The 113106-nt window shown below is 69.5% G+C and carries 108 protein-coding genes, 3 tRNA genes and 1 pseudogene (1 of these 112 only partly in view); 63 read left to right on the top strand and 49 right to left on the bottom strand.

Going from position 1 to position 113106, the window contains the following annotated elements; genetic code table 11:
• Positions 1-265: 265 nt before the first annotated feature.
• The 3 genes from BR70_RS0110755 to BR70_RS20525 are packed head-to-tail and all read right to left on the bottom strand — an operon-like array spanning position 266 to position 3015.
• Positions 266-514, bottom strand: a complete 249-nt coding sequence (locus tag BR70_RS0110755; protein ID WP_027466072.1) for a MoaD/ThiS family protein — start codon at positions 512-514, stop codon at positions 266-268.
• A 3-nt stretch (positions 515-517) separates the two neighbouring features.
• Complete coding sequence (gene moaA, locus BR70_RS0110760) at positions 518-1570, bottom strand: GTP 3',8-cyclase MoaA (RefSeq protein WP_051596834.1); 1053 nt, start codon at positions 1568-1570, stop codon at positions 518-520.
• Positions 1571-1575: 5 nt separating this feature from the next.
• Positions 1576-3015 (bottom strand): glycosyltransferase 87 family protein, encoded by a 1440-nt coding sequence (locus BR70_RS20525; protein ID WP_051596835.1) that lies wholly within the window; start codon positions 3013-3015, stop codon positions 1576-1578.
• 87 nt (positions 3016-3102) lie between these two features.
• Between BR70_RS20525 and BR70_RS0110770 the strand changes: the two genes are divergently transcribed.
• The 4 genes from BR70_RS0110770 to pheA are packed head-to-tail and all read left to right on the top strand — an operon-like array spanning position 3103 to position 6609.
• Positions 3103-4545, top strand: coding sequence for a molybdopterin-dependent oxidoreductase (locus BR70_RS0110770; RefSeq protein ID WP_051596836.1), 1443 nt, complete (start codon positions 3103-3105; stop codon positions 4543-4545).
• Complete coding sequence (locus tag BR70_RS20530; protein ID WP_051596837.1) at positions 4542-5039, top strand: hypothetical protein; 498 nt, start codon at positions 4542-4544, stop codon at positions 5037-5039. The genes BR70_RS0110770 and BR70_RS20530 overlap by 4 nt, the downstream gene beginning before the upstream one ends.
• Positions 5040-5067: 28 nt before the next feature.
• The gene (locus BR70_RS0110780) at positions 5068-5613 is read left to right on the top strand and encodes a MarR family winged helix-turn-helix transcriptional regulator (protein ID WP_027466075.1); all 546 of its coding nucleotides are present in this window, start codon (positions 5068-5070) and stop codon (positions 5611-5613) included.
• Positions 5614-5652: 39 nt separating this feature from the next.
• On the top strand, positions 5653-6609 hold the full coding sequence (gene pheA, locus BR70_RS0110785) for a prephenate dehydratase (protein ID WP_027466076.1): 957 nt from the start codon (positions 5653-5655) through the stop codon (positions 6607-6609).
• A gap of 192 nt (positions 6610-6801) precedes the next feature.
• Here the strand turns inward: pheA and BR70_RS0110790 are convergent, their stop codons facing one another.
• On the bottom strand, positions 6802-7872 hold the full coding sequence (locus tag BR70_RS0110790; protein ID WP_027466077.1) for a diacylglycerol/lipid kinase family protein: 1071 nt from the start codon (positions 7870-7872) through the stop codon (positions 6802-6804).
• Positions 7873-7928: 56 nt separating this feature from the next.
• On the opposite strand from BR70_RS0110790, the gene serS reads away from it, so the two are divergent.
• The 3 genes from serS to BR70_RS0110805 all read left to right on the top strand — a co-directional run bounded on the left by serS (position 7929) and on the right by BR70_RS0110805 (position 10225).
• Positions 7929-9194 carry a serine--tRNA ligase gene (serS, locus tag BR70_RS0110795; RefSeq protein WP_027466078.1) on the top strand — a complete coding sequence of 422 codons (1266 nt, stop codon included), beginning with the start codon at positions 7929-7931 and terminating at the stop codon, positions 9192-9194.
• Entirely contained in the window at positions 9191-10054 is an 864-nt protein-coding gene (locus tag BR70_RS0110800) for an HAD family hydrolase (protein ID WP_081827349.1), read from the top strand. The genes serS and BR70_RS0110800 overlap by 4 nt, the downstream gene beginning before the upstream one ends.
• Positions 10055-10137: 83 nt before the next feature.
• Positions 10138-10225 (top strand) — tRNA-Ser (locus BR70_RS0110805).
• Between the two features lie 36 nt (positions 10226-10261).
• Here BR70_RS0110805 and BR70_RS0110810 read toward each other — a convergent pair.
• Together BR70_RS0110810 and BR70_RS22350 are read right to left on the bottom strand one after the other, a co-directional pair.
• Positions 10262-11383 carry a tyrosine-type recombinase/integrase gene (locus BR70_RS0110810; RefSeq protein WP_027466080.1) on the bottom strand — a complete coding sequence of 374 codons (1122 nt, stop codon included), beginning with the start codon at positions 11381-11383 and terminating at the stop codon, positions 10262-10264.
• Positions 11384-11385: 2 nt separating this feature from the next.
• Positions 11386-11940, bottom strand: a complete 555-nt coding sequence (locus BR70_RS22350) for a helix-turn-helix domain-containing protein (protein ID WP_051596838.1) — start codon at positions 11938-11940, stop codon at positions 11386-11388.
• Between the two features lie 413 nt (positions 11941-12353).
• Between BR70_RS22350 and BR70_RS23280 the strand changes: the two genes are divergently transcribed.
• From BR70_RS23280 to BR70_RS0110860, 10 genes are all read left to right on the top strand, one after another.
• On the top strand, positions 12354-12653 hold the full coding sequence (locus tag BR70_RS23280; RefSeq protein WP_155896860.1) for a hypothetical protein: 300 nt from the start codon (positions 12354-12356) through the stop codon (positions 12651-12653).
• A 96-nt stretch (positions 12654-12749) separates the two neighbouring features.
• Positions 12750-13112: a hypothetical protein gene (locus BR70_RS0110825; protein WP_155896861.1), complete on the top strand. Its 363-nt coding sequence runs from the start codon at positions 12750-12752 to the stop codon at positions 13110-13112.
• Positions 13112-13336 carry a hypothetical protein gene (locus BR70_RS0110830; protein WP_027466083.1) on the top strand — a complete coding sequence of 75 codons (225 nt, stop codon included), beginning with the start codon at positions 13112-13114 and terminating at the stop codon, positions 13334-13336. Before BR70_RS0110825 ends, BR70_RS0110830 begins: the two co-directional genes overlap by 1 nt.
• A gap of 283 nt (positions 13337-13619) precedes the next feature.
• Entirely contained in the window at positions 13620-13922 is a 303-nt protein-coding gene (locus BR70_RS0110840) for a hypothetical protein (RefSeq protein ID WP_155896862.1), read from the top strand.
• Positions 13919-14974, top strand: coding sequence for an AAA family ATPase (locus BR70_RS20540; RefSeq protein WP_081827350.1), 1056 nt, complete (start codon positions 13919-13921; stop codon positions 14972-14974). Before BR70_RS0110840 ends, BR70_RS20540 begins: the two co-directional genes overlap by 4 nt.
• Positions 14971-15120, top strand: a complete 150-nt coding sequence (locus BR70_RS23285; protein WP_155896863.1) for a hypothetical protein — start codon at positions 14971-14973, stop codon at positions 15118-15120. The genes BR70_RS20540 and BR70_RS23285 overlap by 4 nt, the downstream gene beginning before the upstream one ends.
• Before the next feature lie 8 nt (positions 15121-15128).
• Positions 15129-15545, top strand: a complete 417-nt coding sequence (locus BR70_RS0110855; protein ID WP_027466085.1) for a hypothetical protein — start codon at positions 15129-15131, stop codon at positions 15543-15545.
• Positions 15535-15984 carry a hypothetical protein gene (locus BR70_RS23290; protein WP_155896864.1) on the top strand — a complete coding sequence of 150 codons (450 nt, stop codon included), beginning with the start codon at positions 15535-15537 and terminating at the stop codon, positions 15982-15984. The genes BR70_RS0110855 and BR70_RS23290 overlap by 11 nt, the downstream gene beginning before the upstream one ends.
• Positions 15981-16385, top strand: a complete 405-nt coding sequence (locus tag BR70_RS22840) for an excisionase family DNA-binding protein (RefSeq protein WP_081827351.1) — start codon at positions 15981-15983, stop codon at positions 16383-16385. Before BR70_RS23290 ends, BR70_RS22840 begins: the two co-directional genes overlap by 4 nt.
• The gene (locus BR70_RS0110860) at positions 16382-16915 is read left to right on the top strand and encodes a hypothetical protein (protein WP_027466086.1); all 534 of its coding nucleotides are present in this window, start codon (positions 16382-16384) and stop codon (positions 16913-16915) included. Before BR70_RS22840 ends, BR70_RS0110860 begins: the two co-directional genes overlap by 4 nt.
• 207 nt (positions 16916-17122) lie before the next feature.
• Here BR70_RS0110860 and BR70_RS22845 read toward each other — a convergent pair whose 3' ends face one another.
• Positions 17123-18070, bottom strand: coding sequence for a DUF4062 domain-containing protein (locus BR70_RS22845; RefSeq protein ID WP_197019643.1), 948 nt, complete (start codon positions 18068-18070; stop codon positions 17123-17125).
• A gap of 434 nt (positions 18071-18504) precedes the next feature.
• Here BR70_RS22845 and BR70_RS22355 point away from each other — a divergent pair, with 434 nt between their 5' ends.
• From BR70_RS22355 to BR70_RS23295, 3 genes are all read left to right on the top strand, one after another.
• Positions 18505-21420: a phage tail tape measure protein gene (locus BR70_RS22355; protein WP_051596840.1), complete on the top strand. Its 2916-nt coding sequence runs from the start codon at positions 18505-18507 to the stop codon at positions 21418-21420.
• Between the two features lie 86 nt (positions 21421-21506).
• Positions 21507-22070 (top strand): Rv1352/Rv1906c domain-containing protein, encoded by a 564-nt coding sequence (locus BR70_RS0110870; RefSeq protein WP_155896865.1) that lies wholly within the window; start codon positions 21507-21509, stop codon positions 22068-22070.
• Positions 22070-22486 (top strand): hypothetical protein, encoded by a 417-nt coding sequence (locus BR70_RS23295; RefSeq protein ID WP_155896866.1) that lies wholly within the window; start codon positions 22070-22072, stop codon positions 22484-22486. Before BR70_RS0110870 ends, BR70_RS23295 begins: the two co-directional genes overlap by 1 nt.
• Before the next feature lie 59 nt (positions 22487-22545).
• On the opposite strand, the gene BR70_RS22360 is transcribed toward BR70_RS23295, so the two are convergent.
• Positions 22546-23121, bottom strand: a complete 576-nt coding sequence (locus tag BR70_RS22360; RefSeq protein WP_051596841.1) for a GntR family transcriptional regulator — start codon at positions 23119-23121, stop codon at positions 22546-22548.
• A 327-nt stretch (positions 23122-23448) separates the two neighbouring features.
• On the opposite strand from BR70_RS22360, the gene BR70_RS0110885 reads away from it, so the two are divergent.
• Positions 23449-24402, top strand: a complete 954-nt coding sequence (locus tag BR70_RS0110885; RefSeq protein ID WP_081827353.1) for an Abi family protein — start codon at positions 23449-23451, stop codon at positions 24400-24402.
• Positions 24403-24432: 30 nt separating this feature from the next.
• Here BR70_RS0110885 and BR70_RS0110890 read toward each other — a convergent pair whose 3' ends face one another.
• The gene (locus tag BR70_RS0110890) at positions 24433-24654 is read right to left on the bottom strand and encodes a MerR family transcriptional regulator (protein ID WP_027466090.1); all 222 of its coding nucleotides are present in this window, start codon (positions 24652-24654) and stop codon (positions 24433-24435) included.
• A gap of 159 nt (positions 24655-24813) precedes the next feature.
• On the opposite strand from BR70_RS0110890, the gene BR70_RS0110895 reads away from it, so the two are divergent.
• The 9 genes from BR70_RS0110895 to BR70_RS20575 all read left to right on the top strand — a co-directional run bounded on the left by BR70_RS0110895 (position 24814) and on the right by BR70_RS20575 (position 33197).
• A complete protein-coding gene (locus BR70_RS0110895) occupies positions 24814-25029 on the top strand; it encodes a MerR family transcriptional regulator (RefSeq protein ID WP_035808764.1) in 216 nt (71 codons plus the stop codon).
• 51 nt (positions 25030-25080) lie between these two features.
• Positions 25081-25359 (top strand): hypothetical protein, encoded by a 279-nt coding sequence (locus tag BR70_RS0110900; RefSeq protein WP_027466092.1) that lies wholly within the window; start codon positions 25081-25083, stop codon positions 25357-25359.
• Between the two features lie 1453 nt (positions 25360-26812).
• Positions 26813-27829 (top strand): Gfo/Idh/MocA family protein, encoded by a 1017-nt coding sequence (locus BR70_RS22850; RefSeq protein ID WP_197019644.1) that lies wholly within the window; start codon positions 26813-26815, stop codon positions 27827-27829.
• Positions 27810-28958 (top strand): DegT/DnrJ/EryC1/StrS family aminotransferase, encoded by a 1149-nt coding sequence (locus tag BR70_RS20555; protein WP_051596842.1) that lies wholly within the window; start codon positions 27810-27812, stop codon positions 28956-28958. The genes BR70_RS22850 and BR70_RS20555 overlap by 20 nt, the downstream gene beginning before the upstream one ends.
• A complete protein-coding gene (locus BR70_RS20560) occupies positions 28955-29464 on the top strand; it encodes an NUDIX hydrolase (RefSeq protein ID WP_139179084.1) in 510 nt (169 codons plus the stop codon). The genes BR70_RS20555 and BR70_RS20560 overlap by 4 nt, the downstream gene beginning before the upstream one ends.
• On the top strand, positions 29461-30642 hold the full coding sequence (locus BR70_RS22365; RefSeq protein ID WP_051596844.1) for a glycosyltransferase: 1182 nt from the start codon (positions 29461-29463) through the stop codon (positions 30640-30642). Before BR70_RS20560 ends, BR70_RS22365 begins: the two co-directional genes overlap by 4 nt.
• Positions 30643-30743: 101 nt before the next feature.
• Positions 30744-31865, top strand: a complete 1122-nt coding sequence (locus tag BR70_RS0110920) for an MFS transporter (protein WP_027466093.1) — start codon at positions 30744-30746, stop codon at positions 31863-31865.
• Positions 31866-32106: 241 nt separating this feature from the next.
• Positions 32107-32637, top strand: a complete 531-nt coding sequence (locus tag BR70_RS20570; RefSeq protein ID WP_035808765.1) for a GNAT family N-acetyltransferase — start codon at positions 32107-32109, stop codon at positions 32635-32637.
• Positions 32634-33197: a GrpB family protein gene (locus BR70_RS20575; protein WP_035808766.1), complete on the top strand. Its 564-nt coding sequence runs from the start codon at positions 32634-32636 to the stop codon at positions 33195-33197. The genes BR70_RS20570 and BR70_RS20575 overlap by 4 nt, the downstream gene beginning before the upstream one ends.
• An 84-nt stretch (positions 33198-33281) precedes the next feature.
• On the opposite strand, the gene BR70_RS0110935 is transcribed toward BR70_RS20575, so the two are convergent.
• Positions 33282-33977 carry an SDR family oxidoreductase gene (locus tag BR70_RS0110935; protein WP_027466094.1) on the bottom strand — a complete coding sequence of 232 codons (696 nt, stop codon included), beginning with the start codon at positions 33975-33977 and terminating at the stop codon, positions 33282-33284.
• Positions 33978-34061: 84 nt separating this feature from the next.
• On the opposite strand from BR70_RS0110935, the gene BR70_RS0110940 reads away from it, so the two are divergent.
• Complete coding sequence (locus BR70_RS0110940; RefSeq protein WP_027466095.1) at positions 34062-34517, top strand: winged helix-turn-helix transcriptional regulator; 456 nt, start codon at positions 34062-34064, stop codon at positions 34515-34517.
• A gap of 71 nt (positions 34518-34588) precedes the next feature.
• Here the strand turns inward: BR70_RS0110940 and BR70_RS0110945 are convergent, their stop codons facing one another.
• Positions 34589-35602, bottom strand: a complete 1014-nt coding sequence (locus tag BR70_RS0110945) for a LacI family DNA-binding transcriptional regulator (RefSeq protein WP_027466096.1) — start codon at positions 35600-35602, stop codon at positions 34589-34591.
• Between the two features lie 76 nt (positions 35603-35678).
• Entirely contained in the window at positions 35679-36929 is a 1251-nt protein-coding gene (locus BR70_RS0110950) for a Gfo/Idh/MocA family protein (protein WP_051596846.1), read from the bottom strand.
• A gap of 201 nt (positions 36930-37130) precedes the next feature.
• On the opposite strand from BR70_RS0110950, the gene BR70_RS0110955 reads away from it, so the two are divergent.
• From BR70_RS0110955 to BR70_RS20585, 5 genes are all read left to right on the top strand, one after another.
• The gene (locus BR70_RS0110955) at positions 37131-38105 is read left to right on the top strand and encodes a carbohydrate ABC transporter permease (RefSeq protein ID WP_228516654.1); all 975 of its coding nucleotides are present in this window, start codon (positions 37131-37133) and stop codon (positions 38103-38105) included.
• 11 nt (positions 38106-38116) lie between these two features.
• Positions 38117-39058 (top strand): carbohydrate ABC transporter permease, encoded by a 942-nt coding sequence (locus BR70_RS0110960; protein WP_027466099.1) that lies wholly within the window; start codon positions 38117-38119, stop codon positions 39056-39058.
• 26 nt (positions 39059-39084) lie between these two features.
• Positions 39085-40458: an ABC transporter substrate-binding protein gene (locus BR70_RS0110965; RefSeq protein ID WP_035808768.1), complete on the top strand. Its 1374-nt coding sequence runs from the start codon at positions 39085-39087 to the stop codon at positions 40456-40458.
• Positions 40459-40585: 127 nt separating this feature from the next.
• The gene (locus tag BR70_RS22370; RefSeq protein WP_051596847.1) at positions 40586-41056 is read left to right on the top strand and encodes a BLUF domain-containing protein; all 471 of its coding nucleotides are present in this window, start codon (positions 40586-40588) and stop codon (positions 41054-41056) included.
• 71 nt (positions 41057-41127) lie between these two features.
• Complete coding sequence (locus BR70_RS20585; RefSeq protein WP_051596848.1) at positions 41128-41736, top strand: ScbR family autoregulator-binding transcription factor; 609 nt, start codon at positions 41128-41130, stop codon at positions 41734-41736.
• A 45-nt stretch (positions 41737-41781) separates the two neighbouring features.
• Here the strand turns inward: BR70_RS20585 and BR70_RS0110980 are convergent, their stop codons facing one another.
• The 3 genes from BR70_RS0110980 to BR70_RS0110990 form a co-directional block, all read right to left on the bottom strand.
• Entirely contained in the window at positions 41782-42210 is a 429-nt protein-coding gene (locus BR70_RS0110980; RefSeq protein WP_027466101.1) for a BLUF domain-containing protein, read from the bottom strand.
• 89 nt (positions 42211-42299) lie between these two features.
• The gene (locus BR70_RS0110985) at positions 42300-43454 is read right to left on the bottom strand and encodes an AI-2E family transporter (protein ID WP_027466102.1); all 1155 of its coding nucleotides are present in this window, start codon (positions 43452-43454) and stop codon (positions 42300-42302) included.
• 10 nt (positions 43455-43464) lie between these two features.
• Positions 43465-44670, bottom strand: coding sequence for an MFS transporter (locus BR70_RS0110990; RefSeq protein ID WP_027466103.1), 1206 nt, complete (start codon positions 44668-44670; stop codon positions 43465-43467).
• Positions 44671-44738: 68 nt separating this feature from the next.
• On the opposite strand from BR70_RS0110990, the gene BR70_RS0110995 reads away from it, so the two are divergent.
• The 3 genes from BR70_RS0110995 to BR70_RS0111005 are packed head-to-tail and all read left to right on the top strand — an operon-like array spanning position 44739 to position 46813.
• Positions 44739-45497 carry an MSMEG_4193 family putative phosphomutase gene (locus BR70_RS0110995; RefSeq protein ID WP_027466104.1) on the top strand — a complete coding sequence of 253 codons (759 nt, stop codon included), beginning with the start codon at positions 44739-44741 and terminating at the stop codon, positions 45495-45497.
• Positions 45498-45530: 33 nt separating this feature from the next.
• Positions 45531-46058, top strand: a complete 528-nt coding sequence (locus BR70_RS0111000; protein WP_027466105.1) for a DUF3090 domain-containing protein — start codon at positions 45531-45533, stop codon at positions 46056-46058.
• Positions 46055-46813 (top strand): SCO1664 family protein, encoded by a 759-nt coding sequence (locus BR70_RS0111005; protein ID WP_027466106.1) that lies wholly within the window; start codon positions 46055-46057, stop codon positions 46811-46813. The genes BR70_RS0111000 and BR70_RS0111005 overlap by 4 nt, the downstream gene beginning before the upstream one ends.
• Before the next feature lie 71 nt (positions 46814-46884).
• Here BR70_RS0111005 and BR70_RS0111010 read toward each other — a convergent pair whose 3' ends face one another.
• Both BR70_RS0111010 and BR70_RS0111015 read right to left on the bottom strand, forming a co-directional pair.
• Entirely contained in the window at positions 46885-48903 is a 2019-nt protein-coding gene (locus tag BR70_RS0111010) for a vWA domain-containing protein (protein WP_027466107.1), read from the bottom strand.
• Entirely contained in the window at positions 48896-50281 is a 1386-nt protein-coding gene (locus BR70_RS0111015; protein ID WP_027466108.1) for a MoxR family ATPase, read from the bottom strand. The genes BR70_RS0111010 and BR70_RS0111015 overlap by 8 nt, the downstream gene beginning before the upstream one ends.
• A 210-nt stretch (positions 50282-50491) precedes the next feature.
• Between BR70_RS0111015 and BR70_RS0111020 the strand changes: the two genes are divergently transcribed.
• From BR70_RS0111020 to BR70_RS0111035, 4 genes are all read left to right on the top strand, one after another.
• Entirely contained in the window at positions 50492-51946 is a 1455-nt protein-coding gene (locus BR70_RS0111020) for an MFS transporter (RefSeq protein ID WP_027466109.1), read from the top strand.
• A 169-nt stretch (positions 51947-52115) separates the two neighbouring features.
• On the top strand, positions 52116-52796 hold the full coding sequence (locus BR70_RS22375) for a GntR family transcriptional regulator (RefSeq protein WP_027466110.1): 681 nt from the start codon (positions 52116-52118) through the stop codon (positions 52794-52796).
• 201 nt (positions 52797-52997) lie between these two features.
• Positions 52998-54284 (top strand): LCP family protein, encoded by a 1287-nt coding sequence (locus BR70_RS0111030; protein WP_231495691.1) that lies wholly within the window; start codon positions 52998-53000, stop codon positions 54282-54284.
• Positions 54285-54785: 501 nt separating this feature from the next.
• Positions 54786-54875, top strand: a tRNA-Ser gene (locus BR70_RS0111035).
• Between the two features lie 149 nt (positions 54876-55024).
• Here BR70_RS0111035 and BR70_RS0111040 read toward each other — a convergent pair.
• Positions 55025-56029 (bottom strand): LacI family DNA-binding transcriptional regulator, encoded by a 1005-nt coding sequence (locus tag BR70_RS0111040; RefSeq protein WP_051596849.1) that lies wholly within the window; start codon positions 56027-56029, stop codon positions 55025-55027.
• Positions 56030-56145: 116 nt separating this feature from the next.
• On the opposite strand from BR70_RS0111040, the gene BR70_RS0111045 reads away from it, so the two are divergent.
• From BR70_RS0111045 to BR70_RS0111065, 5 genes are all read left to right on the top strand, one after another.
• A complete protein-coding gene (locus tag BR70_RS0111045; RefSeq protein WP_027466113.1) occupies positions 56146-57363 on the top strand; it encodes a Gfo/Idh/MocA family protein in 1218 nt (405 codons plus the stop codon).
• The gene (locus tag BR70_RS0111050) at positions 57360-58364 is read left to right on the top strand and encodes a sugar phosphate isomerase/epimerase family protein (protein ID WP_027466114.1); all 1005 of its coding nucleotides are present in this window, start codon (positions 57360-57362) and stop codon (positions 58362-58364) included. Before BR70_RS0111045 ends, BR70_RS0111050 begins: the two co-directional genes overlap by 4 nt.
• Before the next feature lie 202 nt (positions 58365-58566).
• Positions 58567-59571, top strand: coding sequence for an AAA family ATPase (locus BR70_RS0111055; RefSeq protein WP_051596850.1), 1005 nt, complete (start codon positions 58567-58569; stop codon positions 59569-59571).
• The gene (locus BR70_RS0111060) at positions 59571-60902 is read left to right on the top strand and encodes a DUF58 domain-containing protein (RefSeq protein WP_027466116.1); all 1332 of its coding nucleotides are present in this window, start codon (positions 59571-59573) and stop codon (positions 60900-60902) included. Before BR70_RS0111055 ends, BR70_RS0111060 begins: the two co-directional genes overlap by 1 nt.
• Positions 60903-60907: 5 nt before the next feature.
• Positions 60908-63259 carry a transglutaminase TgpA family protein gene (locus BR70_RS0111065; RefSeq protein WP_155896869.1) on the top strand — a complete coding sequence of 784 codons (2352 nt, stop codon included), beginning with the start codon at positions 60908-60910 and terminating at the stop codon, positions 63257-63259.
• A 145-nt stretch (positions 63260-63404) separates the two neighbouring features.
• Here the strand turns inward: BR70_RS0111065 and BR70_RS20595 are convergent, their stop codons facing one another.
• The gene (locus tag BR70_RS20595; protein WP_051596851.1) at positions 63405-64007 is read right to left on the bottom strand and encodes a TetR/AcrR family transcriptional regulator; all 603 of its coding nucleotides are present in this window, start codon (positions 64005-64007) and stop codon (positions 63405-63407) included.
• A 247-nt stretch (positions 64008-64254) separates the two neighbouring features.
• The gene (locus tag BR70_RS0111075; RefSeq protein WP_027466118.1) at positions 64255-65016 is read right to left on the bottom strand and encodes a trimeric intracellular cation channel family protein; all 762 of its coding nucleotides are present in this window, start codon (positions 65014-65016) and stop codon (positions 64255-64257) included.
• A gap of 69 nt (positions 65017-65085) precedes the next feature.
• On the opposite strand from BR70_RS0111075, the gene efeU reads away from it, so the two are divergent.
• The 3 genes from efeU to efeB are packed head-to-tail and all read left to right on the top strand — an operon-like array spanning position 65086 to position 69207.
• Positions 65086-66714: an iron uptake transporter permease EfeU gene (gene efeU, locus BR70_RS20600; RefSeq protein ID WP_051596852.1), complete on the top strand. Its 1629-nt coding sequence runs from the start codon at positions 65086-65088 to the stop codon at positions 66712-66714.
• Positions 66701-67924, top strand: a complete 1224-nt coding sequence (gene efeO / locus BR70_RS0111085) for an iron uptake system protein EfeO (protein ID WP_027466119.1) — start codon at positions 66701-66703, stop codon at positions 67922-67924. The genes efeU and efeO overlap by 14 nt, the downstream gene beginning before the upstream one ends.
• The gene (gene efeB / locus BR70_RS0111090) at positions 67921-69207 is read left to right on the top strand and encodes an iron uptake transporter deferrochelatase/peroxidase subunit (RefSeq protein WP_027466120.1); all 1287 of its coding nucleotides are present in this window, start codon (positions 67921-67923) and stop codon (positions 69205-69207) included. Before efeO ends, efeB begins: the two co-directional genes overlap by 4 nt.
• A 321-nt stretch (positions 69208-69528) precedes the next feature.
• Here efeB and BR70_RS20605 read toward each other — a convergent pair whose 3' ends face one another.
• The 5 genes and pseudogenes from BR70_RS20605 to BR70_RS0111110 all read right to left on the bottom strand — a co-directional run bounded on the left by BR70_RS20605 (position 69529) and on the right by BR70_RS0111110 (position 76057).
• Positions 69529-71907 carry a bifunctional metallophosphatase/5'-nucleotidase gene (locus BR70_RS20605; protein WP_051596853.1) on the bottom strand — a complete coding sequence of 793 codons (2379 nt, stop codon included), beginning with the start codon at positions 71905-71907 and terminating at the stop codon, positions 69529-69531.
• A 102-nt stretch (positions 71908-72009) separates the two neighbouring features.
• Positions 72010-72399 (bottom strand): thiamine pyrophosphate-dependent enzyme, encoded by a 390-nt coding sequence (locus BR70_RS23855; RefSeq protein ID WP_331279986.1) that lies wholly within the window; start codon positions 72397-72399, stop codon positions 72010-72012.
• Positions 72400-72517: 118 nt separating this feature from the next.
• Positions 72518-73825, bottom strand: a pseudogene (locus BR70_RS20610) (thiamine pyrophosphate-binding protein); the annotation flags it as partial.
• 151 nt (positions 73826-73976) lie between these two features.
• Positions 73977-74903, bottom strand: coding sequence for a sugar phosphate isomerase/epimerase family protein (locus BR70_RS0111105; protein WP_027466121.1), 927 nt, complete (start codon positions 74901-74903; stop codon positions 73977-73979).
• Positions 74900-76057, bottom strand: a complete 1158-nt coding sequence (locus BR70_RS0111110) for a Gfo/Idh/MocA family protein (RefSeq protein WP_035808774.1) — start codon at positions 76055-76057, stop codon at positions 74900-74902. Before BR70_RS0111110 ends, BR70_RS0111105 begins: the two co-directional genes overlap by 4 nt.
• 76 nt (positions 76058-76133) lie before the next feature.
• Here BR70_RS0111110 and BR70_RS0111115 point away from each other — a divergent pair, with 76 nt between their 5' ends.
• The 3 genes from BR70_RS0111115 to BR70_RS0111125 all read left to right on the top strand — a co-directional run bounded on the left by BR70_RS0111115 (position 76134) and on the right by BR70_RS0111125 (position 78553).
• Complete coding sequence (locus BR70_RS0111115; RefSeq protein ID WP_027466123.1) at positions 76134-77555, top strand: glucose-6-phosphate dehydrogenase; 1422 nt, start codon at positions 76134-76136, stop codon at positions 77553-77555.
• 29 nt (positions 77556-77584) lie between these two features.
• A complete protein-coding gene (locus tag BR70_RS0111120; protein ID WP_027466124.1) occupies positions 77585-78370 on the top strand; it encodes a dienelactone hydrolase family protein in 786 nt (261 codons plus the stop codon).
• A 110-nt stretch (positions 78371-78480) separates the two neighbouring features.
• Positions 78481-78553, top strand: a tRNA-Arg gene (locus BR70_RS0111125).
• 159 nt (positions 78554-78712) lie between these two features.
• On the opposite strand, the gene BR70_RS20615 is transcribed toward BR70_RS0111125, so the two are convergent.
• The 4 genes from BR70_RS20615 to BR70_RS0111145 form a co-directional block, all read right to left on the bottom strand.
• On the bottom strand, positions 78713-79345 hold the full coding sequence (locus BR70_RS20615; protein WP_051596854.1) for a TetR/AcrR family transcriptional regulator: 633 nt from the start codon (positions 79343-79345) through the stop codon (positions 78713-78715).
• 92 nt (positions 79346-79437) lie between these two features.
• Entirely contained in the window at positions 79438-80118 is a 681-nt protein-coding gene (gene aroQ, locus BR70_RS22380) for a gamma subclass chorismate mutase AroQ (RefSeq protein WP_051596855.1), read from the bottom strand.
• Complete coding sequence (locus BR70_RS0111140; protein WP_027466125.1) at positions 80115-80336, bottom strand: hypothetical protein; 222 nt, start codon at positions 80334-80336, stop codon at positions 80115-80117. The genes aroQ and BR70_RS0111140 overlap by 4 nt, the downstream gene beginning before the upstream one ends.
• Before the next feature lie 29 nt (positions 80337-80365).
• Positions 80366-81991, bottom strand: a complete 1626-nt coding sequence (locus BR70_RS0111145; protein ID WP_027466126.1) for a glycoside hydrolase domain-containing protein — start codon at positions 81989-81991, stop codon at positions 80366-80368.
• A gap of 264 nt (positions 81992-82255) precedes the next feature.
• Here BR70_RS0111145 and BR70_RS22385 point away from each other — a divergent pair, with 264 nt between their 5' ends.
• A complete protein-coding gene (locus BR70_RS22385) occupies positions 82256-83272 on the top strand; it encodes a hypothetical protein (RefSeq protein WP_027466127.1) in 1017 nt (338 codons plus the stop codon).
• A 93-nt stretch (positions 83273-83365) separates the two neighbouring features.
• Here BR70_RS22385 and BR70_RS0111155 read toward each other — a convergent pair whose 3' ends face one another.
• From BR70_RS0111155 to BR70_RS0111175, 5 genes are all read right to left on the bottom strand, one after another.
• Positions 83366-84460, bottom strand: coding sequence for an alkene reductase (locus BR70_RS0111155; RefSeq protein ID WP_027466128.1), 1095 nt, complete (start codon positions 84458-84460; stop codon positions 83366-83368).
• A 64-nt stretch (positions 84461-84524) separates the two neighbouring features.
• Positions 84525-84737 (bottom strand): hypothetical protein, encoded by a 213-nt coding sequence (locus BR70_RS0111160; protein WP_027466129.1) that lies wholly within the window; start codon positions 84735-84737, stop codon positions 84525-84527.
• Positions 84738-84788: 51 nt separating this feature from the next.
• Positions 84789-85232 carry a MarR family winged helix-turn-helix transcriptional regulator gene (locus BR70_RS0111165; protein ID WP_017888357.1) on the bottom strand — a complete coding sequence of 148 codons (444 nt, stop codon included), beginning with the start codon at positions 85230-85232 and terminating at the stop codon, positions 84789-84791.
• A 134-nt stretch (positions 85233-85366) separates the two neighbouring features.
• Positions 85367-88018, bottom strand: coding sequence for an MMPL family transporter (locus BR70_RS0111170; RefSeq protein ID WP_027466130.1), 2652 nt, complete (start codon positions 88016-88018; stop codon positions 85367-85369).
• An 87-nt stretch (positions 88019-88105) separates the two neighbouring features.
• On the bottom strand, positions 88106-88744 hold the full coding sequence (locus BR70_RS0111175) for a TetR/AcrR family transcriptional regulator (protein ID WP_027466131.1): 639 nt from the start codon (positions 88742-88744) through the stop codon (positions 88106-88108).
• Between the two features lie 185 nt (positions 88745-88929).
• Here BR70_RS0111175 and BR70_RS0111180 point away from each other — a divergent pair, with 185 nt between their 5' ends.
• Entirely contained in the window at positions 88930-90411 is a 1482-nt protein-coding gene (locus BR70_RS0111180; RefSeq protein ID WP_027466132.1) for a mannitol dehydrogenase family protein, read from the top strand.
• A 160-nt stretch (positions 90412-90571) separates the two neighbouring features.
• Here BR70_RS0111180 and BR70_RS0111185 read toward each other — a convergent pair whose 3' ends face one another.
• Positions 90572-91129 carry a GNAT family N-acetyltransferase gene (locus tag BR70_RS0111185; protein WP_027466133.1) on the bottom strand — a complete coding sequence of 186 codons (558 nt, stop codon included), beginning with the start codon at positions 91127-91129 and terminating at the stop codon, positions 90572-90574.
• Positions 91130-91339: 210 nt separating this feature from the next.
• Between BR70_RS0111185 and bla the strand changes: the two genes are divergently transcribed.
• The gene (gene bla / locus BR70_RS0111190; RefSeq protein WP_231495693.1) at positions 91340-92143 is read left to right on the top strand and encodes a class A beta-lactamase; all 804 of its coding nucleotides are present in this window, start codon (positions 91340-91342) and stop codon (positions 92141-92143) included.
• A gap of 27 nt (positions 92144-92170) precedes the next feature.
• On the opposite strand, the gene BR70_RS0111195 is transcribed toward bla, so the two are convergent.
• Positions 92171-93160: an alpha/beta hydrolase gene (locus tag BR70_RS0111195; protein ID WP_027466135.1), complete on the bottom strand. Its 990-nt coding sequence runs from the start codon at positions 93158-93160 to the stop codon at positions 92171-92173.
• A gap of 59 nt (positions 93161-93219) precedes the next feature.
• Complete coding sequence (locus tag BR70_RS0111200; protein ID WP_027466136.1) at positions 93220-94152, bottom strand: NADP-dependent oxidoreductase; 933 nt, start codon at positions 94150-94152, stop codon at positions 93220-93222.
• Between the two features lie 95 nt (positions 94153-94247).
• Between BR70_RS0111200 and BR70_RS0111205 the strand changes: the two genes are divergently transcribed.
• On the top strand, positions 94248-94751 hold the full coding sequence (locus tag BR70_RS0111205; RefSeq protein ID WP_197019645.1) for a MarR family winged helix-turn-helix transcriptional regulator: 504 nt from the start codon (positions 94248-94250) through the stop codon (positions 94749-94751).
• Between the two features lie 104 nt (positions 94752-94855).
• Here BR70_RS0111205 and BR70_RS0111210 read toward each other — a convergent pair whose 3' ends face one another.
• The 8 genes from BR70_RS0111210 to BR70_RS20640 form a co-directional block, all read right to left on the bottom strand.
• The gene (locus tag BR70_RS0111210; protein WP_027466138.1) at positions 94856-96622 is read right to left on the bottom strand and encodes a hypothetical protein; all 1767 of its coding nucleotides are present in this window, start codon (positions 96620-96622) and stop codon (positions 94856-94858) included.
• A 122-nt stretch (positions 96623-96744) separates the two neighbouring features.
• Positions 96745-96936, bottom strand: a complete 192-nt coding sequence (locus BR70_RS0111215) for a hypothetical protein (protein WP_027466139.1) — start codon at positions 96934-96936, stop codon at positions 96745-96747.
• A gap of 55 nt (positions 96937-96991) precedes the next feature.
• Positions 96992-97561 (bottom strand): GNAT family N-acetyltransferase, encoded by a 570-nt coding sequence (locus tag BR70_RS0111220; protein ID WP_035808780.1) that lies wholly within the window; start codon positions 97559-97561, stop codon positions 96992-96994.
• A gap of 76 nt (positions 97562-97637) precedes the next feature.
• On the bottom strand, positions 97638-97874 hold the full coding sequence (locus tag BR70_RS20630; RefSeq protein ID WP_035808783.1) for a hypothetical protein: 237 nt from the start codon (positions 97872-97874) through the stop codon (positions 97638-97640).
• A gap of 121 nt (positions 97875-97995) precedes the next feature.
• Positions 97996-99015, bottom strand: a complete 1020-nt coding sequence (locus BR70_RS0111230; RefSeq protein WP_027466141.1) for an ABC transporter substrate-binding protein — start codon at positions 99013-99015, stop codon at positions 97996-97998.
• A gap of 11 nt (positions 99016-99026) precedes the next feature.
• The gene (locus BR70_RS20635) at positions 99027-99995 is read right to left on the bottom strand and encodes an ABC transporter ATP-binding protein (protein WP_027466142.1); all 969 of its coding nucleotides are present in this window, start codon (positions 99993-99995) and stop codon (positions 99027-99029) included.
• Positions 99992-101143 (bottom strand): FecCD family ABC transporter permease, encoded by a 1152-nt coding sequence (locus BR70_RS0111240; protein ID WP_027466143.1) that lies wholly within the window; start codon positions 101141-101143, stop codon positions 99992-99994. Before BR70_RS0111240 ends, BR70_RS20635 begins: the two co-directional genes overlap by 4 nt.
• 11 nt (positions 101144-101154) lie before the next feature.
• Positions 101155-102258 carry a FecCD family ABC transporter permease gene (locus BR70_RS20640; protein ID WP_231495694.1) on the bottom strand — a complete coding sequence of 368 codons (1104 nt, stop codon included), beginning with the start codon at positions 102256-102258 and terminating at the stop codon, positions 101155-101157.
• A 28-nt stretch (positions 102259-102286) separates the two neighbouring features.
• Here BR70_RS20640 and BR70_RS0111250 point away from each other — a divergent pair, with 28 nt between their 5' ends.
• Complete coding sequence (locus BR70_RS0111250; RefSeq protein WP_027466144.1) at positions 102287-103117, top strand: siderophore-interacting protein; 831 nt, start codon at positions 102287-102289, stop codon at positions 103115-103117.
• 633 nt (positions 103118-103750) lie between these two features.
• On the opposite strand, the gene BR70_RS0111255 is transcribed toward BR70_RS0111250, so the two are convergent.
• From BR70_RS0111255 to BR70_RS0111265, 3 genes are all read right to left on the bottom strand, one after another.
• Positions 103751-104662 carry a carbohydrate ABC transporter permease gene (locus BR70_RS0111255; protein WP_027466145.1) on the bottom strand — a complete coding sequence of 304 codons (912 nt, stop codon included), beginning with the start codon at positions 104660-104662 and terminating at the stop codon, positions 103751-103753.
• A gap of 1 nt (position 104663) precedes the next feature.
• Positions 104664-105635 (bottom strand): carbohydrate ABC transporter permease, encoded by a 972-nt coding sequence (locus BR70_RS0111260; protein ID WP_027466146.1) that lies wholly within the window; start codon positions 105633-105635, stop codon positions 104664-104666.
• 84 nt (positions 105636-105719) lie between these two features.
• On the bottom strand, positions 105720-107075 hold the full coding sequence (locus tag BR70_RS0111265; RefSeq protein WP_027466147.1) for an extracellular solute-binding protein: 1356 nt from the start codon (positions 107073-107075) through the stop codon (positions 105720-105722).
• A 295-nt stretch (positions 107076-107370) separates the two neighbouring features.
• Here BR70_RS0111265 and arfA point away from each other — a divergent pair, with 295 nt between their 5' ends.
• Positions 107371-108876, top strand: coding sequence for an arabinosylfuranosidase ArfA (gene arfA, locus BR70_RS0111270; protein ID WP_027466148.1), 1506 nt, complete (start codon positions 107371-107373; stop codon positions 108874-108876).
• Between the two features lie 463 nt (positions 108877-109339).
• On the opposite strand, the gene BR70_RS0111275 is transcribed toward arfA, so the two are convergent.
• Positions 109340-110365: a LacI family DNA-binding transcriptional regulator gene (locus BR70_RS0111275; protein ID WP_035808788.1), complete on the bottom strand. Its 1026-nt coding sequence runs from the start codon at positions 110363-110365 to the stop codon at positions 109340-109342.
• A 196-nt stretch (positions 110366-110561) separates the two neighbouring features.
• Here BR70_RS0111275 and BR70_RS0111280 point away from each other — a divergent pair, with 196 nt between their 5' ends.
• From BR70_RS0111280 to BR70_RS0111290, 3 genes are all read left to right on the top strand, one after another.
• Positions 110562-111506, top strand: coding sequence for a carbohydrate ABC transporter permease (locus BR70_RS0111280; protein WP_027466150.1), 945 nt, complete (start codon positions 110562-110564; stop codon positions 111504-111506).
• Complete coding sequence (locus BR70_RS0111285) at positions 111503-112474, top strand: carbohydrate ABC transporter permease (protein ID WP_027466151.1); 972 nt, start codon at positions 111503-111505, stop codon at positions 112472-112474. Before BR70_RS0111280 ends, BR70_RS0111285 begins: the two co-directional genes overlap by 4 nt.
• Positions 112475-112571: 97 nt before the next feature.
• Positions 112572-113106: the start of an ABC transporter substrate-binding protein gene (locus BR70_RS0111290; protein WP_181242986.1), read on the top strand. Its footprint extends 800 nt past the window's final position; only the first 535 of its 1335 coding nucleotides appear in the window; it begins with the start codon at positions 112572-112574; its stop codon lies off the right edge, out of view.

Consider the following 113106-nt stretch of genomic DNA (forward strand, 5'->3'; position numbering starts at 1 on the left):
CGTTCCGGGCGTACCTGGTCGAATCGGGCGTACCTGGTCGAAAGTTCCGACACGGTATGCCCGAAAGCACCAGGTATCGCGGGTGTTCTGGGAAGGAACGGGCGCGGGGTCGGGTCGGGCGTGCCGGGTCGTTCCGGGTGTACCTGGTCGAATCGGGCGTACCTGGTCGGAAGTTCGCACCAGGTATCCCCGGAAGCACCAGGTATCGCGGGCGTTCTGGGAAGGAACGGGCGTACCGCTCAGCCGCCGAACTCGGCCCCCGAACTCAGCCGCCGGCGAAGGGCGGCATGACGTCGACGACCTCGACACCGTCGAGCGAGGTCGCCCGGTCACGCGTGGTCACGCCGTCGACCAGGTACGAGCAGCGCTCCTGCAACGCACTCCAGCGCGCAGGGTCCACCACGTCGGCCGCGTCGATCGCGCCGAGGGCGGCCTCGATGGTGGGGCCCGTCGTGGTCAGGGAGTCGACACCCACGGCAGCGCGGGCAGCGGCGAAGAACCGGATCGTGGTCATGCCTCAGCCGCCGATCGCACTCATGCCACGCGTCGGGTGCACGAGCTCGTCGCTGTCGTCACCGTGGTCGCGCGGCTTCGCCCACATCGCGAGCCGCCAGAGCTCGGCGACCTGGTCGTCGTCCGCCCCGGAGCGCATCGGCCCGAGCACGTCGGTCTCCTCGTCGGAGAACAGGCAGCTGCGCACGTGCCCGTCGGCGGTCAGCCGGGTGCGGGTGCAGTCGGCGCAGAACGACTCGGTGATGCTCGCGATGATCCCGACGGTGCCGAGGGGCTCGCCGGTGACGGCGTCGTGCACGCGGTACCGCTCCGCCGGGGCACCGTCACGCGGGGCGTCGTCCGGCGTGAGCACGAACGACGTCGCCAGCAGCGCGCGGGTCTCGGCGGCGGTGATCATCTCGGTGCGGTCCCAGGCGTGGTCGGGGTCCAGGGGCATCTGCTCGATGAACCGCAGCTCGTAGCCACGCTCCAGGCACCAGCGGAGGAGCTCCGGGGCGGCCTCGTCGTTGATCCCGCGCAGCAGCACCGCGTTCACCTTGATGTCGAGTCCGGCGTCGTGCGTGGCCGACAGCCCGGCGATCACCTTGTCGAGGAACGGGCGGCGGGTCACGGTGGTGAAGACGTCGGGGTCGACGGTGTCGAGCGACACGTTCACACGCCGCAGCCCGGCGTCGTACAGGCCCTGGGCGCGGTGGGCGAGGCCGATCGCGTTCGTGGTGAGCGACAGCTCCGGGGCGTCGGGCAGCGCGGCGCACCGGGCGATCACGTCGACCAGGTCGTGCCGGAGCATCGGCTCCCCGCCGGTGAACCGGACCTTGCGGACGCCGAACCGCGCCGAGCCGATCCGGACCAGCCGCTCGATCTCGGTCGCCGTCATCAGGGCCTCGTCGGGGGCGAACGGCAGCCCGGCCGCGGGCATGCAGTAGGTGCAGCGCAGGTTGCAGCGCTCGGTCAGCGACACCCGGAGGTCGACGGCGCGACGCCCGAAGCGGTCGACGAGCCCGGCGGGATCCGGGTCCACGGAGCCGGTCGTACCGAGCAGGATCGCGGGTGCCATGGTCGTCAGCGTACGTGTTCCACGCGCCGGAACGACAGCCGCTCCCACCACCGCCTCCACTCGGCCCGCTCCGTGCGCAGGAGCGTGACGACCACGATGACCACCACGGCCGCGAGCAACCACCACCGGTAGGCGTCCGCCGACGGCCACACCCCGCGCAGCGCGATGGCGAGGCCGATCGACAACCACTCCCACCGCCCGGACAGCACCACGAACGGGATGAGCAGCAGCGCGTACCAGGGGTAGCGCGGCGTCACGGCGAGGAACGTCACGCCGATCATCAGGACCTCGCCCGACCACGGCCGCGCCGGGTCGGACAACCGCCACGCCACGAACGCCGCCAGCAGCACCAGGAGCCCCACCACCAGGGTCGCAGCGTCGCCCTTGACCACGAGCGACACCAGCGCGAACCGGGAGCCGTCCTCGTAGCCCTCCTCGTTCAGGTAGCCGGGCAGGTACCCGAGCACGTCGAGCCCGGTCGTCAGCACGTAGGGCACGTAGAGCAGCCCGAACACCGCGATGCCGATCGGGATCGCCCACCAGGCCCGACCGCGGCCGAGCAACGGCGGGTACACGATCGCCGGGATGAGCTTCGTCGCGGTCGCGGCCCCGAGCGCGATGCCGCCCCAGATCGGCCGGCCGAAGGCGACGAGCACGACACCGGCCGTGGCGAGGGCGGCGCCGACGACGTCGACGTGCGAGTTGGTGACCGCCTCGGACGCGACGAGCGGCGACCAGGCCCAGAGCGCCGCCCACCAGGTCGGACGGCCGATGCGGCGGAGCACCAGGACGAGCCCGACGGTCACACCGAGCGACACGAGCAGCCCGGCGACCTGGAACGGCAGGTACTGCGCGGTCGCCGGCACGAAGAACCGCACCGCGGCGAACCACAGCTGCGCCATCGGCGGGTAGATCGTCGTGACGTCCGGCCGGTTGATCGCGGTGCAGTGCCCGTCGGCGCCGTCGCCGAGCCCACGGAACCGGGGCTTCAGCGGATCGCACGTGCCGTCCACCTTGTCGGGGAACAACCAATCGGGTCGGAGACCGGACAGTGCCGCGGACTGGGGGGTGTGAGCGTACGGTGAGACTCCGGCATGCTGGACGATGCCGTCCCACGCGTACCGGGCGGAGTCGGTGCTCGTGTTCGGCGGTCCGACCAGCGCGGCGATGCCGATCACCACCGCTCCGCCGATGACCATGGTGGTCATCCACCGGACGGGCACGAAACGCACCGCGAGCACGGCGATCACGAAGACGGTCCAAGCGATCAGCGTCCACGCAACGAATGCAGAACGATGGCCCGATCGGAGGAACCCCAGATGCGTGACGCCGACGGCGATGACGCCCGACAGGGCGAGTACTCCCACGACGGCCAGCACCGTGCCGATCCGGACGGCGGTGCCGTCGGCCAGGGACGGTCGGAAGGCACGCAGTCGGTCGCTCATGGTCCGTCGAGGCTATCCGGCCTCCAGCGCCTGCTGCACGACGGACGAGCAGCTCTGGCGTCCCCCAACCGCAACGCCCGCTCGGCGGTGGTGCTCGGGCGTCTGCTCGGCATCGCGTTCCTGATCTGCTTCGGCACCGGGATCTACAGCCACCTGCTGCAGGAACCGCTCGGCTGGATGCGGTTCCCGACCCGTCCGACGCAGCTGTACCAGTTCACGCAGGGCCTGCACATCACGACCGGGATCGCGATCATCCCGCTGCTGCTCGCCAAGCTCAACACCGTCATGCCCGCCCTGGTGCAGGTGCCGCCGGTGCGCGGCGTGCTGCACCTGCTCGAGCGGCTGTCGATCGCGGTGCTCGTGTCCGCGTCGATCATCCAGGTCGTCACCGGCCTGCTCAACACGTACCAGTGGTACCCGTGGCCGTTCCCGTTCCGCCAGGTGCACAACGCGATGGCCTACGTGATCATCGGGTCGCTGGCCATCCACATCGCCGCCAAGCTGCCGGTCATCGCCCGCTACTGGCGGAAGCGCGACTCCTACGACGCGCACGGCCGGTTCATCGCGGACCCCGCGTCCGGCAGTGAGCTGCTCCCACCCGGCCTGGCGCAGCCCGCTCAGCGGGATCGCGCCAGCGATCCGCGGGATGCGCCGAGCGAGCTTGCGAGCGAGGGTCCCGCGTCCGCCCCGCACGCTGCGGTCGCCGAGACCACCGGGTCCACCGCCCCCGGCCTGCTGGGCCGCGTGTTCCGCTGGATCGACGGCGTCGACGCCGCCCCCGCCGGCGCCGAGTCCCGGCCCACCGGACCGGACGCGGCGCCGGAGACCCGCGAGGTGTCCGAGGAGCCGAGTACCGGCCAGCCGACGGCCGACGTGGGGGAGCCGAGCCGGGCCTCCAGGCCGACGCCGGACGCAGCCACCGGACGACGCCAGCGCATCGCCCGACGCGGGTTCTTCGCCGGCGTGACGGCGGCGACCGTCGGTGTCGTCGCGCTCACGGCGGGGCAGTCCTCGAAGCTCGCGGAACCGTTCAACGTGTTCGGCGCCCGTGGCCGCGGCATCGGCGCGAACGGACTGCCGGTGAACCGGACCGCGCGTGCGGCCGGTGTGCTCGCCAGCGCGACCGCCGCCGACTGGACGCTCACCGTCGTCGGCCACGACGTGAGCCGGACGTTCGTCCGGGCGGAACTCGTCGCACTCGGCACCGCGCAGGTCGACCTGCCGATCTCGTGCGTCGAGGGGTGGAGCCAGATGGCGACCTGGAAGGGCGTGCGGATGCGTGACCTGCTCGACGCCGTGCAGGCGCCGCAGGGGTCGCACGTGCGGGTGACGAGCCTGGAACGGCACGGCGGCTACCGGATCATGGACATGGGACCGGAGTACGCCGAGGACCCGACGACGCTCGTCGCCCTCGAGCTGAACGGTGCGACGCTCGACCTGGACCACGGGTTCCCGGCGCGGATCATCGCTCCCGGGCGGCCAGGTGTGCTGCAGACCAAGTGGATCGAGAAGATCGAGGTGCTCCGGTGAAGGCCGCGCGGATCGTGCTCGTGGTGATCGGCGTGCTGGTCATCGCGTTCGGGGCGTACGTGCTCGTGACGTCCGTCAAGCCGAACCGCATCGGCGGACTCGGGGTGTGGCTGCTCGCGGCCGTGGTGCTGCACGACGCGGTCCTGTCCCCGTTCGTGGTCGGTGCCGGGTTGCTGCTGCGTCGGGCCGGACGCTCGCTGCGGGCCTGGGTGCTCGTCGTCGTGCAGGCGGCGATCGTGCTCGGCAGCGTGCTCGCCCTGGTGGTCCTGCCGGAGATCGCTGCCAAGGACCACGGGCAGAAGAACCCCACCGTGCTGCCGTTCGACTACGGCACGCGGCTGCTGCTCGTCGAGGGGGCGCTGCTCGTCGTGGTGGTGGTGGTGCTCGTGGTCGGAGTGGTGCGGTCGCGTCGCGCTGGCGGTTCGTCCGGTTCGTCTGGTCCGTCTGGTCCGTCTGGTCCGTCTGGCTCGTCCGCCGCGCGCACCACTGGTTAAAGGGACAACCTTTCGGTATGATCAGGTCATGACCGACGAGACCCCGTGGCTCACCCGCGAGCAGCTGCGCGCGTGGATGAAGCTCGTCGCGGTCATGGAACTCCTGCCGGCGGCGCTCGACCAGCAGCTGCAGCGCGACGCCGACCTGACGCACTTCGACTACATGGTCATCGCGATGCTCTCCGAGACCGACACCCGGACCCTGCGGATGTCGGCGCTCGCCTCGGCCACGAACGCCTCGTTGCCGCGGCTGTCGCACGTGGTGTCCCGCCTCGAGAAGCGCGGGCTCGTGACCCGGTGCCCGTCGACCTCCGACCGCCGCGCCACCGACGTCCGCCTGACCGACGCCGGGTACGCCACCATCGTCGAGGCAGCTCCGGACCACGTCCGCACCGCCCGCCGGGTGGTCATCGACGCGCTCTCCGACGAGCAGGTCGCGCAGCTCGACGGCATCGCGGCGTCGCTCCTGACGCGGCTCGACCCCGAGGGGCGCTTCGCGGCGCTGACCTACCCGCGCGAGGACGACGACACCGCGATCTGCGAGCAGCGACTGACGGGTGCGGCGACGGACTGAGGCCGCCTGGCCTCCGCGTCCCTGCAATAGGCTCGCCGCATGACCGACCCCGCCGCGCCGTCCGACACGTACTCCTACCTCGGACCCGCCGGCACGTTCACCGAGGCGGCCCTGAAGCTCGTCGAGGCCGCCGCCGGCAAGCCCTGGCGGAGCGTCAACAACGTCGGTGAGGCCCTGGACGACGTCATGTCGGGCAGGTCGATCGGGGCCGTCATCGCGATCGAGAACAGCGTCGACGGCGGGGTCAGCGCCACGCAGGACGCCCTGGCCCGGATCCCCGGCGTGCGGATCGTGGGGGAGTACCTGGTCCCGGTCGACTTCGTGCTCGTCGCCCGGCCCGGCACGACGCTGGCCGACGTCCGCACCGTGAACGCGCACCCCGTCGCCTACGCGCAGACGCACAACTGGCTCGAGGCGAACCTGCCCGGCCACGGGCACCTCCCGGCGTCGTCGAACGTCGCCGCGGCGCTCGCCCTGCTCGAGGCGAACCCCACCGCCGACGCCGCCGTCGCGCCGCCCGGCATCACCGACCACCACGACGTCGTCGTGCTCGCATCGTCCATCGGCGACAACGCCTCGGCGGTCACCCGGTTCGTGCTCGTGTCGAAGACCCTCGCCCTGCCCGAACCGACCGGCGCCGACAAGACCAGCGTCATCGTCGAGCTGCCCGCCGACCACCCCGGCGCCCTGGTCGACATGCTCGAGCAGTTCGCGACGCGGGGCATCAACATGGGGCTGCTGTCGTCCCGCCCGATCGGTGACGAGCTCGGCCGCTACCGGTTCGTCATCGACCTCGACGGGCACGTGCGCGACGAGCGGGTCGCGGACGCGCTGCTCGGCCTGCGTCGGTTCAGCCCGCGCGTGACGTTCCTCGGGTCGTACCCGCGTGCCGACGGTGCCCGCCCCGAGGTTCCGGCGCGCTACTCGGACGCCGCGTTCGTCGAGGCGCGGGACTGGTTGCGCGCGATCGTGTCGGGCGAGCCCGGGGCACGCTAGCGCGGCGCTCCGCGGCGCTCCGCGGTGCTCCGCGGTGCTCCGCGGTGCCATGACGCCGTGTGGTGCGAGGTTCCGTAGTCCGTGAGAGCCGGCGGCCCTCGCACGGACGACGGAACCTCGCACGGAGCTACGGAGCTACGGAGCGACGGAGCGACGGAGCGAGCGAGCGACGGAGCGAGCGATCGGGTCGGCTCAGGGCACCTGGCGCGAGCCGTGGCGGTCGTCCGCCGGGTCCGGCACACGCACGGAGAGCCCCATCGGGTCGATGCGCGAACGGAAGGCGATGACCTCGCCCACCGGGTCGCCGTCGATCTCGAACTCGTCGGGCCGCTCGAGCCGCGCCGTGAACTCTTGCCCGCGCAGGTAGCGCAGGGGGCGCTCCTCGCGTGAACGCGACACGATCTTCTTGCCGACGGCGGTCTTGCCCAGGTTCGACCGGCGGAACGCCCGCAGGATCCCGTTCTCCCAGAACACCCGGGCACCGATCCGCACCCAGCCGAAGAACCCGCGGGGACGCATCACGGCGATGTCGAACACCCCGTCGTCGATCTCGGCGTCGGGCAGCAGGATCGCGCCGGCCTGGAGCATCCCGCAGTTGCCGACGATGAGCGAGTGCGCCCGGAGCGAGTGGTTGCCGTCGTCGTCGAGCTGGTAGCGGAACTCGAACGCGTTCGCGTCGCGCACCGAGCGGAACAGCGAGTCGACGTAGGCGAGCCAGCCGACCTTCTTCTTCAGCTCGGGGCGGGTGTTCACGAGCATCCGGGCGTCGAGCCCGAGGCCCGCCATCACCAGGAAGCCGAAGCGTTCGCGCTCGCCGCCGGGGCGCTCGACCTTGAGCATGCCGAAGTCGATCTTGCGGTCGTCGCCGTGGAAGATCGTCCGGACGCTCGCGGCCAGGTCGTCGAGGGGGAGCTTCATGTTGCGCGCGAGCAGGTTGCCGGTGCCGCTCGGCAGCAGCGCGAGGGTCGAACCGGACTCGTGCACGACCTCGGCGACCGCACGGACCGTGCCGTCACCGCCGGCTGCCGCGACGACGTCGGCACCGGCCTCGATCGCCGCGCGGGCCATGCCGCCGCCCGGGTCTTCCTCCGAGGTCTCGAACCACAGGGTCTCGGCCCAGCCGGCCTGCTGCTGGTGTGCCTCGACCGTGCGCTTGAGGGTCGGCAGGTGGACCTTGACCGGGTTGTACACCACCGCGGCCGTCCGCTGCTCGGTGGGGAGGGCGTCCTGGTCCGCGGGCGCGGTCTCCGAAGGGGTCGACATACGTCCACGCTACCGATCGAGGCTGCGTGCGGTTGCCCCCGTCTAGGATGGGGCGGGTGATCGATCCACAGCTGCTTCGCGACAACCCGGACGTCATCAAGGCTTCACAGCAGGCGCGTGGTGCCTCCGTGGCCGTCGTCGACGAAGCCGTCGCCGCCGATTCCGCCCGCCGCAGTGCGATCACCTCGTTCGAGTCGCTCCGTGCCGAGCAGAACGCCTTCGGCAAGACCGTCGCCAAGGCCCCGAAGGACGAGAAGGCCGCGCTCGTGCAGCAGGCCCAGGCCCTCGCCGCGAAGGTGAAGGAGGCGCAGGCCACCGTCACCGCGGCCGAGGACACCTTCAACACCGTCGTCCGCGGTATCCCGAACGTCGTGCTCCCCGGTGTGCCCGAGGGCGGCGAGGACGACTTCGTCACGCTCCGCACCGTCGGCACCAAGCCCGAGTTCGACTTCGAGCCGAAGGACCACGCCGACCTCGGCGAGCACCTCGGCATCATCGACATCCCGCGTGGCGTGAAGGTCTCCGGCTCGCGCTTCTACTTCCTGCGCGGCATGGGCGCCCGGCTCGAGATCGCGCTGATGTCGCTCGGCCTCGACCGTGCGATCGCCGCCGGCTTCGAACCGCTCATCACCCCGACGCTCGTCCGCCCCGAGACGATGGCCGGCACCGGGTTCCTCGGTGAGCACGCGGCCGAGGTCTACCGGCTCGAAGCCGATGACCTGTACCTGACCGGCACGAGCGAGGTCGCCCTCGCCGGGTTCCACGCCGACGAGATCCTGCCGCTCGAGGAAGGACAGGCCCACCGCTACGCCGGCTGGTCGACCTGCTACCGCCGCGAGGCCGGTTCGGCGGGCAAGGACAACCGCGGCATCCTCCGCGTGCACCAGTTCAACAAGCTCGAGATGTTCGCCTACGTCCACCCGGACCAGGCCGAGGCCGAGCACGAGCGCCTCGTCTCCCACCAGGAGCAGATGCTCCAGGACCTCGGCCTCCACTACCGCGTGATCGACGTCGCCGCCGGCGACCTCGGCACGAGCGCGGCGAAGAAGTACGACATCGAGGCCTGGGTCCCGACGCAGGGCACGTTCCGCGAGCTCACCTCGACGTCGAACTGCACGACGTTCCAGGCCCGCCGCCTCGACATCCGGTACCGCACCGAGAGTGGCAAGACCGCCCCGGTCGCCACGCTGAACGGCACCCTCGCCACCACCCGCTGGATCGTCGCGATCCTCGAGACGCACCAGCAGGCCGACGGTTCCGTCGTCGTGCCCGAGGTCCTGCGCCCCTACCTCGGCGGCGTCGAGGTGATCGAGCCCCGATGAGCACCCAGGGACGGTTCGTCGACGGCACCGAGCAGGGCGCGGGCACCGACGCGCCCACCCGCACCAAGCGCTGGCTGGTCGCGCTCGACATCGACGGCACCACCATGCGCGAAGACGGTGTCATCACGCAGGCGGTGGTCGCCGCCGTGCGCGACGCCGAGGCCGCCGGCCACGAGGTCATGCTCTCGACCGGCCGAAGCGAGGGCATGACCGTGCCCCTGCTCGAGACCCTCGGCATCCGGCCGAAGTACCTGGTGTGCGCGAACGGTGCGCTCATCCTGGCCCGCCGCGCCGACGGCTCCTACGTGCGCGAACACGTCGAGCGGTTCGACCCGTCCGAGGTGCTGCAGACCATCCACGGAGCGCTCGAGAACGCCGCGTTCGGCGTCGAGGACGAGACCGGTCACTTCCTGCTGTCCGGCAACTTCCCCGACGACACGATGACCGTCGAGGGCGAGCACGTGCCGTTCGAGCAGCTGCTCGGCGTCGAGGCCACCCGCGTCGTGGTCATCTCGCCCGGCCACGACACCGAGGACTTCCTGCAGATCGTCGAGCAGATGGGTCTGCACAAGGTCTCGTACTCCGTCGGCTGGACGTCGTGGCTCGACATCGCTCCCGAGGGCGTGACGAAGGCCACCGCGATGGAGCGTGTGCGCGAGTGGCTCGACATCCCGCGTTCCCGCGTCTTCGCCGCGGGCGACGGCCGCAACGACATCGACATGCTCCGCTGGGCCTCGACCTCCGGTCGCGGCGTCGTCATGGGCCAGGCCCCCGACGACGTCGTCGACGCCGGCAACGAGCTCACCGGTGGCATCACCGACGACGGCCTGGCAGCGGCGCTCGACTCCCTGCCCCGTTAGTCCGCGCTCGCGCGCACCCCAGCCTGGAGGGCCGGGTAGACTTCCCGGGACGCGATCACGTCTCGCCACGTGGTCGCGTCACTGGAGGGTTGTCCGAGCGGCCGATGGAGCCTGTCTTGAAAACAGGTGGGCAGAGATGTCTCGTGGGTTCGAATCCCACACCCTCCGCCAACTGCCAGGCCGACGGATCCGCGTAATCAAGCGGATCTATCGGGTCTTCTCGTTGTTCTGCGCGACGTCTGCCCACATCTTGCCCACAACCGTCTGCGCCAACCCCTCGTCCAAGCGCTCAGCTACAGGGTCGAGATCGTCGTCGAACAGGTCCGCGTACACGTCCAGCGTCATCGCAGCGGAGGCGTGGCCGAGCATCCGCTGCACCGCTTTCACGTTCGCACCTGCGCTGATCGCCAGCGAAGCGGCGGTGTGACGAAGGTCATGCGGAGTGAGATCCGGAACGCCCGACGTGCGCACCGCCACGGGGAACCAGCCGTGGTCGTTGTGCCACCGTCGCTCGTGCGTGCCGTGCTTCGACGCGAACACCAGTGCATCCGAGCTCTTGCCCTCGCACTGTCTTGCGAGTGGGATGGCGAGCGATGCGGGGAACGGCACGGAACGGCGCTTGTGTGTCTTCGGTGTACCTACCTCGATCACCCCGCCAACGTTCACCGCGTTGACCGTGACATTGATGCGCCGACGCAGCATGTCCAGATCCTTCACGCGGAGGCCCGTCGCCTCGCCCCATCGAAGTCCGCAGTACGCGAGCACGAGCACGAGGGTTGTGCGGTCGCCGGCAGCCAGTGCGAGAGCGGATACCTGCTCGTGTGTCAGGTACGTGTGCTCCTTGCGCTTCTTCCTTGGTAGGTTCACGTCTCGCGCCGGGTTCGTGAGAATCCGCCGGTCCTTCACCGCCACATCGAGGATGCCAGCGAGCACGCCGTAGTTGCGGATAACCGTGGTCGCGCTCTTCTCCGCAGACATGCGCGTCACCCATGACTGCACCACGCTGTGCTTCACCTCGGAGACTCGCGTCTTCCCCCAGCTTGGCTCGACGTGCAACCGCCATGCGATCTCGAGAGGGCGGTATGACGACGGCTTCAGGTGGGCTTGGTTGCCGAGCCAGACTGGCCCCAACATGCCGATGGTCTCGCGGGCGTCCTCGGGACGGACGAACTCTCCGCGTGCCTTCGACACCTCGACAGAGGCAAGGAACAGTTCAGCGTCGCGCTTCGTCTTGAAGCCTCGCTTGTCGGTCTGCTTCCGCTCAGGCGTGCGGTAGCGAACTCGGTACCTCTTGCCCTTCGCTGTGTCGTACGGGGCGATGCTTCCCATGGCTAGTCGTCCGCCCGATACTCCGCTAGATCGACGCCTAGGTCGCGAAGGCGGCGCAGAACTCGTGCCTGATCATCATGCGCTTGATCGACGGCGGCGCGATCTATCTCGCCGTCCTCCAACTGTTGTTCCCTCGATGTCAGGCGATTCTTCGAGGCCTCGTACTCTTCCACGGCGATCAAGAGGCTTTGAGCGTATCCACGCCCCGGACCCGTGGCGTCACGCAGCGGTGACACGTACTGCTTAGCCATGAACCAGTCCACGAGATCACTAGACCGGACGGATTCGAGTAGATCATCGCCAGCGATGACCGCCAGCATTCGATTCGGTTCTTCGACGGGTAGCGCCAGAACTACGGGAGGCACGTCTAAAGCCCAAGAGAGCGCCAGGAGCTGGTCGACAGTCACGTCTGTCTTCCGCCCGTTCTCGATGTTCGCGATCACCCCCCGGGACATTTCGCCGCCCAGCTTGTCACTGAGCTCGCGCGCGCTGAGGCCGGCCATCTTCCTGTAGCGGGCGACTCGCGCACCGATGTCGTGGGATGGGCGTTGGGTCATAGAGGTCACTCTAGCGCCTCCGGGACACGTTGTGTGTCTCAGGGGCGCAAGTTGGGTCACGACGTGTTATCGTTCTTGCAGACGCAAGTTGTGTCCCTCAGGAGCAGGAGGTGTCGCATGGGAGCGACGACCGAAGTACCCGACCGCTACATGACTGCAGCGGAAGTCTGCGGCTTGATCCCCGGGATGACTCCCGGCCGGCTGAAGCAAATGAGGTACATGGGCACTGGCCCTGAATACCTTGCCCCAACGCCGCGGACGATCGTTTACTCAGAACGTCGGGTTCGTGAGTGGATCGAAGCATCCGCGCGGATGAGCACCCGGGAGGCCGGATGACTCACACACGAGAAGAGGCCCTGCTGGACCAAGGTCGCGGGGTTCTCCCACATCGGGATCCGACCTTCGATGCAGTTGTGCGTGCGATCGAAGGTGGTGGCCAGCCGGTCGACTGGAAGCTCACCGGCCCGCTGATGGTTCGTCGGCATGATCCGGACCCCGCGTCACGCGGCGGCCTCGATCGCAGCCGGGAGTGGCTGCGGATGCCGTCGGTGTCCGACAAGCCACTCCAGCTGAACCTCGAACCTGAGGTGGCAGCCGAGGTGCTGCGCTACCTCAACCGAATAGCAGAACGTCGCCCGTCTAGGTCCGGCAAGACCATGACGTATGGCATGAAGAAGGGCCCGGCGGCAACCGGGCCCCAGTCCAACCAGTAACCATCACGAAACCGAAGGACGAAGACATTGTCTCTCAACAACATGATCATCTCACGCCCCTCTGACATTCATGCAAGCGCCCCTTCGGGGGACGCAGTGGCTGCTCGAGTCGGTACCGCGACGCTCGAGATGGAGGGCTGGCACCACAAGCAGTGGAAGCAGCCCGACCCCAACGGTCTCTACAGGGTCATCACGACGCATCGCCGGTACGAGGGCAACCGCGAAGAGATCACCGCGATGCCCGACGCCACAACGTGGGGCCACCTGACGCCGGTTGAGTACCAGTTGCACACGACTCCGGGGTACCAGTGGGGCGACTACCCGCAAGATGAAGTGACCAGCCGCCCGAACGAGTTCGTCATGACGTACGTCGGCTTGTACAAGCTCGTCGGCTACTCCTTCGACCCGGGGAAAGGGATCATCACCGGGAAGTTCGAGCGAGTCGAGGGGGACGCCTGATGGACGACGTGATCAAGCTCGTCGACGTCGAGACGACTTCGACTGGACGCGCCGAAGTGATCATCGACGCTCAGCCGAGCCAGTTTAGCGACGGCTACTCGCTCATCCTGACGCCTTCCGAAGCGCTGCGATTGGCTCACGCCATCGTTGCTCGCGTCTCGGACTCGCGGACACAGCCGCTCGCCGTCCCCATGGTGGTCCCGACCCTGCAGGTGGCTGCCTGATGCCGGCGGGGAAGACGACGGTCGACGGATTCGCGGTGCTCGCCATCAACGGCGTCGTGGGACTGCGTGCCGAACGTCCCCTGACGGAGCTAGCTGGGGACCAGGCACGACGCCTGGCTATCTGCCTGCTCGAAGCCGCACAAGACGCCGAACGTCCGGAGCCGCCCGAGTGGCCGTAAGCCAGTCCGGCACCAGGAAGCCCCCAGATCCTCGACAGAACGAGGACGAGGGGGCTTTCTCATACCCGGACACCATCGAGCTCTCTCCGGCCGCAGAGCGGTACATGCACCAGCTGGCGATCGATCTCACAGCTGGCGTCGTCGAGCTCAGGCAGCTGCCGCCCTCGCTTCGGCAGTTCTACGTCTTCGCCTTCGAGCAGGGGAGCTCGTCACGGCAACCCGAAGTCGACCGAGCGAACCACGACGCAGACCGGCTGTACGCCGAAGTGTGCCGACGCCAGCCATCGCGTGACCACGAGGCCACAAACGCCTTCCTCGAGGCGCAGAAGCATCGCGGCGCTGAAGCCGCAGCCAAACGAGCGGCCGCAATCCGCGCCCAGATCTACTCCGGACAGGAGACCCAATGACCCGACCCCCAACTACCTTCGATGCCCGCTGGCTGATGGCGCAGGACTTTCCACCCACTCAGTACGTCGTCCCCGGAATCATCCCCGAAGGCATGACCCTGCTCGTCGCAGCGCCGAAGATCGGCAAGAGCTGGCTAGTGCTCGGACTGGCGCTCTCGCTCCACGTTGGCGAGAAAGCACTTGGCGGTGTACCTACGGGCGCGCCCCGCCCCGTCTTGTACCTCGCACTCGAAGACGGTCCCCGCCGCCTGCAGCAGCGCATTCGCACGCTCAACCCTGAGGTGGTTACCCCGCGGCTCGAGTTCGTCACAGCGCTCGAAGGCGGTCAGGTGATCCCTGCGATCAAGGAGTTCATCTCCCGCAACATCGACCAGAACCCCGTCGTCATCCTCGACACCCTCGGGAAGGTACTTCCGAGTACCGCAGCAACGAAGTCGCAGTACGCCGCGGACTACGAGTTCCTCGGCGCGCTCAAGGCCACCACGGACGCGGAACCGGGCTCGTCCCTCATCATCGTCCACCACACCCGCAAGAGCGGCGGAGAGGACTTCCTGGACGCTGTGAGCGGCACCCAGGGCATCGCAGGAGCTGCCGACACCGTGCTCGTGCTGCGCCGTGAGCGCCAGGAGCAGAGTGCGACGCTGCATGTCACCTCTCGCGATGCGAAAGAGGGCGAGTACGCACTGCTGCTGTCCGACTCGGGTGCCTGGGCACTCAACGGCGGAGGGTTGGAAGCTGCCCGTGCTGCTGCTGACGCGATCAAGGTGTCCACGGGAGTTGGGGATCGGATGGCCGACATCATCGGCGTCATCTACCAGGCCGAAGCCCCCGTCTCTCGCCAAGAGATTCAGCACCTGCTGCCGACGATCCCGGTTGCTCAGCTCGACGTCTACCTCAAGCGCGCGGTCGACGCGAAGCGCATCTTGAAGCCATCACGGGGCCTCTATGGCCCTGTTAGTTCCGTTAGATCTGTTAGTTCCGACGACGGTTCTAACACTCCTAACGCTTCTAACACCCCCTACGAGGGCGACATGTTCGAGGGCGTGGCATGAACCCGATCACCGTCGCCTGCCCCGACTGCTCCGCCGCTGCAGTCATCGACATCTCCGGCCCCGGCATCAGCCATGCCGTCCTCGAGCACGACCCCACGTGCCCGCGACTCAACCACCCAGCCTTCGGGCTGCACTACGACCGTTAGGACAAACGATGACCAACGACAGCAAGAGTTGGGTTGACACCTACCTCAGCGAACTTGAAGCGGCGGGCAACCGGGCACTCGCCGGTCAGCTCTACGAAGACGAGGACGGCAGCCCCAGCAGCGTCGCCGGCATGGGATCCATCGGCCTCGCAGCGTTCACGCTCGCCACCGAGCTCGCCGCTACGTCGGACAACCCACCCGAGCTCAGCGCCATCGTCTCCAAGCACAAATGGCACGTGGACCACACACTCGGTTCCGACGCTTGGCCCGACGTCCTCTTCGGAGTCACCCTGCACCTCACCGTCCTGTACCTCGAGCCCGCGTACAAGATCACCGACGCGAGCGACTTCGACATGCGGTCCGCCGCTCGTGCGTGGTGGGGCATGCTCAAGGGAGCTTCGGAAGACGCCGACCGTGACGCGTGAACTGGAGATAGCGGCGACCCCACCAGGTCTGCTGAAGGCGCTGGCGAAGCGCAAACCCTTCCGCTCGGGCCTGCGCTTCTGGGTCGTTATTCGCAGCCAACTCATCGTTGTCCTGCTGGACAAGAGCGAAGAGGAAGACAGCGGTCACTGCCAGGTCGAGGATAAAAGCGATCCAGGCCACGCCTTCCCACGGGGCGACCAGCTCTCCGTAATAAACCCCGTTCACCGCAACAACGAGTCCGGCGAAAGAGCAGACGAGCGATCCTGCAGGAAGCAGCAAGAAGCCCCTGCGGCGTCGAAAGTTGGCGCGAAGAGAGCGGCCCTCAAGCGGGACCACCAAAAGCAGGACAGAGAACACCCCAACGAGGGCGGCGGAAGTATCAGGATTCACGTTAACCGTTATCGGCCAGAGCTCGTCGACAGTAAGGCGGACTCATGATCCGCCAGGCGCGGGAGATGGTGCACGGCGTGGACGGAGCTGTAGTGCTCGTGACTGGGCGGGCTGCCGCTTGGTTGCTTCGATACGCGGAACTAGATCGTTACCACGCAAATCACCGCGGCGAAAATCCAGAAATCGATCAGACGTTGATTGCGCTGAAGGTCGCAGCACTGTCTTGGCGCGAGTCCGCCACCGGAACTAAGAATGCGACGGATGCGGAACTGCCTCCACAATTGGAATGGCTCAGCACGAAGCAGGCAGCTGATGCCCTCGCGATAACAGACCGAGCGATCCGTAAGGCCATCCGCGAGAACCGCCTACAAGCGAATACCGTCGGTCACGCGTACCGAATCAACCGAGAACAACTCGCGCACTTCAAAGCACGAAAGGGAACACCATGAGCCTTGACGCACTCGACGCCCAGCTCGACGACCTGCGCGAGCAGGCATCACGCCTCCAGAAGTACACGCAGCAGCAGAAGAAGGACATTGCCGCGAACGTCACTCTGTCCGAGGAAGGCAAGCGGCACCAGACGGAAGAGGTTGTGGCCGGCGCTCGCAGCCGTGCGAACGCCCTCCGCGACAAGGAGGTTCAGCTGGTGAAGAACCACCTCCGCAGCCTCGAGACGCAGCTCGACGCCAAGATTGGCTCCGGCCCAACCGACCTGATCGCCTTCCGAGACGCACAGGAGCGAGCCGACCGACTGGACGACGCCGACGATGCTGCACGGCTCATGGGCCTCGCCATTCGGAGCAACGACCGAACCCTCGCCCACGCACTCTTCCGCAAGTCCATCGACAAGGGGTGGAACGGCGTGGCCCAGCAGTTCACCGCCGAGCACCCTGACGCTGCGACGACCGCGAAGGAGATCCAGATCCTCGCGCAGCATCTCAACGAGTCGTTCAGCCGCACGATGGCGTACATGGTCTGAACTCCGCCGAAGATGCCCTCAGTGCTCCCAACGCGACTCCCACAGTGAGCGCTGAGGGTGGGCGGAGGCCCCCTCAGCGCCGCCAGGAATCCCTCCGGGGCTAGGTGACTTCTGTCCGTGGCAGTTTTTCCACGATGCCCGAGCCGCGCCAGCGTTTCGCACTCTTACATGCAGACCATCGGCTCGAGCATCGACGGGGTGGCTCCTTCATTCTTCCCGGTATAGCGCCATAATTGATGACAGATGCGCTTCGCCAGTGGGTGTAAGCCTCCAGTACGCATCATGGTCATTTATCGGCCGTTCTCGAACACCAAGTTCGATATAGCCGAGAGCTCGAAACTGCCGGACTATTTGCTGCCAGCTCTCCTGGGTGAGCGTGACCTCCTCATGGGCGTCCCAGTCAATCTCACCGAATCGAATGCAAATGGCCCAACGCAATGTCGAGTCTGAGGCTTCTGTAAGCAGGCGATCACCGACAGCGATGAGGATGTCATCCCAGGTAGCGTCCCGCTCGAATATATCCCCGGGCTCGTTCGAACCGAACCGTGAAAGCATCTTGATGGAGTACGTGTCGCTGCCTTGCTTGAGAGTGCGCCCGTCACCCGCCACGGGTATCAACATTCCCTCGCGTTTCGCGGCACGGAGGTTGCGCAATTCGGTTTCGATCTCGGGGGTTAGTGCATGCCCGCCCCTTACCCAGCCAGGTTGGGGGTTGGTTTGAAACTCCTGGGTAAGTGACCGGGATACCACTGCTCCAAGTTGATCGGCATTTGTCCACTTCTTGATGTGCTTGCCTTGCACCTTCTCACGAAATACCTGTAGGCGTTCGCGAGCTTCTTGGTCCAGTTCCGTCTTGCCTGCTGGAATGTCGTCAGGGTTGCCGTGAATGAAACCGAGAACCGGAATGCCTATGGATTTCGCCAGGTCGTACTCCTTTTCCGTGTAGCTGATTCCTTCCTCTGTCGTCGAACCGTATCGACCTCCGACTATCACTATGTAATAGTCGCAGGTGCGAAGTATGCGCTCGATGATGTCCCACTGTTGGGCGTCGGAGGATGGAAAAAGCTCCATGCCCGCCGGCATGCAGTTGAGTTCCAGCAATGCCTGCATCACCTCCCGTCGTTCTTCGATGAGGTCGGTGAACGTGGAGCTCACGAAGACTCGATATAGGCGATCCATGGGTTGATCCTGTCGCTTCCGCGGCCACTCGGCAAGGCCCACGCCGCACGACTTTGGATGGTTCCGAGCTTGCCCCATCTCAACAACACGTTCCGCTGGGAACGCTGGAGAGAGTTGCTTGTGGCGTCGGCGCGGCGGCTAGGCCGCTTGTGCTCGCAGCTCATGCTCGGATTTCACCTGGGGGTCGGGGCAGGCCCTGGGTGCAGTTCGGGGAATAACTGAATATTGCGTCGCAAGTGGCTCCCGCGAAGTTTAGAGATGATCTTTTTGTCCTCTTCCAAGGTAGAATTGACCTGTAAGTAAGCCCGCCGGAAACCACCCGGGCGTGAACGAGATGAGAAGTCTCGGCGCGCTCGGGTCTCCGGCGGGTTTCTTTTGTGCGCCTTGATTCTCCGGTTGGAGATGAAGGAATGGTCGAAAGGAACACGAGCGTAACGCTGACCGCTCAGGTTGCCGGCTACGTGCAGGGGTTCGCACAAGCGGAAGCTGCGAACCGCAAGGTCTCGAAGTCCGCTGAGGACGCCAAGCAGCGCTTTGAGCAGCAGAACCAGGCGATGGAGCAGGTTGGCCGGGGTCTGACGGCCTTCAGCGCCGTTGCACTTGCTGCGGTGGGTATTGCGGTGGCGAAGTACACCGAGTTCGACAAGCAAATGTCGGCGGTGCAGGCGGCGACGCATGAGACCGCCGAGAACATGAACCTGCTGCGCGACGCGGCTATCGACGCTGGTGGCGCTACGGCGTTCTCCGCAACTGAGGCCGGCGAGGCGATCGAGGAACTGGCCAAGGCCGGTGTCACGACGACTGATGTTCTCGGTGGTGGACTGAAGGGCTCACTGGATCTTGCTGCTGCTGGCGCTCTGGGGGTCGGTGAGGCTGCTGAGACTGCTGCTACGGCGATGACGCAGTTCGGCCTCAAGGGCGGCGAGGTGCCGCACGTGGCCGACCTGCTCGCTGCCGGCGCGGGCAAGGCGCAGGGTTCCGTCCACGATCTCGGTGAGGCGCTGAACCAGGCTGGTCTGGTCGCGAACCAGACGGGTCTGTCGATCGAGGAAACCACCGGTGGGCTGGCTGCGTTCGCGTCTGCCGGCCTGACTGGTTCCGACGCGGGCACGTCGTTCAAGTCGATGCTGCAGGCGTTGACTCCGAACTCGAAGCAGGCCGCTGATGTGATGGATCAGCTTGGCATCAGCGCGTACGACTCGCAGGGCAACTTCATTGGTCTTGCGCAGTACGCGGGGGTTCTGCAGGACGCACTGAAGGGCATGTCTGTTGAGCAGCAGAACGCTGCCCTCAAGACGATCTTCGGCGCGGATGCTGTGCGTGCTGCGTCGGTCCTGTTCGAGCAGGGGCAGTCGGGCGTGCAGGGGTGGATCAACAAGGTCAACGACTCCGGGTACGCCGCCGAGACCGCTGCGATCATGCAGGACAACCTCGCCGGTGACCTCGAGAAGCTGGGCGGTGCGTTCGATACTGCTGCGATCAAGGCTGGTGCCGCTGCTGATGGCACGCTGCGTCCGCTGGTGCAGCTGGTGACGAGCATGGTGGATGCGTTCTCGGACGCTCCGCCGATCGTCCAGTCCACGGCGCTGACCCTGACGGCGATCGCTGGCGCTGCGGCGCTTGCTGCGGGCGGCTTCCTGCTGGCGATTCCGAAGATCGCTGAGTTCAAGCTGGCGCTCGACACGCTGCAGGGGTCGTCGATCCCTGCGGTGTCGAAGGGCGTCGAGTCGGTCCGTGGGGCTGTCACACGCTCCGGTGCCGCCATGAAGGCAGTGGCGACCTTCCTGACCGGCCCGTGGGGCGTCGCTCTGGCCGCAGCGACGGTAGGCGTGGACCTGCTGAGCAAGTACATCGAGTCGCTGCAGGCCAGCTCGGACGAGCTCACCAACAGCCTCGTCACGGCCAAGGACGCATCGGATGTCTTCGAGACGGCTGCTCAGGGCAAGGGCTTCAAGTACTGGACGGCCGACGTCGCTGGGCAGCTGAAGGATCTGCCGGCGGTGCTCGACAACATCGAGGAACGCAACAAGAACGTCATGGCCCGCTTCAACTCGGATTACTTCGGTGCGACCGATGCCATCAAGGACGTCGGTGAGCAGCTTGGTGTGCTGGCGGCAACCGACCTCCCGACTGCACAGCACGCGTTCTCCCTGCTCGCTGCGGAGACTGACGGTTCCAAGGGCCAGCTCGAGACCCTGCTGAACGCGATGCCTGCCTACAAGAAGGCTCTGACCGAGCAGGCGACCGCGCTGGGCGAGTCGGACAGCATGCACAACCTGCTCAAGCTAGCCCAGGAAGACTCCGCGACGGTCGCCAAGGAAACCGGCGATGCGTACCTGGAAGAGCAGGACAAGGTTGAGCAGCTGACCGATCAGCTGAACCAGCTGCTTGAGTCGTTCAATGACGTCAATGGCGCGAACCAGGACGCGGTGTCGTCGAACGCCGACTATCAGGCTGGCCTTGCCGGTATTTCCGAAGAGGTTGAGCGGCAGAAGGAAGCGTACGAAGAGTCGCACAAGACTCTCGACGGTTTCAAGTTGTCGCTGGATCAGAGCACGGAGTCGGGTTCCGCGAACGCGTCCATGCTGTCCGATGTGGCTGGTAAGGCGCAGGAGGCGGCTAAGGCGCAGTTCCAGGTGGATTCGTCCACAATGTCGTCGAAGGATGCTGCGGATAAGTACATCGCGACGCTGCGTGATCAGCGAGCGAAGTTCATCGAGTCCGCTACGGCGGCGGGGTTCAACAAGGCTGAGGTGAAGAAGCTCGCCGATCAGGTGTTCGCTTTGCCGTCGTCGAAGGACATCAAGATCCTGGCGGAAACGTCGGATGCGCAGAACAAGATCAACAACCTGATCACGTTGAACAATGGGCGCGTGGTTCGCATTTCGGTGCAGGCCACGAACGACAGCCCGGCGTCGTCGTGGACTGGTGGTGTGACGAAGGCTGACGGTGGCCTGGTCGACTACTACGCCGACGGCGGCATGCGCGAGAACCACCTTGCGGAGATTGCTCCTGCGGGTGCGTGGCGGGTGTGGGCTGAACCGGAAACAGGCGGTGAAGCGTACATCCCGCTCGCGCCGTCGAAACGTGCCCGTTCGTTGGCGGTGTGGGAAGAGACGGGTAAGCGGCTGCAGGCGTTCGCGTCAGGTGGGTTCAACATCCCGACCACGCAGCCGGCGGCTCCTTACTTCTCAATGCCGGTGCAGGCGTCTGGTTATGACGGGCCGCAGTCGGTCGCGTTCTCCTTCCCGTCGTCTGGGAATCAGCAGAAGGACATGGATGAAGCGGTGTTCCTGCTGCGTACGAAGATTCGAGGGGGTCGCTAGGGGAGATCAGAGCGGGGGCAGTCACACGGTTGCCCCCGTTCCGGGGCCGCGGCGTCCACCCGGGTCGACCTAGAGTCATGCTCATCATGGATCAGTCACGCTTGCAACGCATCCGCCGCTCACCCCACCTACTGGCGATCGCGGTTGGCATCGCGGGTCTGCTGCTCGCGGGCGGGCTCGCGGCAGGTTGGAGCAGCCAGGCAAGCAGCACAAGCCGCGAACTCGAAGCGACCCAGGAGCGGCTACAGGACGCCAACTCCTTGCTCGAGCGCTATCGCGACAACGAGCGCGCATCCATCGATGAACAGAACGCTGCCGCAGCGGAGCAGAAGAAGGCGCAAGACAAGCAGGACGAGCTGCAAGAGAAGATAGACGCAGTCGACGAGCAGCAGAAGACTCTCGATGCTCGGCAGCAGAAGGTCGAGGCATCTGAAATGGTCGACGGCGTGCACCTCGTAGGAACTGACACCGCGCCTGGCGTCTACTCGCTGACGGACTCTTCCGACTGCTACTACGTGTGGAAGACCGGTACCGGGTCGGACGCCGACATCGTGGACAACAACATCGTGAGCGGACCCGCGACCGTTACGCTGCTGGCCGGCGAGGTCTTCGAGACCAACGGTTGCGGTGCCTGGACGAAGGTCGGCTGATGGCTGATCCCATGGTTGCCGCCTTGACAGCGATCGCTCCGCCGGCCCTAGCGATCGTCGGTCGGTTCCTGCTCGCGAACCGAGAGCCTGCGCGACTTAAGCGAATGAAACGGCACAGCGATCTACTCGAGCATCTGCCAGAAACAGCGAAGGGTCACATGGCGCGATTGGTCGACTCGGAAGCCGAAGCTTATGCGGACGATCAAATTTTTCGCATGCGGAGGAAGCTAGACGGTGGCACGCTCGCCGCGCTCATCCTCGTGGGCGTCCTCACCGCTGGCGTGATTGTTGCCGGCTTTTCGCTGGCAGGATTGTGGGGATGGTGGATACACTTCGTGACCGGCCTGATCGCCCTGTTCGGCCTCCTGCTGATGATCGCTGGGCGGGGTCAGGTGTGGAAGCTTCCGGACGAATAGCCGGATAAGTAGTAGCCCCGCGGTCGGGTCACCTCGGCTACTACGGGAAAGGGGCCTGCTCAGAGGCCCCTAACTCGATCAACGGTGCGCAGCGCAGCGTCCCAGTCAAGCGGAGCCCCGGGAGCGCTTGCGTGGAACTTGACACGGCCACGTGCAGCACGCTCCGTGTCCGCGAACAGGGCGTTCCCGAGGCCAGCGACGATCAGACCGAGCTCGTCCTGCAGCAGCCTGTAGGCAGTGATGTCCTCGTGTCCTCCAAGTCGGACCGCGAGCTTGTCGATGCGAGCTTTTGAGCCTTCGAGAACAGAGTGATCGATGGATTCGCTGTGATCGAGTGCCCACTCCTGGAGCGCAGACAAGAGAGCGGACGATTCCTCGAAGGCCCCTGCCGAAGTGTCGCTCACGCGGGTGTAACGGTTCGCGGCCATCTCAACCAGGCCTTCTGACACGAGTCGGCTGATGGCCTCTCTAACGGGAGTGCGGGACACCCCCAACCAGTCGGTCAACTCGACGTCGTTCAGTCGCTCACCGGGCACAAGGGTGCCGTCTTGGATGGCACTCACCAGCTTGGCGTAGACGACATCACGGAGAAGCGTTCGTGGCTCGGGGGCGACTGAAGACTTGGGGACCGGCATGTGCCCATCGTATCCCGGATATCAGGATTGCGGCGCTGGCTCGCCGGTGGCATCGCATCCGATAGGGTAGCTCGAGCGTGAAACGTGTGACATTTGCCATCCGCAGCACGACATGTCGACACGCCGCTTGTCCCCCAAACGGGGGGTATTGCGCGGTGGCAATTGTCGCCGCCTGCCGTGTAGCTTGCTATACATAAACACCGGCTCCTCTGTTTGCCACCGACGCTATGTCAACGGTATATCAAGGGTCGGTTTTCTTTTTTCCGGGGGACTCGAAAGTTGACTGAGGTCAAGCCTCATCTTTCGTACGAAGAGCAGCTCGCAAAGATGCGAGATCGTGGCCTAGCGTACAAAGATCATTTGCCCGCTATTCAGGCATTGAAGCGCATTGGCTATTATCGCCTGTCCGCTTACACGTTCCCATTCCGGATCATGGACGACTCGAAGTCGCCGCCGGAGTTGCGAGACGAGTTCGAACGGGAGGCTACGCTCGAGGATGCACTCCAGATCTACTCGTTCGACGAGAAGCTACGAACCATTCTCCTCGAAGGCCTGAACGCTATCGAGGTCGGCCTGGCGGTCCAGGTGGGGTACACGTTGGGAAAACGAGACCCCTTGGGCCATGAAGGCACCGAGCATTTGAACGAGTTTCTGTGCAATGAGGTGGTCAAGCCGGACGCGGATGGTCAAGCGCTCACTCGCTACGAAGCCTGGAAGAAGCGTTACGACAAGCTTCGGAGTGATGCGAAAGATGAAGAGTACGTTCGTCATCACGACTTGCAGTACGACGGCCACCTTCCGGTCTGGGTTGCTACGGAGTTCATGGACTTTGGCTGCTTGTTGCGTCTGTTTGACCTAATGCGCAGCGATGATCAGAAGCGAATCGCTGTCGCATTCGGCGTGAAGCGGGAGGGTTATGCTTTCCTCTATCGCTGGCTGAAGGCCCTCAATATCCTTCGTAACCACTGCGCTCACAGCAATAGGGTGTGGAATCGAACGACTGTCAACGCTCCTTCGAAGTTCCCCAACGCGCTGGTGGGGGACAGGCTGCACCACCTCAATTCCATCGAGAATCCGAAAAGGCTTCGGGTTTATGTGTTGGGGGCCTTGATTGCTTACCTGGTGACGAAAGTGAATCCCTCGTCGAACTGGCCTCGTTCTTTCGCGACGCAGGCAAAAAAGTTGAAGTCGGTGCGGGGTAGGACTGTTATAACCGAGATGGGCTTTCCGGAAGGCTGGGAGAGCTTGGATCTTTGGAACTGGGATCCAAGCGCCAAGTAGGAAGACCATTGGCCCGAAGCGGGCCGTGCATCAGCGGTACCGAGGCGACTCCTGCGACAGTGATCGCAGCCACCGCAGGCCTTCTTCCTGCGTGATGATCGGCTTCCGTCCGGCTCGTGTCGGGTACGAAGGCAGAAGGTCCCCGTTGTCCATCGCCTTGCGGATCGTGTCCACTGACAGGTCGACGGCTTTGGCGAAGTTGGGGATCGAGTAGGCGAGTCGATCGGTGCAGGATGGCTCGAGCTCGTGCATGTGTGCATGGTCCTCCGCGCCGAGTCATAGCGCCATAGTCAAATTTGACGTATTAGGCCCAGATCTGGTGGGTCACGAGCAGCCTCCCAGACGTCAAAGACACTCCCGACCCCTTAGGCGTGCGCAGCGGTGATCGAGCGGTCACGTAACTTGCGCGGCATGGATGAGCAAGCGTTGACGGTCGCCGAGCTCGCAGCATGGCTGCAGATCTCCGAGTGGAAGGCGCGGGAACTGGGGAAGGATCCCCTGTTCCCGTCCTTCCGCAACGGCAACCAGCACCGCTTCTGGCCCTCCGAGGTCAAAGCCTGGACTCAGCAGCCACGGGATCCGTGGAAGCAGTCGGCCCGTTCCCTGGGCCGCAAGCGCAACCGGTAGCCCCCTTCGAGGGGGCAGACGCCCCTGCGCCGCGGTTGCTAGCGTCCGCGCATGTCAAGCTTTCTGATTACCTACGACCTCAGAGCCCCAGGCCGAGACTACGATCCGGTCTACGCCTACTTGAAAGGCTTCGGAACGCGGTGGCGGCCGCTTGAGAGCGTGTTGGTTATTGCGACTGACGAGAAGACCGCGGCTACGATTCGCAACGACCTCGTCAAACTGGTCGACTCCAACGACCAGGTTCTCGTGATCCAGGTGGACCACTCGAACGCCGCGTGGACCGGCTTCACGGATCAACAGAATCAGTGGCTGAAGGATCGGTTGGCTTAGCCATCGTGCCCACAAACTGCCCACAACCTGCTTGTACTGGGGGAACCTGAATTGGTCGGTGTGAACCCAAGATGACCGTAAACACGGGTGCATGCGACGGCTACAAGCGGCAGCGCGGACGCGGGCTGGGTTCGAATCCCACACCCTCCGCGGCGGCCGTTCGGAGTCCGAACAGCCCAAGAACGTGCTAGCGATCCACCACTGTTCGCGGCTGCGCTGCGATTGCTTGCACCTTGGTCCAGGGACCCTCGGTAGGAGCTCCTGCCAACGTCTTCCTCCAACGATGAGCAGCTGCCCGTGCTGACTCATCGATGCGCAGCGAGTCCAGTCGAGCGCGGACTCCCCGCCAATCGGGTCGGACGGTGCCCGCATCGTGTGCCGCCCACGACGTCTCACCGCTGGTCTCGATGACTTGAGCAAGCCCGAGGCGCCGGAGGGCGTGCGCATTCGCCAACCGCTCGGGGCTTCCCCCAGGCAGGACAACCCCGGTGAGGCCGAACTGAAGGAGCAGCAAAGTTGTGCCGTGGCCGCCGTGAAAGACCACGCTGTCGCACGAAGCAAGTACATCGTCGGAGGCCAGCTCCAAGCAATCGACACCGATCGCACGTAACGTCCGCGCCAGCCGCGTCGGGGGCGTTCGCCCCCACGCCACGGACAGTGACGGGCCGAGATCAGCGAAAGCGCCAAGAAAGGCGTCCACGTCGTCGGACTCGGGAACGACGCCGTAGAAGAGCGTTCGATGGCCGTCTGGCGACGTTGGACCAGAAGGCGTCTGTCGACCCGTCAACGGTCCGAGGTACGTGACCTTCCCCCTGAAGCCCTTCGGTACCTGATCGATCTGCGGCACACTCGGAACACCAACGCCGCCTACTGCCAAGAGTTCACGGCCGTCGACGAGTCGCCCTGCGCCGAGTGAATCCGCCATGTCTGTCCAGATCTGCTCGGACGCTCGCCCGGCGTACCGGTGCCCGGGAAGATGCAGCGATTGGAGCACGGACGTCACGGGTATGCCGAACCGCGCCGCGGCCGATCCCACTGATGGGCGACCGTCGTGCACCGCGAGGTTTGCGTTGAACGCTCGCAGCGTGCTCGCGTCCCATTCGACTGACAAGGAAAAGTACGCCGGGTCGGTCCAGCGGTCCCAATAACCGGCCGAGATGAGACCCTCTGGGTACACGACGGGATGCACACCGGACCGTGCGACGAGATCGACGTGCTTCTGAGTCGAGACCGCCATCGCGCACGAATGGCCGGCTTCGTTTGCTTCACGCGCGATATGCAGAAGTCGGCCGACGTGCCCGTTCCCGCCACCCCAAGGGAAGAATAACACCCGCAAGGGAATCCCTCCGTTCCTCGATTCGTCGAGAACTGATTCGATGCGAACCGGAGCTCATGCTAGCGTGCCCTGATGGGGGTACGTTGTGGTACCTTCACTGACCACGAGGGGGACTCAATGGCGAGTATGAAAAAAATTGCGGTGATCGGGGTTGGTGAGCAGGCCTGGACGAATCTCGTGCCCAGCCTCGCGACCATACCGAACGTGCGTATCGATTGGGTCTGTGACACCGACCCGGTCGCGCGCTCCCGAGCTGCGGAGAAGTTGAAAGCAGTTCAATTCGGATCAGTTGAAGAGCTCCTCGGCTCAGTTACACCGGATGCACTGATCGTCGCGTCGACTCCGACAGTGCACCAGCGTGTTCTGGAAATGGCTATCCCGCGCGGGATCCCGACGTTCGTCGAGAAGCCTCCTACGTTGACGACGAGTGGCCTTCAACAACTCCTGCGGCTGAATCGCACGTCGGGCACGCCTACCCGGGTGGGGCTCAACTTCAGCTACTCCGAGCCAGTGCAGATAGCGCTCCAGGCCATGCAGGACGCGGCCTTTGGCAACCTGGCGTACATGCGTATCAACCATCTGAACAACAAACCCGACCAGCCGCTTTGGTTGCAGAACAATCACCGCCGGGATTTTCTTCTATCACAAGTGATCCATGCGTTGGGTGTCGTCTTCGAGGCTGGTGCGCCTGCGAGTGATGACGAGCATTTCACTGCGTACGACAGTCAGGTTGGGGTGCTCATGTCACTCAACAAACAGTTCGTGAGCCGACGATCTGGAAACCCCTTCACCTTTGAACTGGTCGCCTCGTCGTCCGCTCCGTTCTTCGATTGGAGTCTCCAAGCAATCTCTGACAACGGTTCGATGATCACGATCAACTCGCTGCTGGAGATCGAGATATCGACTCAAGGAGTCACTCATCCTCTCGGGGTCGGCCCGAAGTGGTGGCGAAGCAGCTGGCGACCGAGTCCGGTGTCGACCGGTCACAGGCGCAGTGGCTTCACTCTGCAGTTCGAATCTTTTCTGAACGACAAAACCTCGCATGCTCAAATGGCTCCGACTTTGGCTGCCTGTTTGCCGATGTACGAGTTGATGGACAGGATGGAGGCGGCGAATGTCCTTGAAGCTGCTTGAGAACCGGAACATCGACATCGATGAGCGAGACGTGTCGGCAGTCGTGGCGGCCGTACAGTCAGGAGCGCTCTCGGGAACCTCGCCCCTGGTTCGAGTCTATGAGACCGAGCTCGCTGAGTACTTCGGATCGGCGTTCGCGCTTGCTGTCTCGAGCGGTACGGCGGCATTGCAAGTCCTGCTCTATGCGTACGGCATCGGCCCGGGTGACGAGGTGATTCTTCCACCGACTGCTCCGGTGATGACGGTGCTTCCGATCATCGCTTCGGGGGCGTGCCCGGTGTTCGTGGACATCGCTGCGACGACGTTCGGCCTGGACCTGCGGGGCCTCGAGCTCGCGCGTTCCGCCCGCACTCGGCTGATTGTCACGGTGCCGATGTGGGGATATCCGACGAACGTCGAAGAGGTGCAAAGCCTTGCTTCTGACTGGGCGATTCCAGTGATCGAAGACGCTTCGCACGCGCACGGGACCGTTGAGGGGAACGGGCGACTGGCCGGCCGCACCAGCCATGCCAGTTTCTTCAGCACTCAGGAGCGAAAAATGGTGTCCACCGGAGAAGGAGGCTTCATCCTTACAGACGACGTCGACCTCGCGCGTCGTGTCCGGGAGATCCGTGACTTCGGGAAGATCGACCCTGCCCATCCGTCTCTTGCGGCTCTGGCGGGGACCTACGGGCACGCATTCGGGCTGAACTTCAGAACATCAGCGATCGCGGCGGCTCTGGGAAGGCAGCAATTGCTGAAGCTCGACCGCAAGATAGCGGCAAGGACGGCGAACGCGGCACGTCTCGCTGAGGCAGTTCGTCGTTTGCGCCACGACTACCGACCACGGCCTGTCGAGTCGGGAAGGCCGAATCACTACTCGTTGGTGGTCGAGGGGCCCCGTGGTTCCGACGCCACGGGCGTTGGCCGTGTCCTGCACAGTCGAGGCATCGTGTCAGACATCTTCCGATTCGGAGGCGTACCGCTGAACCGCATGCCGCTCTTCGCGGAGTACAGATCCGCTGACACGCCGAATGCGGAACGAGCTCTGGCCGAGTTTGTGACCCTCCCAACGCATGAGGGGTTGACCGAGTCGGACCTCGGCCGGATCGAGCGCGCGATTGAGGAGACGATGGGAACGTCAGCGTGAGCGTGATTGAGGGAATGTACGACTACCAGCGTCACGACACTGCTTCCGGATACGTGACCACGCCGGACCAGGTGCGGCTGTTGCTCGTCGCCCACCGCAAGCTGCGGCGGTGGTTACCTCCGGGAGGGCACGTCGAGGACGGCGAACTTGCACACGACGCAGTCCTCCGTGAGGTTCTTGAGGAGACCGGGGTCGAAGCAATTCACCCCGCAGTCCAGTGGGACCTGCAACTCGGAGGTGTTATTGACGTGCAACTGCCCGCACCGATCGCGGTATCCGCGCAGTTCATCGGACACGGCGACTCTCGAATCGGGAAACCGCATATTCACATCGATCACATCTTTCGGTTGTCCGTGAGAGAAGGCGCGGGTTTGACGACCACCGTCGACCTTGCAGAGGTGGAAGCGTGCGGCTGGTTCACGCGCGCCGAGATCCTCGAACAGATGGACGTCTTCGATGCCACCAGGGCATTCGCGAAGAGATTCATGGACGAGGAAGCGGGATGACGCGCACCGAGGTGTCGGTCGTCATCCCGACCTTCAACCGATCGAGGGAACTCTCCCAGACACTCGAGGCACTCGACAGGCAGACGTCGTCTTCGTTCGAGGTCGTCGTGGCTGACGATGGTTCAAAACACCCCGTTGTTGATGAAGTCGAGGGGACGTTCTCGTTCCCGATGACGCACGTTCGGCAGGAGCGTGACGGATTTCGACTGGCGGCGGCACGGAACCTGGGGGCGAGCGCAGCGAGCGGCGCGCTCCTCGTGTTCCTTGACTGCGGGACGTTGCCCGGACCGCGGTTGGTGGAGACATACCTTGCAGCAGCAGAGCGGGCATCGTCGGTTGACTTCGTTGCGATGGGGCCAACGTACGGGTATGACGTCGCGCCGCCGTACGCCTCCTACGTCGCAAGGGTCTTCTGCGACGCTGGCGCCGACTTCCAGCCGCATCGTTTCTTCGGTATCCCCGGCGTTGCGGACTACCGAGAGCTGGCCCTCGCAGCCGCAGTTCACCCTGCCGAAATCATGATGCCGTGGCGCTTGTTCTGGGGCCGTAACGTAGCGGTGGCTGCGACCGCCTTCTCCAATGTCGGCGGATTTGACGAGAACTTCAGGAGCTATGGAGTCGAGGACATCGATCTCGGATACCGTCTTCTTGCCTCCGGATGTCAGGTCAGGTGGGAACGGGCGGCCTGGGCTTTGGAGATTCCTGAAGTCGCTGATCTGAGCTCGACGCAAAAGGCGGCCGAGAACGATAGCAATCTCCGGGCGATGCAACGGAAGTACGACGATGTGTGGGTGGAGTTCTACCGCGCAGTCCGTCCCTCGGCCCGGAGCGAGCAAGTCGAAGGCGAGCTCCTCGAAGCGGAGCTTCGACGGATGACGCCGTGCGCTCCGTTACGACGCACGGAGCCCGGCCCGGAGCGGATTGTCTACTTCGGTGTCCCGGAGATTCCGATTGGCGCTGACGACGTGGTCCTTGACCCATGCGTCCACCGCAGCCGTTCGGAGCACGACCCCGGTCTCGTCTCGTCTCTCGGCATGGCGACTCTCTTCAACGAAGGTCAATTCGATCGGGCAGTCATAACGCAGCGGTTCAGACCACTCCTTGCCCATTGGTCTGAATTCGTGACCGCGGAGGCCTCACGACTCGCTCATCGAGTCGATCGGACAGGTAGCCGATGAGGCGCGGAGAGGGGGAACAAGGTCACGAGCAGGCACCTGCGCCAAGCCCATCGGGTCGCCCGGGATCTCGGCCCTACGAACTGGTTCTGCTCTTCAACGCGATGTTCGGAGGGCTCACGGCCGTCGGACTCCCACTCGCCTTGAACAGTGCAGGCCTCTCGAAGGCCGCCATAGCCGTGTTCTTCGTGTCCAATGCGTTCGTGGCAGTGTTCTACAACACTGTGCTCGTCCCGAGGATCCGCCGGGCGGGGTACCCGCGGCTGGCGTTGATCGGAACGCTCTGCTGTGTGCCGGTCGGGACTCTCCTCGTGGCGCGCTCGGCGGACCAGCCTGAGGTCCTCTACACCGGCGGAGTGCTCATGCTCTGCGTGAGTGCGGTCGTGCCCCAGATCTTCGGGCGAGCTGGAACTGCCCTGGGTGGAGAGATCACGACGACGATGGTCCTGCGGTTCAGGCGAGTGCTCATCGCGGGCTACATCGCCGGTCTCCTCCTGTACAGCGTCTGTGTAGCGCTGCACCTGGACCCTCTTCTCGTAGCGGCACTCGTCGCGAGCCTGTGCCTGACCGGACCGGTGTCCTCAGTGTTTCGAGGCAAGGTGGCTCCGTCGCCTAGGGCTTTGGGGGAGGCGACGCGCTCACCGCTTCGGCGTCCGCCAGCATTGGTGGTCTGCGCCGCGCTGGTCGTTGTCGCTCTACTCAAGTCGGTGGACACTCTTCGAGGGCTCTACCTTCCTTTGGTTGCGGCTTCCGGTGGTATCGAGCCGTCACTGATCTCGGCGAGTTTCATGGTCGGGTCACTGCTGGAGTTTGCGATGCTGCCGATTCTCGGCATGCTTATGCGACGGCAGGGATCTGCTCTCGCCTCCGTCGTCGTCGCTAGCGTTTCCATCGCCGTGTTCGTCCTGATGGCCTCATCGACCGGCATCTGGGCACTCTTCATCGTGCAAGCTCTCTACTCATTCGTCGGAGCCGGATTCCAGAGTGTCGGCCTGTTGCTGCTCTCTGACGTTCGAGGGTCGGATGCGGGGGCTGGGGCGAGCGCGTACATGGCGGTGACGCAGGTGGGGACGGTTCTCGGCGCATTGTTGCCCCTCGTGGTGCCGGGGTACTCCCCGGCAATCTTCTGGCTAGCTGCGGCGATGTCGTTTGGAGCGGCCGCACTCGGCTGGGTGGTGCACTCGAGATCTGGCGCATCGAGGTCGGTCTTCGGCAGTGTGAGCTGAATCGAGAGTGAGGAGACCTCGATCACCTGGGGGATCCACGATGCCTTCAAGAACTCACCTGGAGGCGGACCGATCGGAGGTCGTCGAGCACGTAAGCGGGCTCAGAGGACCGCCGTGCCACAGAGCCCTTGCCGCTACCGTGATGTAACGCACACCTCGCTGTCGTCCGGATGCAGTCCCCACAGGGGATGACGCCGACTGGCGGGATCTCTCTGCACAGACCGATTGGTGAACCTCCGCGATGGACACACGGTTGCGCCCACTCCGCCTCGACGACGCGGCCGTCCTGGCTGCGCTCATCACCGAGAACGCCGAGTTCCTGCGTCCGTGGGAACCGGCCCGAGCGCCGTCGTACTACACGGAGTCCGGGCAGCGGGACGTCATCACGCAGGCCCTCGCCGCGCAGCGGGCCGGCAACGCGGTGCCGTTTGTCATCGAGTCGACCGACGGGGAACTCCTCGGCCGGATCACGCTGAGCGGTGTCGCCCGCGGTGCGCTGCAGTCGTGCGCGATGGGCTACTGGATCCGCTCTGACCGCACGCGCCAGGGCCACGCATCCCGCGCCGTCCGCGCCGCTGCGGCCCACGCGTTCGACGTGCTCCGCCTGCACCGCGTGCAGGCCGAGACGCTGCCCGAGAACGTCGGCTCGCAGCGCGCGCTCGAGTCGGCGGGCTTCACCCGCTACGGCTTCGCGCCGGAGTACATCAAGATCGACGGGGTCTGGCGCGACCACGTCATGTTCCAGCTCCTCGCGCCGACGCCCGCCCCGTGATCGAGGTCGTCGAGTACCGACCGGCCTGGCCGGCGCGGTTCCGGCAGCTGCATGATGCGTACGCCGCCGCGCTCGACGACGCCGACGTGCCGTTCCGGAGCATCGAGCACGTGGGCAGCACCTCCGTGCCGGGCTTGGCGGCGAAACCCGTGCTCGACGTCGACGTCGTGGTGGACGCTGCCGACGTGCCGGCTGCGGTGGTGGCGATGGCGACGATCGGCTTCGAGCCGCGCGGTGAACTGGGGGTTCCGGGGCGGCAGGCGTTCCGGGCTCCGGAGCGCTTCGCCCCGACGAACACCTACGTCGTCGCGGCCGGGTCGCTCGCGCTGCGGAACCACCTGGCCGTCCGCGACGTGCTGCGTGCCGACCCGGTGCTCCGCGACGAGTACGCCGCCGTGAAACGCCGGGCAGCCACCGAGGCCGAGGACATCGACGACTACATCGAGCGGAAGAGCGAGGTGCTGGGCCGGATCTTGCGCGCCGGTGGCTTGGCCGACGACGAGCGCGCCGCCATCACCGCCACGAACCGTCGGATCACCGACCGCGGCGCGGGTGGCTGACGCGATCGGGGCGGGTGACGGTTCCGGTTCACGAACCCGGGTGTTCGTGAACCAGAACCGTCACCGTCCCGACGAGAACAGGTCTCAGGCGCTGGCGAGCATCGGGTAGAGCGCGGTGAGCGGGGCGCTCAGGCCGGCTCGGACGTCGCGGCTGACCTGGTCGGCGAGGACCTCGTGCTCGCCGGCCTCCACCGCGTCCCAGATCGAGCGGACGATGTCGGCGGGGTCGGACTTCTCGACGTCGAGGTCGGCGATCATGCCGGTGTCGGTGTAACCGAGGTGGGCGCCGACGACCTGGGTGCCCTGGGGGGCGAGCTCGAGGCGCAGGGAGTTCGTGATCGACCAGAACGCGGCCTTCGACGCCGAGTACGCGCCGGCGAGGGCGACCCAGCTCAGGGCGGAGTGCACGTCGATCAACGCGCCGTTGGCGATCGAGGGGGCGAAGGCCTTGGCGACGCGGAGCGCACCGAAGACGTTGGTGGCGAAGATGCGCTCGACCTCCTCGACGGAGACGTCGACGAGCGGGTCGGAGCCGGCGATCCCGGCGTTGTTCACGACGATGGTCACGTCGGCTGCGGTGCGGGCCGCGGCGTCGACGCTCTCCTGGCTCGTGACGTCGAGGGCGAGCGGGACGATGCGCTCGTCGTCCCAGGTGCGCGGGTTGCGGGCGGTCGCGTAGACCTTGGTGGCGCCACGCTCCAGGGCCTGGCGGACGAACTCGGCGCCGAGGCCGCCGTTCGCTCCGGTGACGAGGACGACGGCGTTGGTGAGGTCGGTCATGAGTGCTCCAGACGAGAGAAGTTGAGTACGGAATCCGAACCTAGCACGTTGTGTCTGGAAATCGAACCCAGCTAGGATGAACACATGCTCGGCATCCTCGGCGGCGACGAGCGCTGCCCCATCGCACGCTCCCTCGACGTCCTCGGCGAGAAGTGGACGCTCATGATCGTCCGCGACGCCGTCGGCGGCTCGACCCGCTTCAGCCAGTTCCAGCAGAGCCTCGGCGTCCCGCGCGAGGTCCTGGCCGCACGGCTGGCCTCACTCGTCGACGGGGGAGTGCTCGAGCGCACGACCTACAAGCCCGAGGGGGCACGTGCCCGCGAGGAGTACGTCCTGACCGACGCCGGCCGCGACCTGTCGCTCGTGCTGCTCGCCCTCGGCGGCTGGGCCGACCGGCACCGCCCGTCCGAGCGGGCGTCGGACCTGCGCTTCGTCGACGCCGAGACCGGCGGGGCGGTCGAGGCCGCCGCCGTGACGGTGGGCGCGCAGCAGCGCATCCCGACCGCGCGCCTGCGCGCCGTCATGGAGCCAGCGTCCTGAACGCGACCAGCTGACGGCCAGGAGGCCCGTGGCAGCCCCGCCACGGGCCTCCAGTCCGCTTGTTGGGTGCGTCAGCGGCGCACGTCGCACCCGCAGCTCGCGCCGAGGACCAGCTCGGCGGGAACCAGGTCGCGGTGCCACTGGTTGTCGGCGTCGAGGCCGAGCACGCGGTCGACCGCGGCGACCGCCATCGTCTCGATCGGCTGCCGGACCGTGGTGAGCTGCGGGTTCGTGTAGTCCGCCTCGGCCGCGCCGTCGAACGACACGATCGCGACGTCCTCGGGGACGCGCAGGCCGAGTTCCCAGAGTGCGCGCATCACGCCGATCGCCTGCATGTCGGAGCTGACGAAGACGGCTCGGGGGCCGGTCTCGTCGGCGAACATGCGGAGGCCGGCTTCGTAGCCTCCGCGCCGGGTGAAGTCGGTGCGGACGATGGGGCCGTCGGGCAGGCCGGCCTGGCGCAGGGCGCGCATCCAGCCCTGCTCGCGGAGCTCCATCGAGCCGGTGTGCCCCATCACGAGGCCGATCGAGCGGTAGCCGTGCTCGACCAGGTGCTGCGTGCCGTCAAGGGCGCCGCGCAGGGCGTCGACGCCGATGCTGGCGTACTCGGGGACCTCGAAGAACGTGTTGAGCAGGACCATCGGCAGGCCTGGGTCGGTGACGGTCGACAGGTCCGGGTGGGTCATGATGCTCGTCACGATGATGCCGTCGACCTGGCGAGCGGACAGGCTGCGGAGCCGTTCGCGTTCCTGGGCGGCGTCGCCGTCGCTGTTGGCGAGCAGGACGTCGTAGCCGCGTGCAGCGGCGGCGTGGGTGACGGCGACGGCGAGTTCGGACCAGAACGGGTTGTCGAGTTCGGGCACGATCAGGCCGAGCATCTTCGACGAACCGGTGCGCAGGGCCTGGGCGCTCGCGTTCGGGCGGTAGCCGAGGACCCGGATGGCCTCGCGCACCCGGGCGGCGGTGGCGGCGGCGACGGGGCGCGGTCCGTCGTGCACGACGTAGCTGACGACGGAGGTGCTGACCCCGGCGTAGCGGGCGACGTCCGCACGGGTGATCGCCCTGGGGTTCGTCGGGACGGTCACGGGTGCCACCTTCGTCGGGTCCGGGAGCGTCGTTCGGGTGCCGGCCCTCGACGGACCGGCACCCGAACGACACGTGTTACTCGGACGCGATCGTAGCCGACGACGTGCTGCCTGCCGTCGTCGGTGCGCTCGTCGTCTCGGGGGCGTCCCCGAAGTCCGGCACGTCGAGGCGGGCGCCGCCCTGCAGCGCGGACTGGTGGGCGATGATGCCCGGCAGGGTGAAGCGTGCGGCGGTCCAGGCGTTCACGGGCGGCAGGGTCCGGTCGACGACGGCGCGGACGAAGTCGTCGGCGAGGAACTGGTGGCTGCCCTCGTGTCCGGTCGGCACACCGTCGTACTCGGCGGGCAGACGGCCGGTGTCGTGCACCTCGGCGTAGCCGGAGACGAACGCGTCGCGCAGGGACGGGTCGACGTCGGCCAGGCGCGGGTCGTCGAGGGACATCGTCGCCTGGGTGTCGATCTTGTCGCTGATGTCGTACGAGTCCTCCTTGTCCTGCCAGACGCTGGTCTTCGCGAGCTGCTCGAAGCTGGCCTCGGTGCCGAAGTAGCGGAACCGTGACTCGCGGATGTGCGACGGGTAGCCGACGCGACGCATCTCGTTGATGCGCATGACCCCGCCGTTGTCGAGCTCGAACAGGGCGGTGGCGTTCGAGAAGTCGTTGTCGAACTGACTGACGTCCTTGTCGAAGACGCCGTCACCGCGGTCGTCCTTCACGCCGATGCAGCTGACACTGACCGCGTGCCCGGGGATCGCGCCGAGGACCCCACCGACCGAGTGCGTCGGGTAGAGCATGGGCGGGTAGCTGGCGGTGCGCTTCCACTCGTCGCCGCCGCTGTACTGGTACGCGGCGTAGAAGCCGAGGTCCATGTCGTGCACGTAGTCGCCCTCGGCGTAGAACACCCGGCCGAAGGCGCCGGCGGCGACCTGCTTGCGGGCGAACACCGTCGCGGGGTTGTAGTAGCTCGTCTCGCCCATCATGTAGGTCAGGCCGGTCTCGCGGACCGCCTGGATGATGTCGCGGATCTCGTCGACGGAGATCGCCATCGGCACGGCGGAGTACACGTGCTTGCCGGCGCGCAGGGCCTTGACCACGAGCGGACCGTGGGTCCAGCGCTGCGTGAAGATCGCGACGGCATCGACGTCCGAGGCGAGGACGGCGTCGAAGTCCGGGAACGTGCCGTCGAGGTGCTGGGTCTCGACGAGTTCGGACGCGCGCTCGCCGACGAGGTCGGTGACGTAGACCCGGTCGACGTCGGGGTGGAGCTTGAACAGCTTGGCGAACTGGGGGGCGAACTGGCCCGCGCCGACCATTCCGACAGAGATCATCAGTGACCTTTCCAGGGTGTGGGATGCGTCGCCGAGCGGGTCGCTCCGATGCGATCGAGCGCCATCCTGACACACGTTGTCTACACGTGACAACCCCCGTCCACAGCCCGGAAACCCACTCTTGCCAGCGGTGGTCCCCACGTGTAGATTCCCGGCTCACGGACTGCTGCACGTCAGTCCACCGCAGACGAAGGAGTCGCGATGGCAACCGAGAGCCCTGTGTCGTCACCCTTGACGACCGCCAGCACGAGACGGAGGAGTCGGTCAGCCGACCTCGCCCGTGCCCGCACCACCGCACCACGGCGCCGCCCCAGGAACGACCTGTGGCTCGCGCTCGTCTTCATCGCCCCGGCAGCCGTCGGGTTCGCGGTGTTCCTCGCCTGGCCGACCGTGCGGGGCATCTACCTGAGCTTCACCTCGTACAACCTGCTCACAGAGCCCGAGTTCACCGGCCTGCAGAACTACGCCCGCCTGGTGCAGGACTCGATCTTCTGGCACTCGATGGTGGTGACCGTCGAGTACGTGCTCATCAACATCGTCATCCAGACCGTCGTCGCCCTGTTCATCGCCGTGATGATGCACCGCCTGACCAAGTCGACCTTCGTGCGCGGCATCGTGCTCGCGCCGTACCTGGTGTCGAACGTCGTCGCCGCCCTCGTCTGGCTCTGGATCCTCGACACCCAGCTCGGCATCGGCAACGAGATGCTCGCCGCACTCGGGCTCGACCGCATCCCGTTCCTGCAGAGCGACGTCTGGGGCATCCCCTCGATCGCGCTCATCAACGTCTGGCGGCACGTCGGCTACACGGCGCTGCTCATCTTCGCCGGCCTGCAGTCGCTGCCCGAGACCGTGTACGAGGCCGGACGCATCGACGGTGCCAGCGAGTGGAAGATGTTCTGGCGCATCACGGTGCCGCTGCTCCGCCCGATCCTGTCCCTGGTGCTGATCATCACCGTGATCGGGTCGTTCCAGGTGTTCGACACCGTCGCCGTCACCACGCAGGGCGGCCCCGCGAACGCCACGAACGTCGTGCAGAACTACATCTACAACCTGGCGTTCGGCCGGTTCCAGTTCGGCTACGCGTCCGCGGTCTCGGTCGCGCTCCTCATCGTCCTCAGCATCATCACGATCATCCAGTACCGACTCACCCGCTCGGGTGAGTCCGACCTGGACTGAACGGAAGCGCCATGACCACGACACTCACCCGTTCCGTCACCACGTCCCGCCCGCCGCGGATGGGGGCCGGCCACCGTCGTCGCCCGTCACTCGGCCGCGTGCTCGCCTGGGTCGCGATGATCCTCGTCATCGTCGTCACCCTGTTCCCGTTCTACTGGATCCTGCGCACCGCGCTGTCGTCGAACACCGCGATCAACTCCGACCCCACCTCGCTGCTGCCCGTCGGGTTCAGCCTGGGCGGGTTCGAGCGGGTCTTCGGTCTGCAGTCCACCGAAGAGGCGTTGGCCCAGGGCGGGTCCGGCGCCGCGCTGAACTTCTGGCGGTACCTGCTCAACTCGATCCTGGTGTCGACGCTCGTCACCGTCGGCCAGGTGTTCTTCTCGGCAGCGGCCGCCTACGCCTTCGCCCGGCTGCGCTGGCCCGGTCGCGACAAGGTGTTCGGGGTGTTCCTGGCGGGGCTGATGGTCCCCGCGATCTTCACGCTGCTGCCGAACTTCACGCTCATCAAGCAGCTCGGGCTCGTCGACAACCTGCTCGGCATCGCCCTGCCGACGATGTTCATGACTCCGTTCGCAGTGTTCTTCCTGCGGCAGTTCTTCCTCGGCATCTCGAAGGAGGTCGAAGAGGCGGCGCTCATCGACGGCGCCGGCAAGGTCCGCGTGTTCTTCCGGCTCGTCATCCCGATGGCGGCGGCCCCGATCGCCACCCTCGCCGTGCTGACGTACATCACGAGCTGGAACGACTACTTCTGGCCGCTCATGGTGTCGTACACCGACAGCTCACGGGTGCTGACCGTCGCGCTCGGCGTCTTCAAGTCGCAGACCCCGCAGTCCGGCACCGACTGGGCCGGGCTCATGGCCGCGACCCTGGTGGCGGCGCTCCCGATGATCCTGCTGTTCGGCGTCTTCGCCAAGCGGATCGTCAACTCCATCGGCTTCTCCGGGATCAAGTGACCCGGCGCTCGGACAGGACGAACACCATGACGAACCAACTGACCCGCCGCACGCTCTTCGCCGGCGGCGCCTCTGCACTGGCCCTCGGCGCGCTCGCCGCCTGCTCGTCGCCCGGTCGCCGCACGACGAACCGGTCGGGTGCGCGGACCGTGAGCTACTGGCTCTGGGACGCCAACCAGCAGCCCGCGTACCAGGCCGTCGCCGACGCGTTCCACCGCGCGAACCCGGACATCACCGTGAAGATCACCCAGCTCGGGTGGAACGACTACTGGACCAAGCTCACCGCGGGCTTCATCGCCGGCACCGCGCCCGACGTCTTCACCGACCACCTGACGAAGTTCCCGCAGTACGCCGACCTCGACGTGCTCTACAAGCTCGACGAACTCGACGCCACGAAGGGCATCCGTGACGACGACTACCAGTCCGGGCTCGCCGAACTGTGGAAGGGCCAGGACGGCCACCGCTACGGCTCCCCGAAGGACTGGGACACCGTCGCGATGTTCTACGACAAGAAGGCGATGGCGAAGGCCGGGGTCTCCGCCGAGGAACTCGGGTCGCTCGCGTGGAACCCGGACGACGGCGGCACGTTCGAGCGGATGCTCGCGCGGCTGACGGTGGACTCGAAGGGTCGACGCGGCGACGAGGACGGCTTCGACAAGGACGACGTCGCCGTCTACGGCATCTCGTCGAACGGCTCGGGCGGCGACGGCTTCGGACAGACCCAGTGGTCGCCGTTCACCGGATCGGTCGACTGGTTCTACACGAACGAGAACCCCTGGGGCGACAGGTTCCGCTACGACGAGCGGATCGTGCAGGACACCCTCGCCTGGTACTACCGGCTGGCCGAGAAGGGCTACATGGCGAAGTACGGGGTGTTCTCGACCACGACCGGCCCCGAGGTCCAGCTCGGCGCCGGCAAGTGCGCGCTGTCCTTCAACGGCTCCTGGATGATCGGCTCGTACCTCGGCATGGAGGACCTCGACGTCGCGGTCGCCCCGACCCCGATCGGCCCGTCGGGTCACCGTGCGTCGATGTTCAACGGGCTCGGCGACTCGATCACGAAGCAGGCGAAGGACCCCGAGGCCGCCGCGAAGTGGGTGGCGTTCCTGGGCAGCGACGAGGCGCAGCGGATCGTCGGTGAGAGCGGGATCGTGTTCCCCGCTCGTCCCGCGGGCACCGAGGCCGCGGTGGCCTCGTTCCGGGAGCGCGGGCTCGACGTCTCGGCGTTCACCCGGCAGGTCGAGGAGGACACCACGTTCCTGTTCCCGGTCACGAAGAACCCCGCCGACGTGCAGGCCCTGCTACAGCCCGCCTTCGACGACGTCTACGCGAACGGCAAGCCGATCTCGACGCTGACCGGGGTCAACGAACAGGTCAACAACCTGCTCGCCCTCACCTGATCGAAACCCGACACCCTCACCTGACCGACACCCGACACCCCGCCCGTCGTCCGCATGCCGCACCCTCCGGTGCGGTGTGCGGACGACTCGTTGACCGTGCCGCTGACCACGATCCAGACTGCAGGGGATGACTTCGCTCACCTCCCTCGTCTACATGTCCGTCGCCGTCGACGACCTGACCGACGACCAGCTGGTCGCCATGCTGCGTGAGGCGCGGCTCCGCAACCACGCGCTCGGCGTCTCCGGGCTCCTGCTCGCCAAGGGCGGCCGCTTCATGCAGGTGCTCGAGGGTCCGGTCTGGAGCGTCGAGGACCGCTTCGCCGCGATCGAGCGCGACCCGCGGCACACCGGCGTGAAGTCGCTGTCGCGTGAGTCCATCAGCACGCGTCGGTTCGACGGCTGGGCGATGGCCTTCGGCAGCCCCACCGGGGACGAGCTCCGTGACGAGCCCGGGTTCAGCACCTTCCTCAGCGACCGCACCGGTCTGCCGACCGGGGTGGCGGGCACGCCCGCCGACTGGCTGCTCCGCTGGTTCCGTGGGCGCGACCTGCAGGACCTGCCCGAGGAGCGCATCACGCTCGGCCGGCACGCGGCCTGAGACGCACCACCCCTCGGTCTGGAGGCACGGTGCGGGCCCGCCCCGGGCCTCCAGACCGACAGACTGGTCCCGTGGAACGACGTGAGCAGATCCTGGTGGCCGCGGCGGAGGAGTTCGACCGCGTCGGCTTCGCCGGCGCGACGATCGCGGGCATCGCCCGCACGGCGGGCGTCTCGCAGGGCACGCTGCACTTCCACTTCCCGACGAAGCTCGCCCTGGCGCTCGGCGTCATCGGCGAGCAGAACGCCCGCACCTTCGACGTCGTCAGCCACACCGACAGCTCGCCGGTCGCCGCGCTGATCGGGGCGTCGCACGGCATCGCCGACCTGCTCCGGACCGACCCGATCGTGCGGGCGGGCATCCGGCTGTCGCTGGAGCGCGGCGAGTTCCAGACCGCGACGCTGAGCTTCTACGAGCAGTGGATCGGCGGGATCGTCGACGTGTTCCGGTTGGCGATCGCGAGCGGGGAACTCCGGACGGACCTGACCGCGGAGCAGCTCGGCTCGACGGTGGTGCCGTACTTCACCGGCGTGCAGCTCGTGTCCGACGTCCGGACGCGGCGCACCGACCTGATGCCGGCGGTGGCGACGATGTGGCGCGTGGTGATCGCGGCGACGGCGGACCCGAAGCACCGCGATCGGCTGCTCGCCGTCGTCGAGGACGCGTTCGGCACCGACTGAACCGCTGGGTGCGGCGCGGCATGCGGGTGCGGCGCTGCCGGCGGGTCAGAGGTCGTGCAGCTCGCGGTCGCGGAACCACTTCAGCAGCCAGGCCGCACTGGTCCGGTCGAACGAGCGCGGGAAGTCCATCGTGCCGGACAGGAAGGGACTGAAGCCCTCCTCGGAGCGGAGGTCCGAGTCGTCGAGCGCGCGGTAGGCCATCGACCAGCCGTCGAACCGTCGGCGCTCGATGTCCTCGCGCACCAGCGACTTGACCTCACCGTGACGGCGGTCCTTCGCGATGACGTCGTACCGGTCCTGCACGCTCCACGCGGGCCCCTCGAGCAGCTGCATGAACCGGCCGCCCTTGGCGAGCAGGAGCCCGGAGACCCCGAGCGCTTCGTTGCGCAGCCGTGACTCCGCGAGCAGCACCGCCATGGCCTGGTCGTCGAAGGGGACGACGGCACGGCTCATGTAGACGATGGAGACGAGCACTCCTCCATCCTGCTGGGTGGAAGGCCGCTGCGCGAAGCGGATGTCCGCAACGCGCCCCGCGGATCGGCGCCCCAGATCGCCTCCGCGGATCAGCCCTGCGGCAGCTCGTGCGCGGTGACGTCCTCGTTGCGCTTCTTCCGCCACGGTCGTGCCGGGGTGTTCGGGCCGTCCCACACCAGGATCGCGCCCCAGGCGGCGGCGATCAGCGGCACCGAGATGATCGCGCCGGTGATGCCGGCGAGGACGGTGCCGGCGGTCAGCCCGATCAGGATGACGAGGCCGTGCAGCTTGAGGGTGCGCCCCATCAGGACGGGCTGCAGCAGGTTGCCCTCGAGCTGGTTCACCAGCACCACGATGCCGATCACGATGAGCGCCTGCACCGGGCCGAGGGCCACGAGCGCGACCAGGGCGGCGAGGATGCCGGCGGCGGTGGCACCGACGATCGGGATGAACGCGGTGATGAAGACGATGACGGCCAGCGGCAGGGCGAGCGGGACGCCGACGATGGCGATGCCGACACCGATGCCGATCGCGTCCACTGCGGCGACCGTGGCGGTGCCGCGGACGTACCCGCCGAGGGTCGAGACGACCCGGTCGCCGACGCGACGAGCTCGGGCGTAGCGCTCGCCGGTGAAGGGGCGGAGCAGGAACTCCCAGATGCTCGGGCCGTCCTTCAGGAAGAAGAACAGCACGACGATCATCAGGACGAGCCCGGTCAGGAAGTTCGCGGTGGCCGAGGCGCCGGCGAGTGCACCGGATCCGAACTGGGCGCTCGTGACGAAGTCGGACGCCGACGCGACCGCGTCGTCGATCTGCTTGTCCGAGATCGAGAACGGCAGGTTCTTCGCGAACTCCTGCAGTTGCTGGAACCCGTCGACGGCGGACTTCTGCAGCTGCGCCCACTGGTTCTCGACGGCGACGACGATGAGCCAGCCGATCAGCCCCAGGATCGCGAGGACGCCGATGAGCACCGCGAGGGTGGCCAGCACGGACGGCACCCGGTGCTTGCGGAGCCACGACACCACGGGGTGCATGGCCGACGCGATGATGAGCGCGAGGAGCACCGGGATCGTGACGACGCTCAGGATGTTGCTCGCCCAGACGACGCCGGCGACGACCACCACGACGATGATGAGCTGCAGGCACCGGGTCGCGAAGTGCCCGGCGGAGTCGGACCACGCGGCCTGGACCCTGGACGGAGCGGCTGGGGTGATCGGGCGCGGAGCGTCGCGGAAGAACGGCATGCCCGAGACGCTACCGACCGGACGGCCGACGCGCCGGTTCCGCCGGTTCGATCGTCCGCCCGGTGTCCCGTCCCCGCGTCGCCGGGGCGACCACGAACGCCGCGACCAGCAGGACCAGGGGCACGAGCATCGCCGTCTGCAGGCCGAGGTGCTCCCCGACGAACCCGAGCAGCGGCGGCCCCACCAGGAACGCGATGTACCCGGCAGTGGCCACCACCGACACCCGGCGGTCGCCGTCGGTGGGGTGGTCGCCCGCGGCGGAGATCGACAGCGGGAACCCGAGGGCGATGCCGAGCCCCCAGACGCCGGCGGCCGCCGCGGTGACGACCGGACTCGGTGACAGCACGACGAGCAGGACCCCCACCGCACCGACCGCGGCACAGACCCGGACGACCGGGGCTCGACCGAACCGGGCGACGAGCGGGGTGCCGGCCGCGCGACCGATGAGCATGGCGAGGGCGAACCCGGTGAACACGAGGGACCCGACGGACTCGGGGGCGTCGTGGTCGGTGGTCATCAGCAGCGGGAGCCAGTCGCTCGCGGCACCCTCGGCGAAGGCCATCGCCAGGGTGATCACGGCGATCATGGCGAGCTGCACGGTGAGGACGGAGCGGCGGGCTCCCCGACGGGTGCTGCGGGCATCGGTCGGTGTGTCACGGGGCACCGGCCGCAGGTTCAGCGCCGCGAACACCGCCAGCGCGGCCATCACCGCGGCGCCGACGAGCAGGTGCACCCGGACCGGGGTCCCCGCCGCCGTCATGGCGATGCCGACGACCCCGCCGACCACGCTGCCGAGGCTGAAGCAGGCGTGCAGCACCGGCACGACCGGTCGCCCGATCTGCCGTTCGACCGCGGCGGCCTCGACGTTCAGCCCGATCTCGGCGACGCCCGCCCCGAAGCCGATCAGGAACAGCCCGACCCAGACCCCGGCGGCGACCTGCGCCGGGGCGAGCAGCGCGACGAGCACCATGCCGACGACGGGCAGGGCGCCCCCGAGCAGGATGAGCGGGCGGTTCCCGGTCCGTCGCACCAGGGCTCCGGCGCCGAGGATCCCGATCATCGAGCCGATCGACAGCCCGAGCAGGACGAGGCCCATCGCCTCGATCGAGGCACCGAGCTCGTCGCGGATCGCGGGCGTCCGGGTGATCCACGTCGCGATCCCGAACCCGGTCACCGTCGACGTGGCGAAGAGTGCGAGTCGATGCCGCCCGGCCATGCCCCCATCTGATCGGTCCCCGGGCGGCCCGTCAAGGGTGACCGCGTCCCGCGCCTAGGATCGGGCGCATGGCGACCGTCCTCCTCGTCCGTCACGGACGCACCACCGCGAACGCCACCGGCGTCCTGGCCGGACGCACCGCCGGCGTGCGACTCGACGCCGTCGGCCGCACCCAGGCCGAGCGGACCGCGGAGCGCATCGCCGCGGTGCCCGTCGTCGCCGTGGTGTCGAGTCCGCTCGAGCGCTGCCGGCAGACCGCCCGCGCGATCCTGGACCGACAGACGGACCGACAGACGGACCGACAGACCGACCGGCCGGCCGGGCCACCCGCCTCGCTGATCGAGCGGGCCATCACCGAGGCCGACTACGGGCAGTGGCAGGGCCGGAAGCTCGCCGACCTGGCGAAGGAGCCCCTCTGGCGCACGGTGCAGGCGAACCCGAGCGCCGTCGTGTTCCCCGGTGGTGAGTCCATGCAGACGATGCAGTCCCGGGCCGTCGCGGCCGTCCGTCGCATCGACGCCGAGGTCGAGGCGGAGCACGGACCCGGTGCCGTCTGGGTCGCGGTGAGCCACGGCGACATCATCAAGAGCGTCCTCGCCGACGCGTTCGGCATGCACCTGGACCTGTTCCAGCGCATCGGCGTCGGCCCGGCCTCGGTGTCCGTCGTGCGCTACGGCGAGCACCGCCCCGAGGTCGTCGCGACGAACACCGAGTCCGGTGACCTGTCCTGGCTGCGCACCGCCCCGGCACCCAGCGGGGACGCCGCGGTCGGCGGCGGCGCGGGCAACCCGGCACCCGACGCGCCCGCGGGTCCTGCCCGACCCTGAACGGCCGGAGCCGAGCGCTCCTACAATGCGGGTATGCCCACCATCGTCCACGGCTTCGACTGGCCGGACCGCCTCGTCGTCGGCACCATCGGCCGTCCGGGTGAGCGCGCCTTCTACATCCAGGCCCGCTCCGGTCGGCGCGTCACCAGCGTCGCGCTCGAGAAGGAGCAGACCGCCGTGCTCGCCGACAAGATCGACGAGCTCCTCGACGAGGTCGCGACCGTCGACGACAACCGCTTCAGCGTGCCGCCGTCGGTGCCTGCCGAGCTCCGCGACCCGGAGCCGCTCGACCAGCCCGTCGAGGCCGAGTTCCGCGCCGGAGCCCTGAGCCTGGGCTTCGACCCGGCCACCGCGCAGGTCGTCATCGAGGCGTACCCGATCGACGACGAGGTCGAGATCGTGTCCGAGGAGAGCGAGGACGGCATCGAGATCGAGGCCGTCGTCGAGATCCCCGAGCCCGCCGAGCTGTTCCAGGTGAAGATCCCGGTCGGCACCGCCCGGGCCTTCGTCGAGCGCACGCGCGAGGTCGTCGCCGCCGGTCGTCCGCCCGGCGACGCATGAGCGACGGCTCGCTCTCCGTCCGGGCGCGCATCCGCGAGGCGTCCAACGCCACCTTCCTCGCCGAACTCGACGGTGCGACCGTCGTCTACAAGCCCATCGAGGGCGAGCGCCCGCTGTGGGACTTCCCGGACGGCACGCTCGCCGGCCGCGAGATCGCCGCGCACCTGGTCTCCGAGGCGTTCGGCTGGGGGGTCGTGCCGCCCACGTGGATGGGTGACGGTCCGTTCGGGCCCGGCATGGTGCAGCGCTGGCAGGACGTCGACCCCGAGCAGGACGCCGTCGACCTGGTGACGCCGGAGCTCGCCGAGGCAGCGGGTTCGCCCTGGCTGCCCGTGCTCGAGGCCATCGACGAACACGACCAGCCCGTCACGCTCGTGCACGAGGACTCCGAGGCCCTGCGCCGGATGGCCGTCTTCGACGTCGTCGTGAACAACGCCGACCGCAAGGGCGGGCACGTGCTGGCGATGCCCGACGGCCACCGCTTCGGCGTCGACCACGGGCTCACCTTCCACGTCGAGCACAAGCTCCGGACGGTCCTGTGGGGCTGGATCGGGGAGCCCCTCGGGCCGGACGAGCTCGAGGGCCTCGACCGCGTGTCCGAGGCCCTGCGCGGTGGTCTCGGCGACGAGCTCGCCGAGCACCTGACGGACGAGGAGATCGACACGCTCCGGGCGCGCTGCGCGGCCCTGCGTGCCGTCGGGATCTTCCCGCCGCCACCCGGTCACGGCCCCGCCGTGCCCTGGCCACTGTTCTAGACGCGATCGGTCGACAGCCTGGAGGAGCGTGACGGGCCCGCCACGGGCCTCCGGGCTGTACGTGGCTGGCTTCAGAGCCCCCAGTCGTCGCGGAAGAGCGCGCCGCCGGCCCCGCGACGCGAGCCGAGGTACGAGCCGACCACAGCGACCCCGAGGTCGTCGTTCTCCGGTGCCACGACGCTGCCGTCCACGCGCTTCGCCATCGCCTCGATGAACCGGGCGAGCCCCGGGTCCTCACCGAGCCGGAAGAACGTCGTCTGGGCGCCGAGGCGTCCGGCGTTCTCGAGCTCCCGCACGGTCAGCGCGATCGTCACCGGGTCGGGTGGGTAGTCGAACCAGACCTGCCCGTTCGGCTCGAGGTGCGACGTCGGCTCGCCGTCGGTGACGATGAGGAGCACCGGTTGGGCCGTGGGGTGCTTGCGGAAGTGCCGGTTGGCGAGCAGCAGGGCGTGGTGCAGGTTCGTGCCCTTGTCCCACATCGCGTCGAGACCGACGAGCTGTTCGACGTCCATCACCTCGGCCTCGCGACCGAAGGCGATGAGCTGCAGGTCGTCGCCGCGGAACCGGGTCGACACCAGGGTGTGCAGCGCGAGGGCTGTGCGCTTCATCGGCACCCAGCGGTCCTCCATCGCCATCGAGAACGACGTGTCGACGAGCAGCGCGACGCAGGCCTGGGTGCGTGCCTCGGTCTCCTGCACCTCGACGTCCTCGATGCTCAGGCGCACGCCCGCACCCTGTCGACCGCTGGCCGCCGTCCGCACCACGGCGTTCGTGATCGTGCGGGGGATGTCCCACGGCTCGGTGTCGCCGAACGCCCACTGCCGCGACGCCCCCGAAGGTTCGCCCGCGGCGCCCGAGCGACGGAGGTCCCGCGCGCCCTGGCGACCGGACATCCGCTGGGCGACGTCCTTGAGCAGGCTCTTGCCGAGCTGCCGCATCGCCTTCGGGGTGAGCCGGAGCTGCCCGTCGGCTCCGCGGCGCATCGCCCCGGAGTTCCGGAGCGCCTGTTCGAGGCGCTGCAGGGTCTTCGCGTCGACCGCCGCCTCGTCGCCGAGCTGCCGGGACAGCGCGTCGAGGTCCAGGTCGTCGAGCTCCGAGCCCGGCCCGGACTGGGCGAGCTGGTCGGCGAGGGCGTCGAGGTCCGCGATGTCCTGGAACACCCCGGTGCCGTCGCCCAGCCCGAGGCCCTGTTCGCCCTCCATGCGCTCGGATCCGCCCCAGTCCTCGCCGGGACGCAGCGCGCGCAGGGTGTCGTCGAGCTGGGACAACTGCCCCATCAGGTCGGGGGAGCCGAAGGCCTGCTGGGCGAGGGCGTCGAGTTCGTCCCGCTGCTCCTGGGTCATCGAGTTCCGCATGCGCTGTGCCGCGGCCGCGCGGGCTGCCAGGTCGTCGAGCAGCTCGTCGACGTTCGCAGGGTTCGACGGGAAGTACTCGCCGTGCTGGTCCATGAAGTCGTCGAACTGCTGCCGGGTGTCCTCGCCGCGGGCGTGCGCCTCGAGCAGGGCGTTGAGGTCCTGCATCATCGCGCTGACCGCGGCCCGGTCCTGGTCGGTGGCACCCTCGAGCGCCTGCTTCATGCCGGCGAAGCGCTGGTCCAGCACCTCGCGGCCGAGCAGGTCCTTGATCTCGTCGTACTTCTGGCGCGCGGTCGGGCTCGTCCAGTCGTAGTCGCCGAGTTCCTGCACCGCGGCGGCGGGGGAGGGCGACAGGCTGTCGAGCTGCAGTTCGGCCAGGGCCCGGTCGCCGTCGTCGAGGTCGACGTTGCGGGCGAGCTCCCCGCGCTCGGCGAGCAGCGCCTGGTCCAGGAGCTCGCGCACCTGCTGCAGGGTGCCGTCGAGGTTGTTCCTGCTCGTCAGCTCGCGGCGGCGCTCGGCCACCCGTCGGGCCAGGTCGTCGAGGCCGCGCTGCGTCCGGCCGCCGCGTCGCAGGAACTCCCGCATCGCGCGCTCGGGCGACGTGCCGCCCATCACGTCCTGCCCGATGGCGTCGAGCGCCTCGGCCAGGTCGACCGGAGCGGCGAGCGGGTCCGGTCCGTCGGTGTACCGGCCGTACCGGGTGTCGCGCGTCAGACGCCGGTTCTGCCTAGCCATAGACGGCTTCGCCCCCGCCGGACTCCTTGCTGATGCGCCGGGCCAGGAACAGGCCCTCCAGAGCGAGCTCGATCGCGCCGGCGCGTTCGCCGTCGTTCGTGGCACCCATCCGGTCGCACACCTGGTCGTACAGGTCGGACTCACCGATCGACGGCAGGCCTTCGAGGAACGCCCGGGCGCTGACCTGCTCGCCCGTGGTCACCATCGTGCCGCCGTCGAGCGCGTCCACGAGCACCGCGAAGTCGAGACCCTTGAACCGGGAGCGCACGGTCTCGGCGGTCGCGGTGCGGAGCAGGTGCTCGAGGACCTCGTCGGCCCGGTCCTCTTCGCCGTTCTCGAACTCGATCTTGCCGCCGAGGACGTCCACCGCGGTCTCGAGGTCGATCGGCCGCGCGACCGCCTCGTCCTCGCCCTGGCGTGCTGCGCGGTGCACCGCGGCGGCGGACACCGTCTCGGCACCGGCGATTGCGAACCGGGCGCTCACACCGCTGCGCTGGTCGACGGCGCTGGAACCACGCAGTGCCCGGGTGAACCGGGCGAGGATCTCGATCAGGGCGTCGGGGACCTCGGCCGTCAGCTGGGCCTCCTGCCGGATGACGGCGATCTCGTCGTCGAGCTCGATCGGGTAGTGCGTGCGGATCTCGGCGCCGAAGCGGTCCTTCAGCGGCGTGATGATCCGCCCGCGGTTCGTGTAGTCCTCGGGGTTCGCACTCGCCACGACGAGCACGTCGAGCGGCAGACGCAGCACGTAGCCGCGGATCTGGACGTCGCGCTCCTCCATCACGTTGAGCATCGCGACCTGGATGCGTTCGGCCAGGTCGGGCAGTTCGTTGATCGCGACGATGCCACGGTGCCCACGGGGGACGAGCCCGAAGTGGATGGTCTCCGGGTCGCCCAGGCTGCGGCCCTCGGCGACCTTCATCGGGTCGACGTCGCCGATCAGGTCGGCGACGCTCGTGTCCGGTGTCGCGAGCTTCTCGACGTAGCGGTCGTCGCGGTGCCGCCAGCTGATCGGCAGGGCGTCGCCGAGGTCGTCGGCACGCCGGATGCTCGCGGTGGTGATCGGTTCGTACGGGTGCTCGCCGAGTTCGGAGCCGGTGATGACCGGTGTCCACTCGTCGAGCAGGCCCTGCAGGGTGCGGAGCAGCCGGGTCTTGCCCTGGCCGCGCTCGCCGAGCAGGACGACGTCGTGGCCGGCGATCAGGGCGCGTTCGAGCTGGGGGATGACGGTGGTCTCGAAGCCGTGCAGGCCGGGCCACGGATCGGTGCCCTGGCGCAGGGCGGTGAGCAGGTTGTCGCGGATCTCGGCGCGGACCGTCTTCTGGACGTGACCAGAGGTGCGGAGCTCGCCGACCGTGCGGATGTCAGGTCGGGTCACGTTCTGGACGTTACGCCTTGTCGGACGGGAGGCCCGTGGCGGGGCCCGCCACGGGCCTCCCGTCCGTCCGCTTGTGGGTTTCCATCGCACTTGCGATCATTGAGATCCCGGCGACGGAGCCGGTTTCGAAGTAGGGGGATCCGGCTCCGTCCCCGGTTCCTCGTTCCGCATCTGAACCACATCGGCGATCTCGGCGTACGGTCCCATCTCGTGAGCAGCGCGAACGCAACCATCAAGAGCCTGGTGCCCGCCAGGATGGACCGCTTGCCGTGGACCCGGTTCCACTGGAGCGTCGTCGTCGGACTCGGCGTGTCCTGGATCCTCGACGGTCTCGAGATCCAGATCGTCTCGAACGCGGGCTTCCAGGCGGACCTGAACCTGTCCACGCAGCAGGTGACGTCCCTCGGCACGATCTACCTGGTCGGCCAGGTCGTCGGTGCCCTGGTGTTCGGGCGCATGTCCGACCGGTTGGGGCGCCGCAAGCTGTTCATCCTGACGCTCGCGATCTACCTGGTCGGTTCGGGCATCGCGGGCCTGGCCCAGGACTTCTGGTTCCTGGCGGCCTTCCGGTTCGTCGCGGGGTTGGGCATCGGCGGTGAGTACGCGGCGATCAACTCGGCGATCGACGAACTCATCCCGGCGAAGTACCGCGGCCACGTCGACATCGCCATCAACGGCACGTACTGGGGTGGTGCCGCACTCGGCGCGTTCGCGAACATCTACCTGCTCGACACGTCCTACTTCGCCGAGAACATCGGCTGGCGCATCGGGTTCTTCCTCGGCCCGGTGCTCGGCATCGCGATCATCTTCCTGCGACGGCACATCCCGGAGAGTCCGCGGTGGCTGATGACGCACGGGCGGGAGGAAGAGGCCGAGGCCACCGTCTCCCGCATCGAGGAGTCGGTGGAGATGGCGACCGGCAAGCCCCTGCCGGAGGTCGACCAGTCGAAGGCGATGACCGTCACGCCGACCGACCGCGTCGGGTTCCTCGCCATCGCGCGCGTGCTGCTGAAGCAGTACCCGACCCGCACGCTCGTCGGCGCGACGATGATGATCACGCAGGCGTTCCTGTACAACGCGATCTTCTTCACCTACGCCCTGGTCCTGACGAACTTCTTCGGACTGAAGACGGCGGAGACGGCGGTCTACTTCTTCCCGTTCGCGATCGGCAACCTGCTCGGCCCGATCATCCTGGGACGCTTCTTCGACACCTGGGGTCGTCGCCAGATGATCTTCCTGACGTACCTGGTGTCCGGGCTCGTGCTCGCCACGTCGGCGTTCCTGTTCCGGGCCGACGCGATCTCGGCGACGGTGCAGGTCGCGTTCTGGTGCGTCTCGTTCTTCTTCGCCTCGGCCGGGGCGTCGAGCGCCTACCTGACCGTCAGCGAGATCTTCCCGCTCGAGCTGCGGTCGCAGGCCATCTCGTACTTCTTCGCCCTGGCGCAGATCTTCGGTGCGGTCGCTCCGGCCATCTACGGCGCCTTCATCGGTGACGGGTCGTCGCGGGAGCCGCTGTTCTGGGGGTACTTGCTCGGGTCCGCGGTGATGATCGGCGGCGGCGTGGTGGCCCTGATATTCGGGGTCGACGCCGCGCGGAAGGGGCTCGAGGACGTCACCCAACCGCTCTCGGTGCTCACCGGGGACGCGAAGTCCGACCGGAGGTGAACCAGGCGGCGGCGGTCTGACATTCTGTATTCAGAGTGTTTAGCGCCGCCGTCGCAGCGCTGTCACTGTGCGTGCATGGCACTCCTCCACAGCACGACACCGGCGACCACGATCCACGGCAGCGACCGCCCTCGCCTCGGGGGTGCCGCCCGTGCGTGAACCTGGGGTGATGGAGCACACTCCCACCCGAGCCGGGGCCGACGGCCTCGATCCCCACGGCCTGCGGCGCAGTCTGCTGCGCGACGCGGTGTTCCTGCGACTGCTCGACAACGTCCTGCGGGGGGAGTACCGCCGTGGGCAGCGGCTGCGGCTCGACACCCTCGCATCGGACATGCGGGTGTCGCGCACACCGGTGCGCGAAGCCCTCGTGACCCTCGAGTCCCTGCAGCTGGCCAGTGTGCAGCGGTACGTCGGTGTCGTGATCGCGCAGTGGTCGGTCGACCAGATGATCGAGCGACTGCGGATCGCCCAGGCCCTGCTCGTCGATCCGCCGTCGAACTCCGTGGGGTACCACGACCGGTTCGACAAGGCGTGGCTGCGCGAGTGCTGGACCGAAGCCGGTGCCTTCGTCGAACTCGGGGCCTGGTACCTGCGGCGGCGCGGGTCGTCGGTCAGCGGTGACTGGTTGCTGTCGCAGCGCATCGTGCTCGACATGTTCTTCACCGACGACGTCGCCCTGGCGAACGGGATCGATGCGGTGGTCGACCGGCGACGACGGGTCGAGATCGTCGAACGGGCCGCGGACGCCGCGGAGCGAGACGCCCTCGACGACTGCGCCGCGGCGCTCCTCGACCTGTCGTCGGCCCTGATCGCGCTGCCGGACCGCTTCCGGGTGGTCGTGTCGGGCTGAACCGGCGGCGGCTGCGGATCCGCTCAGGTCCGCGTCCGCCGCCGTGGTCCGCAGGTCCCGCCGCCGCGCAGTGAGCGGTGGCGGTGCCCCTCGCACTGGATCGTCAGGCAACGTCGTGGCAGCCTTGACCGGTTGCCGTCCCCGGCGTGTCCACCGACGACAGGAGTGCCCGTGAACGATGTCCGCGATCGATCCCACCGCTTGAACCGAGCACCCGGGATCGCACGGCACGGACGTCTGCGGCGCTCGAGCCCTCTGGCGACCGCTGCCAAGACGGTGTCCGCCGTCGTCGCAGTGGTCCTGGTGAGCTCGGTCTCGGTGACGGCGATCGCGGCGAAGCAGGTCACGGACGACCTCGGTGACGGCGTGGAGATCCAGGGCCAGCCCGCACCGCAGGCGCAGGGTGGTGCGAAGCCGCTCAGCGCCTTCACGGGCGGGTTCAACATGCTCGTCGTCGGCACCGACAACGACCCCGACCAGAGCGCGGCGTTCGGGGAGCGTGACGCGACCCTCAACGACGTCAACATCCTGCTGCACGTCTCGGCCGACCACACCAACGCGACCGCGGTGAGCATCCCGCGCGACCTCGTCACGCCGATCCCGGCCTGCAAGAAGACCGACGGCACGGGCACGGCCCCGGCGATGGCCGCGCAGCCGATCAACACCTCGTTCGGCGAGGGTGGCCTGAACTGCGTCACGCAGACGGTCGCCGGGCTGACCGGACTCGACATCCAGTACTCGGCGGCGGTGTCCTTCAAGGGTGTCATCGAGATGTCGAACGCGATCGGCGGTGTGCCGGTCTGCGTCGCCCAGCCGATCACCGACTCGTACACCGGGTTGAACCTGCCCGCCGGCACCTCGACCCTGCAGGGTGACGAGGCCCTGGCGTTCCTGCGCACCCGGCACGGGGTCGGCGACGGGTCGGACCTCGGCCGGATCTCGAGCCAGCAGGTGTTCCTGTCGTCGCTGCTCCGCACCGTGAAGTCGAACGACACCCTCGGTTCGCCGGCCCGCCTGTACAAGCTGGCCCGGGCGGCGGCGTCGAACATGCAGCTGTCCCAGAGCCTGAACGACATCGGGACGATGGTGCAGATGGGCCTGGCGCTGCGGGACCTGCCGCTGGCGCAGGTGAACTTCGTGCAGTACCCGGGCACCACGGGCGGCACCGGTGTCTACGAGGGCAAGGTCGAGCCGACGACGTACCTGGCCGACCGGCTGTTCGCGAAGATCAAGGCCGACCAGTCGTTCTCCCTCGGGGCCAACAGCACGGGCATCGGGTCCGAGACGAGTCCGACGCAGCCGAGTCCGACGCAGCCGAACGCGGCACCCTCGTCGCCAGCGGCTGCGCCGGCGCCCGCGACCCCCGCGACGCCGGCAGCGCCGTCGTCCGCCGCGCCGCGCACCCCCTCGGCGACGCCCGAGACCATCGACGGGCTCGAGGGCCAGTCCGCCGACCAGCAGACCTGTTCCAAGGCGTTCGGGTACTGAGGCGCGGCGCGGGCGCGGTCGGCTGCGCCTCGCCCCTTTCGCGAAAGCGACAGACTGCCGCCGAACATCCGCGGCCCTCTGTCGCCCTGGCGCCAGTGACGGCCGAGCTCCGCAGCGCAGTGTCGCTTTCGTGGGCCCAGCCGTTGCCGTGCGTGCGTGCGCCGGGACGTCAGCAGTGCACCCGCCTCGAACGCAGAAACGGGGGCGCGGTGGTGGGCCGCGCCCCCAGGGGAGTCGCTCCCCGCCGGGCGCCACGCGATCGGGCGCGCCGGGCCCGCACGGGGAACGACGTCGGGTGCTGTGTCGCGACGACGGGGACGAGCCCCGGAACGTGATTGCCGCGTCCCGATGATGCTATGCAGTGGGGTACGCCCCGACAACCCCCACGTGTCCCCACTTCGGGGGACCGAGTGCGACGGGTCGTGCCACGCGCGGGCGTGCGTCGGGTCGAGAGTGGCGCGGTCCTCCTGTATGGTGGTCGCAGCGCTCGCGAGAGTGCTTGGAGACGTCGCATAGTCCGGCCGAGTGCACCACCCTGCTAAGGTGGAGTCCCCTTTGAGGGGACCGAGGGTTCAAATCCCTCCGTCTCCGCACTCCACGAAAGCCCGGTCCGATCGGACCGGGCTTTCGTCGTTCCCGGGTGCCGCGCATCGCGGCTTGGCGGCGCGGTCACCTCGCACCCGGCCTGGAGGCCCGGCGCAACGCCGCCCCGCCGGCGTCGGCCCCGGGGCGGTCACCACTCAGGCGCGCGGCGGCCCCGTCGTCGACCGCACGACGAGCGTCGGTGGCACGAGTGTCCTGATCGGATCCGTCGGCGTCCCCGCTGCGGCGCCGATCCGCTCGACCAACCGCGCAGCCGCCAGGCGCCCCACCTCGTCGTTGTGCGGGTCGACCGTCGTCAGGCGCAGCAGGGGTGATGCGGCGAGCGGGGTCTCGTCGTTGCCGATCACCGAGACGTCCTGCGGCACGCGGAGTCCGGCTTCCTGCACGGCGGCGATCGCGCCCATCGCCATGACGTCGTTCGCGGCGAACACCGCGGTCAGGTCGGGGTGCTCCCGGAGTGCGAGCCGCATGCCCTCGTAGCCGGTCGTCTCCGAGGTCGGGCCGGAGCCGTAGACCAGCGGCTCGATGCCGGACGCGACCAGCTGCGCGACGGTGGCCTCACGGCGGACGGCAGCCGGGCCTCCCGAGCCGGTGACGTGGGCGATGCGGTGGTGACCCAGGCCGATCAGGTGATCCGCTGCCAACCGCCCGCCGGTGGCTTCGTCGGAGGCGACCACGTCGAGTCCGCCCGGTACGTCCTCACGCGCGCCGGCGATCACGACCGGGGTGTCGGCGGGGACGACGACGTCGGGGAAGCCCTCGGCGGCGAGCACCACGCCGTCGACCCGCAGGGAGACCAGGTCGTCGAACGGGGACGAGTCGAGGTGGGCGTTGGCCCGGGTGTCGGCCAGGGTGAGGCGGAGCCCGTGCGGGGTGAGGGCCTCGCGGATGCCGTCGAGCATCGGGACGTACCAGGGGTTGCGGAAGTCGTCGACGATGACCCCGATGGTGCGGGTCCGGGTGCCGGCGAGGATGGCGGCGGCGCGGTTCGGGCGGTAGCCGAGTTCCGCGACGGCGGCGAGCACCGCGGAGCGGCGGGCCGGGGAGACCCCGGGATCGTCGCGCAGCACCATCGACACCAGGGACTTCGAGACGCCTGCGCGTGCGGCGACGTCGATGATCGTCGGCGGGCGAGGGGTCACGCTGAGCCTTTCCGGCACGGTGCTTGACAGGACATGGGCTGGTGCGGCTACAGTCTACCGACACGTTCTGGAACGTTCCAGAATCGGGATCCAGCGACCTTCTCGAAGGAGAGAACATGAGCGACAGCATCGGCGTCGCCGTCATCGGCGCGGGCATGGCGGGCAAGGCCCACATGGCTGCGTGGCGGAACGCACCCTCCCTCTTCACCGCGACGCTGCCGCCGGTCCGGCTCGTCTCGGTCGGGGACGTCTACGAGCCCCTCGCCGCCGAGGCCGCACGGCGCTTCGGCTACGAGCGGCACGACACCGACTGGCGGGCCATCGCGGCGGCGGACGACATCGACGTGGTGAGCGTCGTCGTCGCGAACACCCTGCACCGCGAGATCGTCGAGGGGCTGCTCGCCGCCGGCAAGCACGTGCTGTGCGAGAAGCCGCTGTCCGACTCGCTCGACGACGCACGCGCGATGGCGTCCGCCGCTGCCGAGGCCGAGCGGCGCGGGGTGCTCGGCCGCATCGGGTTCACCTACCGCCGGGCTCCCGGGCTCGCGGCCATCAGGGAGCTCGTCGAGGACGGCACGCTCGGCCGGGTCCTGCACGTCTCCGGCCGGTACTGGACCGACTACGGCGCCTCGCCCGACGTCCCGTACTCGTGGCGGTTCGCGGGGGAGCCGGGGTCCGGCGCGCTCGCCGACGTCGGCTCGCACCTGTCCTACGTCGCCGAGTTCCTGGCCGGCCCGGTCCGGAGCGTCAGCGGTGGGACGTTCACCACGTCGATCACCGAGCGCCCCGTCGCCGCCGGACACGCCCTGCGGGGGCAGGCCGTCCCGCTCACGGGTGAGACCGCGGCCGTCGGCAACGACGACTACGCCACGTTCAGCGCACGGTTCGGTGACGGCACGGTCGTCGGGTCGCTCGAGGCCTCCCGCGTCGCGGCCGGGCACCCGAACGGCCTCGTGATCGAGGTGTTCTGCGAGCGCGGCGCCGCCCGCTGGGACCAGGAGCGCGCCTCCGAGATCGGCCTCGCGCTGCAGTCCGACGGCTCGCGCACGGGTGGGTACCGACAGGTCGTGCTCGGCCCGGACCACCCCTACGTCGCGGGCGGCATGGCGATGGACGCCCCTGGCGTCGGCTGGGGGCAGAACCAGATGTTCGAGTACCAGGCGCGGGCGTTCCTCGACGAGATCGCCGGGCTGACCGGCGCCGTGCCCGACGCCCTGCCCGCGAACGCCACGTTCGACGACGGCGTGCACAACATGGAGGTCCTCGACGCCGTGGCACGGTCCGCAGCGGCCGGAGGCGCCACCGAGACGATCAAGGAAGCAGTGACGGCATGAAGCTCGGTCTCTACAACGCGATCCTGCACGACCGGCCCCTCGCCGACGCACTCCGGGTCATCGCTGCCAACGGCCTCACCGGCATCGAGCTGAACACCGGCGGGTTCCTGCCCCCGGTGCACGTGCCCGACATCGACGCGATCCTGCAGGACGACGGGGCGCGTGACGCGTTCCTCGCGCAGTTCGCGGGGACCGGCGTCGAGATCGCCGGGCTCAACTGCAACGGCAACCCGCTGCACCCCGACCCGGCGATCGGTCCCGCGCACGCCGAGGACGTCCGGCGCAGCATCCGCCTCGCGGCCCGCCTCGGGCAGGACCGCGTCGTGACGATGTCCGGGCTGCCGGCGGGGGAGCGGGGCGGGACGCGGCCGAACTGGATCGTGAACGCCTGGAACTCGGCCGCGCTCGACGTCCTCGAGCACCAGTGGAGCGTCGCGGTGCCGTTCTGGCAGGAGATCGACGCCCTGGCCCGGGAGCACGGCGTCAAGGTCGCGCTCGAGCTGCACCCGCAGAACCTCGTGTTCAACCCGGCGTCGATCCGGGAGCTCGTCGAGCGCGGCGGGCTGACCAACGTGGGGGTGGAGCTCGACGCCTCGCACCTGTTCTGGCAGCAGATGGACCCGGTGGCGGTCGCCCGCGACCTCGGTCCGCTCGTGTTCCACGCCGCCGCGAAGGACGTCAGGATCAACCCGCACGCCGCGATCAACGGGGTGCTCGACAACTCGTTCCGCCGGTTGTCGCCGGACGAGTCGCGCACGAACCTCGGCGGCGACGAGTGGGCGAACGAGTGGCCGAAGCCGTCGGCGTGGGACTTCGTCGCGCTCGGCAAGGGGCACGACGAGGTGTACTGGACGACGTTCCTCGAGGCCCTGCGTGCGATCGACCCGGACATGTGGGTGAACATCGAGCACGAGGACACCGAGCTCGGGCGCGAAGAAGGGGTCGCGGTCGCCGCGCGCGTGCTGCGCGCCGCGGACGCGGCGCTGGCGCCCCGGTCCTGACCGTCCGTCAGCTGACCCGGTCACTGCCTGGAGGCCCGTGGGCCGTTCCGCGCACGGGGTGACGGATCGGCGTGTGGTGGGTCGTGCCTCCCGGCCCCACCACGCGCGGATCGGCCACCGGTGCGCGGAACGACCAGTCCGTGCACCCGTACCGGGTGCTGTCACCGGCCCGATGTAGCATGCACGACACCTGTCCCCGACGATGGAGCCCTGCGTGCCGGACCCGACCGACCCCGCCTTCCCGCTCGAACACGTGCGGGCGGTGGGCGACGACATCGTGGCCTCCGTCGCCACGGTGATCGACGGCAAGGCGGAAGCCATCCGCACGGCCCTGACGGTGATGCTCGCCGAGGGGCACCTGCTCGTCGAGGACGTCCCCGGCGTCGGCAAGACCGTGCTCGCCAAGGCGCTCGGCGCCTCGGTCGGCGGGTCCGTGAACCGCATCCAGTTCACCTCGGACATGCTGCCGTCCGACGTCACGGGCGTGAACATCTTCGACCAGTCGTCCGGCACCTTCCGGTTCTCGCCCGGCCCGGTGTTCGCGAACGTGGTCATCGGCGACGAGATCAACCGCACCAGCCCGAAGACCCAGTCGGCCCTGCTCGAGGCGATGGCGGAGTCGCAGGTCACCGTCGACGGTGTCACGCGCCCGCTCGACCGGCCGTTCATGATCGTCGCGACGCAGAACCCGATCGACATGGAGGGCACGTACCCGCTGCCCGAGGCGCAGCGGGATCGCTTCATGGCGCGCATCGCGATGGGCTACCCGAGCGTCGACGCCGAACGGCAGATGCTCGCGAACCGCGGCGGCAGCGACCCGCTGTCGCGCCTGCGGCCGATCGTCGACGTGACCACGCTGCGGGCGATCATCCAGACCGTCGCCGGGGTGCACATCGCCCCCGACGTCGAGGCGTACATCATCGCGATCGTCCGGTCGACGCGCACCCACCCCGACCTCGTGCTCGGTGCGAGTCCCCGCGCGACGCTGCACCTGGCGCAGGCCGCGCGTGCGCACGCCGCCCTGCTCGGCCGCCCGTTCGTCACCCCCGACGACGTCGCGACGCTCGCCCCGATCGTGCTCGCGCACCGGCTCGTGCCGGTCGCCCGTGGGCTCGGCGGCACCGGCGAGGACACCGTGCGCGAGATCGTCGTCCGGATCGTCTCCGACACCGCCATCCCGTTCACGGCCACCCCCGTCCGCTCCTGATGGCCGGTCCATCGGCACCGCCGTCGCTGCTGCGACGCGTCGGTGCCGCGCGGTCCACGGCGGCACGGTTCGGCCGCCGCGGGCTGTCACTGGCACGCCGCACCCCGTTCCCGCGCCCGACGATCCGGGGCTGGACGGTCATCGCCGTCGGCATCGGCCTGGTCGGCGGCGGCCTGGTCGGCACCACGAGCGTCGCCGTCACGGCCGGCCTGCTGCTGCTCGTGCTGGTCGTGCTCGGCATCGCGATGGCGTTCGTGGTCGCCACCCCGCTCCGCGGCAGCCGCAGCACCGCTCGGGCGATCGTCCAGGTGGGCGAGGTCTACCGGGAACGCATCACCCTCGGCAGCACCAGTCTGCGGATCGGCCCGAGGGCGACGCTGCTCGTGCGCGAACAACTCGAGGACGCCTTCGCCAGCCTGGCCGAGGCGGAGACCTACGCCGAGGTCGGGCCGAACCTGCCGCCGGCCGTGCTCGACGTGGAGGCGCTCGCGATGCACCGCGGCCGGACGCTGGTCGGCCCGGTGACGATCCGGGTGGAGGACCCGTTCGGCCTGCTCCGGATCGACCGTCCCGTCGTCCCGGCCGAAGAGGTCGTCGTCGTCCCGGCCTCGGCACCCCTCGGGGCGATCGACGCCGGGGCGCTCGCCGGTGCGGTGTCGGCCGACGAAGGCCGGGTCGGACAGGGCGGCTCCGCCGACGACAGCGAACTCCGCCCGTACCGACCGGGCGACCCCATCCGCCGGGTGCACTGGGCCCAGAGTGCACGGCGCGGTGAACTCCACGTCCGCCAGACCACCCAGGCCCAGCCGCCCGAGGCCGTGATCGCCCTCGACGTCCGGCGCGAGTCCTACCAGCGGCTCGGTCGCGAGGACCTCGCCGAGCTCTCCGACCTGGGCGGCGACCAGGCCTTCGAGCACGCCGTCGTGGTGGCCGCCAGTGTCGCCCGGGCGCTCGCCGCCCGGACCTCCCGCGTCGTGCTCGTGTTCGACGGTCCCGAAGGCGCGACCCGGCACGCGGGCGACGTCGGCGGGCTCACCGACGTGCTCGTCGGGCTCGCCGACGTCCGGCTCCGCTCCGACGCGCGACAGGTGACCGACGTCCTGCCCGAGGTCCGGGGCCGCGACGTGCACGGCATGACCGCCGTGGTGACCGGCACCTGCACCGCGGACGAAGCCGCCGAGCTCGTCAGCGCGACCAGCGGGTCGAGCCGCGGCATCCTGGCGACGATCGTGCCGCCGGACCCGGCCGTGCGGGGCATCCTCGACCGTGGCGGCTGGCGGACCCTCGTGGTGCCGGTCGTCGGCGCGACGCCGTCCGGAGCCGCACGGTGACCGGGGTGAGTGCACCCGCGCGTGGTCGTGCCGACGTGCGCGAGATCCTCGAGCGCGACGACGACCTGCGTGACGTCCCGAGCGCCTGGGTCGTGGCCCTCGCGCCGGTGCCCGTGCTCCTCGCCGCACTCGCCATCCGGCCGCTCGTGCAGGGCATCGCCTGGTGGGCATCGGGCGTCGTCGTCGTCGCCGTGCTCGTCGCCGTGATGCTCGCGGTGCGCCGCCAGACGCCCGGCATCCGCTTCGTCGTCCTGGTCGGCACCGTCATCGCCTGCTCGTGCGCCGCCGCCCTGGTCAACGACATCCAACCGCTCGGGTGGCTCGACGCGGACGGGGCCCTCGGGGAGACGCTCGCCGCGATCCGCCTGAACCCCGCACCGCTGCCGCAGACCGACGCGATCCGGCTCGTGGTCACCGCGTCGATCGGCTGGGTCGCGGCGGTCTCGCTGTTCCTCGCCGCCATCGCGCGGATCCCGTCGCTCGCCGCGGCACCGGCCCTCGTCATCCTGATCGTTCCGGGTGTCATCACCGGGCAGCCCGCCGGCACCCCGCTCGTCATCGCCACGGCGGTGGCGTTCCTCGCCCTGCTCTGGCTGTCCGTCCGCCCCGTGCAGCGCGCACTGCCGGCCGCCGTGGTCGGGGCGATCGGGCTCGTCGTGGCCATCGGGCTGCCGACGATCGTGCCGCTCAACGCCAGCTGGTTGTCCGGCGTGACCGGTGCGATCCAGTCGCCGATCCAGCCCGGACGGCCCGGCACCCTGCTCGAACTCGGCAACGACCTGCGCCGCCCGAGCGAGCTCGAGGTGTTCCGCTACCGCTCGTCGGACGGGCAGCCCGAGTACCTCAAGCTCGCCGACCTGGACGAGTTCGGCACGGGGGACTGGGTGCCGACCGTGACGAACGCGGCCGAGGCCGACACGGCCGACGAACAGCAGTGGGCCGAGGGCGTCAACCCGCGCCTCGCGAGCCGCGGCGACGTGACCGTCCGGATCACCGGGCTGTCCAGCACCTACCTGCCGGTGCCGTCGGGTGCGGTGTCGATCGAGTCGCAGTCCACCAACCTCGACCTGTCGCAGTGGCGGTGGATGGGGAACTCGAGCACCGTCCGGTCGACCGGAGCCGCGACCGCCCGCGGTGCGATGTACGAGGTCTACGGGGCCTCGACCTTCGCCAACGACTACCTCGACGCGGTCGCAGCCTCGGGGGCGCTCGCCCGCTCCGACGGCCGTGGCTTCCGGGAGCCCAGCCGCCAGCAGCTGCGCACCGACCTCGCCCTGCCCGACGACCTGCCGGCGAACATCTCGACCACCGCGACCCGGGTCGCCGCAGCCGCGACCGACGACTACGGGCGGGCACGGGCACTCGAGCAGTGGTTCCGCAGCGACCTGTTCACGTACTCCGAGACCGCCCCCGTCGAGCAGGGGTACGACGGCGACAGCATGGACGTCGTCTCGACGTTCCTGAAGGTCCGCGACGGGTACTGCGTGCACTTCTCGTCCGCGATGGCCGTGATGGCCCGCACGCTCGGCATCCCCTCGCGCATCGCGGTCGGGTACCGGGCCGGGTCCCCGCAGCCCGACGGCGAGTACGCGGTGTCGAACCGGCAGCTGCACTCCTGGCCCGAGCTGTACATCCGGGGCGCGGGGTGGGTCGCCTTCGAGCCGACGCCCGACTCCGACGAGGCCGCGCCGTCCGAGGAGCCCTCGGCCTCGCCGACCGCGGCGGCACCGGAGACCCCGCTGCCGGCTCCCGAGCAGACCACCCCGGCGCAGGATTCCGCGTCGCCGACCCCGTCGGCCTCCCCGGCGCCGGGTGCCGCGGGTGCGTCCGGCTCCGGCGACGCAGGTGGCCCCGTCGGGCTGCTCGTGGGCCTGCTGCTCGTGCTCGCGGTCCTCGTCGCCCCGGGCCTCGTGCGCGCAGTCCGCCGCCGGTCGAGGCTGTCGGCGATCGCCGCCGGCCGGTCGCCCGCCGTGCAGGCCTGGCGGGAGTTGCTCGACGACGTCGCCGACCACGGGTACGCCCCGGGCATCGCGCCGCCGGGTGATGCCGCCGCCGTGGCCCGGACCGCCCGAGCCGTGCTCGGACGACTCCGGCCCGGGTTGCCGGCGTCGGTCGTGCCCCACCTCGAGGCCACGGTCGACGCGGTCGACCGGGAGCGCTTCGCCGCCGACGGGGTCGCCTCGGTGGACACTTCGGCGTTGGCGCGTCACGTCCGCGAAGCTCGTGCCGCTCTCGACGCGTCGGTGCCCACCCTGCGAGTCGTCCGGTCGCGCCTGCTGCCGCCGAGCCTGCTGCCGTCGTCCGCCTGGTCCCACGACGGGCCGAAGCCCCGCCGTCGCGATCGTCGCACGGCCTGACGCGAGCGCGCGTGCGCACCGTGCGAGCCTCGCACCGTGCGAGGGGTGCGCCGAGTGGTGCGAGGTTCCGTACTCCGTGCGACCGGCGCGGCCCCGCACGGACTACGGAACCTCGCACCGTTCGAGCGGGGCGCCGCGCCGGGCGTCAGCGCCGGCGGACGACCGCCTCGACCAGCGTCGCGACGAGCTCGCCCGGGTCGACCCCGGGCACCGCCGGCGCGTCGAACACCAGGCCGACGTTCGCCCCGATGAGCACGGTCGCGAACTCCTCCGGGGTCATGCCGACGTCGACCTCGGGGTGGGCACCGAGCCACAGCCGCACCAGCTCGAGCACCCCGTCCTGCAGGACCCGGCGCTGCCGGATGAACTCGGGCAGGAACTCCGGGTGGCGCACGGCGTACCCGCGGAACGCTGAGAGCAGCGCGAACTGCTCGCTCTGGTCGTGCTGGCCGAACGCAGCGCGCAGGACGTCCCCGACGTCGACGGCGGCGATGTCGGCGTGCACGAGCTCCTGCAGCGAGCCGAGCACCAGGTTCGTGGACCGCTGCATGACCTGCGCGAGCAGGTCTTCCTTGGACGAGAAGTTCGAGTAGACCGCACCCTTGCTGAACCCCGCGCGCGCGGCGACGTCGTCGAGCCGGGCGCCGTACACACCCTGTTCGGCGAAGACCGCGGCTCCGGCGGCGAGCAGGCGTTCCCGGACCTCGGCACGCGGGATGCGCTGGGTGGGGGAAGCGTCGTCGCTCATCGGTTGTTGCTCCGACCTGTGCTGGTGGTCGTCGGGGAGAGCATCGTGGTGGAGACCTGCCGCGCCGCGCGTCTGATCCCGCGCGGCATCAGCGAAGCCCCCATCCCCACGTCTGCTCGGAACCGGCGCGTTCGGGTCGCGTCGGTGCTGTGCGGACAGCGTTCACCGGGATCATCCCCGGTAGAACTGCCAGGACGATACCCGGCGGTACTGATCGTAGCGTCGCGACGCCGCGGATGACAGCCCCTCAGTCCTCGTGCTCTTCCCGGACACTGCCGGCGCCGGTCCGACGGCCCGGACGCCGGAGCAACCGGAGCGCGTCCGGTCGCAGGCTCCGACCCCGCCGGAGCAGCGAACCCAGGGTCGACTTCGGCTGCCACTCACGGCCGTTCGGCAGCCCCCAGCCGCGGCGGACCGCTCCCCAGCGGAGCCCGAGCGACAGGGTGATCGCGAGCAGGATACCGAGCGACGGCGACCCGAGCGCCGAGGCGATCACCATCACGGCCGACGCGGCGACGGCCACGGTGGCGTACAGCGCGTTCCCGCCGAACACCGCCGGCACCCGCCGCAGCAGCAGGTCGCGCATGGCCCCGCCGCCGACCGCGGTGATGGTCCCCATGATGATCGCGGCCGGCCATTCGAGCCCGGCGTCGTAGGTCCGCTGCACGCCGACCACGGCCCAGAACCCGATCACGGCGGCGTCGAGCACGGTGAACAACCGGTCCCACGTCACCTCGGAGAACGACACGAGGAACGCGATGAGCGCCCCGGCGACGGCGACCGGCACGTACAGCGGGTCGACGAGCGCGACGGGTGGTCCGTTCTGCAGCAGGGTGTCGCGGAGCATCCCGCCGCCGAGTCCGGAGACGAACCCGACGACCAGGAACCCGAACAGGTCGAAGTCCATCGCGCGGGCGATGGAGCCGCCGAGCAGGGCGGACGCGAAGACCCCGGCGAGGTCGAGCACGTTCGTGACCGACGCCAGGCCGTCGACGGACAGCAGGTTCATGAGAACCATCAAACATCACGTCGCACGACTGGCGGGCCGTTCGGCGGTTAGGTTAGCCTCACCTTCGTCATGCTCGCCACTCTCGTCATCGGTCTCCGTGAAGGCCTCGAAGCCACGCTCATCGTCGGCATCATCGCCGCGTTCCTGCGTCGCAACCGCGTCCCGCTCACCCCGATGTGGTCGGGCGTCGGGCTCGCGGTGCTGCTCAGCATCGCCGTCGGCTTCGGGCTGCAGGCTGTCGAGCAGGCGCTGCCGCAGGCTCAGCAGGAGGGCATGGAGGCGGTCATCGGCATCGTCGCCGTCGTCTTCGTCACGGGCATGATCGTGTGGATGCGCACGCACGCGCGCACCCTGACGGCCGACCTCGAGGCCAGTGCCACCGCGGCGCTCGGCCGGGGCACCGCCTGGGCACTCGCCGGCATGGCGTTCCTCGCCGTCCTGAAGGAGGGCTTCGAGACCTCGGTGTTCCTCCTCGCCACGTTCCAGGCGTCGTCGGACACCGGCCTCGCCGCCCTGGGTGCCGTGATCGGCATCGCGGCCGCGGTCGTCGTCGGCTTCGGCATCTACACCGGTGGCGTCCGCCTCAACCTGTCGCGGTTCTTCACCGGCACCGGGGTCTTCCTGGTCTTCGTCGCCGGCGGCCTGGTGCTGACCGTCCTCCGCCGCGCGCACGAGGCCGGCTGGATCGTCATCGGCCAGCAGCGCACCGTCGACCTGTCGTGGCTCGCCCCGAACGGTTCGGTGCAGGGCGCCCTGGTCACCGGCGTGCTCGGCATCCCGCCGGACCCGCGGGTCATCGAGGTGCTCGGCTGGTTCCTCTACGTCGTCCCGGTGCTGGCCCTGACCCTCTGGCCGCGCGCCTGGCGTCCGTCGCCGGACCGCGTGCCCCGGGTGCGCGCCGTCGTCGCCGGTGCTCTCGCCGTGGCCGCAGCGGCGCTCGCGATCGCCGTGCCGACGGGCGGGGTCGACCTGCCCCGCACGACCGCGGTCAGCGGCGACGCCAGCTCCGTCTCCGCCAGCGTCGACGGTGCGTCCGGTGTCCTGCGGGTGGCCGGCGCCGGAACCGGCCAGGAGGCCCGGATCACCCTGCCGACGTCGGCCCACCGCCGCGTCACCCGCGCGGGCGTGACCGCCGACCGGTGGCGCGTCGTGCAGGACGGCGCCGGTGTGCAGGACGGGGCCGGTGGGCAGGGGAGCGGTGCCGACCGTCCGTCGACGCTGACCCTGGACGACCTCGTCACCCTGTTCGGCCGCCTGCCCGTCGGGGTCTCCCCGTCGACGAACCCCGGTCCGTTCGCGGCCCGCTGGGCCGTGCGCGACACGGTGACCCTGTGGACGGTCCGCGGTGGGGTCCTGGACGCGACCCGCGACGAACGCGAGGTGCTGACGCTGAGCGGTGGGGGCCTCCCGTCCGCGCGAACCACGACCCTGGACCGCACCGTCTGGTCCGTCCCCGACGCCCGCGTCGAGCGGTCGGCCGCCTCGGTGGCCGCTGCGGACTCGCGATCAGCCGACCTGCTGCTCTGGAAGGCCTGGCTGCCGATCGCCCTCGGCGCCGCGGCCGCCGTGCAGGCGCTGCTGGCCCTCCGTGACCGCCGTCGCCGGCGACTCCCCACCGTCCCCACCCCCGAACCCGTCCCCGCTCGTGGCCCTCCGGCCGCGGACCCTGCAAGGAGCACCGACCATGTCCTTCGGTAAGCCCGTCCGACCCCTGATCACCCTGGGCGCCCTCGGCGCCGTCACCGCCCTCGCACTCACCGGTTGCGCCGGTGGGTCCGCTGAGGCCGGCGGCTCCGGCTCCGGCGACGCGAAGGTCTCCCGCGTCACCATCACGCTCACCAACGACGGGCAGGACGCCTGTGCGGTGTCCTCGACGAAGGTCCCCGCGGGCCCCGTCACCTTCACGGTGAAGAACGAGTCGTCGACCGCGATCACCGAGGTCGAGCTGCTGCAGGACCAGCGGATCCTCGGCGAGAAGGAGAACCTGGCGCCCGGCCTCGACGCCGTCCGCTTCACCGCCACGCTGACCGGCGGGAAGTACCAGGTGTACTGCCCCGGCGCCGAGACCGAGCTGACGGACTTCACCGTCACCGGCAAGGCCGCGTCGACCGCGAACAGCAGCGCCTCGACCCTGCTCCGCGACGGGACGAAGGGCTACGCGACCTACGTCGACGGCCAGGTGACCGACATGGTCGCCGCGGTCCAGCAGCTGCAGAAGGACATCGACGCCGGTGACCTCGACGCGGCGAAGACCGACTACGCGAACGCCCGCCCGTTCTACGAGCACGTCGAGAGCGACGTCGACGGCTTCGTCAAGAAGGGGTTCAAGGCCACCGACAACGCGGGCAACCTCGACTACCTGATCGACATGCGCGCCTCGAACCTCGACCCGGCCGTCGGCTGGAGCGGGTTCCACGCCGTCGAGAAGGACCTGTTCCAGGCCGGGAAGATCACCGCGTCGACCAAGCAGACCGCCGCGGACCTGACCGAGGACGTGCAGCTGCTCGCGAAGCTCGTGCCGACCCTGGACTACAAGCCGGAGGACCTGGCGAACGGTGCCGCCGGGCTGCTCGAAGAGGTGCAGTCGAACAAGATCACCGGCGAGGAAGAGGCGTACAGCCACATCGACCTCGTCGACCTCGCCGCCAACGTCGAGGGTGCCCGTCAGGCCTTCGCGTACCTCAAGCCGGGGCTGACCAAGCTCGACCCGACCCTGACGAAGCAGATCGCGAAGCAGTTCGACGCCACGAACACGCTGATGGACGGCTACCGCGACGCCGATGACCTGGGCGGCTTCGCCAGCTGGGACGCCGCCACCAAGAAGTCCGACGCGAACACGATCTCGCAGCAGATCCAGGCGCTCCAGGACCCGCTGTCCCGCCTGGCCGAGAAGGTCGCGACCGCGTGACCGAGCCGGACGAGGCACCCCGGGCGAACGTCTCCCGCCGCGGGCTGTTCGGCGCGGGCCTGGCCGTGGCCGGTGCCGGGGTCGGCGCCGCAACGGGCATCGGCGGCGCCACCGCGGCGACCGGCGTGAACCCGTTCACGGCGGCGACGAACGGTGATGAGTCGATCGACCTGTCGCAGAGCCAGCCGTTCTACGCCACCGCGGCACGGCAGCCGCAGGGCGGGATCCGCACCACCCCGCAGCGGTACTGCGTCTACATGACGTTCGACCTGTCGACCACCGTCACGACCGACCTGCAGGTGCTCCTCGCCCGCTGGTCGGCCGCGATCGCCCAGCTGCAGGCCGGCAAGACCGTCGGCAGCGTCGAACCGGCGCACGGCAACGGGGTCGGCGCCGACACCGGCGAGGCGCTCGACCTCGGGCCCGCGTCCCTGACCGTCACGGTGGGGCTCGGCCCCGGCGTCTTCGACGAGCGCTTCGGGCTGGCCGACCGGCGCCCGGCGTCGCTCGCCGACATCCCGACGCTGCCGAGCGACAACCTGCAGCAGGGGCTGACCGGCGGCGACCTGTCCCTGCAGGCCTGCGCCGACGACCCCCAGGTGGCGTACCACGCGGTGCGCGACCTGGCACGGATGGCCCGCGGCACCGCGACCGTCCGCTGGACCGTGCTCGGCTTCGGCCGGGCATCGGCGGGACCGCACCAGAGCACGCCCCGCAACCTGATGGGGTTCAAGGACGGCACGCGGAACATCACGACCGACGCCGACCACGACCGGTTCGTCTGGCTCGACCGCGACGCCGGGTGGATGGCGGGCGGCAGCTACCAGGTGGTGCGGAAGATCCGGATGAACATCGAGACCTGGGATGCCGACGTCGTCAGCGACCAGCAGCGGGTGTTCGGGCGGACGAAGATCCAGGGCGCACCGCTCTCCGGCGGACAGGAGCACACCACGCCGGACTTCCACGCGAAGGACGACGACGGTGCGACGAAGATCGACGCGACGTCGCACATCGCCCTCGCAGCGCACGAGGCGAACGGCGGCGTGAAGATCCTGCGGCGGCCGTACAACTACACCGACGGGCTCAACGAGTACGGCCAGCTCGACGCCGGGCTGCTGTTCATCGCCTACGTGAACGACCCGGACCACTTCACGCGGCTGCAGCGGAAGCTCGGCGCCTCGGACCGGCTGAACGAGTACGTCTCGCACATCGGCTCCGCGGTGTTCGCCGTCCCGCCGGCACCCCGCAAGGGCTCGTACATCGGCGAGCAGCTGTTCCGGTGAACTGAGTCGCTGACCCGCCGGAGTGGGCGCCCTCCGCCGTTTCCCTGGAGGCGGAGGACGCCCGCGTCGCGGAGTCTCGCCGAACGGAACCACCGTCGACTTGCTGAAAGCGACCCGGCACGACGCGTCGCGGTGCGACAACCCCGAGAGTACCCCGCGGATCCGCGGATCCGCAGTGATCGACCGGGATGGGACAGCAACCGTGACCGCCGGGTCGCGCGACGCGTGCGCCGGAGCTGTGCCGGGCCTCCTGACCGACGCGAACGGGCCGCCTCACCAGGGTGAGACGGCCCGTTCGCGTGTGTGCCCGCAGGCTCCGGGTCAGTCCGTCAGGACCGTCGCGGCACGTCGTGCGCGGTTGCGGCGGAGGACCACGAGCGCCGTGATCCCGGCGAGCAGGAGCAGGCCCGCCGCGATCGCCGGAGCGGTGAGGTCCGCACCCGTGTAGGCGAGGTCGCCACCGGCGCGCGGGTCGTCGTCGGTCCCGCCGACGCCGCCGATGCCGGCGTCATCAGCGCCACCCGCGCCGGGGCCGGGGGTGACCCCGCCGCCCGTGCCCGGGGTCGGGTCAACCGGGTCCGTCGGGTCCGTGGGGTCGGTGGGGTCGGTCGGGTCCGTCGGGTCGACCGCTGCGGCGACCGGGATCGTCACGGCGAGGGTGATGGTCTGGCCGGGCAGGGTGACCACGAGCGGTGCGTCCGTCGTGGCGACGGGCTCGGCCACCGCGGCGAGCGAGACGGAGCCGGCGGTGCGGGCGGCGGCGCGTGCCGCCGGGGCCTCGATCTCGGGGACCGTGACGGTCAGGGTCGCGCGACCCTGCTCGTCGTTCTTGTCGGTGATCGTCGGGTCGATCGCCGACGACGCCAGCTCCTTGCCGTCCGCGCTGACCGAGACGGTGCCGGCCTTCGCGGGGTCCTCGCTGCTGAACACGAGCGACGACAGGTCGAGCTCGATCTCGTCACCGGGCTGGAACCCACCGGCCGGGGTCGGCGTGACCGTGACGCCGACGGCGCGCTGGTCGACCTGGGGTGTGACCTTCTTGTTCGCCACGAAGTAGTCCACCTGGGCCTGCAGGTCGACCTGGCCGGAGTCGGCGACGTTCGTGCCGGTCGCGAAGGCGGCGAAGTTGTCGCCACCGGTCGACAGGAACGAGTTGACGGTCACCTTGAGGGTGTCGGTCAGCGCGATCGGCTCGCCGTCGAGGGTCATGCCGGTGATGCGCTCGCCGCGGCCCTTCGACGGGTCGTAGGTGTACGCGAAGCCGTCCGAGACGCCGAGCTTCAGGAACGGACGCTCGAGGCCGTCCGGCTGCCACTGCTGCTCGAGGGCGTTCTTGATCTGCTGGCCGGTCATGTCCTTCGTCACCAGGGTGTTGGCGAACGGCTGGACGAGTGCGGCCTCCTTGTAGGTGACGGTGCCGTCGGGGTCGCCGGCGCCGCTGGACGCGTAGACCATGTCGGTGCGGAGGCCGCCCGGGTTCATGAAGGCGACCTTCGAGCCGTTGCGGGCGGTCGCGCTGCGCTGGACCTCGGCGATGTAGTTGCCGAGCACGGACTCGCCACCGCGGTTCTCGGCCTTGCGGTCGGACTGCACGGCGCGACGCAGGTCACCCGTGATCTCGCCGAGCTTCTCGCCGCCCTTGACGTCGGCAACGGCCTTCGCGGCGGTCACGATGTCGCTCACCTCGGTCACCGAGGTGGTGTCAGCGGGGACACGCTTGTCCTCGTTGACGGAGGTGACCGAGGACGTGATGCCGGTGAGCTGCTTGTCCGCGTCCACGGTGAGCTGCAGGTGTCCGAGGTTCACCCCGTAGGACCCGGCCTGGATCACCGGACGCTTCGTGCCGTCGGGTCCGGCGATGGAGTGGTTGTAGGTCGCGTGGGTGTGCGCCGAGACGATGGCCGAGACCTTCGACGAGACGCCGGCGGTGATCTTGCCGAAGGCACCGGTGCCGGTGGCGTCGGCGAGCGCGCTCGTGGTGGCGCCCTCGTGCACGAGCAGGACGAGCACGTCGGCCTCGCCGTTGTCGTCCCGGCCGTCGGTGAGCTGCACGGCGTACCGGTTGACCTGGCTGACGATCGGGGCCATCGCGAGGCCCTCGACCCCGCCGGGGCTGACGAGCCCGGGGATGAGGTCCTCGGTGGTCGCGCCGATGAAGCCGACCTTGACGCCGCCCTTCTCCACGATGGAGTACGGCGTGAACGCGGGGTCGGTGGTGCCGGCCTTGACGATGTTCGCCGAGACGTACGGCCAGTCGGCGCGGTCGTCGATGCGGTTCTTCAGGTCGTCCTGGCCCTTGTCGAGCTCGTGGTTGCCGATCGCGCTGACGTCGAGGTCCATGGCGTTCAGGGCGTCGATCGTGGGGGAGTCCTGCTGGATGAGCGAGGTGAAGGTCGAGGCGCCCACGTTGTCGCCGACGCTGGCGAAGATCGTGTTCGGGTTGGCCTCGCGGTACGACTGCACGACGCCGGCGAGCTTCGCGGCGCCGGCGGCCTTGTCGGCGGCGGTGCCCTCGGACTCGATGCGACCGTGGAAGTCGTTGACGTCGATGATGTCGATCGTCGTGTCGCCCTCGGCGGCGACGGCTGCGGACGGGACGGAGAGTGCGACCAGGACCCCGGCGGTGGCGAGGGCCGCGCCGGCGCCGAGGCGTCGTCGGGTCGTCGCACCGTCGGTTCCGGTGGTGTGGGAAGTGTTCATCGCCGTCGAACCTACGAAGACGCACAGGCGACTCGCCAGACCCCGTCGCAAGTCGTCACACGACGTTCACACGGCCTTCCCCCTGGGCCCGCCCGATCCGGTTCAGTCGCGGCCGAGGGCGCCCTTCACCCGCTCGGTGACCTCGGTCGCCATCGCCTTGGCGGAGTCCTTCACCACGTCGAACTCGACCGGGTCGCCCTTCAGCAGGCTCTTCGCCGTGTTGATCGCGTACTCCTTCGTGATGTGCGGGGGCAGCGGCGGGACGCTCCGGCTGACGTACGCGTCGATGAGGGTCACCCCCTGGTGGGCGAACGCCCGATCGACCGCGGCCTCGACCTCGGAGTCCTCGTGCACGGCGATGCCCTGGAACCCGAGCAGCGTCGCGTACCCGGCGTAGTCGATCGACTCGACGTCCTGCGAGCCGCGCCACATCGGGTTGCCGTCCTCGGTGCGCATCTCCCACGACACCTGGCCGAGATCGTCGTTGTGCATGACCACGATGACGAGCTGCTGGTTCGGCCACGCCGCCAGGTACTTCTTCACGGTGATCAGCTTCGTTCATGCCGAGCATCTGGAAGGCACCGTCGCCGATCGTGCACACCGCCGGACGGTCCGGGAACGCGAACTTCGCCGTCACCGCGTACGGCATGGCCGCGAGCATCGTCGCGAGCCGGCCGGACATGTCGCCGCGCATGCCCTCGCGCAGCCGGATGTGGTGGCCGTACCAGTCGGCGGTCGTGCCGGCGTCCGCGGTGACCGTGACGCCGTCGGGCAGTCGGTCGTTCACGGCCTGGATCACCCGGCGCGGGTTCACCCCGTCGTCGTAGGCGACCTCGGACTGCGCACGCATCTCCGACTCCCACTCGCGCATCTCGTGGGCGACGGTCTGCTGGAAGGACCTGTCGGTCTTCTGCTCGAGCAGCGGGAGCACGGCGTCGAGGGTCGAGCCGACGTCGCCCCACAGGTTCAGCTCGGTCGGGTACCGCAGGCCGAGCTGCTCCGGCTTGATGTCGACCTGGATGCCCCGGGCCTGCCCCGACTTCGGCATGTACTCGCCGTACGGGTAGTTCGTGCCGAGCAGCACGAGGGTGTCGCAGTCGCGGATCTGGTGCAGCGACGGCAGCGACCCGAGCAGCCCGAGCTGCTGCGAGTGGTACGGCACGTCGGACGGGATCACGTCCTTGCCACGGAGCGCCGTGATGATCCCCGCGCCCGCCTTCTCGGCGGCGGCGAGCACCTGGGCCGTCGCACCGCGCGCGCCCGCACCGACCAGGAACGTCACCTTCGACCCGGCGTTGATGATCTCCGCCATCTTCCGGACCTCGTCGGCGGGCGGCGTGATCCGGGTGGACGCGGGGACGTCGCTCGACCGCGAGGCCCAGTGCTCCAGCGGCGGTGCGTCGTACGTCATCGCCTGCACGTCGTGGGGCAGCACGACGACGGCCGGCTGCTTGCGCAGCGACGCGGTGCGGAACGCGGTGTCGAGCACCACACCGACGGCCTCGGGCGTGGCCACCGTCTGCACGTAGCAGGCGACGTCGGCGAACACGCGCTCCAGGTTCGACTCCTGCTGCGTGAACGACCCCATCGCCGCGAGCCCCTGCTGGCCGACGATCGCCACCACCGGCTGGTTGTCCATCTGCGCGTCGTACAGCCCGTTCAGCAGGTGGAAGGCACCGGGACTCGACGTCGCGACGCAGACCCCGACCTCGCCGGTGAACTTCGCGTGCGCGGTCGCCATCAGCGCCGCGATCTCCTCGTGCGTGGGGCGGACGTACTCCAGGCCGTCGCCCGTCGACGCCGCCTTGCCGAGCGCGCCGTCGAAGGCGCCGATCCCGTCGCCGGGGTACCCGAACACGCGGGAGACCCCCCACGCCTTGATGCGGTCGATGACGAAGTCGCTCACGGTCGTGCTCATGGCACCAGCGTGCGCGGGCGCGCACGGGTCCGTTCACAGGCACCGGCCTGGAGTCGCGGATCACGTGACCGACGTCGGTCACGTGATCTGGGCCTCCAGACCAGGGCCCTGTGCTGGCCGGTGCTCGGTGTCGGCTCCTGCTCGGTACCGGCTACGGCTCCTGCGCGATCAGCGGACGCAGCGTGCGGTGCGCGATGCGCAGCCCTTCGAGCACCCTGTCGTCGGTGCCGCCCCAGAGCGGGTCCTCGTGCTCGACGCTCAGCGTGCCGTCGAAGCCCGCCTCGTAGAGGCGGTCGACGACGCGCGGCCAGTCCACGACACCACGGCCCGGCACGCGGAACCGCCACCAGCCCATGTCCCACGGGTCGTCGCCCTTGTCGACCTTGCCGAAGAACCCGTACTCGTTGCGCCGCTCGGGGAAGAGCTCCAGGTCCTTCGCCTGGGCGTGCACGATGTGCTCGGCGAACGGCAGGATCGTCTCGACCGGGTCGATGCCGATCCACGTCAGGTGCGACGGGTCCCAGTTCAGCCCGAAGCCCAGACCGGTCACCCAACCCCAGAGCTCGGGGGAGTACGCGAGGTTGCCGGGGTACCCGTCCGGGTGCCAGCCCTCCATCACGCAGTTCTCGATGACCAGCCGCACACCGCGCTCGCCGGCGTAGTCGACGAGCTCGGGCAGGACCCGGTTCCCCTCGGCCATGTTCTCGCGGACGGACTTCGTGGTGTCGCGCCCGATGAAGGTGCCGACGTACGGGATGCCGAGCGTCTGCGCGGTGTCGATCGCGTGCTCGAGGTGGGTCCGCACCGCGGCACGGTGCTCGAGGTCCCGGTGCAGGTTGTTCTCGTAGTAGGCGAGCGCGGAGATCTCGAGCCCGGTGCGGTCGAGCAGGTCGCGGGTGGCCAGGGCGTCCTCGTCGGTGAACGTGGCGACCGGCAGGTGCGCCGCCTCGAAGTCACGGCCGCCGGTGCCCGGCCAGACGGCGACCTCGAGCCGCTCGTACCCCTGCTGCTGGGCGAACCCGGCGATCCGGTCGAGCGACCAGCCGGGCAGGCAGGCGGTCAGCATGCCGAGCTTCACCGGATCTCCCGCCAGGTCGTCTCGGCCGCGCTGCCGATCACGGCCTCGATGATGTCCGCGGAGCGGGCGCCGTCCGCGAAGGTCGGCAACCCGTCGGGGGCCACCCCGGTGCGGACCGCGGTGTAGGTGTCGGCGACGAAGGCGGCGAAGGCGTCGAGGTACCCCTGCGGGTGCCCGGCCGGCACGATCGCCAGCCGGCGCTGGTCCGGGTACCCCTGCGACGGGTCGCGGACCACGATCTGCGCGCCGCGCTCGTTCCCGAACCAGGCCGACTCGGGCTGCTCCTGGTCGAACGCCGCGCTGCCGCGGGTGCCGTCGACCTCGAACCACAGGCGGTTCTTGCGGCCCGAGGCGACCTGCGAGATCACGACGTTGCCGATGCGGCCCGTGGCCGTGCGGAAGGTGGCGACGGCGGTGTCCTCGGTGGTGACCTCGGCGCGTTCGGCCGCGTCGGCCACCGGGTCCGGGTCCGGGGAGCCGGAGAACGACGGACCGGACGCGGCCGGCCGGGTCGGGTAGACGATGTCGGTCGCCGCGGACACCGAGGCGAAGCGCTCACCCGTCACGAACTCGACCAGGTCGCACCAGTGCGAGCCGATGTCCGCGAACGCGCGGGACAGCCCGCTCGAGGTCGGGTCGACCCGCCAGCTCGAGGCGTCCTCGTCGAGCATCCAGTCCTGCAGGTAGTGGCCGTGCACCGCGAGCAGCCGGCCGAGCTCCCCGTCGGCGATGCGCGCCCGGATCTCGCGGACCATCGGGTGGTACCGGTACACGAACGGCACCGTGGCCACGACACCGGCCTCGGCAGCGGCGGCGACGAGTTCGGCGGCCTGCGCGGGGTCGATCGCCAGGGGCTTCTCGCACACCACGTTGATGCCGGCCGCGATCACCGCGAGCGCCTGCGGGTGGTGCTGGTCGTTCGGGGTGCAGATGTGCACGACGTCCGGGGCGTCGGCGATGACCTCGTCGAGGGAGGCGTAGCCACGGGGCAGGTCGAGCTGCGCCGCCACCTGCTCCGACCGGGCGGCGTTCCGGCCGAGCACACCGAGCACCTCGGCACCGGAGGCCCGGGCCGCCCGGGCGTGGACCCCGGCGATCATGCCCGTCCCGACCACGGCGACACGGAGGCGTCGCCCTTCGTACCCACTGCTCATGGTGCTCCCTCGCGCCGGACTGACACCACCGTAGCGGCCCGGCCGTCCCCGGGGGACGGTGAGTACGGTCTGGTGCATGTCGAGCCTCCAGACCAGCCTGCTCATCCTCGGAGCCAGCGGCGACCTGTCCAAGCGCCTGCTCCTGCCCGGCCTCGCCACCCTGCTCCAGGTGAAGGACGACTGGGACGTCCAGCTCGTCGGGGCCGGTGTCGAGGACCTGTCCGACGCCGACTGGAAGGCGCAGGTGCGCGAGTCCTTCGAGAACGCGCAGGCGTCCAAGAACGAGGAGGACGAGGGCGCCTCGGGGGAGACGTCACTGCCGGACCGACTGCAGGCCGTGGTCGACGCCTCGACCTACCGGAAGGCCGACGTCACGGACCCGGACGACCTGCGGGCACTGCTCGCCGCGTGCGAGCACGACCCCGCGATCTACTTCGCACTGCCGCCGGCGGTCACCGAGAAGAGCTGCGAGCAGCTCGCCCACCTCGACCTGCCCGCCGGCACCCGCCTGGCGCTCGAGAAGCCGTTCGGCACCGACGCCGACAGCGCCTCGCACCTCAACGACCTGCTGCACTCGTTCATCCCCGAGGAGCGCATCCACCGCGTCGACCACTTCCTCGGCCGCTCCACCGTGCTCAACCTGCTCGGGCTGCGCTTCGCCAACCGCATCATCGAGCCGCTGCTGTCGTCGCAGCACGTCGAGCGCGTCGACATCGTCTACGACGAGACCCTCGGGCTCGAGGGCCGGGCGCGCTACTACGACAAGGCCGGGGCGCTCACCGACATGATCCAGAGCCACCTGCTGCAGGTGATGGCCGTCGTCGCGATGGAGGCCCCCGCCTCGATCAAGGCCGACGACCTGCGCACCCAGAAGGAGCTCGTGCTGCGGGCCGTCCGGCCGTGGGGCGGCGACGTCGTCACCGCGGGCAAGCGCGCCCGGTACACCGCCGGCACCGTCGGGGACCGCCAGCTGCCGTCGTACGTCGACGAGGACGGCGTGGACCCGTCGCTCGGCACCGAGACCCTCGCTCAGCTCACCCTGGAGATCGCGAACTGGCGCTGGGCCGGCGTCCCGTTCACCCTGCGGTCCGGCAAGGCGCTCGCCGCGCAGCGCCGCGAGATCGTCATCACGTTCAAGGACTCCCCGCACGTGCCCGAGGGGCTCACCGGCACCGAGCTGCCCGACCGGCTGCGCATCTGGATCGCCCCGGACGAGATGCAGCTCGAGCTCAACGTCAACGGCGCCGGTGACCCGTACACGATCGACCACACGAGCCTCGAGGTGACCTTCAACCCCGGGCGTCTGAGCGCGTACGGCGAGGTGCTGGCCGGCGTGCTCGAGGGTGACGCCACGCTGTCGGTCCGCGGGGACAGCGCCGTGCAGGGCTGGAAGGTCGTCGGGCCGTTCCTCGACGCGTGGAAGGCCGGCAAGGCGCCCCTCGACGAGTACGCCGCCGGGTCCGTCGGCCCCGACGGCTGGGACAACATCGAGGCCTGAGCACGAGCGGCGGCGTAGCGTCGGGTGACGTGAACACCACCGACGACGTCCTGCAGACCGTTCCCGAACCCGCCGGCGCCGACATCCGTGTCGACGACGTCCCCTACGACCACGAGGGCATCGAACTGCTCGGTGTGCTCGCGAAGGACGCCGCGATCGCGGGCCGTCGTCCGGCCGTCCTCGTCGTGCACGACTGGCACGGCGTGAACGAGCACGTCGAAGCACGGGTGACGATGCTCGCCCGTCTCGGCTACGTCGCCTTCGGCGCGGACATCTACGGAGCGGGCGTCCGCCCCGGTGACGACACCGCGGCCCAGGTCGCCGGCGGTTTCTACCAGGACCTGCCGCTGCTGCGCGCCCGCGCCACCGCCGGACTCGAGCGACTGCTCGCCGACCCCGACGTCGACCCCGCCCGCGTCGTCGTCATGGGGTACTGCTTCGGCGGCTCGACCGCACTCGAACTCGCACGGACCGGGGCCGACCTGGTCGGTGCCGTGGCGTTCCACGGCGGCCTCATCGCGCACGACCCCTCGGACGCCGCCGACATCCGCGCGAAGCTGCTCGTCCTCACCGGGGGCGCCGACCCCGTCGTGCCGGACGAGGCCGTGCACGCGTGGCAGGACGAGATGCGGGCGGCGCCGGAAGTCGACTGGCAGGTCGTGACGTACTCCGGTGCGATGCACGCGTTCGCGGTGCCCGGTACCGACGCCCCGGACCACGGCGCGCAGTACCAGGAGCGCGCCGATCGCCGATCGTGGCAGGCGCTCCGGGTGTTCCTGGCCGAGGTGTTCGACGAGGAGCCCGCGGCGCTGTGACGATGCGGCCGTCGGAGACCACTCGCGACACGCCGAGCGCGGGGGCCGGAGCGCCTCGATTGGCGCCCGGGCCGCACCTGTTGTAGAGTCTTCCACGGCCGCAAGGCCACGCGCTCGTAGCTCAATGGATAGAGCATCTGACTACGGATCAGAAGGTTGGGGGTTCGAGTCCCTTCGAGCGCACAGGCAAGCAGGACGAAGAAGGGCCCCGGTGGATTCCACCGGGGCCCTTCGTCGTTCATCAGCAGCGTTCGCGCCCGGGTCCACCCGTCGCGCGTCACGTCCGTGCGACTCGGTGAGCAGGAACGGTCGAGTCCCGGAGCCGGACTCGACCGTTCCTGCTCACGAAGTGGCGGGGGAGTACGGCTGGGCCGCCGCGATGACCTCCGACGCACCGGCGATGCCGAACGACGTGAAGAGCGGTGCCCACAGGGCCTTGAGCTGCGCCACGAGCTCGTCGTCGGTCAGCTGCGTCGAACCGTCCACCATGCCCAGCGTCGTGTTGAGGAGCAGCAGGACGGACGGCTGGACCGCGGCCGCGTCGACGTCCGCCGCCGCGACCCCGGCGCTGACGAGCTCGCCCCGCGTCATCTCGAACCAGTCGAAGCCGCGCGGCACCGGCACGCCGGCCTTGCCGAGTTCGTGCAGGAGCCGGACCGCGCCGCCCGCCACCGAGCCCCGGCGGACGTCCATCCCGGTGGTCAGGAGGAACACCGTCAGCCGCTCGATGCCGGGCTGCGCGGGGAGTGCGTCGAAGAGTTCACGCCAGCGCTGCTGCTGCAGTTCGATGACCGCCGTCGCCAGGTCCTTCTTCGACGGGAACAGGTGGTACCCGATCGCCGACTTCGGCTTGCCCATCGCCTCGGCGACACGGGAGAACGTGGTCGCCTCGTAGCCGAAGGCCGCGAACTGCTGCCCCGCGGCGTCGATGATGGCTCGACGAGACGCCTCCATGGCGAGCTGCCGCTGGTTCATCTGGCGCGGTGTCCTTCCTCGCCCGGAGCTGAGCGATCAGTGAACACCACATCTTAGGGCCGCTCATGATGACGGCCCGTCCCCTGCCCGCGTCAGGCGGCGCAGAACGTGTGCCAGGCCACGTCGATCCCCTTCCGGTGCAGCGAGTCGAGTCCGACGTCGAGGTGCTTCCGCTCGGCGTCCACCAGGTGTGCGCACCGGTGGTCCTGGGCGACGGTCTGGGCCTGGCCGAGCGCGGTCACCAGGTCGGTGTCGATGGCGTCGAGCTGGGGCCGGATGGTCGTCAGGTCCGGCGCCGTCGTGGGTGCGGTCCACGGGTTGTGCGTCCAGTGGTTGATGAGGCCGCGCTGGACCACCTTGCTCGCGGCGATCTGCGCGCGGATCACCCGGGTGACCAGGACGGGGTCGACGCCCTGCTGCTCCGCCAGGGTCACCGCTTCGTCGACGACGGCCTGTTCGCGCACCGGGTCGGCGATCGGCTTGCCGCTGAGCCACTTCGACTCCGCCACCGGGTCGGCGAGCTCCAGCCGTCGGAGGATGAGCGCGCCGATGGTGTCGAGCTCTGCCGTCGATGCCGCGGGACGGGAACCGTCGTGGGAGATGGTCATCGTGGAACCCGTCGGTTCGGCGGACGTGGGCAGGGGGTCGGCGTTCGCCGCCGTGGTCGGCAGGGCGATGCCCGCCGCGAGCAGCCCGAGGGTCAGGGCCGTCGCGGCGGTCCGACGGCTGCGGTGCCGGGCGGTGGTCGGGGTGGTGGGGTGTGCGGTGTTCACGGGGTTTCCTTCCCGAACCGGCGCCGGACGCGTCGGGTCAGATCGTCGATGATCGGTTTGATGACCTCGTCGTAGAACGGGTAGACGCCGAAGTGGTCGGCGCCCTCGTCGCAGTAGCAGTCCATCGAGATCGCCTCCTCGAAGTTCGAGAAGACGTAGGTGGCACGGTGCGGGAACGCGGCGTGCGGCTCGTCGTCACGCGGGGTCGTGGTGGTCACGGCGGTGCTCGATCCCGGTCGGCAGCCGGTCAGCCGACCAGCCGAGCCGCGGGGACGCCGGAGTCGCGCCCGGAGTCCACCACGGCGTCGATCTCGGTGGATCCGTTGCCCGACCCGACCGTGCGGTTCTGGATCTGGTTGAGCGACCAGTTGCCCGGCAGGGGCTCGAGCTGGTTGCCCGCCCAGGCCGGCGACATCCCGGCGACGAACGAGAAGTGCGCGAGTCCGGCGCTGCTCACGGCGGTGCACGTGGCGCGGGAGCCGTAGACGCCCGCCTTGTACAGGTTCCCGCGGTCCCGCAGGCCGGCGGCGACGCCACGGAAGTACGGCACCACGAGCGACTCGTCCTGCGCCGCCGAAGCGTCGAAGTCGGCGGCGAAGTAGACGGTGGTCTGCTTCGGGATCCCGAGCTGTCGGGCGGCGTCGTGGGCGCGGTGGGCGTCGCGGACCCCCTGCTCCTCGGTGAACCACGAGGCAGTGAACCCCCCTTCCTCGAAGATCGGCCACAGCCCGAGCCCGGCGCTCGCCATCACACGGAGTTCGTCGGGGGTCAGGGCCTTGTCGAGCGCTCCGGACTGCTGGTGGTTGGTGAGGTAGCGTCCGACGCCGGTGGCACCGGACGCACGGACGGCGGCCGCGCGGGCGTCGTCGAGGCGCACCGCGGTGTCGGCACCGGTCGTCGCACGGTCCGGGTCGCCCGTGCTCGCGGCCAGGGCCGCCCACGTGCCGGCGTCGCACGTCCCGGTCTGCTCGGCCGGCGGGAACGCCTGGAACTGCTGGAACGCACGGACCACCGCGGCGTCCGCTGCCGAGTAGGCACTGCTGAACACGACGCGCTCGCCGTTCAGCACCAGGAGCGCCTTGACGAGCAGCACCCAGGCGCCGGTGGCCCCGACCCCGACGACGCTCGGTCCCGCGGCACGGAGCGCGGCAGCCGTCCCCGGTCCCCAGGCGCCGTCGACCGTGACGCCGACCGCGACCTGCACCGCGCGGATCGCCGCGGAGTACGTGCTCGTGTCCACGAGCCCGCTCGTGCTGCCGTACGCGCCGCCGGTCGCCTCGGCGTAGGTGCGGTTGAGGTACTGCTGCACCGCGCGCACCGCACGGGATCCGCCGGAGGCGAGCCGGACCGGGTCGACGGTCAGGAGGGCGCCGAACAGGTGGGCCGACAGCGGGAGTGCGCCGGGCTCGGCACCCAGGTCGGAGCGGAGCGCCTGCACGGCCGCGACGGTGGCCGCGTCGTACTCGCCGGTGAGCGTCACGGTCGCCGCACCCTTGCAGACGAGTCCGGCCTGGACGAGTCGGCACCAGGTCGCGGCGTCGGCACCCGTCTCGGCCCCGACGTCACCGTGCTGCTCGAGCTTCCGACGGGTCGTCGGCCCGAGCGTCGCGACGACGGGGGAGATGCCGAGGAGCGACTGGGTGGCCTGCACGATCCCGAGCACCGTGCCGCTGCCGGTCAGTCCGTCCTCGTCGACGTGCACCCACCCGTGCAGGTGCCCGAAGGTCGTGTTGAGCCAGCGCTGCACGGCGAGCACGCCCGAGTCGGCGGCGCCCGACGGGGTTGCGGCGTCGGCCGGGGCCGCGAGCGCGGTCGTGACGAGCGGGACGGTGGCGGTGATGCCGATGAGCGCAGTTCGGCGCGAGATGTGCACGGGGGTGCCCCTTCAGTTGCCTCGAGCGTCCGCTGGCCGTTGATCGCACTGTGCGATGCTGATGGCCGCGGCATGGTCCGAGCAACTTCGTCCCTCAACTTGGGACGGCCCTGCAATTCGGCAGACGATCGTCTGATGAAGCGCTCAGTCCGACCTCCGCGCCCCGCCGACTACGATCCTGATCCGGAGGGGGACTCGATGGATCTGCGCTGGTTGACCGCGCCCGACGACGTTGTGGCAGCGAAGACGGCGCGACGACCGCGGATGCGCCGCCCGCGACAGGCCCCGTGGTGGTGGAACGCGCTGCTCCTGGCGATCGAGGTCCCGCTCGCGTGGCTCGCGTCCGCGCTCGTGATCTGGGGCACCGGGCTCGTCCACAACGGCGCGGGTGTCGGTGACGTCGTCCGCTGGGCGGCCTGGTTCGTGGTGCTCGTCGCCGGCGTGGTCGGGCTCGTCGTGCTCCTGGTCCGCGGCGAACGACCTCGGACCCTGCGTCCGGACGAGGCTCGGGCAGTGCTGACGGGGGAGGCCAGTGGGTACCCGGCGCGTCCGGTCCGTCCGAAGCCGCTCGACTCGATGATCACCCCGCGCTACTCCGGCATCCGCGTCCACCCCCGGTTCGGCACCGCCCCCGTGCACGTCGACGGCGTCCCGGACGTCGAGTTCGGCTGCGTCCTGCGGCGCTGGATGGTCTCGCGGGACTGGACGTACCTGACCGTCCGGCTACCGGGCACGCTGCCGCACCTGCTCCTCGACGCGACGGCGAACGACGGTCGACGCAGCGACCTGCCCGTGGTGCTCCGTCACCGGCAACGGATGTCGCTGGAGGGCGACTTCGACCGGCACTTCCGCGTCTGGGCGCCGGAGGACTACGGCCAGGACGCGCTGTACGTCCTCACCCCTGACGTGATGGCAGCGCTCGTCGACCACGCGGCCGGCTGGAACGTCGAGATGGTCGATGACCGTCTGGTCTTCTCGGCGCCGGGGACCGCGGACTGGTCGCGCCCTGCGCCGTGGATGCAGGTCGAGGCCGTCCTGGGAGAGGTCGTGCCCCGTGTCGTGCGCGCCGCCTCCCGGTACCAGGACGACCGCTCGCTGCTCGAGGACGGGCACGCCGACGCGATCGCCGCCGCGGGGCGTCGCCTGGTGCTGCGCGACCGGCGGAAGAGCCGTCTGCGAGCGACGTGGGCGGGGGCCGTGTGGATGGGCGTCGTCTGCGTGTCCTACAGCGGACCGTTGGCCGTCGCGGTGGTCGGTTCGCTCTCGGTCCTCGACCACTGACCGTCGGCGCACGCCTACGACGTGGCCCCGGTACGGACGGGAGGCCCGTGGCGGTGTCGCCACGGGCCTCCCGTCCGTCAGATGGTGCGTCGACTACGCGACGGTCGCGCGCGCCTCGGCCAGCGACGGGTAGTCGGTGTAGCCCTCGGCGGTCGCGCCGTAGAAGAGCTCCGGACGGGGCTCGTTGAGCTCGGCGTCGTGCTCCCAGCGGTGCGCGAGGTCCGGGTTGGCGATCGCGGCGCGGCCCACGGCGACGGCGTCGGCGTGGTCGCCCTCGACGATCGCGATGGCCTCGTCGCGGGTGGTGAGCGACGAGAAGCCCGAGTTCACGATGAACGGCGCACCCGCGGTGCGGCGGACGTGCTGCACCAGGTCGCCGGTCGGCTCGGCGTGCAGGACGTCGACGAAGGCGAGCCCCAGCGGCGCGAGGCCCTCGGCGACGGCGGTGTAGGTGGCGCGGACGTCGGCCGCGTCGTCCTCGATGACGCCCTGGATCCCGTGCTCGGGCGACAGGCGGATGCCGGTGCGGTCGGCGCCGATGGCCTCGGCGATGGCGGTGGTGACCTCGATCGCGAAGCGTGCGCGGTTCTCGGGGGAGCCGCCGTACTGGTCGGTGCGGGTGTTCGACACCGGCGACATGAACTCGTGCACCAGGTAGCCGTTGGCGCCGTGGACCTCGACGCCGTCGAGCCCGGCGGCGATCGCGTTGCGGGCGGCCTGCACGAAGCCCTGCACGGCCTCCTGCACCTCGGCGGTGGTCAGCTCGTGCGGGACGGGCATGTCGGCCTTCGAGCCGTCGGCCAGGTGCGTCTGCCCGGGGGCGGCGATGGCGGACGGGGCGACGATGCGCGGGGTCTGCGAGATGTCGGTGTGCGAGACGCGGCCGCCGTGCATGAGCTGCATGACGATCGTGCCGCCGGCGGCGTGCACGGCGTCGGTCACGCGGCGCCAGCCGGCGATCTGGTCGTCGGTCTCGATGCCGGGCTGCCCGGGGTAGGAGCGGCCCTCCTGCACGGGCCAGGTGCCCTCGGTGATGATCATGCCGAGGCCGGCGCGCTGCCGGTAGTGCTCGACGAGCAGGTCGTTCGGGACGCCGTGCTCGCCGGCGCGGGTGCGCGTGAGCGGGGCCATGACGACGCGGTTCGACAGGGACAGGGCGCCGATGGAGGCGGGTTCGAAGAGCTTCACCTCAGGGCGAACGACGAGTTGTCCGATGCAATTCCGCCTCGGAGCACTTCTTCAGGCAGCGCGGTCAGTCGCGCGGACACACCAGCGTCGACGAGCGGACCTGGCCCTCGGGCCGGATCACCTGGTGCTGCGAGAGGGGCTTGCCGCACAGGGGGCACCCCCGGTCGATCGTCCGGTCGTCGATGCCCTCGGGGCGACCGGCGCCGATCTGCGAGGGGCCCATCTTGTTGATGAGCGTCGTGTTCCACCGTTCGTACCACTGGCCGAAGCGTCCCACGGTGCATCCTTTCGTTCGTGCACGAACCATTATGGCACCGATGGCCGCGGATCACACCTGGTCGACGCGCTCCAGCAGCTCGGTCAGCTCGTCCTTCAGGGACTCGAGCCGGGCGAGTGGCCACCCGAGCCGGTCGGCGACGGCGAGCGGGACCGCCTGGGCCCGGTCGCGCAGGGCGTGCCCGGCCGTCGTCAGGGAGACCTCGAGCTGGCGTTCGTCGGCGGCACTGCGGGTGCGGCGGACGTAGCCGGAGGCCTCGAGCCGCTTGAGGAGCGGGCTGAGCGTCGCGGAGTCGAGTCGCAGTTCGCCGGCGATCTCGCGCACCGAGCGCGGGTCCCGCTCCCACAGGGCGAGCATGACGAGGTACTGCGGGTGGGTCAGGCCCATCGGTTCGAGCAGGTCGCGGTACAGCCCGATGACGCTGCGGCTCGTCGCCGCGAGTGCGAAGCAGAGCTGCCGGTCGAGCGCGAGCGGGTCCGGGGCGGTCTGGGTCATGCGTTCAGGTTACTTCGTTCGTGCACGAAGCGGCGTGGTCGCGACCCGGGGCGGTGGGCGCGACGGCCTGGAGGCCCGGTGCCGGTCTCGTGGACCGGCACCGGGCCTCCAGGGTGGTGGCGCGGGTGCGTCGACTACGCGCGGTGCGCGGGCGGGTGGCCCGAGTCGTGCGCGTTCGCGTCGGGCTCCACGGGGAGCGCGTGGGTGCCGGTGTGCGTGTCCTCGTGGCCGGCGACCGGATGGGTGCGCTCGAGCTTCGCGCCCTCCACGTCGACGTCCGGCACGATGCGGTCGAGCCACTTCGGGAACCACCAGGCGCTCTTGCCGAGCAGGTGCATCGCCGACGGGATGAGCAGCATGCGGACGACGAAGGCGTCGATCAGCACACCGAACGCCAGCCCGAAGCCGATCGGCTTGATGGTGGACGAGTCCGAGAAGATGAAGCCCGCGAACACGGAGATCATGATGATCGCCGCCGCCGTGACCACCGCGCGACCCGCGTGCAGACCGCGCTGGACGGCCACCTTCGCGCTCGCACCGTGGGCGTAGGCCTCACGCATGCCGGACACCAGGAACAGCTGGTAGTCCATCGCCAGACCGAACAGGATGCCGATCTCGATGATGGGCAGGAAGCTCAGGATCGGTGCCGGGTCGTGCACACCGAAGACCGAGCCGAGCCAGCCGAACTGGTAGATCGCGGTCAGCCCGCCGAACGACGCCAGCACAGACAGGATGAACCCGGCGGTGGCGGTGATCGGCACGAGGAACGACCGGAACACGATGATCAGGATGATCAGGGACAGCCCGACGACCACCACGAGGTAGAGCGGCAGCACGTTCGAGAGCTTCTCGGACACGTCGATGTTCGCCGACGCGTTGCCGGCGACACCGAGGGTGACCTTGCCGTCGTCGGTGGAGACGGTCTGCTCGCGCAGGTCCTTCACGACGTTCTCGGTGGAGACGCTGTCCGGGCCGCCGGCGGGCTTCACCTGGAACGCGATGATGTCGCGGTCCTTCGAGGCCCCGATGGGCAGCACGGCCTTGACGTCGTCGTTCTTCGCGATCGCCTGGCCGATGGTGACCTCGGTCGCGGTGACGTCGCTCTTGCTGATCGACTCCGGCAGGGTCGCCACGACGAGCAGCGGGCCGTTCTGACCGGCGCCGAACTCCTTCTCGAGCGTCTTGTAGGCCTTGTACTGGCTCGACTCGACGGCCTCGGACGAACCGCTCGGCAGGCCGAGGCGCATCTGCGTCGCGGGCAGGGCGATGGTGCCGAGTACCGCGACGCCGAGGACGAGCGTGATGACCGCGCGCCAGCTCGACATCGGCTTGTTCGGGATCCGCGTGGAGTCGGTGTTGCCGATCTTCGCGCGCTCCTTCTTCCGCAGGATCCGCATGCCGATGAGCGACAGCAGGGCCGGGGTGAACGAGGTCGCGATGAGGATCGCGAAGAGCACCGCGACCGCACCGACCGTGCCCATCAGGCCGAGGAACGGGATGCCGGTGATGTTCAGCGCGAGCAGCGCGACGATGACCGTCGCACCGGCGAACACCACGGCGTTGCCCGAGGTGCCGTTCGCGAGCCCGATCGACTCGTGCACCTGCATGCCCTGCTTCAGCTGGGTCCGGTGCCGGTTCAGGATGAACAGCGAGTAGTCGATGCCGACCGCCAGGCCCAGCATCACCCCCAGCACCGGCGTGACCGAGATGAACTCGACGACGCTCGAGAACGACAGGGCGGTGAGCGAAGCGACTCCGACGCCGAGGACGGCGCTGACGAGCGGGACCGCGGCGCCGATGACCGTGCGGAGCATCAGGAGCAGCACGATCGCGGCGATGATGACACCGCCGATCTCACCCGGGCCGAGGATCGACGGCACGCCCTGTGCGATGTCGTTCGAGACGTACACGTTGACGCCCTGGATGTCGGCCGACTCGGCGTCGTCCGCGATGGCGGTCTTCGTGTCCGCGGGGACTTCGTAGGTCGACTTCGTGAACTGCACGGTGCCGATCGCTGCGCTGCCGTTGTCCGACACGAAGCGGATGTCCTTCGACAGGTCGAGCAGGTCCGAGCCCTGTTCGAGCTGCTGCTCGTTGTCGTCGAGCTTCTGCTTGTTCGTGTCGATCGTCTTCTGGGCGGTCGCGATCTGCTGCTCACCGGCGTCGATCTGCGCCTGCTGGGCGTCGATCTGTGCCTGCGCCTGCTGGAGCTGGGCGGCCGCGGCCTGCGCCTGTGCGGCGGGGACGGCCGCGCCGCCGGCGGCCTGCGCCTGGGCCTTCTGTGCGTCGAGCTGCGCCTGGGCGGTCGCGATCTTCTGCTTGCCGGACTCGAGCTGCGCCTTCTGGGCGTCGAGCTGCTGCTGGCCGGTCTCGATCTTCGCGCGACCGGACTCGATCTGGTCACGCCCGTCGACGATCTTCTGCCGCTGGTCGTCGAGCTGCTGCTGCGTGGCGAAGCCGCTCGTCGTGCCCTTGACGCCGTCGAGCTTCTCGAGGCTGGTCAGGAAGTCGTCGATCTCGGACTGCTGCGACGACGAGATCGCCTTGCCGTCCTTCGTCTCGAAGACGATCGTGCCGTTGCCGCCGTTCGCCGACGGGAACTTGTCGGCGAGCTGGTCCTGCACCTGACTGGTCTTGGTGTTCGGGATCGTGATCGACGACGAGATGGTGCCGGCGAAGAGCGTGTACGTGACGCCCGCGACGGCCATGATCGCGACCCAGGTGATGATCACGAGCCAGTGGCGTCGTGCGGAGAACCGTCCGAGACGGTAGAGGAGACCGGCCATGCGGGTGCCTGCGGTCCTTTCGTTGTCAGGTGCTGGTGGTGCGGGGTGCGCCGGTGGACCCCTGGGGGATGAGGAGGTGGGGCGGTGTCAGTCGTCGGCCATGTAGCCGCTGCGGACGCTGTGCACGAGTCGGGCGAGCAGGTCGTCCCACGCGTCGAGCGCCGGCTGGTCGAGCTCGGGGCCGGACGTCGCCAGCCAGTGCTCCGCGATGACGACGATGCCGCTCATGAGCGACTCGACGAGCAGCGCGGCGTCGAGGGGGTCGGCGGCCGGGTAGCGCCGGGCGACCTCGTGCCGGAGCCGTTCGGTCACACGCGAGAACGCCGTCTGGGTCAGGACCGCGGCCTTCGGGTCGTCCTTGCCGGGGTCGCCGAGGATCCGGTACATGCTGGCGATCGCCGGAGCCAGGTCGGCACCGCGGGCCGCGGACTCGAGCTCGTCGAACATCGACGCCCGGCTGCCGTCGCCGACCGGGGTCCGGGCCATGTCGGCGAGGAACCGGTCGATGATGACGGACAGCTCCTGTTCGCACACGGCCAGCAGGACCTCGTCGAGCGAGGCGAAGTGGTTGAACACGGTGCGCCGGGCGATGTCCGCCCGGGCGGCGAGGTCGTCCACGCTGAAGTCGCGGCCGCCGCGCTCGTCGATCAGGTCGCGAGCGGCCTGCAGGATCGCCGCACGGTGCTTCGCCTTGAGGGCAGCACGGCGGTCGGTCGCGATGGTCACGAGATGGAACACTAGGTGCATCGATGCACTCGGTGCAACGAGGTTGAGTGCATCCCCAGGTTCGTCCCCCGGAGCAGAACGCCTGTGCTGCACCACTGTTCTGCCGGAGGTGTCGGGTGCCAGACTGGACGGACGAACCGCCGCGTCACCGCTCGCGGATCCGCCGCCGTACGAAGGAGTACCCGATGCCCGTCCGCCTGTCCCCGGAGACCCTCGACGAGATCGCCGCGAGCGGTGTCGCCGTGCCCACCTACGACCGCGACGGCATCACCGCCGGCATCGTCCACTTCGGCGTCGGCGGGTTCCACCGCGCGCACCAGGCGATGGTGATCGACCGGCTCCTGCAGCAGGGCGACGCCCGCGAGTACGGCATCTGCGGCGTCGGCGTGCTCGAGCAGGACCGTCGGATGGCGACCGCGATGGCCGAACAGGGTGGGCTGTACACGCTCGTCCTCAAGCACCCGGACGGTACCCGCGAGTCCCGTGTCGTCGGCAGCATCGTCGAGTACCTGCTCGCGGTCGACGACCCGGACGCCGTCGTCGAGAAGATGGCGCACCCGGACACCAGGATCGTCAGCCTGACCATCACCGAGGGTGGCTACAACTTCGACCACGTCACCGGCGAGTTCGTCGCCGACGAGCCCGGCGTCGCGGCCGACCTGCGCGGCGACGGCCCGCCCCGCACGGTGTTCGGCCTGGTGGTCGAGGCACTGCGCCGCCGACGGGACCGCGGCCTCGACCCGTTCACCGTGATGTCCTGCGACAACATCCAGGGCAACGGGCACGTCGCCCGGTCGATGTTCACCGCCTACGCCCGGCTGCAGGACCCGGCCTTCGCGGACTGGATGGACGAGCACGTGGCGTTCCCGAACTCGATGGTCGACCGCATCACCCCGGTCACCGCCGACGAGGACCGCGCCTGGGTCCGCGACGAGCTCGGCATCGACGACGCCTGGCCCGTCGTCGCCGAACCGTTCTTCCAGTGGGTGCTCGAGGACGACCACCCCGCTGGCCGCCCGCCCTACGAGGACGCCGACGTCCAGCTCGTCGACGACGTCGAGCCGTACGAACTCATGAAGCTCCGGCTCCTCAACGCCAGCCACCAGGGGCTCTGCTACTTCGGGTACCTGTCCGGGTACCGCTACGCGCACGAGGCCACGCAGGACCCGGCGATCGCGACCTTCCTGCGCCGCTACATGGACGACGAGGGCACGCCGACGCTGCACCCGGTGCCCGGCATCGACCTGGAGGACTACAAGTCGACCCTCATCGAGCGCTTCCAGAACCCCGAGGTGCGCGACACCCTCGCCCGGCTCTGCGCCGAGTCGAGCGACCGGATCCCGAAGTGGCTGCTCCCCGTCGTGCGCGAGAACCTGGCCGCCGGCCGGCCCGTCACGCTGTCCGCCGGCATCGTCGCGTCGTGGGCCCGCTACGACGAGGGCACCGACGAGTCCGGTGAACCCATCGAGATCGTCGACCGGCTCGCCGAACCCCTGCACCGCATCGCCCTGACCCAGCGCGAGGACCGCCTCGCCTTCATCGTGAACCGCCAGGTCTTCGGCGACCTGGTCGACGACGAACGGTTCGTCGCCGCGTACCGCGACGCCCTGGACGGGCTCATCGCGGACGGCGCGCACGCCACCGTGGCGCGCCTGTCGCGGTCCTGAGACGCGACCGACCGACGGACGGGAGGCCCGTGGCGGCGCCGCCACGGGCCTCCCGTCCGCCTGCTGCCCACGTGACGGGCGCGGGACGGCGGTTCGTGTCCGCGCGCTGACGGTTCCGGTTCGCGAACCCCGAGGATCGTGAACCAGAACCGTCAGCCGCTCACCGCGCGACGTCGTCCCACGGCACCGGGGTGGTCTCGCCCGTCTCCCAGTCACGGCGCAGCACGCCGTAGCCGACCGACCCGACGGCCGGGCCGCCGTCGACGGGCCACGCCTCGCGGTAGTGGGCCTCCTGCACCCAACCGGCACGGACGAAGACCCGGCGCATGGCGGTGTTGTCCTCGCGGGTCTGCCCCTCGAAGCGCGTGATCGCCGGCATCGTCCGGAACACGTGGTCGGTCACCGCACGCAGGGCGGGGACCCCGAGGCCCCGACCCCGGAACCGACCGGCCAGGCGCAGGTCGAACAGGGGGACGGGATCCGCCAGGTCCTCGAGGCGGACCAGACCGATCCGCCCGTGGTCGTCGTGGTCGAGCCAGGAGGTGTCGTGCTCGTCGTCGCGGTAGGCACCGGAGTCGACGGCGCTCGCCGCGTCGGCCGCGCTGATGCGGCGTCGGACGTGGAACGGGAACTCCTCCGACGTCAGGAACGCGAGCAACTCCCGGCGGTCGGCGCCGGTGGGGTCCAGGCGGGTGAGGTGGACGGCGGGAGCTGGCATGCCGCTCAGGGTAGTTGCACGGTCATCGGGCAGGCTCGGGGTGTGCGAGGTGGGACGAGGACGACGACCGCGGCCCTGACGGCCCTGACGGCCCTGGTGCTGGTCGGGTTGGTGGGGTGCTCCGGCGGCCCGGGTGGGGCGTCGACCGGGCCGACGTCGTCGGCGTCGGCTTCTGCAACGGCTTCTGGTTCTGGGTCGGCTTCCGAGTCCGTGGCGCCGTCGACCGACCCGGCCACTGCCCGGGCCTTCGTGGCGCTGGAACGGCGGTACGACGCACGGCTCGGGGTCGTCGCCGTCGACACCGGGAGCGGTCGGACGATCGCGCACCGTGCGGGGGAGCGGTTCGCGTTCGCGTCGACGAACAAGGTGTTCATCGCGGCTGCGGTCCTCGACGCCTCGTCCGACACCGACCTGGCGACCGTCGTGCACTACGACCGCGGCGATCTGCTCGAGTACGCGCCCGTGACGAGCGAGCACGTCGACACCGGGATGACGGTGCGCGAGCTCATCGACGCCGCGCTCCGCTCCAGCGACAACACCGCGGCGAACCTGCTGGTGGAGCGGCTCGGCGGGCCGGACGCCGTCGAGCGGTGGCTGCGCGGTATCGGCGACCGGACGACGCATGTCGACCGGGTCGAACCCGACCTGAACGAGGCGACCCCGGGCGACCGACGGGACACGACCACACCGGAGCGGTTCGCGGAGGACCTCCGGACCGTGCTGCTCGGGGACGCCCTCGACGCCGCCGACCGGCGGGTGCTCCGCGAGGCGATGCTCGGCAACACGACCGGCGACGCGACGATCCGTGCGGGGGTGGACCCGTCGTGGCAGGTCGCCGACAAGACCGGCACGGCGTCCTACGGGGTGCGGAACGACATCGCGATCGTGACGCCGCCCGGGCAGGAGCCCATCGTGCTCGTCGTGATGACGAGCCGGGCCGATCCCGGTGCGGAGCCGTCGGACGCGCTCGTCGCCGCGGCGACCCGTGCCGCGGTCGCCGGGCTGAGCGACTGAGTCGCACGCGTCGCACGCGTCGCGGGACTAGCGGAGGGTGGTCGCCCAGCGCCCGATGGCGTCGTACGCCCGTTCCCGCACCTCCGGCGCGGACAGCACCACGTCGTGCAGGGCACCTTCGAGCCGGCGGACCGTGACCTCCTCGCCGAGGGAGAGCGAGCGGTGCGCCACCGTGTCGACGTTCAGGGCGACGTCGGCGCGCGCCATCCCGGGGTCCCACCGCGGCTGGAGCATGCTCTTGTCGCTCAGCATCACCAGGGTCGGCACCCCGATGCCGAGGCCCTTCTCGACCTGTGCCTGGCCGTCGAAGACCGCGGCGAGCCACCCGGGGTGCAGGGGGAAGCCGCGCTCCGGCCGCCACTTCTGTTCGTAGGTCCACGACCCCTCGCCCTCGGCCGAGACGGTTCGGGTGTAGAAGCCGGGGTCGACGGCGGGCATCGGAGCGAGGGGGTTCCGCCGGGCACCGAGCTTGATGACCGGTGCGACGATGGCCCGGCCGACCGCGGTGGCCTGGAACTCGAGCCACGGGCTGTTCAGCACGAGGCCGTGCACGAGCTCCGGGTGCCGGGCGGCCCAGAGCGACAGGGTCAGGCCGCCGGTGGAGTGGCCCATCGGGACGAGCCGGCGGCGGTCCGAGCCGGGGTGCTCGGCCGAGATCGCGTCGAGCGCCGCGGCGATGTCCTCGTCGTACACCGCCAGGTCGTCGACCATGCCCGGGGTCTGGTACGGGCGCAGGCTCCGACCGTACTTCCGCAGGTCCAGCGCGTGGAACCGGGCACCGAGCCGCTCGAGGCGTTCGGCGAGCTCGACCTGGAAGAAGTAGTCGGACCAGCCGTGCACGTAGAGCACGTCGACCCCGTGCAGGGGTCCGCGGCCGTGCAGCAGCAGGTCCGTCGGGGTGTGCCGGCGGCGGACCAGGGTGGCGACGACGGGTCCCTCGGCGTCGGTGCCGAGCGGCAGTTCGAGCCGTTCGTACGGTGCTCCGAGCACGTCCTCGTACCACCCCTGGTCCGTCATGCGCCGAGCGTATCCGGCGCTGCTGCGGGTGGTGCTGGTGCGGCGGGGTCGCGCGGCCGTCACCCGGCCAGGACCACGACCTTGCCGCTGATCCGTCCCGCGGCCGCCTCGGCGTGCAGCGACGGCAGTTCCGCCAGCGGGATGCGCCGGGTGACCTCGACCGTGAGCGCCCCGGCGTCGACCAGGGACACCAGCTCCGCCAGGCGTTCGCGGTTGCGCAGGACGAACACCGTCGCCGCCCGGACCCCGCGGGACTCGTCGCCCGGCGTGGCCATGAACGCCGTGGTGCTCACGACCGCGCCGCCGTCGCGCACGACGTCGACGAGTGCCGTGAAGTCCTGCGGGTCGATCGGGGCGAGGTTGAGCAGCACGTCGACCGGCTCCGTCACGGCGGCGCGGACGTCGGTCATGCTGTGGTCGATCACCTCGTGCGCACCGGCTGCCCGGACGGCCTCGATGCTGCGCGGACTCGCCGTCGCGATGACGTGGACCCCGGCGCGCACGGCGAGCTGGATCGCGTACTTCCCGACGACGCCTCCGGCGCCCGTGACCAGCACGCGCTGGCCAGCCTCGAGCCGCCCGTCGTCGAACAGTGCCTGCCACGCGGTGAGTGCCACCGAGGGCAGGGCCGCCGCGTCGGGCAGCGGGACGCTCGTCGGTGCGGCGACGACCGCGTCCGCCGGGGCGACGACGTACTCGGCCGCCCCGCCGTCGCGTTCCATCGGCAGGAACGCGATGACGGCGTCCCCGACCGCGATCCCCTCGACGCCGTCGCCGAGCGCGTCGACGGTGCCGGACACGTCGTAGCCGGGGACGTGCGGCAGCTGGACCGGGATCGGCAGGAACCCGCCCCGCATCCCGTTGTCCGCCGCGTTGAACGCCGAGGCGGCGACGCGGAGTCGCACCTGCCCGGCGCCCGGGTTGGGCTGCTCGACGTCCTCGGTGCGGAGCACCTCGGGACCGCCGACCTCGTGGAACCGTACTGCCTGCATGATCGTGCCCTTCGTCGGTGTTGCTCGTTGTGCTTCGAGTTCGAAGCAACTGACGGAGACGCTAGCACTGCTTCGAACGCGAAGCAATCAGTAGGATGGGTTCCGTGACCGATGCGCCGAACTCCCTGACCCCGACGCAGCTCGGGGCGTACTTCGCCTTCACCGAGGTGAGCAGCCTGCTGCGTCACGCGGTCGAGCGGCAGCTGCGCGACGTGGGCGGCCTGAGCTACGTGCAGTTCCAGCTGCTCGCCCGGCTCGGTGACGCACCGGGCGGGCAGCAGCGCATGACCGACCTCGCCGACGGGGTCGTCTACAGCCGCAGCGGGTTGACGTACCAGGCGCAACTGCTCGAGCAGCGTGGGCTGGTCACCCGCGGACCCTCGCCCGACGACGAACGCAGCACGGTCGTGACGATCACCCGGGGCGGTCGTGACGTCCTCGCCGCCGTCTTCCCCGGGCACATCGAGGCGCTGCACACCCTGCTGTTCGCGTCGATGTCGGACGCGGACGTCGACGACCTCGCGCGGATCCTCGGGGGAGCGGCGGAGCACCTGCGTGCGAACCCGCCTCGATCGGCGGCGTCCCGGAAGCGCAGCTGATCGCAGGACGACGGCCGACTGCTCGTGGAGCAGCCGGCCGTCGTCCGTCAGGAGCGGACGCTCCCGTGCGCACCGTCAGGAGCATCCGCTCCCACGGGTGCCGATCAGTTGTACGACGCGAGTCGGTTCGGAGCGGTGTTGCCCGCAGGGGTGGGAACCGCGCCGCCGACGCCGTTGATGATGCTCGAGATGGTGCCCGTGTCGCCGAGCGAGACCGTGACCAGCCCGTGGGCGCGGACGCCGGCGGTCTGCGGGACCTCGAACGCCCGGTCGGCGTGCACGGACGGGTTCGTGTTGAAGAAGGCGTAGACGCCGCCGCCCCAGATCTCGTGCTTCGTGACCGAGGACGCCACCTTGTAGGCCGCGTAGCCCGCGCCGGTCGGACTCTGCCAGGATGCGTTGTCCGGGACGTCGTACGGCATCTCGTTCTGGAAGAAGATCGTCCTGCCGTTCTCACCGTTCCAGAGCACTTCGTACTTCTGGTAGTGCTCGACGAAGAGCCCGGTGGCGAGCACGTCGTTGCCGTTCACCTCGACCCCGGTCGCGCCGGTGTTGACGTTCCAGCCCGTCGGCGCGCCGCCGTGGTCGGCCCGCCAGGCCCAGATGTGGTCGATGAGTGTGTCGTCGGCGTTCACCTGCAGGGTGGTCGTCGCCCTGCCCTGCACGCTCGAACCGACGCGGAAGAAGACGTCCTGGATGCTCTGCGGATCTCCCGCGTGGTCGACGTGCGATCCAGCGCTGCCGAGGCGGACGAGCTGTGCGCTGTTCTGCGCGCCGGCGTCCACGACGAGGTTCGACACGTTCACCCCGGCGACGTCCGTCGACGTCAGCACGGCGTTGCCCCTGGTGGGGACGAGGGTCGGGAAGCCGATGCCCGTCACGACGGTGTCCGCCCTGGTGACGGCGATCGGCGAGTCGAGCTGGTACGTGCCCGGCGTGAAGAAGAGGTTGAGGCCCTGCGCCAGAGCGGCGTTGATCGTGGCGGCCGAGTCGCCCGGGTGAGCGACGTAGAAGTTCCGCATCGGGAGGTCGGTGCCAGCGGTGTTCGGCCACGTGACACCGCTCGCGTTCTGCTTGAGCGAGGGGACGAACACGTGGTACTTGTTCGACGAATCCACGTACAGGTACGGCTTCTCCCGTGTGGTCGGCGTGGTGGCGAGCGTCGTGTAGCTCTTCGAGAAGTCGTTCGCCGGGGCGCCCTGGACCCCGGAGAAGGTCATGTTCCAGTTGCCGCCCTGCCACGCCCCGATGGTCGAGTTCCGCGTGTACCACTGCTGTTGGGACCCGGAGGTCACCGTGCCGTCGACCCTGGTGTCGGCGATGTAACCGCCGGACGAGTACCCCTGCCCACCGTCCTGGTTCGACGGGCCCATCGTCAGGTTGCCCTTCACGTGGACGCGGCGCATCGGAGCGGCCTGGGACACCGCCCACCGGTCGGTTCCGCTCTCGGGCGCGATCGCCACGTTCTCGACCGACCGCCAGAAGTTCTGTGTCGCGTTCTTCTCGTCGCCGGCATTCCACCCGGAGTCGACGTTCACCGCACCGTTGATCGTGACGTCGTCGGGGTTCTTGCCGAGCCCGGCGACCGACGTGTAGAAGCCGAGGTTCGCCCAGACCCGGCCGTAGCTGCCGGGCTTGAACAGGAAGGCGTGCCGCTGCGTGCCGAACTGCGCCGTCGTGCTGCGGAGCTGGCTGGTGAACGCCGCGTCGACGTCGGCCTGGATGGTCGACGCCGGCACCGTGGGGTCGTAGATCTTCACGTTGCTGCCGAAGTCCGGGGTGTCGCTCGTGGCGACTGCCTGGGCCGAGATCGCCGGAGCCAGTGCCCCCACGACACCGACGCTCAGGGCGAGCGCGAGGATTCGCTTCATCCGTCGTTGCATGATGCTCGATTCGTCATCGTGCGGCGTCGTTGCCGCACGGGACAGACCGTAGACCCGTTGCCGCGCTCGGACAGTCGGGAGAAAAGGGGACAAGTGCCCCCGGTGGGGCACTAGCTGCGGGGAGCCCGCACGAAGAACAACGTGATGGCGCCGAGCACGACCGCGGCGACGATGAGCGCCCAGGCGAGCACGATGACCGGCCCGTCCCAAGGGGTGAAGAGCAGTCCGACCCCGATCACCAGGGCCACGGCGGCGCCGATGAGGGCGAGGCGGTGCGGTCGTACCGGAGCGGTGCGTGTCACGGTGCCAACGGTACGCGCGCCGGCCTGGCAGTGCGGCGTCGAGCGGGCACGCCGGTCACACCGTCGTGCGCATCACCCACCGCCACTTGGCGATGCGGCGGTCGCGCACGAACCCGAACTGCGTGAACAGTTCTTCCGGTCCGGTGTGCAGGTAGGCCCCGCGCTGCGGCTTCCGCTCGACCGTCTGCTCCGGGTAGGCCTCGACGGTCCCGCCACCCGCCCGCCGGATCTCCTCGAGCACGGTCGTGACCGCGGCGCGTGCGACCCCCTGACCGCGGTGCCGGGACTCGACGAACACGCAGCCGATCCGCCAGTCCGGCGGCGCCTGGGCATCCCGGGCGTAGGCGCCGGGGTTCAGGATCGTCGGCAGCTCCACCGGCCGCCCGAACTGGCACCAGCCGACCGCCGTGCCGTCGGCGTAGACGAGCACCTGGTGGTTCGTGCCGTTCCGCACGTGTCGGCGCTTCGCCTCCTGGTGGGACACCGTCGGGTCGGGCGTCCCGCGTGGACCGTCGGGGTGGAAACCGATGCACCAGCACCCGCCCCACACGCCGTTGCTGCGGGTCACGAGCGCGGCGAAGTCGGGCCACGTCTCCTCGGTGAGCATCGCCGTCGAGTACTCCATGGGCCGATGATCCTCCGGCCCCGGCGATCCCGCCACCACCGCGACCGTGATGTCCGGAACGGCGCGCGACCGGTGGTCAGGCTGCGCCGCGCCGGGCGGCGACGAGGCCGGAGACGAGCGCCGTGACGCCGAGCCCGATGCCGACCGCGCCGGCGAGTGCACCGAAGGACATCAGGGCACCGGCACCGATGTTCGCGCCGCCCTCGCCGGAGTCGTTCGCGTTCGCGTACCCACCGATGAACGAGGCCAGGAACGCCACGACGAGGAACGCCGTGCAGAGGATGTGCAGCACACGTGGCGCGAGCGGGGTCATGCCCGGATCGTAGCGCGGCGGTCCGGACGCGGTCGGCTTGCGGCCCGGAACGGGACCACGAACGGCCTGGAGGCGCGGTGCCAGCTGGCACCGCGCCTCCAGGCCGCCGTGGGCGTGGGTCCTAGGACAGCTTCTTGCTGTCCTCGAGCCAACCCGCGAGCTTGGTCATGTAGTCGGCCTGCGACGCGTAGTCGAGGGCCGGGAACGTCCAGCTGTGGACCTGCCCCGCCTCGAGCGCGGCGTTGTCGGCGAAGGTCGGCTGCTTCTCCAGGTCGGCGACCTGGTAGCCCTGCTGCGACAGCAGCAGCACGTCACCGGTGATCTGGCCGGCGTTCTCCCACGAGTAGATGCCCCAGTAGAAGCCCTCGGGCTTCGGGTTGACGAAGTCGACCCCGTACGACGCGTACATCTGCAGCGACGGCTCGTCGGTCGGGCGGGTGACGTAGGCGCCGTCACCGTCGGCGTACATCGAGACGACCGACAGGTCCTTCTCCTTGGAGACCTTCTCGAGCTCGTCGGCCGCGGTGTCGAAGCGCTTCTCGGCGGCGTCGACCGTCGACTCCTTCGCGCCGAGGGACTCGGACAGTTCCGCGATCTTCTCGATGACGTCCTCGCCCTTGCCGCCCCACTTCACCTGGACGACCGGCGCGATGGCCTCGATCTGCTTCTCCTGCGCCGTGTCCTTGAAGCCGTAGCCGGGCTGCTTCGTGTCGAGCGTGCCCTTGGCGTCGGTCGGGTAGACCGACGTGACGACGAGGTCGGGCTTGAGCGCGGCGAGCTTCTCGAGGTCGATGTCGCCGTAGGCGGTGCCGAGCTGCGTGATGCCGTCGGTGTCCAGGCCCTCGAAGCGGGCGTCCTTCGCCATCGTCAGCTGCCCGAAGGTGCCGACGGGCTTCAGGCCGTACTCGATGAACGACAGGGCGATGTCGTTCAGCACGACGACGCGCTTCGGCGTGTGGTCGACCTTCACGGTGGCGCCCGTGGCGTCCTCGTACGACCACGCCTTCGACGCGGCGGTGCCGCCGTCGGAGTCGGAGTCGTTCGAGTTGCCGGTGCTCGAGCAGCCGGTCAGGAGGAGTGCCGAGACGGTCACGGAGGTCAGGAGGGCGGCGCGCAGGTGGCCACGTCGGGAGGTCTTCACGTTAGGAGAGGCTAACCTAAGTTCGCAGCACTCGCCAGCACGTCTTCGGTTTTCGTCGGGACCGTGTGCTCGGTCGGGGCGCTCGGGGCCGTGTGCTCCGTCGGGGCACTCGGCACGGGGTCGTGCTCGTCCGCCTCGGGCACGATCATCGGCGCACCGGTCACCGGGTCGGCGAACACCCGGGCGTGCAGACCGAAAGCCTGCTCGAGCAGTGCCGGGGTGAGGACGTCGTGGGGTGTGCCGTCGGCCACGACCCCGCCGTCGTGCAGCACCACGAGCCGGTCGGAGTACCGCGCCGCGAGCGACAGGTCGTGCAGCACCATCACGATCGTCGAACCCTGCTCGCGGTTCAGCCGCCGGACGAGCCGCAGGACCTCGAGCTGGTGCACGAGGTCCAGGTAGGTCGTCGGCTCGTCGAGCAGGAGCGTCTGGGCCTGCTGTGCGACGACCATGGCGATCCAGGCGCGCTGGCGCTGCCCGCCGGACAGGCTCGTGACGTCGCGGTGCGCCACCTCGGTCAGACCGGTGGCGGCGATGGCCTCTTCGGCGACGGCCGCGTCCTCGGCGGTCCACGGCTTCGCCCACGACTGGTGCGGGTTCCGGCCGCGCATCACCAGGTCGAGGACGCTGGTGCCAGCGGGGGCGACGGGGGACTGCGGCAGGATCGCGAGCTTGCGGGCGACCTGGCGGTTCGGTTCCCTGCGTATCGGGGTGCCGTCGAGCAGGACCTCGCCGGCCTGCGGCTTGAGCACGCGGCCGAACGCCTTGAGCAGCGTCGACTTGCCGCAGCCGTTCGCGCCGAGGAACGTCGTGACCGTGCCGCGTTCGATGCGCAGGTCCAGGTCGCGCAGCACGGGCTGGCGGTCGTAGCCGACGGACAGGGCCGTGGCTTCGAGGACGGGGGTGTGGTGCTGGTGCTGGTGCTGCTGCTGGTGCTGCTGGTTCTGCTGCTGGTGCTCGTGCTGGTGCGGTGTTGTCATCGGGACATCTCCTTGCGGTGACGGACGAGGAGCCAGATCAGGTACGGCGCCCCGATCACGGTGGTGATGATGCCGACCGGCACCTGCCACGGGAACGCGGAACGGGACAGCAGGTCGGCGGCGAGCACGAGCACGGCGCCGAGGGCACCGGCGAGCAGCAGCGGCGGCCGGTTCGTGCCGGCGAGCCGGAGCCCGACCTGCGGCACGACGAACGCGACGAAGCCGACCGGCCCCGCGGCGGCCACGGCGGCGGCGGTCAGCACGACCGCGAGCGCGATGACGAGCAGCCGGTGCCGCTGGACGCCGAGACCGACGCCCGTCGCGACCTCGTCGCCGAGCTGCCCGATGCCGAGCGCCGCACTCGTCGCCAGTGCGATCGGCACCGCGACGACGGCCACCACGAGCAGCGGCCAGACGCTCTCCCACGAGGTGCTCGACAGGCTGCCGACGAGCCACTGCGACGCCGCGGTGGCGACGGTGATCTTCGCGCGGACGAGCAGGTAGCTCGTCACGGCGTCGAGCGTCGCGCTCACGCCGATGCCGACCAGCACGAGCCGGTAGCTCTGCACACCGCCGCGCCAGCCCAGGCCGTACACCAGGACCGCAGCGACCAGGGCGCCGATCGTGGCAGCCACGGGGATCCCGCCACCGAGCAGCAGGGACGAGACCGAGTACGTCCCGCCGCCGAGCACGATGGCCGCGACCGCACCGACACTCGCGCCCGCGGTGACACCGATGATGTCCGGGGTGCCGAGGGGATTGCGGGTGAAGGTCTGGGTGAGCGCGCCGGCGACCCCGAGCGTCAGGCCGACGAGTGCGCCGGTGAGCACGCGGGGCAGGCGCAGGGTGGTGATGATGAAGGCGTCCGGCCCGGACTCCAGGCCGAGCAGGGACCGGATGACGACCCCGGGAGCGATCCACGTCGAGCCGACCGCCGTCCCGATCACGATGAGCACCAGGACGGTGGCGAGCGATCCGACGGTGTACCAGAACACCCGGGGGCGCCAGGCGAGGCCGACGGGGCCGATGCGGATGCCGGCGCGGCCGGGGGCGTGGGCAGCAGGGGCGGGCGTGCCCGGCGTGGTGGTCTCGGGCGTGCTTCCGGGCGTGCTGCCGGTGCTGCCGGGCGTGCTGCCGGTGCTGCGCACCGCTGCCCCGCTCACAGTGACACCAGGGATCGGCGACGGGCCACGGCGACGAACACGGGCCCGCCGATGACGGCGAGCACGATGCCGACCTCGACCTCGGAGAACCCGCCGATCAGGCGACCGATGACGTCGGCGAGCAGCACGAGGGCGGCGCCGACCAGACCGGAGACCGGCAGGGTCCAGCGGTGTCCGGTGCCGACGAGCGCGCGGGCGACGTGCGGCACGGTCAGGCCGACGAAGCCGATCGGGCCGGCAGCAGCGGTGGCGCCGGCGGCGAGCAGCGTGATCCCGCCCAGGCCGACGAGCCGGGCGACGAGCACGTTCTCGCCGAGCCCCTTCGCCAGCTCGGACCCGAGCCCGAGGGCGTCGAGGGCGCGGACGTTCAGCACCGCGAGCACGAGCCCGGCGGCCAGGAACGGCCACACCGCCCCGAGGATGTCGAGCTGTCGTGCGGCGAGCGATCCGACGACCCAGAGCCGGTACGCGTCGAGCGAGGCCTGGTCGGTCAGCACGACGAAGGAGGTCAGGGCGGCGAGCAGTGCCGACACCGCGGCCCCGGCGAGGGCGAGCGGAACCGGACTGGCCGTGCCGCTGCCGGCGATGGTCACCGAGAAGACGACGACGCTGGCGACCAGGGCCCCGACCAGGGCGAACCAGACGGTCGCGCTCGTGCTCGTCACCCCGAACACGTAGACGCCGAGCACCACCGCGAGCCCCGCTCCCGACGAGACGCCGAACAGGCCGGGGTCGGCGAGCGGGTTGCGGGTGTGTCCCTGCATGAGGAGTCCGGCGATGCCGAGAGCCGCACCGACCGCAGCACCGATCAGCGTGCGCGGGATGCGGGAGCCCCACACGATCGCCTCGTCGGTGCTCGACCCGGAGCGTGTGAGCCCTGCCCACACCTCGGCGACACCGATGCGGTTGCTGCCCAGCAGCATGCTCGCCACGGCGACGAGCACCAGGGCGACGACGAGTCCGATGATCACCGCGGTCCGCCGCCGCATCGCGGTCCGGTGGACGCCGAGGGCGCGGGACGCATCGCCTGCTCGGGCTCGGGACGCGTCGGGTTCGGGGGCCTCCGGACCGGAAGCCAGAACGGGATTGGGGGCTGGCACGGAAGTCATCTTAGGTTAGCCTTGCCTCATGGCGAAGACCCCGCGGCTCCTGCCGACGAACCCCCGGCTCTTCCGCGCCCGTGTCCTCCGGACCCAGCGGGTGACCCCCTCGATGCAGCGCGTCACCGTCACCGGGGACGACCTGCACGAGTTCGGCTACCTCGGCTTCGACCACTGGTTCCGCCTGTTCGTCCGGCGCCCCGACCAGGACGCCTTCCGGATGCCCGACCTGGACGGCAAGAAGTGGTGGCCGACGTTCCTCGGCATCCCCGAGGACATCCGCCCCCACTGCGCGAACTACACGGTCGCCGCGTACCGCCTGCTCGCCGACGGCACCGCCGAGCTCGACATCGACTTCGTCGTGCACCTGGACCACCGCGGCGAGCTCGAGGGCCGCGCCGCGATCTGGGCCTGTGCCGCACGTCCCGGCGAGGAACTCGCGATGCTCGATCAAGGCTGCATCTTCGATGTCCCCGCCGGCACCAGCGAGGTCATCGTCGCCGCCGAGGAGACCGGCCTGCCCGGCGTCGTCGGCATCGCAGCCTCGTTGCCGCGCGACACCGTCGGCCGCATCATCCAAGAGGTCCCGACCGCCGCCGACATCCGCGACCTCGACGCCCCCACGGGCGTGCAGGTGACGTGGATCGTCCGGCAGTCAGGCGCCGTCCCCGGCAGTGGCGCCCTCGCCGAACTGCAGCGGCACGTGCCGTCCGACGACCAGGGCTACGCGTTCGTCGTGGGGGAGTCGCGCCTCGCAACGGAGGGCCGCCGCCACCTGCACCGTGCGGGTCTGCCGAAGTCGCGCATCACGTTCTCCGGGTTCTGGAAGCACGAGACGAAGGTCTCCGTCCCCGCCTGACCCGCGCGGCACCTGGTGCTTCCGGGCGTACTGCCACAGAACTTCTGCCCAGGTATGCCCGTTCTGCCCAGGTATGCCCGGTTCCGCCAGGTACGCCCGGTCCCGCCAGTCATGCCCGGTTCTGCCAGGTCTGCCCGGTTCTGCCAGGTACGCCCGGTCCTTCCCCTGGCGCGCGCGGTACCTGGTGCTTTCGGGCGTACTGCTACAGAACTTCCGCCCGAGTATGCCCGTTCTGCCCACGTATGCCCGGTCACGCCAGGTACGCCCGTTCTGATCAGGTACGCCCGGTCCTTCCCCTTGCGCGCGCGTTGCCTGGTGCTTTCGGGCATACCGCCACAGAACTTCTGCCCGGGTACGCCCGGTCGCGCTAGGTACACCCGGTTCGGCCCGGTACGCCCCGTTCTGACCAGGTACGCCCGTTTCCGCCCGCTACGCCCGGTCCTTCCCCTGGCGGGCGCGGTGCCTGGTGCTTTCGGGCGTACTGCCACAGAACTTCTGCCCAGGTACGCCCGATTCCGCCAGGTACGCCCGCTCTCGCCAGCCGCGCCGCGCCGCGCACGCGACGCGACCAACGGACGGACGGGAGGCCCGGTGCCAGCTGGCACCGGGCCTCCCGTCCGTGGCGGGGTGGCGTCAGCCCTTGAGGCCCGAGCCCGTCACGCCCTCCACGATCTGCCTCTGGAAGATCAGGTAGAGGATGATCAGCGGCAGCGCCGCCAGGATCGCACCGGCCTGGATGTCGGCGTAGCGCTGCCCGAAGCTGCCCTGGACCGTGGCGAGCCCGACCGGGATCGTCATGAGGTCCGGGTTGGACAGCACGAACAGCGGCAGCAGCAGGTTGTTCCACACCCCGACGAAGGTCAGGATCGTCACGGCTGCGATCACCGGACGCGACAGCGGCAGGATGACCGACCAGTAGACCTTCCAGATGCCGGCGCCGTCGATGCGCGCCGCCTCTTCGAGCTCCTTCGGGATGCCGTCGAAGAACTGCTTGAAGATGAACACCGCGATCACGGCGGGCACCTGCGGGAAGATCACCGACCAGTAGGTGTTGAGCAGGCCGACCGCGTTGAGCTCCTGGAAGATCGGGATGATCAGCACCTGCGTCGGGATCATGATCCCGAGGATGATGAGCAGGAACGCGATGTTGCGGCCGCGGAACACCAGCCGCGACAGGGCGAACGCCGCCATCGACGCGAACAGCACGGTGAGTGCCGCCGTGACGACGCTCGTGATGGCGCTGGCGAGGTACCAGTTCCAGATGTCGCCGGCCTGGAACAGCGACGAGTACGAGTGCAGCGTCGGGTTCCAGTTCGACAGGATCGCGTTCGCGCCGAGGGCGGCGACGCCGTTGTCGGACAGCGACGTCTTCAGGGCGAACACACTCGGGATGAGCCAGATGATCGCGAAGATCGTCAGGACGATCCCCGACGCGATCGTGAAGCCACGACCGCTGACGCCGATCTTCGCGGCGCTCGTGGGAGCGGCGGACGAGACGCCGGTGCGGAGCTTGCGGCCGGTGGTGATGCTCTCGGTGGCGGTCATGTCAGGCCCCGATCTCTCGCTTGGCGGCAGCGCGCTCGACGAGCTGCCGGATGACCGCGATCGCCACGATCACGATGAACAGGAGGACCGACGCGGCCGATGCGGCACCGAGCCGGTTGTCGGTGAAGCCGACGCCGGTGATGAGCTGCAGCGAGACCTGGGTCGAGATGCCCGGCCCGCCGTTCGTCATCAGGTAGACCTGGTCGAAGATCTTCAGGCTCGCGATGATCTGCAGCAGGACGACCAGCGTCGTCGTGCGGCCGAGCAGGGGGAGCGTGATCGACTTGATCTGCTGCCAGTTCGACGCACCGTCGACGGCGGCTGCTTCGTACAGTTCGCGCGGGATCTCCTGCAGACCGGCCAGGTAGAGCACGAAGTTGAAGCCGAGGGTCCACCACACGGTGGCGATCGCGACACCGATCATGGCGGTGTTCGGGCTCGACAGCATGCCGGAGCCGGGCGTCATGCCGATCGCCGACTGCAGGCTCGCCCACAGACCGGTGCTCGGCGTGAAGATGAACACCCAGATCAGCGAGATCGTCGCCGACGGCAGGATGAACGGCAGGAAGAACGCCAGACGGAAGAACCACTGCCCGCGGTTCATCCGGTTCGTCAGCACGGCGAAGACGAACGCCAGGATGACGAGCGGCGGGGTCGTGTACAGCGTGAACTGCAGCGTGTGCCAGAGCGACGACCAGAAGTCGCTGCGCCCGAGCATCTCGGCGTAGTTCGCGAACCCGGCGAAGCTGCCGAGCCCGGTGCGGACGGTCGAGGTGTTGAAGAAGCTCGTGACGATCATCCAGACCGTCGGGCCGAGCAGGAAGGCCACGTAGAACAGGCCGAACGGGGCGAGGAACAGCCAGCCGCTGCGGCCCTGGCCGCGGTTCACGCTGGAGCCGTAGGAGCGGTTCCGGCGGAGACGCGGCGCGGTGGCCGCGTCGGTCGGCCGGTCGAGGACAGGTGCTGTGGTCACGTCATCGTGCCTTTCGCGCGGTGTTCACGGCGATCGCGGGGGTCGTCTGCCCGGGGTGGTCCGGCCGGGCGGTTGCGTGCCGGGTCACAGGGGGCTCGGGGTGTTGAGGTACGTCGCGAGCTGCGACTTGATGGCGCTGAGGGCCTGCGCGGGGGACGAGCTGCCCTGCTGCACGAGGGCGAGCTGGGCACCCACCGTGCCCTCGAACGTCGAACCCGAACCGCCGTACCAGGCGGCGTCGTCGAACACGGCGGTCTCGGCTGCGGCCGCGTAGTTCGACTGGGGCGTGAGCTTCTTGTACGCGGCGCTGTCGAACGTCGGGATGTAGGCCGGCACGTGCCCGCCCTCGGCCCACGTCAGGCTCTGCTCGAGCATCTGCTTGATGAAGAGCATGTGCTGCTTGCGCTGCTCCGGCGTGCGGGCCTTCTTCGGCAGGACGAACGTGTGCGAGTCCGCCTGGGTCGCCGGCTTGTCGTAGAGCTGGGGGATCGGCGCCATGCCGAAGTTCAGGCCCTTGATCGACTGCGCGGTGCTGATCTCCCACTCGCCCTGCATGAAGAAGCCGGCCTTGCCGTCGAACATGAGCGACTGCGCGGTGGCGTAGTCGAGGGCCTTGTTCAGCCAGCCCTCCTTCACCCACTTCTGGGTCCGGCTCGTGACCTCGTTGTAGGCGTCCTCGTTGACGGTGAGCTTCGATCCGCCGTCGCTGATGAACGGGGTGGCGTCCTTCAGCTGGTTGTACATGGTCCAGAAGAAGCGCCACGGGGTGGCCGTCTCCGGCACCACGTTCGCGACGTTGAGCGCCGTGCCGCCGGTGACCTTGGCGACCGCGGCGAGGGCCTTCTCGAAGTTGTCCATGCCGTTGAGGTCGACGAGGTTGCCGTCGCCGTCGATCAGGCCGGCCTTCTTGCAGACGTCGACGTTGTAGAAGAGGACGAAGGGGTGGGTGTCGAGCGGGACCGCGATGTTGTTGCCGTCGGTCTTCTGCGCCGCCCAGGCCTTCTGGTTGAAGTCGGCGGCGCTCAGGCCGACGCTCGCCAGGTCGTCGGACGTGATCGGGTCGAGCAGGTCACCGTCCCAGAGTGGCTTCGCGCGGGTCAGGTGCGCGACCGCGACGTCCGGCGGCTTGTTCCCGACGGTCGCCAGTGTCAGCTTCGAGTAGTACGGGTTGCCCCACGCGAACGTGGTGCCCTGCAGCGCGCTCGAGCCGCCGTGCTGCTTCGCGTAGCCGTCCTCCATGGCCTGCATGCGGACGCCGTCGCCGCCGCCGAACAGGTTCCAGAAGACGAGGGTCTCGGGGTTGAGTGCGCTTCCGGCGAGGCCGGCGGCGAGGGGGCTCGAGCAGGCGGCGAGCGGCAGGACCGTCGCGGCCGCTGCACCGGCGGCGAGGAAGCCCCGGCGCGAGAGGCGCGACGCGGGTGTTGCGGGTGGGATCGGCATGGCATCACTCCATCGGGATGGGCCGGGCTCGGGAACAGGGTCGGTGCTCCCGCCGGAGCATCGCTGCTCCGGACCCGGAGCACTGCTGCTCCGGACACGGAACGACCTTCCGGTGCTCCGTGAGCGCTCACATTAGCGCTCGCTCCCGGCATCCGCCACCCCTTTCGCGACGGCGTGGAACCCGGTAGCGTTTCTGTCAGGTGAGCGCTCACTTTCGTGACGGCCCGCTTCGGTTCCCGTCCGTGGCCCCACCCGCTCCCCGCACGAACCGCACTGCCACGATCGAAGGAGATCCATGCCCCGCACACACCTCGTCCTCGACGCCGCGTTCACCGTGGGGCCGGTGCGACGTCGCCTGTTCGGCGGGTTCGTCGAGCACCTCGGCCGCCACGTCTACGACGGCATCCACGAGCCCACCCACGAGACCGCCGACGAGCACGGCTTCCGCAAGGACGTCGTCGAACTCGTCAAGGAACTCGGCGTCTCCGCCATCCGCTACCCCGGTGGCAACTTCGTCTCCGGCTACAAGTGGGAGGACGGCGTCGGCCCCGTCGAGCAGCGCCCCCGCCGCCTCGACCTGGCCTGGCACTCGACGGAGACGAACGAGGTCGGCCTGCACGAGTTCCAGCACTGGCTCGACCAGGTCGGCTCGGAGCTCATGCTCGCCGTGAACCTCGGCACCCGCGGCACGCAGGAGGCGATCGAACTCCTCGAGTACGCGAACATCGACGCCGGGACCGCACTGTCCGAATACCGTCGTTCGAACGGTCGCCAGGAACCCTTCGCCATCAAGATGTGGTGCCTCGGCAACGAGATGGACGGCCCGTGGCAGCTCGGCCACAAGAACGCCGACGACTACGGCAAGCTCGCCGCGATGACCGCCAAGGCCATGCGGCAGATCCAGCCCGACCTCGAGCTCGTCGCCTGCGGTTCCTCGGGGGCGTCGATGCCGACGTTCGGCGAGTGGGAGCGCACCGTCCTCGAGCACACCTACGACGACGTCGACTACATCTCCGCGCACGCCTACTACGAGGAGGACGACGACCTGCCGTCGTTCCTCGCCTCCGGCGCCAACATGGACCACTTCATCAAGACGGTCACCACGGCCGCCGACCACGTCCAGGCGCAGAAGAAGTCCGACAAGCGCATCGACATCTCGTTCGACGAGTGGAACGTCTGGTCGATCAAGAAGTGGGAGGCGAAGGCCAAGACCTTCACGCTCGACGAGTGGCCCGTCGCCCCGCGTCTGCTCGAGGACGTCTACACCGTCGCCGATGCCGTCGTCGTGGGTGGCCTGCTCATCTCGCTGCTCCGCCACGCCGACCGCGTCGCCTCGGCTTCACTCGCCCAGCTCGTCAACGTGATCGGCCCGATCATGACCGAGCCCGGTGGCCCGGCCTGGCGCCAGACGACGTTCTTCCCGTTCTCGGTCACCTCGCGCCTGGCGCAGGGCACCTCGCTGCAGGTCAAGGCCTCGGGTGACACGGTCGACGGTGGCAAGCACGGTGAGGTCCCGGTCGTGGACTCCGCGGCCACCGTGTCGGAGGACGGCAAGGCCGCGGTCTTCCTGATCAACCGCCACCCGTCCGAGTCGACCACGGTGACGATCGACCTGGCCGGCATCGGTGCGACGGGCGACGTCCACGCCGAGGGTGTCTGGGACGACGACCTGCACGCCGTGAACGACCTGGAGGACACCTCGCGCGTGGGCCTCCGCACGAACGAGTCGGTCCGCCGTGAGGGCGACACCGTCACGATCGAGCTCCCGCCGGTCTCCTGGACCGCCGTCTCGATCGGCTGACAAGACGCCTCGGCGCACGCCACGGCGGGCGTCGAGTGAGCACAGAGGACGTCGGGCGCTCGCGCCCGACGTCCTCTGCGCGTTGCGCGTGCGCGGCGGGCGCGCCGGGGGCGAGGTCACGGGGTGGGCGACACCTCACGGGGTGACGGCCGCGTGGACTGTCGCTGGGCCCGTGACGTGGCCCGCGCGGCGGCCGGGAGGCCCGTGGCGGCCTGGCACTGGGCCTCCCGACCGGCGCGTGGTGACTCCACGGCCTGGGCGACACCTCACGGGCTGATGGGCGCGTGGACTGTCGCTGGGCCCGTGACGTGGCCCGCGCGGCGGTCGGGAGGCCCGTGGCGGCCTGGCACCGGGCCTCCCGACCGGCGCGTGGTGACTCCACGGCCTGGGCGACACCTCACGGGAACGCGCGCGCGTGGACTGTCGCTGAGCGCGAAACGCGCCGCGCCTCGCGCGCGCCGCGTCAGCGCGCCGGCGGCGCGGCAGTGCTCGCCCGCTCGACGAGCCGCACCGGCACCAGGTCGGCCGCGACGCTGACCCGCTCGCCGTCGATCTGGGCGAGCAGGTTCGCGACCGCTCGGCGGCCGACCTCGTCGAAGGACTGGTGCACGGTGGTCAGCGGCGGCCAGAACGAGTCGGACTCGGGGGAGTCGTCGAACCCCACCACGCTCAGCGACGACGGCACCGGGCGACCGGACTCGTGTGCGGCGCGCAGGACCCCGAGGGCGGTCTGGTCGTTCGCGGCGAACACCGCGGTGATCTCCGGTCGTGCGGCGATCTCGAGCCCGGCCTCGTACCCGTGCTCGGTCGTCCAGCCGCCGCGGAACACCGGGGGGACCGGGCGACCGGCGCGCGTCAGGGTGTCCTGCCACGCGGCGAGGCGACGGGCGGCCGAGTACGACGACTCCGGCCCGGCGACGTGCCAGACGGTCTCGTGCCCCAGGTCGAGCAGATGCTGCGTGGCCTGCCGGGCGCCGTCGGCCTGGTCGGTGTCGATCGCGGGGTGGTCGGTGCTGCCCGTGGAGTCGATGATGACCATGGGCACGCCGTCGGGCAGCACGACCTCGGCGGTGTCGATGATGTGCGACTCGATGATGATCACGACGCCGTCGACGGCCTGTTCGTGCAGGCGCGAGAACGCGGAGCGGACGCCGGCCTCGGTGCGCGAGGCCATGGGCAGCAGGGTGATCGTGAAGTCGGCGACCCCGGCGGCGTCGGCGATCGCCTCGAGCGTGCGCATGTTGCCGAAGGAAGCGAGCGTGAACATGATCACGCCGATGGTGCGGAAGCGGCCGGAGCGCAGGGCGCGGGCGGCACGGTTGGGCCGGTAGCCGAGGGACTCCATCGCGCGCTGGACGCGGTCGCGGGTCTCCGGGCTGACGTTGTCGAAGCCCCGGGCGACGCGTGAGACCGTCTGCATCGACACCCCGGCGGCGTCGGCCACGGCGGCCATCGAGGGGGCGCGGCGGGTGCCGGCGGGGGACTCCATCGTCACGCTGGCGCTCCTTCCGGATCGAGGGGCCGAGCGGTCGGCCTCCCCGGACGCTAGCGCATGTTGACGTTGCCATGCTATCGTCGCGTCGTTCGATGTTGACGTCAACATCGGTGACCGCCCGGACACCCTGATCCGGCCCGGGCCGAGCCGCCGACATCGACCACCCGAACGCAGCAGACGAAGGAGTCACATGAGCACGCTCGCAGCGCGCCCCGGTGAGGCAGCACCGCGCCCCACCGCCGAGCGCCCCGCCGGCCGCCGCCCCAAGCCGCGGGGACGGTTCACCGGATGGCTGTTCGTCGGCCCGTTCGTCGTCGTCCTGGTCCTGATGCTCATCGTGCCGATCGGCTACGCGCTCTGGCTCAGCCTGTTCCGCGACCAGCTCATCGGCGGCAACCAGTTCGTCTGGTTCGCCAACTACGTGCAGCTCTTCCAGGACGCCAAGTTCTGGTCCGGGTTCGGGCGGGTCGCGATCTTCCTGGTCGTCCAGGTGCCGATCATGCTCGGCCTCGCGCTCGTCGCCGCCCTGGCCCTGGACAGCGCCCGACTGTGGGGGACGAGCTTCTTCCGCATCGCGGTGTTCCTGCCCTACGCCGTCCCCGGGGTCGTCGCGGCCCTGATCTGGGGCTTCATCTACGGCAACCAGTTCGGTCTGACGGGCGCCGCGAACGACGCGCTCGGCATCGACCTCCTGCAACCGTTCAGCCCGAGCTGGGTCCTGACGTCGATCGGCAACGTGGTCACGTGGGAGTTCCTCGGCTACAACATGCTGATCTTCTACGCCGCACTCCGCACCGTCCCCGGTGAGCTGTACGAGGCGGCCGAGCTCGACGGTGCCGGCCCGATGCGCACGGTCTTCTCGATCAAGCTCCCGGCGCTCCGCGGCCCGATGGTCATCGCCACGATCTTCTCGATCATCGGCAGCTTCCAGCTCTTCAACGAGCCGAACCTGCTCAAGACGCTCGCCCCGAACGTCATCGGCAGCGCCTTCACCCCGAACATGTACGCCTACTCGCTGTCCTTCAGCGGTCAGCAGTTCAACTACTCCGCCACGGTCGCGATCGTGATGGGCGTGATCACCGCGGTGATCGCCTACGTCGTCCAGGTCCGCGGCACCCGCGAGGAGAACCGATGAGCACCATCCAGCACCCCGCCGGGCCCGCAGCGGCCACGGTGACCGAGGCGACCACGACGCAACGTGCGCCGCGCACCCGCTCGATCCGCGCCTCCAGGCAGCTCCGCACCGCGGAAGGCGGACGCAAGCCGAAGCGTTCCGGCCTGCTCACCGCGGTCATGGTCGTCTTCGTCGTGTACTCGTTCGCGCCGCTGTTCTACCTGCTCGTGAACAGCACGAAGACGCAGGCGTCGCTGCTCTCCACGTTCGGTCTGTGGTTCGGCGGGGACTTCAACCTCTGGCAGAACATCGTCGACACGCTGACGTACAACGACGGCATCTTCCTGCAGTGGTTCGGCAACACGCTGCTCTACGTCGTCGTCGGTGCCGGCGGGGCCACCCTGCTCGCCACCGTCGCGGGCTACGGCATGGCGAAGTTCCAGTTCCCCGGTCGCCGCGCGGTCTTCGCCGTCGTCCTCGGTGCCATCGCGGTCCCTGGCACGGCCCTGGCGGTCCCGACCTTCCTGCTGTTCTCGCAGGTCGGCCTGACCAACACCCCGTGGGCGATCATCCTGCCCTCGCTGATCAGCCCGTTCGGCATGTACCTGATCTGGACCTACGCGGTCGACGCGATCCCGGCGGAACTGCTCGAGGCCGCCCGCATGGACGGTGCCGGTGAGTTCCGCATCTTCTTCACGATCGCGCTCCGCCTGCTCGCGCCCGGTGTCGTCACCGTCCTGCTGTTCGCGGTCGTCGCCACCTGGAACAACTACTTCCTGCCGCTCATCATGCTGAGCGACCCGAAGTGGTACCCGCTGACGGTCGGCCTGAACCAGTGGAACGCGCAGGCCACCGGGTCCGGCGCGCAGCCGATCTACAACCTCGTCGTCACGGGATCGCTCCTCACGATCATCCCGATCGTGGTCGCGTTCCTCTTCCTCCAGCGCTTCTGGCAGTCCGGCCTCGCGGCCGGGTCGGTCAAGGCCTGACCCCTTGGACGGGAGGCCCGTGGCGACCCCGCCACGCGCCGACCGGTCCGGCACACAGCAGCACCACCCCCTCCACGAAGAAGTGAAAGGCACTCCCATGAACAAGCGTCTCCGGCGCGGGCTCAGCGCCCTCGCCATCGGCGTCACCGCCGCGATCGCCCTCGCCGCGTGCGCCTCCGGCGGCTCCGGCTCCGGCGGATCGGCCGACGACATCGACAAGGCCCTGCAGGACGGTGGCACCCTGACCTACTGGTCGTGGACCCCGTCGGCGAAGGCCCAGGTCGCCGCGTTCGAGAAGCAGTACCCCAAGGTGAAGGTCAAGCTCGTCAACGCCGGCACCGGTGCCGACCAGTACACGAAGCTGCAGAACACGATCAAGGCCGGCTCGGGCGCCCCCGACGTCGCCCAGGTCGAGTACTACGCCCTGCCGCAGTTCGCGCTGTCCGAGTCGCTGCTCGACCTGTCGAGCTACGGCTTCGACTCGCTCGAGAAGGACTTCGCGAAGAGCACCTGGAGCTCGGTGTCGATCGACGGCAAGGTCTACGGCCTGCCGCAGGACTCCGGCCCCATGGCGCTGTTCTACAACAAGAAGGTCTTCGACAAGCACGACATCGCTGTGCCGAAGACGTGGG

Origin of the sequence: Curtobacterium sp. UNCCL17 (assembly GCF_000686685.1) — a bacterium.
GTDB classification, from domain to species: domain Bacteria; phylum Actinomycetota; class Actinomycetes; order Actinomycetales; family Microbacteriaceae; genus Curtobacterium; species Curtobacterium flaccumfaciens.

Coding starts and splice junctions, on each gene's coding strand:
- BR70_RS20555 (WP_051596842.1), top strand. CDS start 27,810: ATGTCCTTGAAGCTGCTTGAGAACCGGAACATCGACATCGATGAGCGA.
- arfA (WP_027466148.1), top strand. CDS start 107,371: ATGCCCCGCACACACCTCGTCCTCGACGCCGCGTTCACCGTGGGGCCG.
- BR70_RS22385 (WP_027466127.1), top strand. CDS start 82,256: ATGCGCCGCCCGCGACAGGCCCCGTGGTGGTGGAACGCGCTGCTCCTG.
- BR70_RS0111170 (WP_027466130.1), bottom strand. CDS start 88,018: ATGGCCGGTCTCCTCTACCGTCTCGGACGGTTCTCCGCACGACGCCAC.
- BR70_RS0111265 (WP_027466147.1), bottom strand. CDS start 107,075: ATGCCGATCCCACCCGCAACACCCGCGTCGCGCCTCTCGCGCCGGGGC.
- BR70_RS0111220 (WP_035808780.1), bottom strand. CDS start 97,561: ATGGAGTACTCGACGGCGATGCTCACCGAGGAGACGTGGCCCGACTTC.
- BR70_RS0111010 (WP_027466107.1), bottom strand. CDS start 48,903: ATGGCTAGGCAGAACCGGCGTCTGACGCGCGACACCCGGTACGGCCGG.
- BR70_RS0110885 (WP_081827353.1), top strand. CDS start 23,449: ATGCGAGATCGTGGCCTAGCGTACAAAGATCATTTGCCCGCTATTCAG.
- BR70_RS0110890 (WP_027466090.1), bottom strand. CDS start 24,654: ATGCACGAGCTCGAGCCATCCTGCACCGATCGACTCGCCTACTCGATC.
- BR70_RS0110780 (WP_027466075.1), top strand. CDS start 5,068: ATGACCGACGAGACCCCGTGGCTCACCCGCGAGCAGCTGCGCGCGTGG.
- BR70_RS0110755 (WP_027466072.1), bottom strand. CDS start 514: ATGACCACGATCCGGTTCTTCGCCGCTGCCCGCGCTGCCGTGGGTGTC.
- BR70_RS0111285 (WP_027466151.1), top strand. CDS start 111,503: ATGAGCACCATCCAGCACCCCGCCGGGCCCGCAGCGGCCACGGTGACC.
- BR70_RS0111185 (WP_027466133.1), bottom strand. CDS start 91,129: ATGCCAGCTCCCGCCGTCCACCTCACCCGCCTGGACCCCACCGGCGCC.
- BR70_RS23855 (WP_331279986.1), bottom strand. CDS start 72,399: ATGCACAACGACGATCTCGGCCAGGTGTCGTGGGAGATGCGCACCGAG.
- BR70_RS0111165 (WP_017888357.1), bottom strand. CDS start 85,232: ATGACCCAGACCGCCCCGGACCCGCTCGCGCTCGACCGGCAGCTCTGC.
- BR70_RS23295 (WP_155896866.1), top strand. CDS start 22,070: ATGGCTGATCCCATGGTTGCCGCCTTGACAGCGATCGCTCCGCCGGCC.
- BR70_RS0110855 (WP_027466085.1), top strand. CDS start 15,129: ATGACCAACGACAGCAAGAGTTGGGTTGACACCTACCTCAGCGAACTT.
- BR70_RS22365 (WP_051596844.1), top strand. CDS start 29,461: ATGACGCGCACCGAGGTGTCGGTCGTCATCCCGACCTTCAACCGATCG.
- BR70_RS0111255 (WP_027466145.1), bottom strand. CDS start 104,662: ATGACCGCCACCGAGAGCATCACCACCGGCCGCAAGCTCCGCACCGGC.
- BR70_RS0111180 (WP_027466132.1), top strand. CDS start 88,930: ATGCCCGTCCGCCTGTCCCCGGAGACCCTCGACGAGATCGCCGCGAGC.
- BR70_RS0110985 (WP_027466102.1), bottom strand. CDS start 43,454: ATGCCGTTCTTCCGCGACGCTCCGCGCCCGATCACCCCAGCCGCTCCG.
- BR70_RS22850 (WP_197019644.1), top strand. CDS start 26,813: ATGGCGAGTATGAAAAAAATTGCGGTGATCGGGGTTGGTGAGCAGGCC.
- BR70_RS20595 (WP_051596851.1), bottom strand. CDS start 64,007: ATGAGCGACGACGCTTCCCCCACCCAGCGCATCCCGCGTGCCGAGGTC.
- BR70_RS0110800 (WP_081827349.1), top strand. CDS start 9,191: ATGAGCACCCAGGGACGGTTCGTCGACGGCACCGAGCAGGGCGCGGGC.
- BR70_RS0110935 (WP_027466094.1), bottom strand. CDS start 33,977: ATGACCGACCTCACCAACGCCGTCGTCCTCGTCACCGGAGCGAACGGC.
- BR70_RS23285 (WP_155896863.1), top strand. CDS start 14,971: ATGAACCCGATCACCGTCGCCTGCCCCGACTGCTCCGCCGCTGCAGTC.
- BR70_RS22370 (WP_051596847.1), top strand. CDS start 40,586: ATGACTTCGCTCACCTCCCTCGTCTACATGTCCGTCGCCGTCGACGAC.
- BR70_RS0110790 (WP_027466077.1), bottom strand. CDS start 7,872: ATGTCGACCCCTTCGGAGACCGCGCCCGCGGACCAGGACGCCCTCCCC.
- BR70_RS20540 (WP_081827350.1), top strand. CDS start 13,919: ATGACCCGACCCCCAACTACCTTCGATGCCCGCTGGCTGATGGCGCAG.
- BR70_RS0111075 (WP_027466118.1), bottom strand. CDS start 65,016: ATGAACCTGCTGTCCGTCGACGGCCTGGCGTCGGTCACGAACGTGCTC.
- BR70_RS20525 (WP_051596835.1), bottom strand. CDS start 3,015: ATGAGCGACCGACTGCGTGCCTTCCGACCGTCCCTGGCCGACGGCACC.
- BR70_RS0111200 (WP_027466136.1), bottom strand. CDS start 94,152: ATGCAGGCAGTACGGTTCCACGAGGTCGGCGGTCCCGAGGTGCTCCGC.
- BR70_RS0110965 (WP_035808768.1), top strand. CDS start 39,085: ATGACGAACCAACTGACCCGCCGCACGCTCTTCGCCGGCGGCGCCTCT.
- BR70_RS0111280 (WP_027466150.1), top strand. CDS start 110,562: ATGAGCACGCTCGCAGCGCGCCCCGGTGAGGCAGCACCGCGCCCCACC.
- BR70_RS0110860 (WP_027466086.1), top strand. CDS start 16,382: ATGAGCCTTGACGCACTCGACGCCCAGCTCGACGACCTGCGCGAGCAG.
- BR70_RS0111275 (WP_035808788.1), bottom strand. CDS start 110,365: ATGGAGTCCCCCGCCGGCACCCGCCGCGCCCCCTCGATGGCCGCCGTG.
- BR70_RS0110895 (WP_035808764.1), top strand. CDS start 24,814: ATGGATGAGCAAGCGTTGACGGTCGCCGAGCTCGCAGCATGGCTGCAG.
- BR70_RS20570 (WP_035808765.1), top strand. CDS start 32,107: ATGGACACACGGTTGCGCCCACTCCGCCTCGACGACGCGGCCGTCCTG.
- BR70_RS0111205 (WP_197019645.1), top strand. CDS start 94,248: ATGGGTTCCGTGACCGATGCGCCGAACTCCCTGACCCCGACGCAGCTC.
- BR70_RS20615 (WP_051596854.1), bottom strand. CDS start 79,345: ATGAACCAGCGGCAGCTCGCCATGGAGGCGTCTCGTCGAGCCATCATC.
- BR70_RS0110830 (WP_027466083.1), top strand. CDS start 13,112: ATGGACGACGTGATCAAGCTCGTCGACGTCGAGACGACTTCGACTGGA.
- BR70_RS0111195 (WP_027466135.1), bottom strand. CDS start 93,160: ATGACGGACCAGGGGTGGTACGAGGACGTGCTCGGAGCACCGTACGAA.
- BR70_RS0110810 (WP_027466080.1), bottom strand. CDS start 11,383: ATGGGAAGCATCGCCCCGTACGACACAGCGAAGGGCAAGAGGTACCGA.
- BR70_RS20605 (WP_051596853.1), bottom strand. CDS start 71,907: ATGAACACTTCCCACACCACCGGAACCGACGGTGCGACGACCCGACGA.
- BR70_RS0110960 (WP_027466099.1), top strand. CDS start 38,117: ATGACCACGACACTCACCCGTTCCGTCACCACGTCCCGCCCGCCGCGG.
- BR70_RS22840 (WP_081827351.1), top strand. CDS start 15,981: ATGATCCGCCAGGCGCGGGAGATGGTGCACGGCGTGGACGGAGCTGTA.
- BR70_RS0110955 (WP_228516654.1), top strand. CDS start 37,131: ATGGCAACCGAGAGCCCTGTGTCGTCACCCTTGACGACCGCCAGCACG.
- efeU (WP_051596852.1), top strand. CDS start 65,086: ATGCTCGCCACTCTCGTCATCGGTCTCCGTGAAGGCCTCGAAGCCACG.
- BR70_RS0111050 (WP_027466114.1), top strand. CDS start 57,360: ATGAAGCTCGGTCTCTACAACGCGATCCTGCACGACCGGCCCCTCGCC.
- BR70_RS20630 (WP_035808783.1), bottom strand. CDS start 97,874: ATGACCCCGCTCGCGCCACGTGTGCTGCACATCCTCTGCACGGCGTTC.
- moaA (WP_051596834.1), bottom strand. CDS start 1,570: ATGGCACCCGCGATCCTGCTCGGTACGACCGGCTCCGTGGACCCGGAT.
- BR70_RS0111250 (WP_027466144.1), top strand. CDS start 102,287: ATGGCGAAGACCCCGCGGCTCCTGCCGACGAACCCCCGGCTCTTCCGC.
- efeO (WP_027466119.1), top strand. CDS start 66,701: ATGTCCTTCGGTAAGCCCGTCCGACCCCTGATCACCCTGGGCGCCCTC.
- BR70_RS0111045 (WP_027466113.1), top strand. CDS start 56,146: ATGAGCGACAGCATCGGCGTCGCCGTCATCGGCGCGGGCATGGCGGGC.
- BR70_RS0110870 (WP_155896865.1), top strand. CDS start 21,507: ATGGATCAGTCACGCTTGCAACGCATCCGCCGCTCACCCCACCTACTG.
- pheA (WP_027466076.1), top strand. CDS start 5,653: ATGACCGACCCCGCCGCGCCGTCCGACACGTACTCCTACCTCGGACCC.
- BR70_RS0110990 (WP_027466103.1), bottom strand. CDS start 44,670: ATGGCCGGGCGGCATCGACTCGCACTCTTCGCCACGTCGACGGTGACC.
- BR70_RS0110950 (WP_051596846.1), bottom strand. CDS start 36,929: ATGATCTCTGTCGGAATGGTCGGCGCGGGCCAGTTCGCCCCCCAGTTC.
- BR70_RS22355 (WP_051596840.1), top strand. CDS start 18,505: ATGGTCGAAAGGAACACGAGCGTAACGCTGACCGCTCAGGTTGCCGGC.
- BR70_RS0111115 (WP_027466123.1), top strand. CDS start 76,134: ATGTCGAGCCTCCAGACCAGCCTGCTCATCCTCGGAGCCAGCGGCGAC.
- BR70_RS0110940 (WP_027466095.1), top strand. CDS start 34,062: ATGCTCGGCATCCTCGGCGGCGACGAGCGCTGCCCCATCGCACGCTCC.
- BR70_RS0111000 (WP_027466105.1), top strand. CDS start 45,531: ATGCCCACCATCGTCCACGGCTTCGACTGGCCGGACCGCCTCGTCGTC.
- BR70_RS0111210 (WP_027466138.1), bottom strand. CDS start 96,622: ATGAAGCGAATCCTCGCGCTCGCCCTGAGCGTCGGTGTCGTGGGGGCA.
- BR70_RS0110900 (WP_027466092.1), top strand. CDS start 25,081: ATGTCAAGCTTTCTGATTACCTACGACCTCAGAGCCCCAGGCCGAGAC.
- BR70_RS0111060 (WP_027466116.1), top strand. CDS start 59,571: ATGGCCGGTCCATCGGCACCGCCGTCGCTGCTGCGACGCGTCGGTGCC.
- BR70_RS0111005 (WP_027466106.1), top strand. CDS start 46,055: ATGAGCGACGGCTCGCTCTCCGTCCGGGCGCGCATCCGCGAGGCGTCC.
- BR70_RS22360 (WP_051596841.1), bottom strand. CDS start 23,121: ATGCCGGTCCCCAAGTCTTCAGTCGCCCCCGAGCCACGAACGCTTCTC.
- BR70_RS0111110 (WP_035808774.1), bottom strand. CDS start 76,057: ATGAGCAGTGGGTACGAAGGGCGACGCCTCCGTGTCGCCGTGGTCGGG.
- BR70_RS0110840 (WP_155896862.1), top strand. CDS start 13,620: ATGCACCAGCTGGCGATCGATCTCACAGCTGGCGTCGTCGAGCTCAGG.
- BR70_RS0110995 (WP_027466104.1), top strand. CDS start 44,739: ATGGCGACCGTCCTCCTCGTCCGTCACGGACGCACCACCGCGAACGCC.
- BR70_RS22375 (WP_027466110.1), top strand. CDS start 52,116: ATGGAGCACACTCCCACCCGAGCCGGGGCCGACGGCCTCGATCCCCAC.
- BR70_RS22350 (WP_051596838.1), bottom strand. CDS start 11,940: ATGACCCAACGCCCATCCCACGACATCGGTGCGCGAGTCGCCCGCTAC.
- BR70_RS0110920 (WP_027466093.1), top strand. CDS start 30,744: ATGTTCGGAGGGCTCACGGCCGTCGGACTCCCACTCGCCTTGAACAGT.
- BR70_RS20635 (WP_027466142.1), bottom strand. CDS start 99,995: ATGACAACACCGCACCAGCACGAGCACCAGCAGCAGAACCAGCAGCAC.
- BR70_RS0111055 (WP_051596850.1), top strand. CDS start 58,567: ATGGAGCCCTGCGTGCCGGACCCGACCGACCCCGCCTTCCCGCTCGAA.